This window comes from Streptomyces sp. NPDC006872, assembly GCF_040635845.1.
Taxonomy (GTDB): domain Bacteria; phylum Actinomycetota; class Actinomycetes; order Streptomycetales; family Streptomycetaceae; genus Streptomyces.
In genome coordinates, this window is sequence record NZ_JBEYIL010000019.1 from 1 (window position 1) to 113,900 (window position 113,900).

106 protein-coding genes, 7 tRNA genes and 2 pseudogenes (1 of these 115 running past the window's edge) are annotated in these 113,900 nt (G+C 71.0%); 83 read left to right on the forward strand and 32 right to left on the reverse strand.

The genetic code is table 11. The features are described from left to right. Positions 1–842 (reverse strand): 3-hydroxybutyryl-CoA dehydrogenase (locus ABZ725_RS40500; protein WP_358807386.1); only part of this gene is annotated, 842 nt, incomplete at its 3' end. Positions 843–1,024: 182 nt separating this feature from the next. Here ABZ725_RS40500 and ABZ725_RS40505 point away from each other — a divergent pair. Next, positions 1,025–2,260 carry a family 10 glycosylhydrolase gene (locus ABZ725_RS40505; RefSeq protein ID WP_358807387.1) on the forward strand — a complete coding sequence of 412 codons (1,236 nt, stop codon included), beginning with the start codon at positions 1,025–1,027 and terminating at the stop codon, positions 2,258–2,260. 44 nt (positions 2,261–2,304) lie between these two features. Here ABZ725_RS40505 and ABZ725_RS40510 read toward each other — a convergent pair whose 3' ends face one another. Together ABZ725_RS40510 and ABZ725_RS40515 are read right to left on the reverse strand one after the other, a co-directional pair. Continuing rightward, positions 2,305–2,508, reverse strand: a complete 204-nt coding sequence (locus ABZ725_RS40510; protein ID WP_358807388.1) for a DUF1918 domain-containing protein — start codon at positions 2,506–2,508, stop codon at positions 2,305–2,307. A 64-nt stretch (positions 2,509–2,572) separates the two neighbouring features. Beyond that, positions 2,573–3,547 (reverse strand): DMT family transporter, encoded by a 975-nt coding sequence (locus ABZ725_RS40515; protein ID WP_358807389.1) that lies wholly within the window; start codon positions 3,545–3,547, stop codon positions 2,573–2,575. Here ABZ725_RS40515 and ABZ725_RS40520 point away from each other — a divergent pair. From ABZ725_RS40520 to ABZ725_RS40530, 3 genes are all read left to right on the forward strand, one after another. Beyond that, positions 3,546–5,000: a PLP-dependent aminotransferase family protein gene (locus tag ABZ725_RS40520; protein WP_358807390.1), complete on the forward strand. Its 1,455-nt coding sequence runs from the start codon at positions 3,546–3,548 to the stop codon at positions 4,998–5,000. The two genes, ABZ725_RS40515 and ABZ725_RS40520, sit on opposite strands and share 2 nt — an antisense overlap. 37 nt (positions 5,001–5,037) lie before the next feature. Beyond that, positions 5,038–5,496, forward strand: a complete 459-nt coding sequence (locus ABZ725_RS40525) for a GNAT family N-acetyltransferase (protein ID WP_358807532.1) — start codon at positions 5,038–5,040, stop codon at positions 5,494–5,496. 75 nt (positions 5,497–5,571) lie between these two features. After that, positions 5,572–6,165, forward strand: coding sequence for a histidine phosphatase family protein (locus ABZ725_RS40530; RefSeq protein WP_351908022.1), 594 nt, complete (start codon positions 5,572–5,574; stop codon positions 6,163–6,165). On the opposite strand, the gene ABZ725_RS40535 is transcribed toward ABZ725_RS40530, so the two are convergent. Further along, positions 6,147–6,590 carry a DUF6314 family protein gene (locus ABZ725_RS40535; protein WP_358807391.1) on the reverse strand — a complete coding sequence of 148 codons (444 nt, stop codon included), beginning with the start codon at positions 6,588–6,590 and terminating at the stop codon, positions 6,147–6,149. The two genes, ABZ725_RS40530 and ABZ725_RS40535, sit on opposite strands and share 19 nt — an antisense overlap. Before the next feature lie 147 nt (positions 6,591–6,737). Here ABZ725_RS40535 and ABZ725_RS40540 point away from each other — a divergent pair, with 147 nt between their 5' ends. Beyond that, positions 6,738–9,227: an alpha-L-arabinofuranosidase C-terminal domain-containing protein gene (locus ABZ725_RS40540; RefSeq protein ID WP_358807392.1), complete on the forward strand. Its 2,490-nt coding sequence runs from the start codon at positions 6,738–6,740 to the stop codon at positions 9,225–9,227. 39 nt (positions 9,228–9,266) lie between these two features. On the opposite strand, the gene ABZ725_RS40545 is transcribed toward ABZ725_RS40540, so the two are convergent. Then, positions 9,267–9,941: a hypothetical protein gene (locus tag ABZ725_RS40545; protein WP_358807533.1), complete on the reverse strand. Its 675-nt coding sequence runs from the start codon at positions 9,939–9,941 to the stop codon at positions 9,267–9,269. A gap of 127 nt (positions 9,942–10,068) precedes the next feature. Between ABZ725_RS40545 and argC the strand changes: the two genes are divergently transcribed. Genes argC through ABZ725_RS40570 form a run of 5 tightly spaced genes read left to right on the forward strand, consistent with a single transcriptional unit; the run spans position 10,069 to position 14,950 of the window. Then, complete coding sequence (gene argC, locus ABZ725_RS40550; RefSeq protein ID WP_358807393.1) at positions 10,069–11,097, forward strand: N-acetyl-gamma-glutamyl-phosphate reductase; 1,029 nt, start codon at positions 10,069–10,071, stop codon at positions 11,095–11,097. After that, positions 11,094–12,245 carry a bifunctional glutamate N-acetyltransferase/amino-acid acetyltransferase ArgJ gene (gene argJ, locus ABZ725_RS40555; protein ID WP_358807394.1) on the forward strand — a complete coding sequence of 384 codons (1,152 nt, stop codon included), beginning with the start codon at positions 11,094–11,096 and terminating at the stop codon, positions 12,243–12,245. Before argC ends, argJ begins: the two co-directional genes overlap by 4 nt. Beyond that, positions 12,242–13,207, forward strand: a complete 966-nt coding sequence (argB, locus tag ABZ725_RS40560) for an acetylglutamate kinase (RefSeq protein ID WP_358807395.1) — start codon at positions 12,242–12,244, stop codon at positions 13,205–13,207. Before argJ ends, argB begins: the two co-directional genes overlap by 4 nt. Further along, a complete protein-coding gene (locus ABZ725_RS40565) occupies positions 13,204–14,397 on the forward strand; it encodes an acetylornithine transaminase (RefSeq protein WP_358807396.1) in 1,194 nt (397 codons plus the stop codon). The genes argB and ABZ725_RS40565 overlap by 4 nt, the downstream gene beginning before the upstream one ends. Before the next feature lie 7 nt (positions 14,398–14,404). Further along, positions 14,405–14,950 carry an arginine repressor gene (locus ABZ725_RS40570; RefSeq protein WP_358807397.1) on the forward strand — a complete coding sequence of 182 codons (546 nt, stop codon included), beginning with the start codon at positions 14,405–14,407 and terminating at the stop codon, positions 14,948–14,950. A 148-nt stretch (positions 14,951–15,098) separates the two neighbouring features. On the opposite strand, the gene ABZ725_RS40575 is transcribed toward ABZ725_RS40570, so the two are convergent. From ABZ725_RS40575 to ABZ725_RS40605, 7 genes are all read right to left on the reverse strand, one after another. Then, the gene (locus ABZ725_RS40575; RefSeq protein WP_358807398.1) at positions 15,099–15,899 is read right to left on the reverse strand and encodes an FAD:protein FMN transferase; all 801 of its coding nucleotides are present in this window, start codon (positions 15,897–15,899) and stop codon (positions 15,099–15,101) included. Next, the gene (locus ABZ725_RS40580; protein WP_358807399.1) at positions 15,892–16,998 is read right to left on the reverse strand and encodes an FMN-binding protein; all 1,107 of its coding nucleotides are present in this window, start codon (positions 16,996–16,998) and stop codon (positions 15,892–15,894) included. The genes ABZ725_RS40575 and ABZ725_RS40580 overlap by 8 nt, the downstream gene beginning before the upstream one ends. A 57-nt stretch (positions 16,999–17,055) precedes the next feature. Continuing rightward, complete coding sequence (locus tag ABZ725_RS40585; RefSeq protein ID WP_358807400.1) at positions 17,056–18,438, reverse strand: ferredoxin reductase family protein; 1,383 nt, start codon at positions 18,436–18,438, stop codon at positions 17,056–17,058. A gap of 129 nt (positions 18,439–18,567) precedes the next feature. Continuing rightward, complete coding sequence (locus ABZ725_RS40590) at positions 18,568–19,311, reverse strand: L,D-transpeptidase family protein (protein ID WP_358807401.1); 744 nt, start codon at positions 19,309–19,311, stop codon at positions 18,568–18,570. Between the two features lie 83 nt (positions 19,312–19,394). After that, positions 19,395–21,095, reverse strand: coding sequence for a heme peroxidase family protein (locus tag ABZ725_RS40595; RefSeq protein WP_358807402.1), 1,701 nt, complete (start codon positions 21,093–21,095; stop codon positions 19,395–19,397). A 142-nt stretch (positions 21,096–21,237) separates the two neighbouring features. Next, the gene (locus ABZ725_RS40600; protein ID WP_358807403.1) at positions 21,238–21,819 is read right to left on the reverse strand and encodes a pyridoxamine 5'-phosphate oxidase family protein; all 582 of its coding nucleotides are present in this window, start codon (positions 21,817–21,819) and stop codon (positions 21,238–21,240) included. A 124-nt stretch (positions 21,820–21,943) separates the two neighbouring features. Further along, positions 21,944–22,843, reverse strand: a complete 900-nt coding sequence (locus ABZ725_RS40605) for a hypothetical protein (protein WP_358807404.1) — start codon at positions 22,841–22,843, stop codon at positions 21,944–21,946. A gap of 191 nt (positions 22,844–23,034) precedes the next feature. Between ABZ725_RS40605 and argH the strand changes: the two genes are divergently transcribed. The 4 genes from argH (at position 23,035) to ABZ725_RS40625 (ending at position 27,771) form a co-directional block, all read left to right on the forward strand. Beyond that, positions 23,035–24,468 (forward strand): argininosuccinate lyase, encoded by a 1,434-nt coding sequence (gene argH / locus ABZ725_RS40610; protein WP_358807405.1) that lies wholly within the window; start codon positions 23,035–23,037, stop codon positions 24,466–24,468. 181 nt (positions 24,469–24,649) lie between these two features. Next, entirely contained in the window at positions 24,650–25,621 is a 972-nt protein-coding gene (locus ABZ725_RS40615) for an aldo/keto reductase (RefSeq protein ID WP_358807406.1), read from the forward strand. An 81-nt stretch (positions 25,622–25,702) separates the two neighbouring features. Next, on the forward strand, positions 25,703–26,251 hold the full coding sequence (locus ABZ725_RS40620; RefSeq protein ID WP_351907986.1) for a helix-turn-helix domain-containing protein: 549 nt from the start codon (positions 25,703–25,705) through the stop codon (positions 26,249–26,251). Then, positions 26,248–27,771 carry an MFS transporter gene (locus ABZ725_RS40625; RefSeq protein WP_358807407.1) on the forward strand — a complete coding sequence of 508 codons (1,524 nt, stop codon included), beginning with the start codon at positions 26,248–26,250 and terminating at the stop codon, positions 27,769–27,771. Before ABZ725_RS40620 ends, ABZ725_RS40625 begins: the two co-directional genes overlap by 4 nt. Before the next feature lie 102 nt (positions 27,772–27,873). Here ABZ725_RS40625 and ABZ725_RS40630 read toward each other — a convergent pair whose 3' ends face one another. Then, positions 27,874–28,545: a lysophospholipid acyltransferase family protein gene (locus ABZ725_RS40630; protein WP_351908212.1), complete on the reverse strand. Its 672-nt coding sequence runs from the start codon at positions 28,543–28,545 to the stop codon at positions 27,874–27,876. Between the two features lie 431 nt (positions 28,546–28,976). On the opposite strand from ABZ725_RS40630, the gene ABZ725_RS40635 reads away from it, so the two are divergent. From ABZ725_RS40635 to ABZ725_RS40645, 3 genes are all read left to right on the forward strand, one after another. Beyond that, the gene (locus ABZ725_RS40635) at positions 28,977–30,161 is read left to right on the forward strand and encodes a glycerophosphodiester phosphodiesterase (protein WP_358807408.1); all 1,185 of its coding nucleotides are present in this window, start codon (positions 28,977–28,979) and stop codon (positions 30,159–30,161) included. 67 nt (positions 30,162–30,228) lie between these two features. Further along, entirely contained in the window at positions 30,229–30,735 is a 507-nt protein-coding gene (locus tag ABZ725_RS40640; protein ID WP_358807409.1) for a sigma-70 family RNA polymerase sigma factor, read from the forward strand. Between the two features lie 45 nt (positions 30,736–30,780). Beyond that, entirely contained in the window at positions 30,781–31,278 is a 498-nt protein-coding gene (locus ABZ725_RS40645) for a GNAT family N-acetyltransferase (RefSeq protein WP_351908210.1), read from the forward strand. On the opposite strand, the gene ABZ725_RS40650 is transcribed toward ABZ725_RS40645, so the two are convergent. Next, positions 31,268–31,693, reverse strand: coding sequence for a hypothetical protein (locus ABZ725_RS40650; protein ID WP_351907978.1), 426 nt, complete (start codon positions 31,691–31,693; stop codon positions 31,268–31,270). The genes ABZ725_RS40645 and ABZ725_RS40650 overlap by 11 nt on opposite strands. A 1-nt stretch (position 31,694) precedes the next feature. Further along, entirely contained in the window at positions 31,695–32,054 is a 360-nt protein-coding gene (locus ABZ725_RS40655) for a hypothetical protein (protein ID WP_358807410.1), read from the reverse strand. Positions 32,055–32,102: 48 nt separating this feature from the next. Here ABZ725_RS40655 and ABZ725_RS40660 point away from each other — a divergent pair. From ABZ725_RS40660 to ABZ725_RS40700, 9 genes and pseudogenes are all read left to right on the forward strand, one after another. Continuing rightward, positions 32,103–32,249, forward strand: a pseudogene (locus ABZ725_RS40660) (HAD family hydrolase); the annotation flags it as partial. A 387-nt stretch (positions 32,250–32,636) separates the two neighbouring features. Further along, on the forward strand, positions 32,637–33,668 hold the full coding sequence (locus ABZ725_RS40665; RefSeq protein ID WP_351907974.1) for an ATP-binding cassette domain-containing protein: 1,032 nt from the start codon (positions 32,637–32,639) through the stop codon (positions 33,666–33,668). Further along, the gene (locus ABZ725_RS40670) at positions 33,665–34,402 is read left to right on the forward strand and encodes a methionine ABC transporter permease (RefSeq protein WP_358807411.1); all 738 of its coding nucleotides are present in this window, start codon (positions 33,665–33,667) and stop codon (positions 34,400–34,402) included. The genes ABZ725_RS40665 and ABZ725_RS40670 overlap by 4 nt, the downstream gene beginning before the upstream one ends. 85 nt (positions 34,403–34,487) lie before the next feature. After that, a complete protein-coding gene (locus tag ABZ725_RS40675) occupies positions 34,488–35,324 on the forward strand; it encodes a MetQ/NlpA family ABC transporter substrate-binding protein (RefSeq protein ID WP_358807412.1) in 837 nt (278 codons plus the stop codon). A gap of 155 nt (positions 35,325–35,479) precedes the next feature. Then, positions 35,480–36,118, forward strand: a complete 639-nt coding sequence (locus ABZ725_RS40680; RefSeq protein ID WP_351907968.1) for a GNAT family N-acetyltransferase — start codon at positions 35,480–35,482, stop codon at positions 36,116–36,118. A gap of 97 nt (positions 36,119–36,215) precedes the next feature. After that, on the forward strand, positions 36,216–37,433 hold the full coding sequence (gene cbiE, locus ABZ725_RS40685; RefSeq protein WP_358807413.1) for a precorrin-6y C5,15-methyltransferase (decarboxylating) subunit CbiE: 1,218 nt from the start codon (positions 36,216–36,218) through the stop codon (positions 37,431–37,433). Positions 37,434–37,800: 367 nt separating this feature from the next. Continuing rightward, positions 37,801–41,778 carry a nicotinate-nucleotide--dimethylbenzimidazole phosphoribosyltransferase gene (gene cobT / locus ABZ725_RS40690; RefSeq protein ID WP_358807414.1) on the forward strand — a complete coding sequence of 1,326 codons (3,978 nt, stop codon included), beginning with the start codon at positions 37,801–37,803 and terminating at the stop codon, positions 41,776–41,778. A 141-nt stretch (positions 41,779–41,919) separates the two neighbouring features. Further along, complete coding sequence (cobA, locus tag ABZ725_RS40695) at positions 41,920–43,152, forward strand: uroporphyrinogen-III C-methyltransferase (RefSeq protein WP_358807415.1); 1,233 nt, start codon at positions 41,920–41,922, stop codon at positions 43,150–43,152. Between the two features lie 63 nt (positions 43,153–43,215). Further along, positions 43,216–44,034 carry an RNA methyltransferase gene (locus tag ABZ725_RS40700; protein ID WP_358807416.1) on the forward strand — a complete coding sequence of 273 codons (819 nt, stop codon included), beginning with the start codon at positions 43,216–43,218 and terminating at the stop codon, positions 44,032–44,034. Here ABZ725_RS40700 and ABZ725_RS40705 read toward each other — a convergent pair. Continuing rightward, entirely contained in the window at positions 44,031–45,386 is a 1,356-nt protein-coding gene (locus ABZ725_RS40705) for a protein kinase (RefSeq protein WP_358807534.1), read from the reverse strand. The genes ABZ725_RS40700 and ABZ725_RS40705 overlap by 4 nt on opposite strands. A gap of 196 nt (positions 45,387–45,582) precedes the next feature. Between ABZ725_RS40705 and ABZ725_RS40710 the strand changes: the two genes are divergently transcribed. From ABZ725_RS40710 to ABZ725_RS40725, 4 genes are all read left to right on the forward strand, one after another. Further along, positions 45,583–45,858: a hypothetical protein gene (locus ABZ725_RS40710; RefSeq protein WP_351907959.1), complete on the forward strand. Its 276-nt coding sequence runs from the start codon at positions 45,583–45,585 to the stop codon at positions 45,856–45,858. 197 nt (positions 45,859–46,055) lie between these two features. After that, a complete protein-coding gene (locus tag ABZ725_RS40715) occupies positions 46,056–46,250 on the forward strand; it encodes a hypothetical protein (protein ID WP_351907957.1) in 195 nt (64 codons plus the stop codon). 202 nt (positions 46,251–46,452) lie between these two features. Next, entirely contained in the window at positions 46,453–47,388 is a 936-nt protein-coding gene (locus ABZ725_RS40720; protein WP_358807417.1) for an aminoglycoside phosphotransferase family protein, read from the forward strand. Positions 47,389–47,469: 81 nt separating this feature from the next. Beyond that, positions 47,470–47,763, forward strand: coding sequence for a zf-TFIIB domain-containing protein (locus ABZ725_RS40725; RefSeq protein ID WP_358807418.1), 294 nt, complete (start codon positions 47,470–47,472; stop codon positions 47,761–47,763). 66 nt (positions 47,764–47,829) lie between these two features. Here the strand turns inward: ABZ725_RS40725 and ABZ725_RS40730 are convergent. From ABZ725_RS40730 to ABZ725_RS40750, 5 genes are all read right to left on the reverse strand, one after another. After that, positions 47,830–47,901 (reverse strand) — tRNA-Val (locus tag ABZ725_RS40730). A 22-nt stretch (positions 47,902–47,923) separates the two neighbouring features. Next, positions 47,924–47,995: transfer RNA gene (locus tag ABZ725_RS40735), tRNA-Val, on the reverse strand. Between the two features lie 23 nt (positions 47,996–48,018). Further along, a tRNA-Val gene (locus ABZ725_RS40740) sits at positions 48,019–48,090 on the reverse strand. A gap of 1 nt (position 48,091) precedes the next feature. Then, positions 48,092–48,165, reverse strand: a tRNA-Cys gene (locus ABZ725_RS40745). A 39-nt stretch (positions 48,166–48,204) separates the two neighbouring features. Then, a tRNA-Gly gene (locus tag ABZ725_RS40750) sits at positions 48,205–48,277 on the reverse strand. A 191-nt stretch (positions 48,278–48,468) separates the two neighbouring features. Here ABZ725_RS40750 and ABZ725_RS40755 point away from each other — a divergent pair. The 3 genes from ABZ725_RS40755 (at position 48,469) to ABZ725_RS40765 (ending at position 51,254) form a co-directional block, all read left to right on the forward strand. Further along, the gene (locus ABZ725_RS40755; RefSeq protein WP_358807419.1) at positions 48,469–49,539 is read left to right on the forward strand and encodes a chorismate-binding protein; all 1,071 of its coding nucleotides are present in this window, start codon (positions 48,469–48,471) and stop codon (positions 49,537–49,539) included. Beyond that, positions 49,536–50,357: an aminodeoxychorismate lyase gene (locus ABZ725_RS40760; RefSeq protein ID WP_358807420.1), complete on the forward strand. Its 822-nt coding sequence runs from the start codon at positions 49,536–49,538 to the stop codon at positions 50,355–50,357. The genes ABZ725_RS40755 and ABZ725_RS40760 overlap by 4 nt, the downstream gene beginning before the upstream one ends. Before the next feature lie 72 nt (positions 50,358–50,429). After that, positions 50,430–51,254, forward strand: a complete 825-nt coding sequence (locus ABZ725_RS40765) for a GNAT family N-acetyltransferase (RefSeq protein ID WP_358807421.1) — start codon at positions 50,430–50,432, stop codon at positions 51,252–51,254. A gap of 25 nt (positions 51,255–51,279) precedes the next feature. Here the strand turns inward: ABZ725_RS40765 and ABZ725_RS40770 are convergent, their stop codons facing one another. Next, positions 51,280–51,807, reverse strand: coding sequence for a DsbA family protein (locus ABZ725_RS40770; RefSeq protein ID WP_358807422.1), 528 nt, complete (start codon positions 51,805–51,807; stop codon positions 51,280–51,282). Positions 51,808–52,071: 264 nt separating this feature from the next. On the opposite strand from ABZ725_RS40770, the gene ABZ725_RS40775 reads away from it, so the two are divergent. Together ABZ725_RS40775 and ABZ725_RS40780 are read left to right on the forward strand one after the other, a co-directional pair. Next, positions 52,072–52,518, forward strand: a complete 447-nt coding sequence (locus tag ABZ725_RS40775; protein WP_358807423.1) for a hypothetical protein — start codon at positions 52,072–52,074, stop codon at positions 52,516–52,518. A gap of 143 nt (positions 52,519–52,661) precedes the next feature. After that, positions 52,662–52,865, forward strand: coding sequence for a hypothetical protein (locus tag ABZ725_RS40780; protein WP_093774321.1), 204 nt, complete (start codon positions 52,662–52,664; stop codon positions 52,863–52,865). 409 nt (positions 52,866–53,274) lie between these two features. Here the strand turns inward: ABZ725_RS40780 and ABZ725_RS40785 are convergent, their stop codons facing one another. Both ABZ725_RS40785 and ABZ725_RS40790 read right to left on the reverse strand, forming a co-directional pair. Then, positions 53,275–53,835: a CGNR zinc finger domain-containing protein gene (locus tag ABZ725_RS40785; RefSeq protein ID WP_358807424.1), complete on the reverse strand. Its 561-nt coding sequence runs from the start codon at positions 53,833–53,835 to the stop codon at positions 53,275–53,277. 328 nt (positions 53,836–54,163) lie between these two features. Then, on the reverse strand, positions 54,164–54,577 hold the full coding sequence (locus ABZ725_RS40790) for an SsgA family sporulation/cell division regulator (RefSeq protein WP_004002642.1): 414 nt from the start codon (positions 54,575–54,577) through the stop codon (positions 54,164–54,166). 191 nt (positions 54,578–54,768) lie between these two features. Between ABZ725_RS40790 and ABZ725_RS40795 the strand changes: the two genes are divergently transcribed. The 8 genes from ABZ725_RS40795 (at position 54,769) to ABZ725_RS40830 (ending at position 62,742) form a co-directional block, all read left to right on the forward strand. Then, a complete protein-coding gene (locus tag ABZ725_RS40795) occupies positions 54,769–55,230 on the forward strand; it encodes a TIGR02611 family protein (RefSeq protein WP_358807425.1) in 462 nt (153 codons plus the stop codon). A gap of 78 nt (positions 55,231–55,308) precedes the next feature. Then, positions 55,309–55,380, forward strand: a tRNA-Val gene (locus tag ABZ725_RS40800). A 141-nt stretch (positions 55,381–55,521) separates the two neighbouring features. Continuing rightward, the gene (locus ABZ725_RS40805; RefSeq protein ID WP_358807426.1) at positions 55,522–55,653 is read left to right on the forward strand and encodes a hypothetical protein; all 132 of its coding nucleotides are present in this window, start codon (positions 55,522–55,524) and stop codon (positions 55,651–55,653) included. Positions 55,654–56,062: 409 nt separating this feature from the next. Beyond that, entirely contained in the window at positions 56,063–57,352 is a 1,290-nt protein-coding gene (locus ABZ725_RS40810) for an extracellular solute-binding protein (protein WP_358807427.1), read from the forward strand. Next, the gene (locus ABZ725_RS40815; protein WP_358807428.1) at positions 57,352–58,350 is read left to right on the forward strand and encodes a sugar ABC transporter permease; all 999 of its coding nucleotides are present in this window, start codon (positions 57,352–57,354) and stop codon (positions 58,348–58,350) included. Before ABZ725_RS40810 ends, ABZ725_RS40815 begins: the two co-directional genes overlap by 1 nt. Then, entirely contained in the window at positions 58,350–59,258 is a 909-nt protein-coding gene (locus tag ABZ725_RS40820; protein WP_358807429.1) for a carbohydrate ABC transporter permease, read from the forward strand. The genes ABZ725_RS40815 and ABZ725_RS40820 overlap by 1 nt, the downstream gene beginning before the upstream one ends. A 5-nt stretch (positions 59,259–59,263) precedes the next feature. Further along, positions 59,264–59,875, forward strand: a complete 612-nt coding sequence (locus ABZ725_RS40825) for a hypothetical protein (protein WP_358807430.1) — start codon at positions 59,264–59,266, stop codon at positions 59,873–59,875. A gap of 131 nt (positions 59,876–60,006) precedes the next feature. After that, the gene (locus ABZ725_RS40830; protein WP_358807431.1) at positions 60,007–62,742 is read left to right on the forward strand and encodes a Tat pathway signal sequence domain protein; all 2,736 of its coding nucleotides are present in this window, start codon (positions 60,007–60,009) and stop codon (positions 62,740–62,742) included. Between the two features lie 7 nt (positions 62,743–62,749). Here the strand turns inward: ABZ725_RS40830 and ABZ725_RS40835 are convergent, their stop codons facing one another. After that, positions 62,750–65,155, reverse strand: a complete 2,406-nt coding sequence (locus tag ABZ725_RS40835; protein WP_358807432.1) for a hypothetical protein — start codon at positions 65,153–65,155, stop codon at positions 62,750–62,752. Positions 65,156–65,234: 79 nt separating this feature from the next. Between ABZ725_RS40835 and ABZ725_RS40840 the strand changes: the two genes are divergently transcribed. After that, complete coding sequence (locus ABZ725_RS40840) at positions 65,235–65,681, forward strand: SRPBCC family protein (protein WP_358807433.1); 447 nt, start codon at positions 65,235–65,237, stop codon at positions 65,679–65,681. A 39-nt stretch (positions 65,682–65,720) separates the two neighbouring features. Continuing rightward, positions 65,721–65,792: transfer RNA gene (locus ABZ725_RS40845), tRNA-Val, on the forward strand. A 72-nt stretch (positions 65,793–65,864) separates the two neighbouring features. Here the strand turns inward: ABZ725_RS40845 and ABZ725_RS40850 are convergent. Further along, positions 65,865–66,590, reverse strand: a complete 726-nt coding sequence (locus tag ABZ725_RS40850) for a 3'-5' exonuclease (RefSeq protein WP_351907923.1) — start codon at positions 66,588–66,590, stop codon at positions 65,865–65,867. Between the two features lie 169 nt (positions 66,591–66,759). Here ABZ725_RS40850 and ABZ725_RS40855 point away from each other — a divergent pair, with 169 nt between their 5' ends. The 3 genes from ABZ725_RS40855 to thrS all read left to right on the forward strand — a co-directional run bounded on the left by ABZ725_RS40855 (position 66,760) and on the right by thrS (position 70,616). Beyond that, positions 66,760–67,326, forward strand: a complete 567-nt coding sequence (locus tag ABZ725_RS40855; RefSeq protein WP_351907921.1) for a DUF4365 domain-containing protein — start codon at positions 66,760–66,762, stop codon at positions 67,324–67,326. After that, a complete protein-coding gene (locus ABZ725_RS40860; protein ID WP_358807434.1) occupies positions 67,323–68,549 on the forward strand; it encodes a hypothetical protein in 1,227 nt (408 codons plus the stop codon). The genes ABZ725_RS40855 and ABZ725_RS40860 overlap by 4 nt, the downstream gene beginning before the upstream one ends. A 90-nt stretch (positions 68,550–68,639) precedes the next feature. Next, positions 68,640–70,616, forward strand: coding sequence for a threonine--tRNA ligase (thrS, locus tag ABZ725_RS40865; RefSeq protein WP_358807435.1), 1,977 nt, complete (start codon positions 68,640–68,642; stop codon positions 70,614–70,616). 30 nt (positions 70,617–70,646) lie between these two features. On the opposite strand, the gene ABZ725_RS40870 is transcribed toward thrS, so the two are convergent. Continuing rightward, on the reverse strand, positions 70,647–71,315 hold the full coding sequence (locus ABZ725_RS40870) for an ion channel (RefSeq protein ID WP_358807436.1): 669 nt from the start codon (positions 71,313–71,315) through the stop codon (positions 70,647–70,649). A 67-nt stretch (positions 71,316–71,382) separates the two neighbouring features. On the opposite strand from ABZ725_RS40870, the gene ABZ725_RS40875 reads away from it, so the two are divergent. Further along, positions 71,383–71,943, forward strand: coding sequence for an HIT domain-containing protein (locus tag ABZ725_RS40875; RefSeq protein ID WP_358807437.1), 561 nt, complete (start codon positions 71,383–71,385; stop codon positions 71,941–71,943). A 126-nt stretch (positions 71,944–72,069) separates the two neighbouring features. Here ABZ725_RS40875 and ABZ725_RS40880 read toward each other — a convergent pair whose 3' ends face one another. Then, positions 72,070–73,731 carry a hypothetical protein gene (locus tag ABZ725_RS40880; RefSeq protein ID WP_351907911.1) on the reverse strand — a complete coding sequence of 554 codons (1,662 nt, stop codon included), beginning with the start codon at positions 73,729–73,731 and terminating at the stop codon, positions 72,070–72,072. A 198-nt stretch (positions 73,732–73,929) separates the two neighbouring features. Continuing rightward, positions 73,930–76,125 carry an elongation factor G-like protein EF-G2 gene (locus ABZ725_RS40885; protein ID WP_358807438.1) on the reverse strand — a complete coding sequence of 732 codons (2,196 nt, stop codon included), beginning with the start codon at positions 76,123–76,125 and terminating at the stop codon, positions 73,930–73,932. A gap of 219 nt (positions 76,126–76,344) precedes the next feature. Here ABZ725_RS40885 and pgsA point away from each other — a divergent pair. The 15 genes and pseudogenes from pgsA (at position 76,345) to ABZ725_RS40960 (ending at position 91,736) form a co-directional block, all read left to right on the forward strand. Then, positions 76,345–77,077 (forward strand): annotated as a pseudogene (pgsA, locus tag ABZ725_RS40890) (phosphatidylinositol phosphate synthase). Next, positions 77,074–77,991 (forward strand): phosphatidylinositol mannoside acyltransferase, encoded by a 918-nt coding sequence (locus ABZ725_RS40895; RefSeq protein WP_358807439.1) that lies wholly within the window; start codon positions 77,074–77,076, stop codon positions 77,989–77,991. The pseudogene pgsA and the gene ABZ725_RS40895 overlap by 4 nt, the downstream one beginning before the upstream one ends. Further along, positions 77,988–79,157 (forward strand): glycosyltransferase family 4 protein, encoded by a 1,170-nt coding sequence (locus ABZ725_RS40900; RefSeq protein ID WP_351907903.1) that lies wholly within the window; start codon positions 77,988–77,990, stop codon positions 79,155–79,157. Before ABZ725_RS40895 ends, ABZ725_RS40900 begins: the two co-directional genes overlap by 4 nt. 34 nt (positions 79,158–79,191) lie before the next feature. After that, positions 79,192–79,743, forward strand: coding sequence for a hypothetical protein (locus ABZ725_RS40905; protein ID WP_358807440.1), 552 nt, complete (start codon positions 79,192–79,194; stop codon positions 79,741–79,743). Positions 79,744–79,914: 171 nt separating this feature from the next. Then, positions 79,915–80,826 carry a pyridoxal 5'-phosphate synthase lyase subunit PdxS gene (gene pdxS / locus ABZ725_RS40910; RefSeq protein ID WP_351907899.1) on the forward strand — a complete coding sequence of 304 codons (912 nt, stop codon included), beginning with the start codon at positions 79,915–79,917 and terminating at the stop codon, positions 80,824–80,826. Between the two features lie 6 nt (positions 80,827–80,832). Next, entirely contained in the window at positions 80,833–81,438 is a 606-nt protein-coding gene (gene pdxT / locus ABZ725_RS40915; protein WP_358807441.1) for a pyridoxal 5'-phosphate synthase glutaminase subunit PdxT, read from the forward strand. Between the two features lie 48 nt (positions 81,439–81,486). Then, the gene (locus ABZ725_RS40920; RefSeq protein WP_189710790.1) at positions 81,487–82,239 is read left to right on the forward strand and encodes a YebC/PmpR family DNA-binding transcriptional regulator; all 753 of its coding nucleotides are present in this window, start codon (positions 81,487–81,489) and stop codon (positions 82,237–82,239) included. Between the two features lie 196 nt (positions 82,240–82,435). Then, positions 82,436–83,038 carry a crossover junction endodeoxyribonuclease RuvC gene (gene ruvC / locus ABZ725_RS40925; RefSeq protein WP_358807442.1) on the forward strand — a complete coding sequence of 201 codons (603 nt, stop codon included), beginning with the start codon at positions 82,436–82,438 and terminating at the stop codon, positions 83,036–83,038. Continuing rightward, positions 83,035–83,640 carry a Holliday junction branch migration protein RuvA gene (gene ruvA, locus ABZ725_RS40930; RefSeq protein ID WP_351919152.1) on the forward strand — a complete coding sequence of 202 codons (606 nt, stop codon included), beginning with the start codon at positions 83,035–83,037 and terminating at the stop codon, positions 83,638–83,640. Before ruvC ends, ruvA begins: the two co-directional genes overlap by 4 nt. A 10-nt stretch (positions 83,641–83,650) precedes the next feature. Further along, complete coding sequence (ruvB, locus tag ABZ725_RS40935) at positions 83,651–84,721, forward strand: Holliday junction branch migration DNA helicase RuvB (protein WP_358807443.1); 1,071 nt, start codon at positions 83,651–83,653, stop codon at positions 84,719–84,721. Between the two features lie 176 nt (positions 84,722–84,897). After that, on the forward strand, positions 84,898–85,416 hold the full coding sequence (gene yajC, locus ABZ725_RS40940) for a preprotein translocase subunit YajC (RefSeq protein WP_358807444.1): 519 nt from the start codon (positions 84,898–84,900) through the stop codon (positions 85,414–85,416). Positions 85,417–85,550: 134 nt separating this feature from the next. Beyond that, positions 85,551–87,347, forward strand: coding sequence for a protein translocase subunit SecD (secD, locus tag ABZ725_RS40945; protein ID WP_358807445.1), 1,797 nt, complete (start codon positions 85,551–85,553; stop codon positions 87,345–87,347). 3 nt (positions 87,348–87,350) lie between these two features. Beyond that, entirely contained in the window at positions 87,351–88,463 is a 1,113-nt protein-coding gene (secF, locus tag ABZ725_RS40950) for a protein translocase subunit SecF (protein ID WP_358807446.1), read from the forward strand. Beyond that, positions 88,460–89,008 carry an adenine phosphoribosyltransferase gene (locus tag ABZ725_RS40955; RefSeq protein ID WP_358807447.1) on the forward strand — a complete coding sequence of 183 codons (549 nt, stop codon included), beginning with the start codon at positions 88,460–88,462 and terminating at the stop codon, positions 89,006–89,008. The genes secF and ABZ725_RS40955 overlap by 4 nt, the downstream gene beginning before the upstream one ends. Before the next feature lie 202 nt (positions 89,009–89,210). Next, positions 89,211–91,736, forward strand: coding sequence for a bifunctional (p)ppGpp synthetase/guanosine-3',5'-bis(diphosphate) 3'-pyrophosphohydrolase (locus ABZ725_RS40960; RefSeq protein ID WP_351919140.1), 2,526 nt, complete (start codon positions 89,211–89,213; stop codon positions 91,734–91,736). 74 nt (positions 91,737–91,810) lie between these two features. Here the strand turns inward: ABZ725_RS40960 and ABZ725_RS40965 are convergent, their stop codons facing one another. Then, complete coding sequence (locus ABZ725_RS40965) at positions 91,811–93,040, reverse strand: DUF349 domain-containing protein (RefSeq protein ID WP_358807448.1); 1,230 nt, start codon at positions 93,038–93,040, stop codon at positions 91,811–91,813. Between the two features lie 167 nt (positions 93,041–93,207). Beyond that, the gene (locus tag ABZ725_RS40970; protein ID WP_351919133.1) at positions 93,208–94,026 is read right to left on the reverse strand and encodes a peptidylprolyl isomerase; all 819 of its coding nucleotides are present in this window, start codon (positions 94,024–94,026) and stop codon (positions 93,208–93,210) included. 179 nt (positions 94,027–94,205) lie between these two features. Here ABZ725_RS40970 and ABZ725_RS40975 point away from each other — a divergent pair, with 179 nt between their 5' ends. The 18 genes from ABZ725_RS40975 (at position 94,206) to nusB (ending at position 112,535) form a co-directional block, all read left to right on the forward strand. Next, entirely contained in the window at positions 94,206–94,922 is a 717-nt protein-coding gene (locus ABZ725_RS40975) for an MBL fold metallo-hydrolase (protein WP_358807449.1), read from the forward strand. A gap of 13 nt (positions 94,923–94,935) precedes the next feature. After that, entirely contained in the window at positions 94,936–96,198 is a 1,263-nt protein-coding gene (gene hisS / locus ABZ725_RS40980; RefSeq protein WP_358807450.1) for a histidine--tRNA ligase, read from the forward strand. A 170-nt stretch (positions 96,199–96,368) separates the two neighbouring features. Next, entirely contained in the window at positions 96,369–97,028 is a 660-nt protein-coding gene (locus ABZ725_RS40985) for a vitamin K epoxide reductase family protein (protein WP_351919127.1), read from the forward strand. A gap of 60 nt (positions 97,029–97,088) precedes the next feature. After that, positions 97,089–98,444: a replication-associated recombination protein A gene (locus tag ABZ725_RS40990; RefSeq protein WP_358807451.1), complete on the forward strand. Its 1,356-nt coding sequence runs from the start codon at positions 97,089–97,091 to the stop codon at positions 98,442–98,444. Positions 98,445–98,763: 319 nt separating this feature from the next. After that, positions 98,764–99,378, forward strand: coding sequence for a 30S ribosomal protein S4 (gene rpsD / locus ABZ725_RS40995; RefSeq protein ID WP_351919125.1), 615 nt, complete (start codon positions 98,764–98,766; stop codon positions 99,376–99,378). A gap of 145 nt (positions 99,379–99,523) precedes the next feature. After that, the gene (locus ABZ725_RS41000) at positions 99,524–99,961 is read left to right on the forward strand and encodes a DUF948 domain-containing protein (RefSeq protein ID WP_358807452.1); all 438 of its coding nucleotides are present in this window, start codon (positions 99,524–99,526) and stop codon (positions 99,959–99,961) included. Positions 99,962–99,969: 8 nt separating this feature from the next. Beyond that, positions 99,970–100,314, forward strand: a complete 345-nt coding sequence (locus ABZ725_RS41005; RefSeq protein WP_351919121.1) for a hypothetical protein — start codon at positions 99,970–99,972, stop codon at positions 100,312–100,314. Then, positions 100,314–102,986, forward strand: a complete 2,673-nt coding sequence (alaS, locus tag ABZ725_RS41010; RefSeq protein WP_358807453.1) for an alanine--tRNA ligase — start codon at positions 100,314–100,316, stop codon at positions 102,984–102,986. Before ABZ725_RS41005 ends, alaS begins: the two co-directional genes overlap by 1 nt. An 8-nt stretch (positions 102,987–102,994) precedes the next feature. After that, positions 102,995–103,459, forward strand: coding sequence for a Holliday junction resolvase RuvX (gene ruvX, locus ABZ725_RS41015; protein WP_351919117.1), 465 nt, complete (start codon positions 102,995–102,997; stop codon positions 103,457–103,459). A 123-nt stretch (positions 103,460–103,582) separates the two neighbouring features. After that, entirely contained in the window at positions 103,583–105,373 is a 1,791-nt protein-coding gene (mltG, locus tag ABZ725_RS41020) for an endolytic transglycosylase MltG (protein WP_358807454.1), read from the forward strand. After that, positions 105,354–106,211 carry a shikimate dehydrogenase gene (locus tag ABZ725_RS41025; protein ID WP_358807455.1) on the forward strand — a complete coding sequence of 286 codons (858 nt, stop codon included), beginning with the start codon at positions 105,354–105,356 and terminating at the stop codon, positions 106,209–106,211. The genes mltG and ABZ725_RS41025 overlap by 20 nt, the downstream gene beginning before the upstream one ends. A 203-nt stretch (positions 106,212–106,414) precedes the next feature. Next, positions 106,415–107,599, forward strand: a complete 1,185-nt coding sequence (gene aroC, locus ABZ725_RS41030; protein ID WP_358807456.1) for a chorismate synthase — start codon at positions 106,415–106,417, stop codon at positions 107,597–107,599. Then, the gene (locus ABZ725_RS41035) at positions 107,596–108,111 is read left to right on the forward strand and encodes a shikimate kinase (RefSeq protein WP_358807457.1); all 516 of its coding nucleotides are present in this window, start codon (positions 107,596–107,598) and stop codon (positions 108,109–108,111) included. The genes aroC and ABZ725_RS41035 overlap by 4 nt, the downstream gene beginning before the upstream one ends. Then, the gene (gene aroB, locus ABZ725_RS41040) at positions 108,108–109,202 is read left to right on the forward strand and encodes a 3-dehydroquinate synthase (protein ID WP_351919108.1); all 1,095 of its coding nucleotides are present in this window, start codon (positions 108,108–108,110) and stop codon (positions 109,200–109,202) included. The genes ABZ725_RS41035 and aroB overlap by 4 nt, the downstream gene beginning before the upstream one ends. 210 nt (positions 109,203–109,412) lie before the next feature. Further along, entirely contained in the window at positions 109,413–110,270 is an 858-nt protein-coding gene (locus ABZ725_RS41045; RefSeq protein ID WP_358807458.1) for a Pro-rich N-terminal domain-containing protein, read from the forward strand. A gap of 103 nt (positions 110,271–110,373) precedes the next feature. Then, positions 110,374–111,480: an aminopeptidase P family protein gene (locus ABZ725_RS41050; RefSeq protein ID WP_351919106.1), complete on the forward strand. Its 1,107-nt coding sequence runs from the start codon at positions 110,374–110,376 to the stop codon at positions 111,478–111,480. 51 nt (positions 111,481–111,531) lie between these two features. Then, positions 111,532–112,098: an elongation factor P gene (efp, locus tag ABZ725_RS41055; RefSeq protein WP_351919104.1), complete on the forward strand. Its 567-nt coding sequence runs from the start codon at positions 111,532–111,534 to the stop codon at positions 112,096–112,098. Positions 112,099–112,100: 2 nt separating this feature from the next. Then, the gene (gene nusB / locus ABZ725_RS41060) at positions 112,101–112,535 is read left to right on the forward strand and encodes a transcription antitermination factor NusB (protein WP_358807459.1); all 435 of its coding nucleotides are present in this window, start codon (positions 112,101–112,103) and stop codon (positions 112,533–112,535) included. Between the two features lie 243 nt (positions 112,536–112,778). Here the strand turns inward: nusB and bldD are convergent, their stop codons facing one another. Then, positions 112,779–113,279: a transcriptional regulator BldD gene (gene bldD, locus ABZ725_RS41065; RefSeq protein ID WP_020128858.1), complete on the reverse strand. Its 501-nt coding sequence runs from the start codon at positions 113,277–113,279 to the stop codon at positions 112,779–112,781. 241 nt (positions 113,280–113,520) lie between these two features. On the opposite strand from bldD, the gene pyrR reads away from it, so the two are divergent. Continuing rightward, positions 113,521–113,900, forward strand: partial view of a bifunctional pyr operon transcriptional regulator/uracil phosphoribosyltransferase PyrR gene (gene pyrR, locus ABZ725_RS41070; protein WP_358807460.1) — the 5' portion only. The gene runs 211 nt beyond the window's last position; the window shows 380 of its 591 coding nt (coding positions 1–380); it begins with the start codon at positions 113,521–113,523; its stop codon lies beyond the right edge, outside the window.

Genomic DNA, 113,900 nt, shown 5'->3' on the forward strand with positions numbered 1-113,900 from the left:
CCTGAGCCGGTCTTGCGGCCCAGTCGGCCCGCGTCCACCATGCGCTGGAGCAGCGGGGGAGCCGCGTACAGCGGTTCCTTGTACTCCTCGTACATCGAGAACGCGACCGACGCGACCGTGTCCAGACCGATCAGGTCGGACAGCTTCAGCGGGCCCATCGGGTGGGCGCAGCCCATCTCCATGCCGTTGTCGATGTCCTCGCGGCTGGCGATGCCCGTCTCGAACATCCGGATCGCGGAGAGCAGATAGGGGATCAGCAGCGCGTTGACCACGAAGCCGGAGCGGTCCTGGGCCCGGATCGCATGCTTGCCCAGCACCTTCTCGGCGAACAGCTGCGCCCGCCCGAGCGTGCCCTCGGAGGTGGTCAGCGCCGGGATCAGCTCGACGAGCTTCTGCACCGGGGCCGGGTTGAAGAAGTGGATGCCGACGACCTGGTCGGGCCGCGAGGTGGCGACCGCGAGCTTCACCAGCGGGATGGAGGAGGTGTTGGAGGCGAGGATCGCGTCCCGGCGGGTCACGACCTGGTCGAGGACCTGGAAGATCTCGGTCTTGACCTGCTCGTTCTCGACCACGGCCTCGATCACCAGGTCACGGTCGGCGAACTCGCCGAGGTCCCTGGTGAAGCTGAGGCGCGCCAGCGTCGCGTCCCGCTCCTGCTCGGAGATCTTGCCGCGCTCGGCGGCCTTGGCCAGGGAGTTGAACAGCCGGGTCCGGCCGAACTCCAGGGCCTCGCCGGTGGTCTCGGCGACCTTGACGTCGAGTCCGGCGCGCGCGCAGACCTCGGCGATGCCCGCCCCCATCTGGCCGCAGCCGACCACTCCGATCCGTTCGATGTCGGTCACATCGTCCCTTTCGCCGCGCTGACTGAAGATGGCAGTCGCAGGTCTGCCGGGTTTCGGTCCGCCTGCTCCGATCGTGCACGTTACTAGCAAGTATCGATGATCGATCGCCGGGGTGGGGGCATGCTGGGGCCCGAAACGGTCCGTGACCGAGCGGATCCGCGGAGTATGTGGGGATGTGTGTGATGGGGCGACTGTCCCGGCGGGCCTTCGCACTGGCAGCGCTGTCGGCGTTCACCACGACGGGGGCGGCGCCCGCGCGCCCGGGGGCCGCGCCCCCGGGGCAGCGGCGGGCGACAACCGAGATGCGGGGGATGTGGTTGGCGACCGTCAGTAACCGCGACTGGCCGTCCCGGTCCGGCCTGAGCGCCGCGGCGCAGCGCGCCGAGCTGATCGCCTGGCTCGATCTGGCGGTGAGCAAGCGGCTCAACACGGTGGTCTTCCAGGTGCGGCCCACGGCCGACGCGCTGTGGCCCTCGCCCTACGAGCCGTGGTCCCAGGTGCTGACCGGCGTCCAGGGCAGGTCACCGGGCTGGGACCCGCTGGGCACGGCCGTCGCCGAGGCCCATGCGCGGGGGCTGCAGCTGCACGCCTGGTTCAACCCGTATCGGGTCGCGACCCACGACGACCCCACGAAGCTCATCGCTTCCCATCCCGCGCGCGTGCACCCGGACTGGGTGGTGTCGTTCGGCGGGAAGCTCTACTACAACCCCGGACTGCCCGAGGTCCGCGCCTTCGTGCAGGACGCGATCCTCGACGCGGTGCAGAAGTACCCGGTGGACGCGGTGCACTTCGACGACTACTTCTACCCGTACCCGGTGGCCGGTCAGACCTTCGACGACGAGGCGGCGTACGACGCGCACGGCGGCGCCTTCCCCAACCGGGCCGCCTGGCGGCGCGACAACATCGACAAGCTGGTGCTGGAGACGGCCGCCCGGATCAAGGCCACCAGGCCCGGCACCCAGTTCGGGATCAGCCCGTTCGGGGTGTGGCGCAACGCCTCCACCGACTCGAAGGGCTCGGACACCAAGGCGCTCCAGTCGTACGACGACATCCACGCCGACACCCGCAAGTGGGTGCGGGAGGGCTGGCTCGACTACATCGTCCCGCAGCTGTACTGGAACATCGGGCTCTCGGCCGCCGACTACGCCAAGCTCGTGCCCTGGTGGGCGGGGGTGGCCAAGGGCAGTCGCACCCGGCTGTACATCGGCGAGGCCCTGTACCGGGCCGGCGACCCGGCGCAGTCCGCGGCCTGGCAGGACCCGGCCGAACTGACCGACCATCTCGATCTGGCCGCCGCCCACCCGGAGGTGCGCGGGCATGTCTACTTCGCGGCCAAGGACGTGCGGACGGACCGGATCGGCGCGATGGCGCAGGTCATCGCCGACCACTACCAACAGCAGGCGGAGCCGCCGCGCTGATCGGTCGCCGCTGCTTTCGTGCGACTTGATCCGCCGGACAGGCTCTAACCGTGTCGTTCCTCGGTCCCCTTGTGGCGGATCTCGGTGTCCGGGCCGGGTGAGCACACGCCCACGTGCCCGTCCTCGAAGCGGACGCGGTACGGGGGATGGCCTCCCTGGCCCAGTACCTCGACGATCTCGCCGACCTTGTCGTGTTGACCGACCACCCTGCCGTGCTGGACAAGCTGGTCGCCCGTGGTTGCGCGCATCTGTGGGCCTCCTCACGGTCCGGGTACGGCCGAACGGTCCGGGTACGGCCGATGTACGGCGAGCCTAGCCACGCGCCCGCTGCGTGACGGCGATGCAGATGAGCACGGCCGCGGCTGTCAGCGGAGCGGCGGGTGTGAGGTGTTCGCCCAGCAGCAGCACCGACCACACCAGTGTGAGCAGCGGTTGGGCCAACTGCAACTGGCTGGCCTTGGGAATGCCGATCGCCGCCATGCCCCGGTACCAGACGACCAGGCCGAGGAACTGCGAGCCCACCGCGACCCACAGCAGCCCGGCCACGCTGTGCGCGGTCAGCTGGGCGCTCTCGTGGGCCAGGGCGAGCGCGGCGGCGGGCACGGTGAGCGGCAGACAGAACACCAGCGCCCAGCCGATGACCTGCCAGCCCGGCATGACCCGGGCCAGCCGGCCGCCCTCGGTGTAGCCGGCCGCGCACACCAGCAGCGCCCCGAACAGATACAGGTCGGCGCCGGTCAGGGCACCGCCGCTCTGCTGCACGGTGAAGGCCGCCACCGCGGCCGCGCCGGCCAGCGCCGCCGCCCAGAAGGTGCGGGAGGGGCGGGTGCCCATGCGCAGGGCGGACAGCAGCGCGGTGGTCAGCGGCAGCAGGCCGACCACCACGGCGGCGTGCGAGGTCGTGGACGTCTGCAGGGCGAGCGTGGTGAGCAGCGGGAAGCCGACGACGACCCCGGCGGCCACCACGGCGAGCCCGGGCCAGTGCCGCCGGGCGGGCAGCGGCACGCGGAGGGCCAGCAGACACCCGCCCGCGATCAGGGCGGCCAGCACGCTGCGCACGGCGACCAGCGCCCAGGGGCCGAAGCCCTCCAGCCCCCAGGCGGTCGCGGGGAAGGTGAGGGAGAAGGCGACGACGCCCAGGGCGGCCTGGAGGGTGCCGAGGCGGCCCGGCCGCAGGTTCGCCCGAAGGGTCGTCCCCGGGTCTGTCCCCGAGATCGCCCCCGGGACCGGCTGCGGGGTGCTGACCGCTATCGCCGACCGTGCAGTAGCGCTACTCTGTATCTTCATGCAAGAGCGTAGCAGTGTGGGCGAACTGGCAGAACAGCTGCGGCGGGAGTTCGACCGCTACTCTCCCGGTGGAAAGCTGCCGTCGAGTCGGGCCCTGGTCGAAAGGTTCCGGGTGAGTCCGGTGACCGTCTCGCGGGCGCTGGCGCAGCTGGCCGCCGAGGGGCTGGTGGTCACCCGGCCCGGTGCGGGCGCCTTCCGGGCCCGGCCGCCGCGGGCGAGCGCCGCCCCCGCCGGCGACACCTCCTGGCAGGAGGTCGCGCTGAGCGCGGACGGCGCCGGCGACCTCGTCCCGCGCTCGGTGGACGCCTCCGGGGTGACGGTGTCGCTGGCGGCCCCGCCGCCCGGCGTGATCGAGTTCAACGGCGGCTACCTCCACCCCTCGCTGCAGCCGGAGCGGGCGATGGCCGCGGCCCTGGCCCGGGCCGGACGGCGCCCCGGCGCCTGGGGACGGCCGCCCATGGAGGGCCTGCCGGAGCTGCGCGAATGGTTCGCGCGGACCATCGGCGGCTCGGTCACCGCGGCCGAGGTGCTGGTCAGCGCGGGCGGCCAGGCAGCGCTCACCACCGCCCTGCGCGCCCTCGCCCCGCCCGGCGCACCGGTCCTCGTGGAGTCGCCGACCTACCCCGGCATGCTCGCCATCGCCAGATCGGCGGGACTGCGCCCGGTCCCGGTCCCGGTCGACCCGGACGGGGTGAAGCCGGAGCTGCTCGCCGACGCGTTCCGGGCCACCGGCGCCCGGGCCTTCGTCTGCCAGCCCCTGTTCCAGAACCCGACCGGCGCCGTCCTGGCCGCCGGCCGGCGCGGGGAGGTGCTGCGCATCGCGCGCGAGGCGGGCGCGTTCGTCGTCGAGGACGACTTCGTGCGGCGGCTCGCGCACGAGGACGCCGGTCAGCTGCCGCGTCCGCTCGCCGCCGAGGACGCCGACGGCGTCGTCGTGCACGTCGGCTCGCTGACCAAGGCGACCTCGCCGAGCTTCCGGGTCAGCGCCCTGGCCGCCCGCGGCCCGGTCCTGGAACGCCTGCGGGCCATCCAGGTCGTCGACACCTTCTTCGTGCCCCGCCCGCTCCAGGAAGCGGCGCTGGAACTCGTCGGCTCGCCCGCCTGGCCCCGCCATCTGCGGGCCGTGGCCGCCGAGTTGAGGGTCCGACGGGACGCGATGGCCGCCGCGCTGCGGCTACGGCTGCCCGAGCTCGCCCTCCCGCACATCCCGTCCGGCGGCTACCACCTGTGGCTGCGGCTGCCGGACGGCGTGGACGACACCGTGTTCACGGCCGCGGCTCTGCGCGCGGGCGTCGCCCTCACCCCGGGCCGTCCCTACTTCAGCGCCGAGCCCCCGGCCGCCCATGTGCGGCTGAGCTTCGCGGCCGTCGCCGGGACGGAGGAGATCGCGGAGGGGGTGCGGCGGCTGCGGGCGGCGTGCGACGAGGTGCTGCCCGCAAACCGTTCGACATGAGGGACGCCGTCTTGTGAGGATCCCGGCCATGACCTCCATCGACTTCACCCCGGCCGTCGCCGAGGGGTACGAGATCTCTGCCGACCCTGCCCGGATCGACGCCGAGCGGGTGCACCGCTGGCTGTCCACGGACGCGTACTGGGCACTCGGGCGCGAGCGGGACAAGCAGGACCGGGCGATCGCCGGGTCGCTGAACTTCGGCGTCTACGACACGGCGTCGGGCGAGCAGGTCGCCTACGCGCGCGTGGTGACGGACCTCGCGACCTTCGCATGGCTGTGCGACGTGTACGTGGAACCGGCGGCCCGGGGCAAGGGCCTCGGCACCGCCCTCGTCGCCGCCGTACGCGACCACCTGCGGCCGCACGGGCTGCGCCGACTCCTGCTCGCCACGCACGACGCGCACGGAGTGTACGAACAGGTCGGCTTCGCGGCGCTGGAGAAGCCGGACCAATGGATGGCGCTGATGTTTTCCGGGGACTTGTCCGGCAGATCCTGACTCGTCGGTAAGTTTTCTTCCGGCTGTCGGCCAACAGCTCTTGACCTGCTCAGTTGTGCGGCTCACCATCACCGCATGCCACTTCGGGTCACGTTCGTCGCCGCCGCTCGCAGCTCCGCGCTGCTCGCGGAGCGCTTCGAGGACGACCGGCCGCTGGACCAGGAGGGCTGGGGCGAGGTGGTGCGCGCGGCCGACGCCCTGGTGCCGCTCGCGGCCGCCGAACTGCGCTACTGCTCGCCGACCCAGCGCAGCCGGGCCACCGGGGACGCGCTCGGCTACGCCCCGCTCGTGCAGCTCGCCCTGCGGGAGTGCGACATGGGCCGCTGGCGCGGCTTCACGCTGGGCGAGGCGATGGCCCGTGAGCCGCAGGCCGTGGACGCCTGGCTCGCCGACCCGCTGGCCACCCCGCACGGCGGCGAGTCGCTGCTGGCGTTCGTCTCCCGGGTCGGCGGCTGGCTCGACACCCGGCCGCCGGAGGACGGCTGCCGGATCGTCGCCGTCGCCGAGCCGAGCGTGATCCGGGCCGCCCTGGTGTACGTGCTCAAGGCGCCGCCCGCGACGTACTGGAACATCGATGTGCGCCCGCTGTCCACGACCACCGTCACCGGCCGGGCCGGTCGCTGGAACCTCCGCCTCGAAGGGGCCTCGGCTCAGCCCACGCGCGCGTAGTCGGTGGTGAGGAGCAGGTCCTTGGCAGGGCCGGCCACGCGCCAGACCGTCCGCCAGCGGTCCGCGTCCCGGACGGTGAACTCGCCCCGGTAGAGGTCGGCCGAGCAGGGGTGGTCGGCGATGTGCCGTCCCGTGCGCAGGTCCAGGTCGTGGAAGGGGCGGCCGTCGGCGAACCGTACGTCCGCGGTGCCGGGCGTCGGCCCCGGCAGGAAGCGCAGGGTGCGCTCGGCCGGCCGGGCGACGCCGAGCCAGACGAACGTGCCGGACTCCTCGTGCAGCAGCCCGGGTCCGTTCAGTGCGCCGAACACGGTGACCCCGTCGAAGCGGCCCTCGTCGCCGCTCGCCCGGTCCCGTACCGACCGTGTCACCCGCCAGCTTCCGGCGAGGTACGCCAGTACGTCCGGCACCGGCCGGAACTCACCCATCCGTTCCTCGCTTCCGACACTTTCGCTGCTGCACGCCCCATTGACGCGTCTCTGTCACCTACCTATCTTGCCGTTCGAAGTGCTGATCATCGTCTGATATTTCGAACAACTCGCATCATTGAGCATCACTGAGCCGCGGAGTTATTCATGTCACGCAGCACCACCCGCACCCGCTGGAGAGTCGGTCTCGGCGCGACCGCCCTCCTGACGGCCACCACCCTCGTGCCCGCCCCCGCGCACGCCGAGGCCGTGACCGACTACGCCATCACCGTCGACCCCGCCGCCAAGGGCGCGAAGATCGACGACACGATGTACGGCGTCTTCTTCGAGGACATCAACCGGGCGGCCGACGGCGGTCTGTACGCCGAGCTCGTGCAGAACCGATCCTTCGAGTACTCGACGGTCGACAACAGGGCGTACACCCCGCTGACCTCCTGGACGGTCGACGGCGCCGCGCAGGTCCTGAACGACAGCGGACGCCTCAATGAGCGCAACCGCAACTACCTCTCGCTGGCCGCCGGTTCGGCCGTGACCAACGCCGGCTACAACACCGGTGTCCGGGTCGAGCAGGGCAAGAAGTACGACTTCTCGGTGTGGGCCCGCGCCGAGAGCGGCAGCACGCTCACCGTGAGCCTCCAGGACGCCGACGGCGCCCTGGCCACCGCCCGCAAGGTGGCCGTGCGCACCGGCGGCTGGGCGCAGTACAAGGCGACCTTCACCGCGACCCGCACCAGCAGCGACGGCCGCCTGACCGTGGCCTCCGCCGCCGCGAGCGCCCTCGACATGGTGTCCCTGTTCCCCCGCGACACCTACAGGCACGAGCCCAACGGCCTGCGCAAGGACCTCGCCGAGAAGATCGCCGCCCTGCACCCCGGCTTCGTGCGCTTCCCCGGCGGCTGTCTGGTCAACACCGGCTCCATGCAGGACTACAGCGAGGCCTCCGGCTATCAGCGCGCCCGCTCCTACCAGTGGAAGGACACGATCGGCCCGGTCGAGCAGCGCGCCGTCAACTCCAACTTCTGGGGCTACAACCAGAGTTACGGCCTCGGCTACTACGAGTACTTCCGCCTCGCGGAGGACGTCGGCGCGATGCCGCTGCCCGTCGTCCCGGCCCTGGTGACCGGCTGCGGCCAGAACAAGGCCACCGTCGACGACGCGCTGCTGAAGCGGCACATCCAGGACACCCTCGACCTCATCGAGTTCGCCAACGGCCCGGTGACCTCGACCTGGGGCCGCAAGCGCGCCCGGATGGGCCACCCGAAGCCCTTCCGCCTCACCCACATCGAGGTCGGCAACGAGGAGAACCTCCCCACCGAGTTCTTCGCCCGCTTCAAGGAGTTCCGGGCCGCGATCGAGGCCAAGTACCCGAACATCACGGTCATCTCCAACTCCGGCCCGGACGACGCGGGTTCGACCTTCGACACGGCCTGGCAGCTCAACAAGGACGCCAAGGTCGACATGGTCGACGAGCACTACTACAACAGCACCCAGTGGTTCCTGCAGAACAACGACCGCTACGACTCCTACGACCGCAGCGGCCCGAAGGTCTTCCTCGGCGAGTACGCCTCCTGGGGCAACGCCTTCAAGAACGGCCTCGCCGAAGCGGCCTTCATGACCGGCCTGGAGCGCAACGCCGACGTCGTGAAACTCGCCTCCTACGCACCGCTGTTCGCCAACGAGGACTATGTGCAGTGGAGCCCGGACATGGTGTGGTTCAACAACCACGCCTCCTGGAACTCGGCCAACTACGAGGTCCAGAAGCTGTTCATGACCAACGTCGGCGATCGCGTGGTGCCCTCGACGGCCACCGGAACCCCGTCCCTGACCGGCCCCATCACCGGCGCCGTCGGCCTGTCCACCTGGGCGACCGGCGCGGCCTACGACGACGTGCGGGTGACGGACGCGGACGGCGCCCCGCTGCTGAGCGACGACTTCTCCGGCGACGCCTCGAAGTGGACGCACACGGGCGGCGGCAGCTGGGCGCTCCAGGACGGGCAGTACGTGCAGACCGACACCGCCGCCGAGAACACCATGGTCTCGGCCGGTGACACCGCCTGGCACGACTACGACCTGCAGGTGAAGGCCACCAAGAAGTCCGGGAAGGAAGGCTTCCTCGTCGCGTTCGGCGTCAAGGACACCGGCAACTTCTACTGGTGGAACCTGGGCGGCTGGAACAACACCCAGTCCGCCGTCGAGCAGGCCGTGGACGGCGGCAAGTCGACGCTGATCTCCAAGGCCGGGTCCGTCGAGACGGGCCGCGCCTACGACGTCGACGTCAAGGTGCGGGGCCGTCAGGTCACCCTCTACCTCGACGGCAAGGAGTGGGGCAGCTTCACCGACGACAAGCCGGCCGAGCCGTTCCGGCAGGTGGTCACCAAGGACAAGAAGACCGGCGACCTGATCGTCAAGGTCGTCAACGCCCAGGCCGCGGACGCCCGTACGGCGATCGACCTCGGCGGGGCCAAGGTCGCCTCCAAGGCCAAGGTGACCACGCTGGCCGCCGCGCCGGACGCGGTGAACTCGCAGACCGGGACACCGGTAGCGCCGGTGACGTCCACCTTCACCGGGGTCGCCGCGAAGTTCACCTACACCTTCCCGGCGAACTCGGTCACCTTCCTGCGGATCAGACAGCGGTAGCGGATCCCGGCGGGCGTGGGCGAGCGCGGCCCACGCCCGTCAGACGTCCTTGCGCCGGAACCAGCCCCGCTTCGGCGGCGACTGGGGTGGCGGTGACTGCGGTGGCGGTGACTGCGGGGCGGCCGGCCCGCCGAACGGGGGCAGCGCCTTGAAGCGGTCGTCGAACGTCACCGTCGGGGTGATCCGGCGCAGGGCCGCGCGCACGAGCGTGAGCGGATGGTCGGCGAACCGGGCGTCCCACTGCTCCTCGTCGCCCACGTGGTACGGCAGACCGCCCGCCTGACCGCCCAGGTACGGGTGCGGCCGGAAGTAGGCGGCCGGCCCCACCTGGGCCATGATCATCGCCTCCCGCATCCCGGTCGTCGCCCCTTCGGCGGCCTGTACCTTCACGACCGTGCTGGACTGCGCCCTGGGGATCGTCCAGCTGCCGATGAACGCCTGCCCGGGCCGGCTGCCCAGCGGCATCTTCACCAGCTGGCGGACCGCCGGGACGCCGTCCACCGCGCCGGGGACGGACTCGATCAGGCCGCCTCCGGCCCCGGCCACCAGCTGGGTGAGCCCCGCCCGGAGCCGTTCGAGCTCGTGCAGGGGTGCGGGCAGATCCGGTACGACGGGGAAGAAGTGCACCGAAAGGACGAGTCCGCTCGCATCGGTCCACACCCCCGCCTCGCGCTCGGTGAAGCCGGTCAGGTCCAGGCTCGTTATCGGTGTCATGGCGATCACCGACCCGAGGTTACGCACCCCGACGGCCTGGGCAAAGATCGCTGCGGGCCTCGCCCTCGGACGGATTGCATAAACGTGCAACGAAACGTATAGTCATGCCATCCAGGAGGAGGAGTCCATGGTGGTACGTGCGGCGGTGGCCGGAGCGAGCGGGTACGCGGGCGGAGAGCTGCTGCGCCTGCTCCTCACGCACCCCGAGATCGAGATCGGCGCCCTGACAGGCAACTCCAACGCGGGCCAGAAGCTGGGCGCGCTCCAGCCGCACCTGCTGCCGCTGGCCGGCCGGGTGCTGACGGAGACCACCCCCGAGGCCCTCGCCGGACACGACGTCGTCTTCCTCGCCCTCCCGCACGGCCAGTCCGCGGCCGTCGCCGAACAGCTCGGCCCGGAGGTCCTCGTCGTCGACATGGGCGCCGACTTCCGGCTGAACGACGCGGCCGACTGGGAGAAGTTCTACGGCTCCGCGCACGCCGGGACCTGGCCCTACGGCCTCCCCGAACTGCCGGGCGGCCGCGCCGCGCTGGAGGGGTCCAAGCGCATCGCGGTCCCCGGTTGCTATCCCACCGCCGTGTCGCTGGCGCTGTTCCCGGCCTACACCGCGGGCCTGGCCGAGCACGAGGCCGTGATCGTCGCCGCCTCCGGCACCTCCGGCGCGGGCAAGGCGCCCAAGACGCACCTGCTGGGCTCCGAGGTCATGGGCTCCATGTCGCCGTACGGCGTCGGCGGCGGCCACCGGCACACCCCGGAGATGATCCAGAACCTCAGCGCGGCCGCCGGCGAGCGGGTCTCCGTCTCCTTCACCCCGACCCTCGCGCCGATGTCCCGCGGCATCCTCGCCACGTGCAGCGCCAAGGCGCGGCCCGGCGTCACCGCCGAGTCCGTCCGCGCCGCCTACGAGAAGGCCTTCGCCGACGAGCCCTTCGTGCACCTGCTGCCCGAGGGCCAGTGGCCCGCCACGGCGTCCGTCCACGGTTCGAACGCGGTTCAGGTGCAGGTCGCCTTCGACGAGGCCGCGGGCCGGATCATCGCCATCAGCGCCATCGACAACCTGACCAAGGGCACCGCGGGCGGCGCCCTCCAGAGCATGAACATCGCCCTCGGGCTCGACGAGACCACCGGGCTTTCCACGATCGGAGTCGCACCGTGAGCGTCACGGCAGCCAAGGGATTCACGGCGGCGGGCATCGCCGCCGGGATCAAGGAGAACGGCAACCCGGACCTGGCCCTCGTGGTCAACACCGGGCCCCGCCGCGCCGCCGCCGGCGTCTTCACCTCCAACCGCGTCAAGGCCGCACCCGTGCTGTGGTCCGAGCAGGTCCTCAAGGGCGGTCAGGTGACCGCCGTGATCCTCAACTCCGGCGGCGCCAACGCCTGTACGGGACCGAAGGGCTTCCAGGACACGCACGCGACCGCGGAGAAGGTCGCCGAGGTGCTGGGCCACAATGCCGCCGAGGTCGCCGTCGCCTCCACCGGCCTCATCGGCCTGCTCCTCCCGATGGACAAGCTGCTCCCGGGCGTCGAGACCGCCGCCGCTGCCCTGAGCGTGCACGGCGGCGAGAAGGCCGCCATCGCCATCAAGACCACCGACAGCGTCCACAAGACGTCCGTCGTCGCCAAGGACGGCTGGACCGTGGGCGGGATGGCCAAGGGCGCGGGCATGCTCGCCCCCGGCCTCGCCACCATGCTGGTCGTCCTGACCACCGACGCGGACGTCGAGCCCGACCTGCTGGACAAGGCGCTGCGCGCGGCCACCCGGACGACCTTCGACCGCGTCGACTCCGACGGCTGCATGTCCACCAACGACACCGTGCTGCTGCTCGCCTCCGGCGCCGCCGGGGTCACCCCGGAGTACGCCGAGTTCGCCGAGGCCGTACGGACCGTCTGCGACGACCTGGGCCAGCAGCTGATCCGGGACGCCGAGGGCGCCAGCAAGGACATCAAGGTCGAGATCGTCAACGCCGCGAGCGAGGACGACGCCGTCGAGGTGGGCCGCTCCATCGCCCGCAACAACCTCCTCAAGTGCGCGATCCACGGCGAGGACCCCAACTGGGGCCGCGTCCTCTCCGCGATCGGCACGACCTCCGCCGCCTTCGAGCCGGACCGGCTCAACGTCGCCATCAACGGCGTCTGGGTCTGCAAGAACGGCGGGGTCGGCGAGGACCGCGACAAGGTCGACATGCGCTACCGCGAGGTGCACATCGTCGCCGACCTGGCCGCAGGCAGCGAGACGGCCACCATCTGGACCAACGATCTCACCGCGGACTACGTCCACGAGAACAGCGCGTACTCGTCATGAGCACTACCCGCAAGCACACCGCCCTGCCCAAGGCCCAGATCCTCATCGAAGCGCTGCCCTGGCTGACCCGGCACAACGGCAAGACCGTCGTCATCAAGTTCGGCGGCAACGCCATGATCGACGACGACCTGAAGGCCGCCTTCGCCCAGGACGTCGTCTTCCTGCACCACGCCGGCCTCAAGCCCGTCGTCGTGCACGGCGGCGGCCCGCAGATCAGCGCCGCGCTCGACCAGGCCGGCATCGTCAGCGAGTTCAAGGCCGGCCTGCGCGTCACCACCGAGGACGCCATGGACGTCGTCCGGATGGTGCTCGCCGGGCAGGTCCAGCGCGAACTGGTCGGACTGCTCAACCAGCACGGCCCGCTCGCCGTCGGACTGACCGGCGAGGACGCGCACACCATCACCGCCACCAAGCACCAGCCGGAGATCGACGGCGAGTTGGTCGACATCGGACGGGTCGGCGAGATCACCGCGATCGACACCGGCGCCATCGAGGCACTGCTCGCCGACGGCCGTATCCCGATCGTCTCGTCGATCGCCCGCTCCCAGGACGACGGCCACGTCTACAACGTCAACGCCGACACCGCGGCCGCGGCACTCGCCGCCGCTCTGGGCGCCGAGACCCTCATGGTCCTCACGGACGTCGAGGGCCTCTACGAGGACTGGCCCAACTCCGACGAGGTGATCAGCCGCCTCACCGCCTCCCAACTGGAGAAGCTGCTGCCGGACCTGAGCGCGGGCATGGTCCCCAAGATGGAGGGCTGTCTGCACGCCGTGCGAGGCGGCGTGACCACCGCCCGCGTCATCGACGGGCGGGTCCAGCACTCGATCCTGCTGGAGATCTTCACCGACGAAGGCATCGGCACGATGGTCGTGGCCGACGAGAAGCCGGACGCGACGGCGGCTGCGACCCCAGCCGTGACCACGGCCGCGACCACGGACGCACAGGGGGAGTCGTCATGAGCAACCAGGAACTGACCGCGCGGTGGCAGAGCGCGCTCATGAACAACTACGGCACCCCGCTGCTGCCCCTGACACGCGGCGCGGGCACCCGGGTCTGGGACGCCGAGGGCAAGGAGTACCTCGACTTCGTCGGCGGCATCGCGGTCAACGCGCTCGGCCACGCCCATCCGGCCGTCGTCGACGCCGTGAGCCGGCAGATCGGCTCGCTCGGCCACATCTCCAACTTCTTCATGTCCGAGCCGACCGTGACGCTCGCCGAACGGCTGCTGCAGCTCTTCGGCCGGGACGGCAGGGTCTTCTTCTGCAACTCGGGCGCCGAGGCCAACGAGGCCGCCTTCAAGATCGGCCGGCTGACCGGGCGGACCCACGTCGTCGCCACCGAGGGCGCCTTCCACGGCCGGACCATGGGGGCCCTCGCGCTCACCGGCCAGCCCGGCAAGCGCGACCCGTTCCTGCCGCTGCCCGGCGACGTCACCCATGTGCCGTTCGGCGACGCGCAGGCGCTGGCCGCCGCGGTCACCGAGGAGACGGCGCTCGTCATCCTCGAACCCGTCCAGGGCGAGCTCGGCGTCGTCGTGCCGCCCGTCGGCTACCTCAAGGCCGCCCGCGCGATCACCGCCGCGACCGGCGCGCTGCTCGTCCTCGACGAGGTGCAGACCGGTATCGGCCGCACCGGGCACTGGTTCGAGTACCAGGCCCACGAGGGCGTCCTGCCGGACGTCGTGACGCTGGCCAAGGGCCTCGGCGGCGGGCTGCCGCTGGGCGCGACCGTCGCCTTCGGGCGGGCCGCGGAACTGCTGCAGCCCGGTCACCACGGGACGACCTTCGGCGGCAACCCCGTCGCCTGCGCCGCCGGACTCGCCGTTCTCGACGCCATCGAGAACGAGGGGTTGCTGGAGAACGTCAAGCGGCAGAGCGAGAAGTTGCGGGACGGAATCCAGGGTGCGGGCCACCCGTTGATCGATTATGTCCGGGGAACCGGCCTCCTCCTGGGTATCGTGCTCACCGAGCCCCTCGCACCTCAGGTGCGGCAGGCGGCTCAGGAGGCCGGATTCCTGGTGAACGTGCCCGCCCCCGACGTCGTCCGGCTGATGCCGCCGCTGAACCTCGGCGACGACGAGGTGGAGGCGTTCCTCGGGGCGCTGCCCGGCATCCTCGACGCAGTCGGCGGGGACGGATCCGGGGAATGAGACGACGATGAGTCAGGCGCAGGAGCATGAGCAGCCGGGGGCGGGTGGACCGGCCGTGCCGCAGACCCGCACCGCGCGTCACCGCCGGATCGTGGACATCCTCAACCGTCAACCGGTGCGGTCGCAGAGCCAGTTGGCGAAGCTGCTGGCCGACGACGGGCTGAGCGTCACCCAGGCGACGCTGTCGCGGGACCTGGACGAGCTGAACGCGGTGAAGATCCGCAACACCGACGGCGATCTGATCTACGCGGTGCCCAGCGAGGGGGGTTTCCGCACCCCTCGGGCGCCGCTGGGGGAGTCGGCGAAGGAAGAGCGGATGCGGCGGCTGTCGCAGGAGCTGCTGATCTCCGCGGAGGCGTCCGCGAATCTCGTGGTGCTGCGTACTCCGCCGGGGGCGGCGCAGTTCCTCGCGTCGGCGATCGACCAGGCCGAACTGCACGACATTCTCGGGACGATCGCCGGCGACGACACCTTGCTGCTGATCAGCCGGGAGGCGACGGGCGGGCAGGCCCTCGCGGAACACTTGTTGAGACTGGCTCAGAACGGCCACTGAGCGCTGCGCGGGCTGGAGCTGTCTTGAGGGCGCGGGGTGATCGGGGGGCTGGTCGGGGCTGGTCGCGCCCACGCGGCGGAGCCGCAGATGAGAACCGTCCCGCGCCCCTCAGGGGGCGCAGTCGCCCTGCGCTGCCCGGCCGCCCCGCTCAGCCGAGCCGTCCCGCCAACCCGCCCGTGCAGCGGACCTCGTCGCCCGCCGTGATGAGCAGGGCCTCCACGTCCGGCAGGGATTCCAGCCAGGCGAGGCCCTCTCGGGAACCCATCGCGAAGGCGGCCGTGGCCCAGCAGTCCGCCCAGGTCAGGCGGGGGGCGACCACCGTCACGGCGACGAGGTCGGTCACCGCGGACCGGCCCGTGCGCGGGTCGACGATATGGGTGCCGCGCTCCGCCGTACCCGATGTCGCGACCGCCAGTTCGTCCGCGCCCGCCGCCGAGACCACGGCGGCGAGGCCGCCCGGGCGCAGCGGGTCCGACACCCCGACCCGCCACGGCCGTTCGGGCCCGGGGACGCCCAGCAACTGCACGTCCCCGCCGCCGTTGACGCTCACTCCGCTCACGCCGACCGCCGCGATCAGCTGGGCCGCGCGCTCGGCGGCCCAGCCCTTCACGATGCCGGTGGGGTCGAGGCGGCCCTGGTAGCGCATGCTGAACCAGCCGTCGCTCACCCGCTCCGCCTCGGCGCCCAGATCGAGCACCTCGGCCACCTCGGGGTCGCACTCCTCGACGGTCAGCTCGCCGCGCACCAGCCGGGAGACCTGACTGTCGTCGCGGTAGGTGCTGAACACCTCGTTGACCCGGTGCAGTGAGGCGACCGCCTCGTCCAGCGCGATCCGTACCGCCTCGGCCTCCCCGCCGCGGACGTCGAAGGAGAAGACGGTCCCCATGACCTCTTCCGCATGACGTACCACGGCGGGTGCCGCCGCCGACTCGGTCACGGTCTCAGCCACCGGCCTGGTCCAGCGCCGACTGCAGGGACTTCTTGTAGCCGTCGCTGGTGTAGGTGGCCCCGGAGACGGAGTCGATGTCCGCGCTGCCGGCCGCGACGGCCGCCGCGTTGAGCTTGGGGACGGAGAGCTCGGTCTTCTGGGAGCTGGTCCCGCCCGAGGGCGCCTGGACCGCCTCCGCCTTCGTGATCTTGCCGTTGGCCACGGTGATCCGGACCTGGACCGGCCCGTACTGCGTCTGCTGGACCTCGCCGGTGACGGTCTTGGCCTGCGCGGCACCCGCGTCGGAGCCCGCGTCGGAGCCGGAAGACGCCTCCCCGGAGCCCGAGGAGCCCGCCGCCGAACCCGAGGCCGCCTTCGCCTTGTCCAGCGCCGACTGGAGGGACTTCTTGTAGCCGTCGCTGGTGTAGGTCGCGCCGGACACGGAGTCGATGTCCGCGGTGCCCGCGGCGACCGCCGCCGCGTTGAGCTTCGGGACGGAGTCGGCGGTCTTCTGGTCGCTGGTGCCGCCCTTGGGCGCCTGGACCGCCTCCGACTTGGTGATCTTCCCGCCGGCGACGGTGATCCGGACCTGCACGTTGCCGTACTGCGTCTGGACCGCGTCGCCGGTGAAGGCGCCGGCGGCCTGCGCGCTGCCGGACCCCTGGGAGGAGCCGGCGCTCGCGTTCGCCTTGTCGATGGCCGACTGGAGGGACTTCTTGTAGGCCTCGCTGGTGTACGTCGCCCCGGAGACCGTGTCGATGTTCGGGCTCTGCGTGGCGACCACCGCGGCGTTGAGCTTGGGAACGGCGTCCGCGGTCTTCTGGTCGCTGGTGCCGCCCTTGGGGGCCTGGACGGCCTCCGCCTTGGTGATCTTGTTGTCGACGACGGTGATGCGTACCTGCACGTTGCCGTACTGCGTCTGGACCGCGTCGCCGGTCATCGTGCCCGTGACGGTCGCCCCGGCGCCGCCCTGGGCGGCCTCCTGGGCCTGCGCTCCCGCGCCCGCCGTCTGCGTACTGCCCGGGTCGGACGACGGCTTGAGCGACAGCAGCAGCACGATCCCGGACACGGTGGCGGCAGTGGCCAGCACCACGCGCCGAAGAGGGTGGCTCTTCCTCATCTCTTTCTGAGCTCCTGATTCAGGTTGAAGGCCGAGGGTCGTGCGGATTCCCGTCGCTCACATCTCGAACGACTCGTGATGGATACGGCGGGCCGGGACCCCGGCGCCGCGCAGTGCCTCGAACACGCCTTGCGCGAAGCCGTTCGGCCCGCACATGAAGACGTCGTGGCTGTCGATGTCGGGGATCTTGCGCTGGAGGGACTCGGCCGAGATGTCGGGGCGCTCCCCGTCGGGGCTGTTGACCGCGTACATCAGCCGCGCCCCGCGCTCGTCGGCGATCTTCGCCAGTTCGTCCCACAGCGCCAGGTCCTGGGTGCTGTTGGCCCGGTAGAGGAGGGTGATGTCACCGGCGGCGCCCGGCAGCGTCTCGAACAGCGCCCGCATCGGCGTGATGCCGACCCCGCCGGCCACCAGCAGCACCTTGCCGCGGCTGCGCCGGGACGCGGTCATCGCACCGTAGGGACCCTCGGCCCACACGCGTGTGCCGGGCCGCAGTTCGCGCAGCGCCGCGCTGTGGTCGCCGATCGCCTTGACGGTGATCCGCAGCAGGTCCGGGCGCGGGGCCGCCGACAGCGAGTACGGGTGGGAGCTGAAGCGCATGCCCGGGGCGAGGAACCGCCACCGGAAGAACTGCCCGGCCTCCGCGCCCATCCGGTGCAGCTTGCGCCCGCCGATCAGCACCGAGACGATGCCCGGCGCCTCTTCGATGACCGCCTCGACGTGCATGCGGTGGCGCAGGTTCAGCCGGACCGGGGTGATGATGCGGTACCAGACGACCAACGAGGTGACCGACCCGTACAGCACGTACCAGACGGTCTTCGCGACGGGCTCGATGGCGAAGTCGTTGCCGGTGGTGATCTGGTGCCAGAACGTCAGGAACACGGCCGCGTACGTCATCAGATGGATGTGGTACCAGGTGTCGTACGGCATCCGCTTGCGCACGGGGCCGATCGACACCAGGCCGATGAGCACCAGCAGACCGGTGCCGATGGCCGCCTTGCCCATGTCGGGCAGCTGGTTGATGGAGTCGATCGTCTGCTGGACGATGTCGCCGAGCGACTTGCCGGCCTGCAGCGCGTACCCCCACATGATGAGGAACACGTGCGCGAAGGTGAGGCAGAGCGTGTACCGGCCGCTCATCGCGTGCCAGCGGGCGACCCGGTCCGAGCCCACCCGGCGCTCCAGCGCCGGCACCCGTGCCATCTGCAGCACGACGAGCGCCATGAGGTATCCGGCGAGAAGGCCGGTGATCCGTCCCGCGTTGAGGATCTTGCTGTCGGTGTCCGCGATGTTCGGCGTGTTGCTCCACCACAACCACAGCACGCCCGCGGCGCCCGCCCAGACGGCGAGCAGCAGCGGAACGGCCGGGGAGCGGCGCGGACGGATGCGGCGCATCGTCTGGCGGCGGGCGGCACGGCCGCCGGCGATCGTCGTGGTCACTGTTCCTCCGTGGGTACGGACCCTTGGCCCTCAGATACGGGCCGCAGTCGCGGAGTGTTCAGCCGTTGTGACCACAGTGGTGCGCGGGTTCGGTACCGGTCGACTCGGCGTCGGCCGATTTCGTACCGGTCAGTACCGGGTGATCGCCGTCGGCCCGTCGGCGGTGCCGATCGCGATGTGCGGGCGCTCCTGCGGCCGGGCCCACCGCAGCATCCGTCGCATCGCGTCCAACGGCACCGACACACAACCGGCCGTCGCCCCACGGCCGTCGACATGCAGGAAGATGCCCGCCCCACGGCCGCGCACCGGCCTGCCGTAGTTGAACCCGATGACCAGGGCGTACGCGTACTGCGTCCGGTACGTCACCAGGTGCTCGGACTCGGCGGCACGGCAGTCGGCCGGCCGTGGCTCGGTCCATCGGTTGTAGGCGCGGGAGCCGTTGTCCTGACACCACCAGGAGTTCCGGCCCACGGGACGGTACGGGTACGTCGTCCCGCGCGGGGCCGCCCGGATGCCGAAGGCGAACGGGAGCCCGTACAGGCCCGTCGGCGTCGTGTTCGTGCCCTGTCGGCGGGCGCCTCCCTCGACCAGGCCGTTCGCGCCGAACCGGGCCGGCGCGGAACCGGCCCGCACCCACCGTCCGTCCCGCAGGTCCCACCAGGCGAGCAGGCCCGATGTGGAACCGGCCTTGGGGGCCACGGCGGTGATCAGCTGTGTGCCGCCGCCCGTGTCCGCCATCCGCGCGGGCAGCGCGGCCACCGACGGCGGAGCCGCCCCGACGCCCGGAGCCGCCCCGAGCAGCAGCAATGACGCACAGACGACGGCGGTGGCGACAGCGGGGACGACAGCGGTGACGACGACACGTGGACGCATGATCAGACGCTAGAGCGCGGTGGCGGCACCGGCAGGCCGGGTGGGCCGACCGGGCACGGCGCCGCCTCTCCAACGTCGACCGCTCAGACCACCGGACCCAGCGGGTTGAGCTGGTCCGCCCGCCCCTCGAAGGCGTAGAGCAGCAGGTCGGTCATGTCGAACACGTCGTCGGCGTTGCGCGCCGCGACCGGGCTGAGGAAGGGACGCCAGAAGGGGTCGCGCACGATCGAGTGCCGGCTGCCTTCCATGGCCCGGTGGAACACCTCGGCGACGATGCGGCCGCCGACGCCGGTCAGCTTCCCACCGCCCTTCACCTCGGCCTCGCGCAGGATGTAGAACCACAGCGGCGCGTTCTTGGAGACCGCCTTCGCGAGCCCGGCGGAGAGCTGCGCACCGCCGCCCTGTGCGAAGTCGGCCGCGGTGAGCGGGTCCACGTCGACCTTCCGGCCGACGAAGTGCTCGACCATCTGCTGGCCCGTCGCGAGCCGCAGCATGGAGGCCCGGGTGAGGTTGCGGAAGGCGAGGTTCAGCTCGATCTCCGGGGGCTTCTCCTGTCCCCGCCCGCCGAAGGAGCCGAGCGGCAGTTTGGCGAGCGGATTGACCAGCAGCGTGTCGATGCGCTTGGCGAGGTTGAACTGGGTCGCGGGCACCTGGAGATCGGCCCGCTCCGGCACCGCCTCCTGGAAGGCGAACAACCGCCGGAAGTCGGCGATCCAGTTGGTGGGCAGCCGCTCGAACTCGCCCGCCTCCGGGTCCGCCGGGTTGGCGGGCGGCGGGGAGAGGATGCCGCTGGTGCCGCTGAACTGGAACAACAGCTCCAGTGTGCCCCGGCCCTGGTCGAAGACCCGGTTCCAGTTGTAGCGGCCCCGGACCATGCTGTGGCCCAGCCGGTAGGCGGCCACGGAGAATTCGATCGGCATGGTCGGCAGGTTCTGCTCGCCTGCCGCCGGCTCGAACACCCGTCGGCCGTTGTCGAACACGTCGTCGACGATCTCGGGGTCGACGATCCGCTTCAGGAAGTCGTGGCGCAGCATCCACTGGTAGTGCTTGACGACCGTCTCGCGCGCCGACTCGAAGAGGACCGCGCTCGACACGCCCTTGCCGACCAGGTCGGCGATCACCCGGTTGTGGAACCGGATGAAGGCGGTGTGGATCTGGGCGACGACCAGGTTCTCGTCGTTGCGCGGGTCCGGGATCAGGGCCCGGCGCCGCTCGGACCTCAGCGAGCCCGAGCCCGTCCTGGGCAGGTCGAACCCGGCGAGGGGCTGGCCCACGACGGACGGGTCGTTCGGCACGCCCTGCGTGGTCCCGGTCTTCAGCCTGAGCCCGTCGTCCTCGTAGAACCGGCGGTCGAAGCGGTGGTCGGGCCCGAGGCCGTAGAGGGAGTCGAGGTCGAGGGCCGGGGAGCGGCCCTGGAGGAGCTGGCGCACCGTGATCTCGTCCTCGAGGCGCACCGCGGTGGCGTCCAGGGTGAGGTCGTGGTCCACGAACTGGCCGAGGTAGGTGAACCCCGCGGGGACCCCTTCCTGGTCGGGGTGGGTCGCCGCGGCGTCCGTCATGGCCTGGGCCAGCTCGGTGCGGGCGTTCCGGTCGAGCTGTTGGGCCGGCCGGGACTGCGGGCCCAGCCGGGAGAAGCGGAACTTGCGCAGGTCCGCCACGGAGGAGGCGGGCTCTGCCGCCATGGGCTCGCCTTCCCCGGACTCGCCGAGGATGCCCTCGCCGACGACATAGAAGGAGGAACGGACATGGCGTTTGCTCTGTGGTTCACGTGCGGGTCGGAACATGAATCCCCCATGTGGTTCACGCATGCGCGAGAGAGCGCACGGATGAGCCCACGCTAGGGGACGAGAGCGGCGGAAGGGCGAATTCCGTCAATTACCCCAAGAAGCCCAAGAGTTGACGGTCTGTACACATGACCTATGCGCGTCAAATCGGACTCAGCGGCAACGGCAGTCCGGGCAGTCCGTCCATGCTCGTGGCGATGTGCTCCTTCTTCGCGAAGTACGCGCTGAGCGAGTCGTCGTCCTCCCGCGCGAACCGCTTCGCGTGCAGCTCGCGGTCCTCGTCGTACGTCATGAAGGGAACCGCGTACCCGCAGCTGTCCCGGACGAGTTCGGCGTGCACGACGATGATCGCGCGCAGCCCGTGCGAGGTCGCGTCGATGTCGGGGAAGCGGGCGAGGAACTCCCCGAAGCGGGGGTCGTCACGGAAGACCGGCTCGCCGCGGCCGTGCACCCGCACGATGTTCGGCGGCCCCTGGAAGGCGCACCACATCAGCGTGATCCGGCCGTTCTCCCGCAGATGCGCGATGGTCTCCGCGTTGGAGCCGGCGAAGTCGAGGTAGGCGAGGGTGTGCTCGTCCAGCACGGCGAACGAGCCCTTGAGGCCCTTGGGGGAGAGGTTGACCGTGCCGTCCCCGGACAGTGGCGCGGTCGCGGTGAAGAAGAGGGGCTGCTCCTCGATGAACGTACGGAGCCGGCCGTCTATGCGCTCATAGGTCTTTCCCATGTCTAACGATTATCCGGTAAGCGCGTTCGCGCGTCCAAGGAAATAGCCGAATCGATGTGCTGTGCACATGCCACAGCGGCCGCCCCGGTCGGCGCTTCCCGGGGCGGCCGCTGTGCCTGTCACGTCACTGGTTCAACGTGCAGGGGGCCAGGGCCTCGAGGCCCTGCGGCTTGGTGCCCTGGCGGCCGATCGAGATGGCGATGCGGTCGATCGTGGACTCGCGCTTGCCCTCCAGCGGGCCGAGGATCGCGTTCTGCACGAAGTTGGGGCCGCCCTGGCCGACGGTGTTGACCAGGCGGGTGTTGGCCTCGGCGAGCTGCGTCTCCAGCAGTGCCAGGTTCCGGTCCACCTCGGCCTGCGCGGAGGCGGGGATCTCCGGCAGCTGCGAGGCGACGTCCGGGCAGCTGATCGTGCCGGCAGCGCCCGCCTCGGCACCGGCGTCGCCGGTGTCCTCCGCCGCGCCGTCCTCGGCCCCGCCCGCGGCGGCGGTCTCCTCCGCGCCCGGGGTGGCCTCGGCCTCGTCACCGGCCGCGTCGCCGGCGCCGGCCTCCTCGCCGGTGTCCGCCGCGCCGCCCGCGTCGAGGGCGCAGGGGGCGAGCGCCTCGAGACCCTGGGGCTTGTCCGCGGTGCGGCCGATGGCGGTGGCGATGCGGTTCACGACGGCGATCCGCTTGTCCTCCAGCGGGCCGAGGATCGCGTTCTGCACGAAGTTGGCGCCACCCTGGCCGACGGTGTCGATCAGCCGCTGGTTGGCCTCGTCGATCTGGGTCTGGAGCAGCGCGAGATTGCGGTCGACCTCGGCCTGTGCGGTGGCGGGGATCGCGGGCAGTTGCGAGGCCACATCCGGGCACGAGATGGTGCCCGGGCCGGCGGCGAGCGTGTTGGCGTTGGTGGTGCCGTTGCTCTTGGACGACTCCCCGGCGAGCGCGGAGTTGACGACGACCGCGCCGGACAGAGCCAGAGCGGCGGCCGCGCCGATGACCACCACGCGACGCTTGTTGTACTTCGGAAGAGCCCTGGACATGGGGGTGCCTCACTTGGGTCAGGAGTGGGTTTACAAACACGCGGCCGGCGTTCAGCGGTGAGTACGGGTAAGCGGTTGCCGTTGTTCAAGGCGTCTTCAAATCTCTTACCGAAGTTCCCCGAATTGACGAATCATGCATAGCGCTGCATAATCATGCAGGACCTTGAGTGCAGCGGTGAGGAGCAACGCAAGTGAGCAGCAACAGCGGTGACGTACGGCTCTGGGGCGCCCGTTTCGCCGACGGCCCCGCCGAGGCCCTGGCGAAGCTGTCCGCGTCCGTCCACTTCGACTGGCGGCTCGCGCCCTACGACATCGCCGGTTCACGCGCCCACGCACGCGTGCTGCACAAGGCGGGCCTGCTCACCGAGGACGAGCTCACCCGGATGGTCGCTGGGCTCGACCAGCTCGACGCGGACGTCGCCGACGGCTCCTTCGTCGGCACGATCGCCGACGAGGACGTCCACACCGCCCTGGAGCGGGGCCTGCTGGAGCGGCTCGGCGCCGACCTCGGCGGCAAGCTGCGCGCGGGCCGCTCCCGCAACGACCAGGTCGCGACCCTCTTCCGGATGTACCTGCGCGACCACGCCCGGATCATCGGCGGCCTGATCGCCGACCTCCAGGACGCCCTGATCGGCCTCGCCGAGGCCCACCCGGACGTGGCGATGCCCGGCCGCACCCACCTCCAGCACGCCCAGCCGGTGCTCTTCGCCCACCACGTTCTCGCGCATGTGCAGTCCCTGTCCCGGGACGCGGAGCGGCTGCGGCAGTGGGACGAGCGCACGGCCGTCTCGCCGTACGGCTCCGGCGCGCTCGCGGGGTCCTCCCTGGGTCTGGACCCGGAGGCGGTGGCCGCCGACCTCGGCTTCGAGAACGGCAGCGTCGGCAACTCCATCGACGGCACGGCGTCCCGCGACTTCGTCGCCGAGTTCGCCTTCATCACCGCGATGATCGGAGTGAACCTCTCCCGGATCTCCGAGGAGATCATCATCTGGAACACGAAGGAGTTCTCCTTCGTGACGCTGCACGACGCGTTCTCCACCGGCTCGTCGATCATGCCGCAGAAGAAGAACCCGGACATCGCGGAGCTGGCGCGGGGCAAGAGCGGCCGCCTGATCGGCAACCTGACGGGCCTGATGGCCACGCTCAAGGCGCTTCCGCTGGCCTACAACCGTGACCTCCAGGAGGACAAGGAGCCGGTCTTCGACTCCTGCGACCAGCTCGAGGTCCTGCTCCCCGCCTTCACCGGCATGATGGCCACCCTCACCGTCAACCGCGAGCGCATGGAGGAACTGGCCCCGGCCGGCTTCTCGCTCGCCACCGACATCGCCGAGTGGCTGGTCAAGCAGGGCGTGCCGTTCCGTGTCGCGCACGAGGTGGCCGGCGAGTGCGTCAAGGCGGCAGAGGCCGAGGGCAAGGAGCTGGACGAACTGACGGACGACCAGTTCGCCAAGATCTCCGCCCACCTCACCCCCGAGGTCCGCACGGTCCTCAACGTCCGGGGCGCCCTGGCCTCCCGCAACGGCCGAGGCGGCACGGCCCCGAGCGCGGTCGCGATCCAGCTGGCAGAGGTGAAGCAGAACGTGTCGGTCCAGCACGAATGGGCTGCGGCGAAAAACAAGCGCTGAGGGCAGCGCCCCCAAGGGGCGCGGGGCTGTGTCGATGTGCGGCTCCGCCGCGTGGGCGCGAGCAACCACAACGCACCCGCACCCGCCGACGAGCCGCACTCCCCGAACTCTGAGGCGCCCCGCATTCACCGAAGGCCGTCGCGGGTTACGTTGGTCAGCAGCCGACCGAACGGAGCCTGCGATGCCCTTCGCCCGCCTGGCAGCGGCAACGACCCCCACCTGTCACATCGGCTTCGGCCTCGCCGCAGTCGGCCGCCCCGGCTACATCAACCTCGGCCGGGATGACGACCTGGGAGCGGACCGCACGGTCGAATCGCTGCGCACCCGCACCCACGAACTCCTCGACGCCGCCTACGCCCAGGGCGTCCGCTACTTCGACGCGGCGCGCTCCTACGGCCGCTCGGAGGAGTTCCTCGCCGACTGGCTGAAGGTCCGCCCCGACGTCGACGACATCGTCGTCGGCAGCAAATGGGGCTACACCTACACCGCCGACTGGACCACGGACGCGGACAAGCACGAGGTCAAGGACCACAGCCCCGCGACGTACGAGCGTCAGCGCGCCGAGACGGACGAACTGCTCGGCGCCCGCCTCGACCTCTATCAGATCCACTCGGTGACCCCGGACAGCCCCGCCCTCACCGACAAGGAACTCCACGCGAAGCTGGCCGAAGCCGCCGCCCGGGGCCTCACCGTCGGCTTCTCCACGAGCGGCCCCGCCCAGGCCGACGCCATCCGCGCCGCCCTCGCCGTGACGGTCGACGGCGAGCCCCTCTTCCGCACCGTCCAGTCGACGTACAACGCGCTGGAGACCTCGGCCGGCCCGGCGCTCGCCGAGGCGCACGACGCCGGACTCACGGTGATCGTGAAGGAGGGCATGGCCAACGGGCGTCTCGCGGCGCCGTACGCGCCGGACGTCCTGAAGGCCGTGGCGGGCGAGACCTCCCTCGGCTGTGACGCCGTCGCCCTCGCCGTGATCCTGCGCCGGCCGTGGGCCGGCGTCGTCCTCTCCGGCGCCGCGACCGCCGCCCAGCTCGCCTCCAACCTGCACGCGGCCGTCGTCGATCTCGACGACGACCAGCTGGACCGGCTGGCCGCGCTCGCCGAGGACCCGCGGGCGTACTGGGAGCGGCGCGGCAGCCTGCCCTGGCACTGAGAAACCCCCTATGCCCGCCCACGGTGAGTCGCGCGTGCCCGTGGTGAGACATCAACGTCTCATATGGGCTAACCTTGTCTCATGGCCGTCGACCGTGACCACGTACTCCGCAGCGCCGCCGCCCTGCTGACCCGCAGATCCACCGCCACGATGGACGAGGTCGCCAAGGCGGCCGGGATCAGCCGCGCCACCCTGCACCGTCACTTCGCCGGACGCGACGCGCTGGTCCGCGCCCTGGAGGCGCTCGGCATAGCGGAGTGCGAGAGCGCCCTGGACCGGGCCCGGCTGGAGGAGGGCCCGGCGGCCGACGCCGTACGCCGACTCGTCCAGGAGATCGAACCGGCCGCCGCCCTGCTCGCCTTCCTCTACTCGGAGAACCAGCTCTTCGAGGGCGACCAGCACCAGGGCTGGACGCGGATCGACGACCGCATCGCGACCCTGTTCCGGCGCGGCCAGGCCGACGGCGAGTTCCGTATCGACCTCACCCCGGCCTGGCTCACCGAGGCGCTCTACGGCCTGCTGGCCTCCGGCGCCTGGGCGGTCGTGGAGGGCAGGGTCGCCCCCAAGGACTTCACCCACATGATCGTCGAGCTGCTGCTCGGCGGCGCTCTACGGAGAGAGGAATCATGACCAGCACCCTGCAGCCGGAGACCACGACCGAGGCGGTGAAGCGCCCGGACCGTTGGCTCGCGCTCTCCGTCCTCGTGCTCGCCGTGCTGCTGGTGGCCGTCGACGCGACCGTCCTCGGTCTCGCGACCCCCTACATCAGCGAGGACCTGGGCCCCTCCGGCACCCAGCTCCTCTGGATCGGCGACGTCTACTCGTTCGTCATCGCCGGCCTGCTCGTCTCGATGGGCAGCCTCGGCGACCGCATCGGCCGCAAGCGGATCCTGCTCGTCGGCGCCACCGCGTTCGGCCTGATATCGGTCCTCAACGCCTATGCCACGACCCCGGAGACGATGATCGCGGCCCGGGCCCTGCTGGGCGTGGCGGGCGCGACCCTGATGCCCGCCACCCTCGCCCTGATCCGCAACCTCTTCCACGACCCGCGCGAGCGCAGCCTCGCGGTCGGCATCTGGGGCGCGACCGCCTCCGCCGGCACCGCGGTGGGCCCCATCGTGGGCGGCTTCCTGCTCGAACACTTCTGGTGGGGCTCGGTCTTCCTCATCAACCTGCCGGTGATGGTCGTGCTCGTCGTCGTCGGCCTGAAGACGCTGCCCGAGTCGAAGAACCCCGACCCGGGCCCCTGGGACCTGGTCAGCGTGGTCCTCTCGCTGGTCGGCATGATCGCCGTCGTCTACGCGGTCAAGGAGGCCGCCAGTCACGGCCCGACCTGGGAACCGCTGACGGCGGGTCTGCTGGGCGCGGCCGCGCTCCACGGCTTCGTCCGCCGCCAGCTCACCCTCCCCAAGCCGCTGCTGGACATGCGCCTGTTCCGCAAGCCCGGCTTCAGCGGCGCGGTACTGGCCGACATGCTGACCGTGCTCGGCATGTCCGGCCTGGTCTTCTTCCTCTCCCAGTACCTGCAGTTGGTACAGGGCAGGAGGCCCCTGGAAGCCGGCCTGGCCGAACTCCCCGCGGCCGTGGGCGCGGTGGCGGCCGGACTGATCGCGGGCCGAACGGCCCGCCGCTACTCGGTACGCGCCGTGGTCTCCGGCGGTCTGGCGGCGATCGGCCTGGCCCTGGCCGCGCTGACGACGATCGACGCGACGACCGGCTATCCGATCCTGGGCGCGGCCCTGCTGGCGGTCGGCATCGGCGCCGGCTTCTCCTTCACGGTGACCTCCGACGTCATCCTGTCCTCGGTCCCCAAGGAACAGGCGGGAGCGGCCTCAGCGGTCTCCGAGACGGCGTACGAGTTGGGCGCGGCCCTCGGCATCGCCGTACTCGGCTCCATCGTGACCGGCGTCTACCGGGGCTTCCCGTCCCCGACGGGCACACCGGAGGGCGCGCACGAGTCGTTGGGCGGCGCGGTGGAGGCGGCAGGCCACATGTCGACCCCGGCGGCCGAAACCATGCTGACCTCGGCCCGAGAGGCATTCGTCAACGGCCTGAGCGTTGCATCGGGAGTAGGCGCGGCGATCCTGCTCGCCACGGCACTCGCAGCCTGGTTCCTGCTGAGGGACCAGCGCCTGGAGGACGCCGGGTAAGGGTCGCAACCCAAGGGGCGCGGGACAGCGCCGACATGCGGCTCCGCCGCGGGGCGCGACCAGCCACAACGCACCCCCACGCGACAACGAACCGCTACACCGCTACGCGGCTTTCGCCTTCGTCGCATACATGTCCACGTACTCCTGCCCCGACAACCGCATGACCTCGGTCATCACCGAGTCCGTGACAGCCCGCAGCACATACCGATCCCGGTCCATCCCCTCGTACCGGGAGAACTCCATCGCCTCGCCGAACCGAACGGTGACCCGCCCGGGGCGGGGCATCCCCGCACCCCCCGGCTGCAACTTGTCCGTGCCGATCATCGCGAAGGGCACGACCGGCGCGCCCGTCATCAACGTCAGCCGCGCGATGCCGGTACGGCCCCGGTACAGCCGGCCGTCGGGCGACCGGGTGCCCTCGGGGTAGATCCCGAAGACCTTCCCCTCCTCCAGCACCCGGCGCCCGGTCATCAGGGCGGCGACACCGCCGCGTCCGCCGTCGCGGTCGACGGGGATCATGCCGACCCCGATGAAGAACCAGGCCATCAGCCGGCCCTTGAGGCTCTGGCCGGTGACGTACTCGTCCTTGCCGATGAAGAAGACCTGCCGGTCGCACACGAGCGGCAGGATCATCGAGTCGATGAACGTGAGGTGGTTGCCGGCCAGGATGACCGGACCGTCGCCGGGGATGTGCTCCGCGCCCTCGACCCGGGGGCGGAACATCAGGCGCATGACCGGTCCGAGCACTGTCTTGATCAGCGCGAAGCGGGACAACGAGCCCTCCGATGTCAAGGGAAAACGGTATGAGTCTGTGCAGGTGAGGACGATACTCGCGGCCGTGGGGGTGGCGCACATCGGGTCACCCAGGTCTTACGCACTGTTGACCCACGTTTACCTGTACGGCCGTATCGCCGCCCGCCCGACACCTGCGCGGAACGCTGCGAGGCGGTGCGCTTAACCGACTGCTCACTGCCCGCCTTCCCGGACCGAACCCGTTCAATCCACCGCAACAAGCCGCAACAGGCCGCATCCAGCGCCATCGAGCCGCATTCGGTCGCATCCGGCCCCGTCCGACGCCGTGTCAGACAGCAGTGCTGCACAAGCCATCCACCGTAACCCGCGTGTTAGGACCGAGGTCTCCCGACGGTCATGTCCACGCCCCTACGATCGGCGCGCACGGACGAGCCGACGGCAGGAGGCCCCTCATGGGCACGCAGGGCACGCAGGAGTCGAACCATCAGGCGAGCGTGAGCGGAACCGGACGGCGGGCGCTGCTCGGCGCTGCCGTGCTCGGCGCCACCGGAGGCGTCCTCGGTCTGTCGGGCACGGCGAGAGCCGCCGACGCGCGGCACGGGGGCGGCGGCGGCCTGAAGAGCCTGCCCGTCCCGACGATCATCGGTCACCGCGGCGCCAGCGGCTACCGCCCCGAGCACACCTTCGGCTCCTACCAGCTCGCCCTCGACCTGGGCGCCGACATCGTCGAGGCCGGTGACCTCGTCCCCACCAGGGACGGTCACCTGGTCTGCCGGCACGAGCCGGAGATCGGCGGGACGACGGACGTCGCCGACCACCCCGAGTTCGCGAGCCGCAGGACGACCAAGGTGCTCGACGGCGTCTCCCTCACCGGCTGGTTCACCGAGGACTTCACGCTCGCCGAGCTCAAGACCCTGCGCGCGATCGAGCGCATCCCGGACTACCGTCCGCACAACACGCTCTACAACGGTCGCTGGGAGATCCCCACCTTCGAGGAAGTCCTGAAGTGGCAGGACGAGCAGACCCGTAAGCGCGGCAAGCAGGTCTGGATCTACCCCGAGACCAAGCACCCCACCTACTTCCGCAAGCTGGGCCTGGGCCTGGAGGAGCGGGTCGCCAAGCTGCTGCACAAGTACGGCAAGGACAAGAAGAACTCGCCGGTCATCGTCCAGTCCTTCGAGCCGAGCAGCATCCAGCGCCTGAACAAGCTGGTCGACAACCCCCTCGTGGTCCTGCTGTCGGCCGCCGGCACCCGCCCCTGGGACTTCGTCGAGGCGGGTGACCCGCGCACGGTCGCCGACCTCGTCACCCGGGCCGGGCTCCGCGAGATCGCGGGGTACGCGGGCGGCATCGGCCCGACCCTCGACCTGGTCATCCCGAAGGACGCGAGCGGCAACCTCACCACCCCGACCACCCTGGTGAAGGACGCCCACGCGGTCGGCCTGGTCCTGCACCCGTACACCATGCGCAACGAGAACCCCTTCCTGCCGACGAGCTTCCGCAAGGGCACGGACGCGGACGCCTACGGCGACTCCCTCAGCGTCTTCCGCACCTACTTCGCGACCGGCATCGACGGCGTCTTCACGGACAACCCGGACACCGGACTGCTGGCTCGCGCGGACTTCGTCAACGGCTGAGTCCTCGTTGGAGTGACAGTCGGCCGCCCGGGCAACCAGCCGCCCGGGCGGCCGCATCGTTCGGCATATGACGTCCGACTTTCTCACCGCCCTGCGCCCGCTCCTCAGCGCGGAGGCCTCCGCCGAGGCCCATGCCACCGGCACCGAACCCGGCGACCTGGAACAGGCGGTCTGGCTCCGCCTGCTGGAGCACCTCGCCACCGAGGGCCCGCCCCTCGACCCCCAGGGCTGGCTGCGCCGGGCCGTCCGCGCCGAGGTCCGCCGCACCCGCCGGACCACCCGCCGCGAACAGCCGTACGCGAGCGACCCGGCCGACGACGCCGACCGCGGCCCGGAGCAACTCGTCCTCACCGCGGCCCGCCACCGCGCCCTGCGCGAGGCCGTGCACCGGCTGCCCGGCCGCTGCTCCCGTCTGCTCCAGGCCCTGCTCTCGCCGGAGGACCTCACCTACCGGGAGATCGCGGGGGAGTTGGGTATCTCACAGGGCAGTCTCGGCCCGGAACGCTCCAGATGTCTGGGATGTCTGCGACGTTTGCTGGCTCCGGAGGTTGCGGCGGGTGATGTGCGGGGATAGGAGTGAAGGACCACAGGCGATCAGGTGAGCGGGAGGCGTGCGCACATGGGCATGAGCGTGACCATCTCGGTGGCGACCGAGCAGGACACCGAGCAGATCTTCAGGCTGCAGTACCTCTGCTTCCAGAGCGAAGCCGCGCTGTACGGCAACTACCGCATCGCCCCGCTCGTCCAGAGCCTCGACTCGGTCCGGCAGGAGCTCACCACCGACTGCGTCTTCGTGGCCCGGCTGGGCGACGAAGTGGTGGGCTCGGTACGCGGCAACCTCACGGAGGACGGCGCCGCGGCCATCGGCAAGCTCTGCGTCCACCCCCGCCTCCAGGGCCACGGCATCGGCGCACGGCTGCTGCGCGCGGCCGAGGAGGCGCTGGCCGAGGAGCGCGGCGCCAAGAAGTTCCGCCTCTTCACCGGCCACCGCAGCGAGGGCAACCTCCGCCTCTACCGCCGTGTCGGCTACGAGACCGTCGGCACCTCCGAGGGCACCGACGGCGTGCCGATGATCGTCCTGGAGAAGCAGGCCGGGGAGTACGCGGCTACCGCGTAGCGGTCGTGGGGGTACGGGACTTCCGCAGCCAGTACAGGGCCGACAGCGGCAGCAGCACCGGAATGAACACGTACCCCATCCCGTACTTCGACCACACGGTCGCGTCGGGGAAGGCGGACGGCTCCACCAGCGTCCAGGTGCCGACGATCAGTACGCCCGCGAGCTCGGCGGCGCAGCAGATCCGCGCCGCCCTGCGGGCCGTCTCGCCGCCCCGCACCAGCGAGTACGTGATGAAGCCGTACACCAGGCCGGCCAACGCCGACAGCGAGTACGCCAGCGGCGCCCGGTCGAACTCGGTCGCGATCTCGTACGCCGACCGCGACACGGCCCCGACCACCATGACCCCGTAGAACCACACCAGCAGGATCCCGGGCCCGCTGATGAGCCGGGCCGGCTTCTCCTGTGTCGCCGTCATGTCAGCCTCCCCAGATGTCGAAGAGCCGCACCTCGAGCACGGCGAGCACCACGCCGCCCGCCGCGACCGTCACCGAACCCCAACGGGTCCGCTCGGCCAGCGACATGAACCCCGCCGCCGGAACGCACGCGAACGCCCCCAGCAGATACGCCACGAAGATCGTCGTGCCCTGCTCGGGCTTCTCGCCCCGCGCCAGCTGCACGACCCCGATCACCAACTGGACCACGGCCAGCGCCGTGACCACGGCCATCCCGATGAAGTGCCAGTCCTTCGTCGGCTGGTCACGGTAGGCGGCCCAGCCGCACCAGGCGGCGAGCAGCAACGCGGCGACGCCGGTCGCCAGCGTCAGTGCATCAAGCATGCAGCGACCTTAATACGGCGTATCCGGCACCTCGCGATCGGCCCCGCGGCCGGTCGCGCCGCCGGGATGACCACCGTGGCGTTGGCCACAACCCGCCAGGCCCATGAGCTCGCCGCCGACCTCGTGGTGAAGGATCTGTCCGCCCTGTCGGCACTGGTCACCGGCGGGGGAGTGGGGATCTCCGTACGCGACTGAGGGATGTCCGAGGGCCGTCCACGGCTGTCCAGCATCCGGACAGCGCAGTCTTTGTCAGGACCGTACTTCTGCTTTACTGATGCCCATGACCACGACGAGCAGCCGCATCCTTGCGACCGAGGCGACCATGACGCCCGGTGCTCGTTGTATGTGTCGAATGTGCGCCTTCTAGAGGGCCCCCGCACCACCCGAGCTCGCGCCCCGAAGCGAGACGCCGTGGCAGGTCCGTACGCCGCACCTGAGCCGTACGTGACACCTGCCGCGCCCCGCGCACATGTTTCTCCCCGGTTCCCCGCCACAGCGAGAACCGTGTCGCGTCCCTGACAGCCTGCACCCGTGCGCCCGGGCACACCCACGCCCGCGCACTCGACAGTGACGGAACTCCACGTGATCACCACCACGGGCCTGACCAAGGTCTACCGCTCGCGCGGCCGTGCGGTCACCGCCCTCGACGGCGTCGACCTGCACGTCCGCGAAGGCGAGGTGTACGGCGTCATCGGCCAGTCCGGCGCCGGCAAGTCCTCGCTCATCCGCTGCATCAACCTCCTGGAACGCCCCACTGCCGGCACGGTCACCGTCGCCGGCCAGGACCTCACCGCGCTCGCCGGGCGCGGACCCCGGGCCGGCAAGGAGCTGCGACAGGCGCGCAGCCGGATCGGCATGGTCTTCCAGCACTTCAACCTGCTGTCCTCGCGGACCGTGCAGGACAACGTCGAACTGCCCCTGGAGATCCTCGGCGTCTCAGGGAAGGAACGTTCCCGCAAGGCGCTGGAGCTGCTCGACCTGGTCGGTCTCGCCGACAAGGCGAAGTCCTTCCCCGCCCAGCTCTCCGGCGGCCAGAAGCAGCGCGTCGGCATCGCCCGCGCCCTGGCCGGCGACCCGAAGGTGCTGCTCTCCGACGAGGCCACCAGCGCCCTCGACCCCGAGACCACCCGCTCCATCCTCCAGCTGCTGCGAGACCTGAACCGGCAGCTCGGCCTGACCGTGCTGCTCATCACCCACGAGATGGACGTGGTGAAGTCGATCTGCGACTCCGCCGCGCTCATGGAGAACGGCCACGTCGTCGAGTCCGGCACGGTCAGCGAACTGCTCGCCACCCCCGGCTCCGAACTGGCCGCCGCCCTCTTCCCGGTCGGCGGCGAGGCCACCGGAGACGACCGCACCGTCATCGACGTCACCTTCCACGGCGAGGCCGCCACCCAGCCCGTCATCTCCCAGCTGTCGCGCACCTACAACATCGACATCTCGATCCTCGGCGCGGCCATCGACACCGTCGGCGGCCTCCAGGTCGGCCGCATGCGCATCGAACTGCCCGGCCGCTACGAGGACAACGTCGTGCCGATCGGCTTCCTGCGCGAACAGGGCCTGCAGATCGACGTCGTGGGCGAGCCCCTGCTGGTGAACGAAGGTGCGAAGTGACCTGGTCCGAGATGGAGCCCCTGCTGTCCCAGGCGTGTTGGGACACCCTCTACATGGTCGGCTGGTCCACCCTGATCGCCGTCGCCGGCGGCCTCCCGCTCGGCATCCTGCTGGTCCTGACCGACCGGGGCGGCCTGCTGCAGAACACCGTCGCCAACAAGGTGATCGGGCAGATCGTGAACATCGCCCGCTCGATGCCGTTCATCATCCTGATGGTCGCGCTGATGAACTTCACCCGCACGATCACCGGGACGACCATCGGCCGTGACGCCGCGATCGTGCCGCTCGCCATCGGGGCCATCCCGTTCTTCGCCCGCCTGGTCGAGACGGCCGTCCGCGAAGTGGACGGCGGGCTCGTCGAGGCCGTGCAGTCGATGGGCGGCAACACCTGGACGATCGTCCGCAAGGTCCTCGTCCCCGAGTCCCTGCCCTCGCTCATCGCCGGCACCACGACCACGATCGTCGCGCTCATCGGCTACTCCGCCATGGCCGGCACGGTCGGCGCCGGCGGCCTCGGCGACATCGCCATCCGCTACGGCTACCAGCGCTTCGAGACCGAGCTGATGTGGATCACGGTGGCGATCCTCGCCGTCGTCATCTCGCTCATCCAGTTCGCCGGCGACTACGCGGCCCGCTCCCTGCACCGCCGCGGCGGCCGCTCCGGCCCCGCCCCGAAGCTCCGCCTGCTGAAGGCGAAGGAGCCCGCGGCGGCAGACGTGAGCAAGGTCGCCTGAGCCCTCCCCGGGCCCCCCGAGAAACACCCCCAGACTCCCCGCCCACCCAACGCGGGGACGCACCACCTCAGGAAAGGCACTTTTCGTGCGTAACACCGCCAAGATCACCACTGCCGTCCTCGCCGCCGGAGCCCTCACCCTCGGACTCAGCGCCTGCGGCTCGGACAAGGACTCCGGCAGCACCGACGCGAACGCCACGCTGACCGTCGCCGCCACGCCCACCCCGCAGGGCGAGATCCTCGCCTACATCAAGGACAACCTCGCGGCGAAGGCCGGCCTCAAGCTCGAGGTCAAGGAGTTCACGGACTACGTGACGCCCAACACCGCCGTCCAGCAGGGCGAGGTCGACGCCAACTACTTCCAGCACCAGCCGTACCTGACCGACTTCAACAAGAAGAACGACACCGACATCGTCGCGGTGCCCGGCGCCACCGTGCACCTGGAGCCGCTCGGTCTGTACTCCCAGGGCGTCAAGAAGCTCGCCGACCTCAAGACGGGCGCCACCATCGCCCTGCCGAACGACACCACCAACGAGGCCCGCGCGCTGAAGCTCCTGGAGGCCAACGGCCTGATCGGCCTGAAGTCCGGCGTCGGCTACTCCGCGACCCCCAAGGACGTCACCTCCAACCCCAAGAACATCGAGTTCAAGGAGCTGGAGGCGGCCCAGCTGCCGCGCTCCCTCGCCGACGTCGACGCCGCCGTGATCAACGGCAACTACGCGCTCGAGGCCAAGCTCAGCCCGGCGAAGGACGCCCTGGTCGCGGAGTCCGCCACGGACAACCCGTACGCCAACTTCCTCGCCGTGAAGAAGGGCAACGAGGACGACCCGCGCGTGGTGAAGCTGGCCGAGCTGCTCACCTCGCCCGAGGTGAAGAAGTTCATCGAGGACAAGTACGACGGCGCCGTCGTCGCGGCGTTCTGACCCGCGTCGACCGCGCTGCGCACGGGGTCCGCTCCTTCACTCGGTGCGGACCCCGTGGTGTGGTTCCGCGCTTGCATGCTGCATGCTGGGCAGTTCAGCGAGCCCTGACGGGCCGGCAGGTCTCATCCGAGATTTCGAAGGTTACGGAGCGGCGCATGACAAGCACCTTCCCCACCATCTCCATCAGCACGGAGCGGTTGGGCTTGCGTCCCCTCGACGAGGACGACGTGCCCGCGCTGGCCGACATGATGAACGACGAGCAGGTCGCGGCCTGGACCGCCGTGCCCCAGCCCTACGACCGGGCGGCCGCCCGCCGCTGGATCACCGAGTACGCGCCCGCCGAACGCACCGCCGGCCGCGGCCTCGACCTCGCCGTCACCGAGTTCCTCACCCAGCGCCTGGTCGGCATCGTCCAGCTGGCCAAGACCAACTGGCACGTCCGCTCCACCGAGATGTCGTACATCATCGCCCCCTGGGCGCGCGGCGAGGGCTACGCCTCCGAGGCGGCGCTGGCCACCGCCCAATGGCTGTTCACCGATCAGAAGTTCGAGCGCGTCGAGCTGCGCACGGCCGCCGACAACACCGCCTCCCAGCAGGTCGCCCAGAAGATCGGGTGCATCAGCGAGGGCGTCCTGCGCAACGCGTGCATAGCGCGCGCCCGCGCCGAGGACGGCACCTGGAACGAGGTGCGCACCGACTACATCGTCTGGAGCCTGCTCCCGGAGGACGTCGAGGGCGCCGGGGAGCACTTCGCGGAGAGCGGCGGCTTCACCTCGTACACCGACTGGAACTGACCCCCGGCCCGGGTGCCGGCGCCCTTGCCGGGACCTGCCGACCAGGTACCCTCACGGAGCCCGCTACCTGCGTGAACCCCCGGGGGGACTGACGACGATGGCCGACCGCGTCACGGTGATCGGCTGGGACGGCTCGCCGCTGACCGCCGCGGCCCGCTCCGCCCTGGGCGCCGCCACCCTCGTGGCCGGGGCCGCCCACCACCTGACGCTGCCCGAGGTCCCGCCCGGCGCGGAACGCATCCGGCTCGGCAGCGTCTCCCTCGCCGCCCGCCGCATCGCCGGCCACCGCGGCACCGCCGTCGTCGTCGCCGACGGCGACCCGGGCTTCTTCGGCGTCGTACGGACCCTGCGCGCACCCGAGTTCGGCCTGGAGGTGGAGGTCGTCCCGGCCGTCTCCGCCGTCGCCGCGGCCTTCGCCCGGGCCGGCATGCCCTGGGACGACGCCCAGGTGGTCGTCGCACACCGGCGCACCCTGCGCCGCGCGGTCAATGTGTGCCGCGCCCACACCAAGGTCGCCGTCCTCACCTCGCCGGGAGCCGGACCGGCGGAGCTCGGCCTGCTCATGGAGGGTGTGCACCGCACCTTCGTGGTCTGCGAGGAACTCGGCACCACCCGCGAACAGGTCAGGATCACCACCTCCGACAAGGCCGCCGACCACATCTGGCGCGACCCCAACGTCGTCATCGTCATCGGCGGCCCCACCGGGCCGGCCGTCTCCGGCGACACCGGCTGGCTCGCCGGCCGCGCCCCGGACACCGGCCCGCGCGGCTGGGCCCTGCCCGCCGAGGCCTACGGCGGTGGACTCGGCGAGGGCGAGTCGGAACTGCTGCGTGCCGCCCAACTCGCCCGTCTCGGCCCGCGCGTCGGCGACCTCGTCTGGGACATCGGCTGCGGCAGCGGCGCCTTCGCGACCGAGGCTGCGCGGGCGGGCGCCGCCGTCATCGCCGTCGACCGGTACGTGGAGGCGTGCGCCCGCACCGACGCCGCCGCGCGCCGCTACGGCGTCCAGCTCCAGATCGTCCGCGGCACCGCCCCGCACGTGCTGGAGAACCTGCCCGAACCGGACGTCGTCCGGGTCGGCGGCGGGGGAGCGGCCGTGGTCTCCGCGGTCGCCGACCGCCGCCCGCAGCGCATCGTCGCCCACGCGGCGACCCGTGACGCCGCCGAACTCGTGGGCCGGGACCTGTCCGAGCACGGCTACCGCGTCGAGTGCGCTCTCGTCCAGTCCGTGGAACTCGACACGCGGGCCTGGACGGAGACGGAACGGAGCGTCGCGTTCCTGCTCAGCGGGGCTCTCCCCGACCGTACGGCGTGACCCGGTTCGCCCTCCCCGTGATCCTGTTGTCGTACCGCGCGCGGTAGGCTGGCCGATCGTCGTACCGCTTCCGTTCGCCCGGCACTTCGTCGGTCAATGTCCGGAAAACACATCCCTTTTGGGGTAGGTGTGGTACGGCAGTACCGGAGGGCGCGCAACGTGGCGCAGTCCACAGCGGAGCGTCGCGGATCAAGCTGTCGCGATGCGACGACGGCCGGGACAATGCCACTGAATGGCTTTGTCGCTTTTTCGGGCGGGTCGTTCGTGCCGCTGGGCACGGACGCTCGTTCTTCACTACGGGGCGGTCGGTGCGCCGCTCCGGGTGAGCGGGTCGTAGGAGCACTAACCGATGGGCGAGGGGTTACGCATGACCGACACCGGCCAGGTCCCGGCCGAGGGGCTGCCGGAGAGCGCAGGCATGGTGGAGCAGCCGGGCGCCTCCGCGCACGGTGCGTACACCTACCTCTCCGACACCACCGCCGAGGACGAAGACCTGTTGCTGCTGCCGGGCGCGCAGAGCGCATGGGGCAACGAGGTGGCGCCGCCCGCGCCCGAACCGGTGGTCGAGACGGTGGTGCACGAGCCGGGCCCGCACGAGATGGCCGGCCGCGACAGCGGCTCGGTCGACCTCAGCGCCGTCCGCCTGCCCAGCCCGTCGGCGCCCCAGTCGGCCCCGCGCCGCCCGCTGCACCTCGGCCCGCCGATCCCCGACGCCTCCGCCAGCCCGGTCCGCTCCCTGGCCGACCGCGGCCCCGCGGACGCGCCGGTACGCCAGCCCGTCGCACCCGCGTCCGGCCCCGAGTACCTGGATGTGCCGCCCCTGCGCGAGATGCCCCCCCAGGGTGCGTCCCCCTGGGGCGCCGCCCAGGCCACGGTCCAGGGGCCGGTCGCGTCCGGGGTGACGACTGCGGAAACGGTTGTTCCGGCGCCGGCCGAGCCGGTGGGCGTGGCCCAGGCCGTGGTGGCCCGCGTGGCGACCGAGGCGATCGCCGCGACCGTCCCGGCCGTCCCGCAGGAACCCGAGGCGGCCGTCCCGGTCCCCGCGCCCGCGGCCCCGGTCGCCGCCGAGACGTACGGGGTCGTCGACCCCGGTCAGTTGCTCGGAGCCGCGATGATGGCGGAGGCCGAGGAAGCCCCCGCCGCCCCGGTCGCGGACGCCGTTCAGATCACGGCCGACGTTCCCGTCTCCGGCGAGGACCAGGCAGCGGAGGTCTCCGCCGAGCCGGTCTTCGAACCGCCGATGGACGCGCCGCAGGCACCGCAGGCACCGGACGCACCGGAGGCCGTGCAGGCGGTACAGGCCGTCGAGCCTGCCCCGGTCGAGACGGTGGAGCAGGTACCGGAGGTCCCCGAGGCGAACGCCGCAGAGGTGATCGCCGCCGAGGAACCCCGGCTTCAGGAGCAGGTCGCCGAGGCGCCTGCGGCAGAGGCGGTTCCGGTTCCGGTTCCGGTCGTCGACGTCGTTCCCGAGGTCCCGGTTCCCGACCCGGTCGAGACCCCCGAGCCCGTGGCGACCGTGATCCCGGAGACGCCGGCACCCGTGGAGGAGCCGGCCGCCCCCGTGGCCGTCCTCGCCGAGCCCGCCGCCCCGGAAGCCGTCCAGTTCGTCGAGGTCCCCGCCCAGCAGGCGGAGCCCGAGCCGGAGCTCGCCGTCCAGCCGGTCCCGGAAGTTCAGCCGGAGCCGCAGCCGGAGCCCGAGGTCCCGAACGAGGCCCCGGCCCCCGTGGCCATCGTGGAACCGGAACCGGAACCGGAACTGGTACCGGAACCGGAACTGGTACCGGAGCCGGAACTGGTACCGGAGCCGGCCCCCGAGCCGCAGCCGGAACCCCTGACCGAGATGACGGACACGGCGGAGCCGACGGAGACCACGGAGCTGCCCGTGGAGGCACCCGTCGTCGCCCCCGAGCCCCCGGCGGCCCCCCTGGTGGAGGCAGTCCCGGCCCCGCAGCTCCTGCAGGATCTGCCCGAACAGCAGTCTCCCCAGAGCGAGTTGCCCCCGGAGCCCCTCCAGCCCGCAGCAGCCGCACCCGAGCCGCTCGCCGAGGTGCCCGTCGTCACCCCGGAACCCCAGCCGGACCAGCCCACGGCGGACCAGCCCACGGCGGACCAGCCCACGGCGGGCGAGCCGGTGGTCGAGGAGCCGGTGGCTGAGGAGCCGGTCGCTGAGCAGCCCGTCGCCGAAGAGCCGGTCGTCGAGCAGCCCGTGGTCGAGGAGCCGCTCGTCGAGGTACCCCTCGGTCAGTTCGTGCAGGTCGAAGGCGCGGTGCCCACCACCCCGCACCTCGCCCCGACCCCGCCGCACCCGATCGTGCTCCCGACCGAGGAGCAGCCGACGCCCGAGGCGGAGACAGTGGCGGAGGCAGTCGCGGAGGCCACGGCGGAACCCCAGCAGGCTCCTGTCACGGTCCCCGCCCCCCGCGCCGCCGACCCTGCCCCCGCTCCCGACCCGGCGATCCCGGACACGGAGCAGGAGGCCGACGTGGACCCCTACGTCTACGTCGCACCTGACGTCGACCCCGATGTCGCACAGAGCCCGGAGGACCTGGAAACCAGGGCCGCCGACCAGGAGGAGACCCCGGCAGCCGTGGAAGAAGCCAGAGAGTCCACCGGCCCCGCCGCGCCCGCGTACGACGACGCCGAGCGCGAGGCGGTCCTGAAGGTCATGCGGGAACGCCGGGACATCCGCAACGGCTTCCGCGGCGACCCCATCCCGCACGAGGTGCTGCTGCGCGTCCTGGAGGCCGCCCACACCGCGCCCTCCGTCGGCCACTCGCAGCCCTGGGACTTCGTCGTCATCCGCTCGGCCGACACCCGGCGCGCGATGCACGAACTGGCGATGCGGCAGCGTGACGCCTACGCGAAGTCCCTGCCCAAGGGCCGGGCGAAGCAGTTCAAGGAACTGAAGATCGAGGCCATCCTCGACACCCCGGTGAACATCGTCGTCACCGCCGATCCGACCCGCGGCGGCCGCCACACCCTGGGCCGTCACACCCAGCCGCAGATGGCGCCGTACTCCTCCGCGCTCGCGGTCGAGAACCTCTGGCTCGCGGCCCGCGCCGAAGGCCTCGGCGTCGGCTGGGTCAGCTTCTTCGACGAGCGGGAGATGGTCCGCGCGCTGGGCCTGCCCGACCACCTCGACGTGGTCGCCTACCTGTGCGTCGGCTACGTCGACGAGTTCCCGGACGAGCCCGAGCTGATGCAGGCGGGCTGGGCCAAGCGCCGCCCGCTGTCGTGGGTCGTCCACGAGGAGACGTACGGCCGTCGCGCGCTGCCCGGCGAGGACCCGCACGACCTGCTCGCCGAGACCGTCGCCAGTGTCCGCCCGCTGGACGCCAAGGCGCTCGGCGAGGCCTGGGAGCGGCAGAAGCGCATGACGAAGCCGCCGGGCTCGCTCGGCATGCTGGAGATCATCTCCGCGCAGCTGTCCGGGCTGTCCCGGCAGTGCCCGCCGCCGATCCCGGAGCCCGCGGCCGTCGCGATCTTCGCCGGCGACCACGGCGTGCACGCCCAGGGCGTCACCCCCTGGCCGCAGGAGGTGACGGCCCAGATGGTCGCCAACTTCCTCGGCGGGGGAGCGGTCTGCAACGCCTTCGCGTCCCAGGTGGGCGCCGAGGTCTGCGTGGTGGACGTCGGCGTCGCGGCCGAGCTCCCCGGGACCCCCGGCCTGCTGCCCCGCAAGATCCGCGCGGGCACCTCCGACATGACCACCGGGCCCGCGATGACCCGCGAGGAGGCCAAGCAGGCCATCGAGGTCGGCATCGAGACCGCCCGCGACCTGGTGGCGGCCGGCAACAAGGCCCTGCTCACAGGCGAGATGGGCATCGCCAACACCACCGCGTCCGCGGCCCTCATCTCGGTCTTCACGGGCGCCGACCCGGCCGAGGTCACCGGCCGCGGCACCGGCATCAACGACGAGACCCTCGCCCGCAAGACCGAGGTCGTCCGCCGTGCCCTGGACCTCCACCAGCCGGACCCGGCCGACCCGATCGGCGTCCTGGCGGCGGTCGGCGGCTTCGAGCACGCGGCGATGGTCGGCCTCCTCCTCGGCGGCGCCTCACTGCGCACGCCCGTCATCCTGGACGGCGTCAGCGCCGGCGCCGCCGCCCTGGTGGCCCGCGCCATCGCCCCCGAGGTCCTCGCGGCCTGCATCGCGGGCCACCGCAGCGCCGAGCCGGGCCATGTGGCAGCCCTGAACAAGCTGGGCCTGCGCCCCCTGGTCGACCTCGACCTCCGCCTCGGCGAGGGCACGGGCGCGCTGCTGGCCCTCCCGCTGGTGCAGAGCACGGCGCGGGCGATGCACGAGGTGGCGACGTTCGACTCGGCGGGGGTCACCGAGAAGTAGCACCCCACCGGGGTCGGCGGGCATGCGCTCCTGCGTGCCCCCCGACCCCGCCGTACGCTGAAGTCACCTCTAAAATCCGCACGTCAGGGCCGCTCCAGAGCCGCAGCGCCCACCCTCTGCCCGTTCGAGGAGCCGCACCTCATGGCCGAACACCCCGCCTACCCCGTAGGCCTCCGCCTCACCGGCCGCAGGGTCGTCGTCCTCGGCGGCGGCCAGGTCGCCCAGCGCCGCCTCCCCGCGCTGATCGCAGCAGGCGCGGACATCCACCTGGTGTCCCCCGAGGCCACCCCCTCCGTCGAGGCGATGGCGGACGCGGGCGAGATCGCCTGGTCGAGGCGCCCCTACGCCGACGGCGACCTCGCGGACGCCTGGTACGCCCTGATCGCCACCGGCGACACGGAGGCCAACGTCCGGGCCTCGGCCGAGGCCGAACGCCACCGCGTCTGGTGCGTCCGCTCCGACGACGCCGACGCGGCCACCGCCTGGACCCCGGCGACCGGCCACAGCGAGGGCGTCACGGTCGCCGTCCTCACCACCGACGCCCGCGGCCGCGACCCCCGCCACACCGCGGCCATCCGCGACGCGGTCGTCGAGGGCCTGCGCGACGGCACCCTCGTCGCCCCCCACCACCGCACCCGGACCCCCGGCGTCGCGCTGGTCGGCGGCGGCCCCGGCGACCCCGACCTGATCACGGTCCGCGGCCGCCGCCTCCTCGCCGAGGCGGACGTCGTCATCGCCGACCGGCTCGGCCCGCGCGACCTCCTCGCCGAACTCCCGCCGCACGTCGAGGTGATCGACGCGGCGAAGATCCCCTACGGCCGTTACATGGCGCAGGAGGCCATCAACAACGCGCTGATCGAGCACGCCAAGCAGGGCAAGTCGGTCGTCCGGCTCAAGGGCGGCGACCCGTATGTGTTCGGCCGTGGCATGGAGGAGCTCCAGGCGCTCGCCGAGGCCGGCATCGCCTGCACGGTCGTCCCGGGCATCTCCAGCTCGATCTCGGTGCCGGGCGCGGCCGGCATCCCGGTCACCCACCGGGGCGTCGCCCATGAGTTCACCGTGGTCAGCGGTCATGTCGCCCCCGACGACGAGCGTTCCCTGGTCGACTGGCCCTCGCTCGCGAAGCTCACCGGCACGCTGGTGATCCTGATGGGCGTCGACAAGATCGGGAAGATCGCCGAGACGCTCGTCGCGCACGGCAAGTCGCCCGACACCCCGGTCGCGCTCGTCCAGGAGGGCACGACGGCCGCCCAGCGCCGGGTCGACGCGACGCTCGCGACGGTCGCCGAGACGGTCCGCGACCAGGAGGTCAGGCCGCCGGCGGTCATCGTCGTCGGCGCAGTCGTCGCCGTCGGCCCGCGGGCGTCCGAGTAACCGCGGGTAACACAACCGTTCCGAGCCGTTGGCACCACACCCAGGACAAGGCAGTATCACCCTGTGGCCGATCTCATCACCGTTGAGGACCCCGACGACCCGCGCCTGCGCGACTACACCGGCCTGACCGACGTCGAGCTGCGCCGCAAGCGCGAGCCCGCCGAGGGCCTGTTCATCGCGGAGGGCGAGAAGGTCATCCGACGGGCCAAGGACGCCGGGTACGAGATGCGCTCGATGCTGCTCTCCGCCAAGTGGGTCGACGTCATGCGCGACGTCATCGACGAGCTCCCGGCACCGGTCTACGCCGTCAGCCCGGAGCTCGCCGAACGCGTCACCGGCTACCACGTCCACCGCGGCGCACTGGCCTCCATGCAGCGCAAGCCGCTGCCGACCGCCGCCGAACTCCTGCAGACCGCCCGCCGGGTCGTCGTCATGGAGTCGGTCAACGACCACACCAACATCGGCGCGATCTTCCGCTCGGCGGCCGCCCTCGGCATGGACGCCGTCCTGCTCTCCCCGGACTGCGCCGACCCCCTCTACCGCCGCAGCGTGAAGGTCTCGATGGGCGCGGTCTTCTCGGTCCCGTACGCCCGACTGGACACCTGGCCGAAGAGCCTCGACTCGGTCCGCGAGGCCGGACTCACCCTCCTCGCCCTCACCCCGGACGAGAAGGCCCGCAGCCTCGACGAGGCGGCCCCGCACCGGATGGACCGCGTGGCCCTCATGCTCGGAGCCGAGGGCGACGGCCTCTCCACCCAGGCGCTGGTCGCCGCCGACGAATGGGTCCGCATCCCGATGTCCCACGGCGTCGACTCCCTCAACGTGGGAGCCGCGGCCGCGGTCGCCTTCTACGCAGTGGCGACGGGCCGCCCACAGCCCTAACCGGGGCCTGGCCGGCCCTCCGGCCGTACGGGCTGCTGCTCGTGCCGGACGACCTGGCTGTCCCCGCCCAGTCCGCGCGCCGGGCCCTCACAGCCCTGGACGACGGCGATGCCGAGCGCGACGAACAGCGTCACGACGACGAAGACGAACAGCCGCTGCCGCAGCAGCCGCGGGTTGGCGGGCCGCCGTCCGGTCCCCGTGGTTCTCGGCCCCGGACGGCCACCGCGGGGCGCCGGCCGGCTGCCGGTGCCGGGACGGGTGTTGCGGGTACCGGGCGCCGGCCGGGCCCCGGACCGCGACGACGAGGCACTGCCGCCACGGGAGGCGCTCGCCCCGCGCGCGGGCGCCCCGCCCCGGGAGGGGACCGGACCGCGCGAGGACGGCACCCCGTTCCGCGGCGGCGGGGTGCCCGGTCCGTCCGGCCGGCGCATGGTGCGCTCCGGGTAACCGGTTTCGGAGAGCCGCCCCGTGGGGCGATCGGCCTCCGCCGCCCGCGGGACCGGGGGCCGCGGGTCCGCCAGCCCCTGGGCCTCGCGGGTCGCGATCTCCTTCAGCCGCAGGGAGAGATCGAGCGTGCTGGGCCGCTCCTCGGGGTCCTTCGCCAGACAGGCCCGCACCAGCGGCGCCAGCGCGTCCGGCACCCCGTGCAACTGCGGCTCCTCGTGCACCACCCGGTACAGCATCACCTCGGAACTGCCGTGTCCGAAGGGCGAGTCGGAGGTCGAGGCGTAGGCGAGCGTGGCACCGAGCGAGAACACGTCGGTGGCCGGGGTGACCAGAGCCCCCCGCACCTGCTCCGGCGCGAGGAACCCGGGGGAGCCGACCGCCGTGCCGACATGCGTCAGCGTGGAGGCGCCCGTCGCCCAGGCGATGCCGAAGTCGATGATCCGCGGGCCCTTGGGGGAGAGCAGGATGTTGGACGGCTTCAGGTCCCGGTGCACGACCCCGGCCTCGTGGACGGCGACGAGCCCCTCCGACAGCGCGGCCCCGATCGAGGCGAGCTCGGCGGCCCCGAGCGGCCCGTCGTCGTTGACCTTGTCGTGCAGCGAGGGACCGGGCACGTACTGCGTGGCGAACCACGGCCGGTCGGCGTCCAGATCCGCCGCGACCAGCCGCGCCGTGCACCCGCCCCGGATCCGCCGGGCGGCCGACACCTCGCGCGCGAACCGCGACCGGAACTCCTGGTCCTCCGCCAGATCGGGCCGGATCACCTTCAGCGCGACCCGCTGCCCCTTCTTGTCGGACCCCAGATAGACGACGCCCATCCCGCCCGCGCCGAGCCGTCGGTGAAGCCTGAACGAGCCGACGACGCGCGGGTCCTCGCGCCTCAGGCGCATCATCGCCATGTTCATCCCCGCTGCCCGGTCCGTGTGACGTGGCACAGCTTACGTTTCCACGGCCGTTCGCGCGCAGAGGCCGCGCCCTCTCGTACCGATCGATTGTCAGTGCCCGGTGGGAGACTTGAAGGGTGGTCAGGAGGCCTGCGAACAGGCGTGCTTTGGCGGCTTTGTGACCTCAACCACCTGTCACAGAAGGGGGATTGAACCCGTGAAGGGTGACCGCGTGGAGATAGTCGTCGACGCCGGCGACACGACCCGCACCTACGAGGTGACGGCGAGCAGAGCAGGCCGCCGAGTGGAGTCGGCGGTACGGAGAGGGGTGGTGGAAGTGAGCGAAGTCACCAGAACCGGCACGCCGGTCCGTACGGCCCGTTTCATGGCGAACAGGGTCCTCGCCCTGGTCGAGCACCCCGTCCCTCGCGAGGACAGCTCGGAGAAACCGGCCCGGACCGGACACCCCTTCCGGGAAGACCCCGAGACCTAGGACTTCGTCTCCACCCAGGGGAGTACTCCGCAGGTCATGGCTCATCCTCCGGGAGGCCCGGCAATCGGTACGAGGGCATGACGTCCCGCGCCCGCCGCACGCCTAGATTTGAGGTCAAGCGGCGGGTGCAGCACTCGTCCCCCGAGGTCAGACACCCGCCGCTGCCAACGACAACTGATCAGGTCAGGAGAGGGACCATGGCCCTTACGGCACCGCGGACGACGATCCGCACGCAGGGACGCACCACGTACTCCCGCCGCACGGGCCGCCGCCACCCCCTGGTGGCGACCCTGATGGCCCTTCCCCTGGCGGTCCTGCTCCTCGTCGTCTTCGACGGCTGGGAGACAGTGGCCACACAGGCGTCGTCCGTGGGAGTGATGCTGGGGCGCTGAGCGGCGACCCCAGGCCCGGAAGAGCGGTCCGGGCGGGGACATCCACCCATGAAACCCCGTGGGGACGGGGGTGCGGCGGACGGCAAAAAATGCAGGCGCAGCTGGGGAGCTGCGCCTGCATTGCTTTTCCCCGGCGGACGACTCCGGCGACCCCCTGCGTACCCTCGCGAGGAGACCCGCACGCCGCCGCCCAGGGAGCCCCGTGACCGCACACCCCCTGCTCACCGAGCTCACCTTCCGCGCCAGAGCCCAGGCCCATGAATCCACCGCGACCTGCTCCTGCGGCGCGGCCACCCTCGCGGACCGCCCCGACGCCACCGTCGTCCGGCACGCCGACACCGTCGCGAAGGCCCACGCCCCCGACACCGACCCGGCCGACCTCGCCCCGCGCCTGGTCACCGCCGTCCGCCTCCCCGAAGTCCTCCTGCCGCCGCTCACACCGGCGCCGACCCGGCTGCACGGCCGTCTGGTGACCTTCTGGCCGTACGGCGCCCCGGTGGACCCGGACGACCCGGACGCGGCCCCCTGGGAAGCCGCGGCCACCCTGCTCGCCCGTCTCCACCGCACCCCCGCCCCGACCGCGCTCCCCCCGATGCGCGGCCCCGCCAAGGCCGCCCACGCCGTGGCCCGGCTCCGCGCCGCCGGCTCGCACCCCGCCGTCGCGCCCGTCCTGAGCGCCTGGCGCGCACTCCCCGCCTGGGCCCGTGCCGAGGCCCCCATGCCCGACGTCGTCACGCTCTGCCACGGCGACCTCCACCTCGGCCAGCTCGTCCGCCATCCCGCCCCCGACGGCCCCTGGCGGCTGATCGACGTCGACGATCTCGGCGTCGGCGTGCCGGCCTGGGACCTCGCCCGCCCCGCCGCCTGGTACGCCTGCGGTCTGCTCCCGCCCGAGGAGTGGACCCGCTTCCTGGCCGCCTACCGGGCCGCGGGCGGCCCCGCCGTCCCCCAGGCCGGCGACCCCTGGCCCGCCCTGGACGTCCCGGCGCGCGCACTCACCGTGCAGGGAGCGGCACGTGCTGTCACCAAGTCGGTCGCGGAGGACCGGTCGTTGGACGAGGTCGAGCAGTGCCTGGTCGACGCCTGTGCCCGAATGGGTTCTGTCCCCCCGCAGTTCGCGGCAAGCTTCGCGAAGTAGGGTGCAACCGACCGCAGCCGGACAGTGTCTGTCCTGGCGGTACGCGAAACAGCACCGACCGGCGAGGAGTTGAGCCGAACCATGCAGTGCCCGAAGTGTCACGCTCCGATGCACACCTACAACCGCAACGGCGTCCAGATTGAGCAGTGCAGCAACTGCCGTGGGATATTCCTCGACTACGGCGAGCTGGAGGCGCTGACCCGCCTGGAGGGCCAGTGGAGCCAGCAGGCGCCGCCGCCCCCGGCCGCCCCGCAGGCGTACCCGGCCGCCCCGGTCGCTCCCGCCTGGGGCGCCCCGCACGGCGGGCACCACGGGGGCCACCACGGCAGCCACCACCGCAACAAGAGCTTCGGCCGCATGCTGTTCTCCAGCTGACCGGACAGTCTGGCCGGGCAACGGAAGAGCCCCCGACCGCGAAGGCGGCCGGGGGCTCTCGGCGTGTGGACGATACTGGGATTGAACCAGTGACCTCTTCCGTGTCAGGGAAGCGCTCTCCCGCTGAGCTAATCGTCCGGGAGGGGTGATGCGTGCTGCGTGCGCGATACTGGGATTGAACCAGTGACCTCTTCCGTGTCAGGGAAGCGCTCTCCCGCTGAGCTAATCGCGCGGGGACCCGATGAACCGGATCAGTGGACGATACTGGGATTGAACCAGTGACCTCTTCCGTGTCAGGGAAGCGCTCTCCCGCTGAGCTAATCGTCCTTGGAGGTGGAGACGGGATTTGAACCCGTGTAGACGGCTTTGCAGGCCGTTGCCTCGCCTCTCGGCCACTCCACCAGGAGTGCGGGGGTTCGGGAAGATCCCCCACTTCCTGCGAGCGGACGACCAGGTTCGAACTGGCGACCTCAACCTTGGCAAGGTTGCGCTCTACCAACTGAGCTACGTCCGCTTGTCGGTTCCGCTCGGCTTGCGCGTCGCGGCGACGTGTTGAACTCTAGCGGATTCCCGGGCCAGCACAAAAACGCGTTTGTGCAGCGTGCTGCGCTGCGTCCGCTCGCGGAGCTGGTCAGGCCCCCCTGGCCGGGACATTGCGGGACATGCCCCCGTCACCCCCGGGACACCCGCCATAGACTCGACAACGTGCCCGACCTCCCACCTCTCGCCCGTTTCGGCGCCCGCGTCGCCACCGGCCTCCTCGATGTGACCAGCGATCCCGCGGCCCTCGACGGCACCGGTTTCTGGGCCGTCTGCGCCGACTTCGAGGGCCGCCTGGTGTGCGCCCGCTTCGCCGACGTACGCGAGGAGCCCGTGCCCGCTCCGGTGCCGGGGGCATGGCGGGGGCCGGCGGCCGGTGACTGGACGTCGTCCCTCGACCGCGCCGCGTACACGGCGGGTGTCCGCCGCATCCGCGAGCACATCGCGGCCGGCGAGGTGTATCAGGCCAATCTCTGCCGCGTGCTGACCGCACCCGTGGCGGCCGACGCCGACGTGGACGCGCTGACCGCCCTGCTGGCCCGGGGCAACCCGGCACCCTTCGCAGGAACGATTCGCCTCCCGGCTCACGGCATAGAGACGGCCACCGCTTCCCCCGAACTCTTCCTGCGCCGCGAGGGGCGGATCGTCGAGTCCGGGCCCATCAAGGGCACCGGACGCACGGAGGCGGACCTCCTCGACAAGGACTACGCCGAGAACGTGATGATCGTGGACCTCGTCCGCAACGATCTCGGGCGGGTCTGCGCCACCGGCAGCGTGAGCGTCCCCGACCTCTGCGCCGTCGAGAAGCACCCGGGCCTGGTCCACCTCGTCTCCACGGTCCGCGGCGAACTTCCCGACGGCGCCGGCTGGCCGGAACTGCTCGACGCCGCCTTCCCGCCCGGCTCGGTCACCGGCGCCCCCAAGTCCAGCGCCCTGCGGATCATCGAGGCCCTGGAGACGGCGCCGCGCGGCCCGTACTGCGGAGGCATCGGCTGGGTCGACGCCGACCGGGGCACGGGCGAGCTGGCCGTCGGCATACGCACCTTCTGGATCGACCGCGCCGACACCGGCGCCGCCGTGCTGCGCTTCGGCACCGGCGCCGGCATCACCTGGGGCTCCGACCCCGAGGCCGAGTGGGCGGAGACCGAGCTGAAGGCCTCCCGACTGCTCGCGGTAGCGTCGGGAGCGTACGAAGTCACGGCCCCGTACAGGGCCGAGGGAGAGGGACTGACGTGAAGATCTGGCTCGACGGCGGGCTGCAGGACACCGAGTCCGCCCGTGTCTCCGTCTTCGACCACGGACTCACCGTGGGCGACGGCATCTTCGAGACGGTGAAGGCGACGGACGGCCGCACGTTCGCGCTCACCCGCCATCTCGACCGGCTGACCCGCTCCGCGCGCGGCCTCGGCCTGCCCGACCCCGACCAGGACGAGGTCCGCCGCGCCTGCGCCGCCGTCCTCGAGGCCAACCCGATGCCGCTCGGCCGCCTGCGCATCACCTACACCGGAGGCCACGGCCCCCTCGGCTCCGACCGCGGCGAGCACGGGCCCACCCTCGTCGTCGCCCTCGGCGAGACCACCCGGCGCGCCGACTCCACGGCCGTCGTCACGGTCCCCTGGACCCGCAACGAACGCGGCGCGCTCACCGGTCTGAAGACGACCTCGTACGCCGAGAACGTCGTCGCCCTGGCCCGCGCCCACGAGCACGGCGCCAGCGAGGCGCTGTTCGGCAACACGGTGGGGCAGCTCTGCGAGGGCACCGGCTCGAACGTGTTCGTCGTCCTGGACGGCGAGATCCACACCCCGCCGCTGGCCTCCGGCTGCCTCGCAGGCATCACGCGCGAGCTGGTCGTCGAGTGGACCGGCGCCCGGGAGACCGACCTGCCGCTGGACGTGCTGGAGCGGGCCGACGAGGTCTTCCTCACCTCCACCCTGCGCGACGTCCAGGCCGTCCACCGGGTCGACGACCGCGAACTCCCGGGCACACCCGGGCCGGTGACCGCCAAGGCGATGCGGATCTTCGCCGAGCGGGCCGGGAACGATCTGGACCCGTAGTACCAGGGGATCATTGCCGAGAGCCCGGGAAAACAGGCTGACTTCGGCCCGTACGGCGGGTAGAAAGCCCTGATGACCACGACCCTGCGGCCTACCGAGCCGCTTCAGCGTGCCGCCGACGGAGCCCTGTCCCGCCACTACCGCGTGTGCGTGAACAGTCGCCCCGTCGGCGCGGTCCGCCTCTCCACCGATCCCGTCCTCGGGCCCGCCTTCGCCCACCTCGACGAGCTGCACATCGAGGAGCCGGACCGCGGCCGGGGCCGGGGCACGGTGGCCGCGCTCGCCGCCGAGGAGGTGGCCCGGGGCTGGGGCTGCAAGCAGATCGAGATCAGGGTGCCGGGCCGGGCCGACCCGGCCCTGCGGCTCGCCACGGCCCTCGGCTACGTCCACCGCAACCGCGGGATGGAGAAGCAGCTCGGCACCGAGCCCCCCGCGCTGCCCGAGGGCAGCCGGGGCCGCTCCATGACGGAGGCCGAGTTCGGCCCGTGGAAAGAGGTCCACCTCGCGGGATACGCCCAGGTCTGGATCGAACGCGGCGTCCCTGAGGCGAGCGCCTGGGACAAATCCCGGGAGGACCACGCGCGCTTGCTCCCCCAGGGCCTGACGACGGACGACACGCTGATCAGCGTCCTCGAACACGAGGGCGTTCCGGTCGGCACCCTGTGGCTCGCCCTCAGGGGCGATATCGGGTTCGTCTACAACGTCGAGACCCACGACGAGCAGCGCGGCCGGGGTCACGGCCGCTCCCTGATGCTGCTGGCGGAGGCCCAGACGATGGCCGCGGGCAGACAGGTGCTGGGCCTGAACGTCTTCGCGGGCAACACGCCTGCCGAGCGGCTCTACGAGTCACTGGGGTACGTGCCGGTGGGCTACTCGATGTACAAGAACCTGCTCTGAGCCCAGGTCTGCGGAGCCCGTCGGTTCACCGCTGCTCGGCCAGCAGCCGGTCGGCGATCTCCTCGACGCGCTCGCGCAGCCCCTCCTGGCTCTTGCCGCCGTCGAGGCGCTCGCCGCCGATGACGTAGGTCGGGGTGCCGGTGACGCCGATCGCCTTGCCCTCGGCCTGGTCGGCGTCCACGATCAGGATGTGCCGGCCGTCGATCAGGGCGGTGTCGAACTCCTCGGCGTCGAGCCCGAGTTCGCCGGCGATCTCGACCAGGAAGGGTTCTCCCTTACGGTCCAGCTCCTCGACCCGGCCCAGCACGGCCTCGACGTACGGCCATCCCTTGCCCTGCTCCAGGGCCTCCTCGGCGGCCTGCGCGGCGGCGAAGGCGTGGCTGTGCTTCTCCAGCGGGAAGTGCCGCAGCCGCAGCTCCAGCCGGTCGCCGTAGCGCTCACGCAGGGCGCGCAGGTCGTGCAGGGCACCACGGCAGTCCGGGCACTGCAGCTCGCACCAGACGTCGAGGACGACGGCGGGACGGGTGGGGGAGGAGGGGGACGAGTCGCTCATGACGTCAGTCTTCCAGTCTCCGCCCGACCGCCCCAATCCGGACGGCGCCGACCGCATGCCGGGGAGGTCTCGGGCGACCCCGAGGGACGCGTTCGTGCGGCACCTGCGGAGGAGCCGACCCGGAGATGTCCCTGATGTCCGCCCGGAGCATGGCCCGCGAGCGGTGTGCAGGTGCAGGATGGAAGGGACGAAGCGCGCGCCTGACGGCTGTGGCGCCGAGTCGGTCGGAATCCTGCCCGAGACAGCCACGCCTGGAGGAACCGGATGATTGCCGAGACCGTCTGTTCCGCCGTCGCCGCGGCGGGCCTGGGCATCGCGGTGGTCACGGCCTACCGCAAGCGCTTCCTGGCGGCCGCCCGCATCGCGGCCTACGCCCTCGTGCCGCTCGGCCTCGTGATGACCGGCGTCGTCGAATGGCTCGCCGACACCGCGTTCAGTCCCACGGCCTGGGCGGGCTTCGTCGTGCTCGGCGGGGCCTGGGCCCTCTTCGCCGGCACCCGCGCCGTGGAGCGTCGCCGCGGCGGCACCCGCAGAGAACGCAAGGCCGCGGCCCGCGCGGCACGGTCCGAAGCAGTGGCCCCGGCCGCCTCGGCGCCCTCCCTGGGGCAGGCGTCCCGGCCGGCGTCCCGCCCCGCGGCGGCGCCCCGGGCGACCGGCGGCTCCGAAGACTTCAGCGACATCGAGGCCATCCTCAAGAAGCACGGGATATGAGACGCGGCTCGTGAGGCGTGGTGGGTGACGCGGGCCGGGTGAGGCGGCCTGGGATTGAAACGACACAGTCGGCCTGCCCGTGTGCGGAAGTGATCACGGCCTGAAACCGACGTCACGGAATCCGGCGAACACCCGCTCATTCCGTGCGTGTTGATCGCGCGAGGGGTGTCACCTGCGTCATCATCGCCCGCGAGATGCTGGACACGACACAGAGCGACGCCGCGCCGCCCAAGGACGAGCCGCGTGGATGCCTCTTCGCCCTTTCCCAGCCACCGCTGATGATCTTCCTTGCGGTGATCGGGTGTCTGCTGCTCATGGCTTCACTGCATGATCTGCTGCTGCTATGAGCCTTACCCGCGGTCCCCGGCGTCACCCGCCGGGGCCGCGCCGGCATCGAGAAGCCCGAGAGGCTCCGAGGACCCAGAGAACGGGGGTGGGGTGGGCCGAGGTGTGAGCCGGCGGGGGCGAGCGAGACCTGCGTGCGGGACACGCCCCTGAGCCCGCGCCCCTCGCGGGCCACGGTGGGCCCAGGCGAGTTGCACCGGGGGGAGGAATCGAGGGAGACGAGCGAAACAGACGGCACCGGGCTGAATCGATCGGATCGAGCGGCCCCGAGGGAGGCGGCCGGACGGAACCGAGCGGACCCGGTGGAGGCCTAGCTCAACCCATGGGGTCGAGCGGCCCCGATGCCGGCCGAGGGGCACAGGTGCGCGCCGGGGGAGCCGAGCGGAGACCTGCCGGGACGGGGCGTCGCCCTCAGCCCGCGGCCTCCTTGCGGCGTGCTCGGTAGGCGGCCACGTGCAGGCGGTTGCCGCAGGTGCGGCTGTCGCAGTACCGGCGGGACCGGTTGCGGGAGAGGTCGACGAAGGCGCGTCGGCAGTCCGGGGCCTCACAGCGCCGCAGCCGCTCCTCCTCCCCGGCGACCACGAAGAACGCCAGCGCCATCCCGCAGTCGGCCGCCAGGTGGTCGGCGACGGACGCGCCGGGCGCGAAGTAGTGCACATGCCAGTCGTAGCCGTCGTGATCGGTGAGGCGCGGGGTCGTGCCCGCGGCGGCGACCAGCTCGTTGATCAGAGCGGCGGCGGTCCTGGGATCCGACGCCGCGAAGATCCTGGCGAACCGCCCACGGACCTTGCGCACCGCGGACAGGTCGAACTCGGACAGCACACCGACGTCACTGAATTCGTGCTTTCGTACGAAGTCCGCGAGGGCGGCGACATCCGGCAGCGCGTCCGGAGTCGTGTCGTCCTCCGGTGCGGTGTTCACCAGATCCACCACGGCATCGAGCGCACACCGGGTGTCGTGGGTGATCAGCACATTTCGCTCCCTGGCCTGGGGGTCGGGCGGGCGCCCTCCGATGCTGGCCGATGGTAGCCGCACCGGGCGGTCGAACCTTGTCCGATCGTGCCCCGGATTCCATGGGCGGGGGAAGCCGGAACGCCGGGGAAGCCCGGCTCGCACGGCGCTGGACGCGCCATGGAAGGGGCCCACACGTACGCCGACACCGCCCCATGGGTTCCCGTGGCGCGCCGACGCCGTGCCACGGGAACCCATGGCACGGCGTCGGCGCATCCCTATTCGGTTGTCGTGACCCGAGCCGTCTCCCCGAGTGGACGGCGCCGGGCGGCTCGGTGTGAGCCTCGCCCTAGCTTTCCGCCAGGATGTGCGAGAGCTCTTGATCGAGATCGAAGTGCCGGTGTTCCGTGCCCGGGGGCACGGCTGCGTCCGTTCGCTTCAGGAAGGACTCCAGGGCCCGCGCAGGGGCCTCGAGCAGAGCTTCCCCCTCCGGGGAGCTCAGGGCGATGCAGACGACGCCCTGACCGTGGCTGCGCGACGGCCAGACACGGACGTCGCCGGTGCCCGTCGGCCGGTGCAGGCCTTCGGCGAGGAGGTCGCGGGCGAACACCCACTCGACGGTCTCTTCGGCTCCGGTGTGGAAGGTGGCGTGCACGGCGTAGGGGTCGGCCGTGTCGTACCGCAGGCCTGCGGGGACAGGCAGGGAGGACTCGCTCGACACAACGAGGCGCAGGTGCAGCTCGCAGCTGACCGTGGTGTTCATAAGCGCCAGGGCCTTTCGCTCAGTGTGCGCTCGGGGATTCGCACGTCGGCGAAATCGACATGCCACCTACGGTGCCGTTGTAAACCCCTCTGAGTGTTTTGCGTGCCTTTACGTAACTCTTCCGGCCGAGGGTGCGTTCGCGAAGTACCACCATTCCGGTGACCGGAATCTCTCGGGTAGGGTTTGGCTGTATGAATACGGGGAGTGACGAGGTCGGCGAGGCGGCAGTGGCGGCGGACGGGTCGAGGCCGGGTGGCGCGGCGGAGGAGCAGCAGGGCCAGGGGCTCGGCTCCAGAGCGCCCGAATTCGTCAAGGCGCGCCGTGCGCTGCACCTGAGCTGGCAGGTCGGCGTCTTCGTGATCGGCCTCGCCGTGGTGGGCGCCGGCATCGTCATGCTGCCGCTGCCCGGTCCGGGCTGGGTCGTGATCTTCGGAGGCATGGCGATCTGGGCGACCGAGTTCGTCTGGGCCCAGCTGGCGCTCCGCTGGACCAAGCGCAAGGTCACCGAGGCGGCCCAGCGGGCCCTCGACCCGAAGGTGCGGCGTCGCAACATCATCCTGACCTCGATCGGCCTGGTGATCATCGGCGTTCTCATGGGTGTCTACCTGTGGAAGTTCGGCCTCGAGATGCCCTGGAACATCAAGGACCAGTGATCCGCCGCGGCGGCGCGGGGAGCGGTCGCCCGTGGTCACAGCCACCCCCTGACATGGGGTAATGTTCTTCCTGCGTCCGGGCGATTAGCTCAGTGGGAGAGCGCTTCGTTCACACCGAAGAGGTCACTGGTTCGAACCCAGTATCGCCCACCCCGAAACGTCGGCCCGTCTGCGAAACCGCAGACGGGCCGACGTCGTTCATGCGACCGCCGCGAGCTCGATCCCCGATGCCTGCGGCACGCGGCGGACTCGGCCTCCGATGCCTGCGGCACGCGACGAGCTCAGTCTCCGATGTCTCGACACGCGACGGGCCTGGCCCCCGATGCCTGCGGCACGAGACGGGCCCGGCCCCCGATGCCTGCGGCACGCTACAAGCTCAGCCCGGGCATCGCCGTGATCGTCAAGATCGTCACCCCGCGGTGACCGTCCGCAGTCGTCCCCGCCCCGCCCTGTATCACCCGCGCCCGCACCCCTGCGCCTCCGCATCCGGCCATGCCGTGCCGTCATGTCGTCAACTCCCCTCCCTCCTCGCGCCGTTCGTCCCACCCGCCCCGCATCCCCCGTCCGTGCAGGCGGATTTCAGTCGTCCCGCTCAGCCGCTCACCACCTGATCCTCCGTTCGATGATCCGAACGCACGCCTCTCACCAGGGAGTTCGTGACATCGCAAGCCTCAAGCCTCTGCCGCGCACCCCCGTCGCCGCACTGTTGCCTCACAAGAAATTCCTGTCCGAATCATTGACGCTCCCTCAAGCCCCTCGTACCTTGTGCCAGCAAGCGCTTTCTTGAAACGATTCATGCAAGCGGCAACGACGCTGCGGGGAGGGCCCGACTGTGGGAACCAGCAGGAATGTTGAGAGGCGTACGGTTCTGAAGGCCGCGGGGGCCACGGCGGTCACGCTGGGCTTGGCGGCGACCACCGGATGCGGGGGCGACAGCGGTACCTCGTCGGACGGGACGGTGACGATCCGTTACGCGTGGTGGGGTTCCGAGGACCGCGCGGAGCGCATCAACAAGACCATCGCGCTCTTCGAGAAGAAGTATCCGAAGATCAAGGTGAAAACGGACTTTCAGCCCTACCTCGACTTCTGGAAGAAGTTCAACACCCAGGCTTCCGGCGGCAATCCGCCGGACGTGTTCCAGAATGCCATTGGATTCCTGCGGAAATACGACGCGAAGAACGTGCTGCTGGATCTCGGCGAGCAGGTCAAGGCGGGCAACCTCTCCACGGACGGCTTCCGGGCCGACCTCGCGAAGTTCGGTGAGGTGGACGGCAAACTCCTCGGAGTCCCGGTCGGTTCCAACTCGATGGCGTTGGTGATCGACAAGCCTGTCTACACCAAAGCGGGCGTCAAGCCGGAGCAGGGCTGGACCTGGGACGACTTCCACGCGGCGATGGCCAAGATCCGTGACAAGACCGGGCGCGCCGGCGACAGCGGCATGTACGGCGTCATGTACCTCTACGACCTCTATCTGCGCCAGAACGGCAAGGCGTTCTTCAAGGCGGACGGACTCGGCTTCACCGAGGCCGATCTGACGGACTGGTGGACGAAGGCCGAGCAGGGCGTCCAGGACGGCATCTACGCCGACGCCAAGAAGGTCGCCCAGGTCAAGCCCAAGTCGGCCGTCTCCGCGGAACTCGCCGCCGGTGAGTTCACCTGGGACAACTTCACCGTCCGCTACACCTCCGAAGGCAAGAGCGAGTACGGACTCGCTCCCATCCCGACCACGGACGGCAAGAAGACCGGCCAGTACCTCGGCTCCCTCATGCTCAGCGCCTCCAAGCGGACGCAGCACCCCAAGGAGGTCGCCCAGTTCATCGACTTCATGGTGCACGAACCCGAGGTCGCCAAGATCATGGGCTATGACCGTGGGGTGCCCGCGACGCAGGCCCAGTTCGACGCGTTCAAGCCGACCGACGAGGTCAACAAGTCGATCGCCGCGTACGAGGAGTCCCTCGTCGCCTCGGGCGTCCTGGAGCCCATCACCCCGCACCCGAACGGTGCGGACATCTGCGAGTCGGCCTTCCTGCGGATCGCCGAGGAGCTCGCCCTGGGCACGCGCTCGGTGGACGAGGCCGTCAAGCAGTTCTTCACCGAGTCGAAGACGGCTCTCGCCGGCTGATGGGAACCGCCGTGACACACGCCCCTGCGATGGAGGGCCTGGCCAAGGACTCCGAGCCGCGGCACGGTCCGGTGAACTCCCCGCGCCCCGCCGAACTCAAGCGGCGGGGCCGTCGGGAGAACCTGGCCGGCTATCTCTTCATGTCTCCGTGGATCGCCGGTTTCCTGCTGCTCACAGCGGGCCCGATGATCGCCTCGCTCTACTTCGCGTTCACCGACTACAACCTGTTCGACGCGCCCAGGTGGATCGGTCTCGACAACTTCTCCGAGATGTTCAACGATCCGCGCTGGCGTCACTCGGTGCAGGTGACGATGTGGTACGTCGTCGTCGGGACGCCGCTCAAGCTGCTCGCGGCCCTCGGTGTGGCGCTGCTGCTGGCCCAGAAGCGGCGCGGGCAGGCCTTCTACCGGGCCGCCTTCTATGCGCCGTCGCTGATCGGGGCGAGTGTCTCGGTCGCCATCGTCTGGAAGGCGATCTTCTCGGACGACGCGATCGTCGACCGTACGCAGAAGCTCTTCGGGATCGACGTCGGCGGCTGGACCGGCGACCCGGAGATGATCATCTACAGCCTTGTGGCGCTCACCGTCTGGCAGTTCGGCGCGCCCATGGTCATCTTCCTGGCCGGCCTCAAGCAGGTCCCCCGGGAGCTGTACGAGGCGGCCGAGGTCGACGGGGCCGGCAAGCTGCGGCGGTTCTGGAACATCACGCTGCCGATGATTTCCCCCGTCCTCTTCTTCAACGTCCTGCTGGAGACGATCCACTCCTTCCAGATCTTCAGCTCGGCGTACATCGTCGGCGGCGGCGCCGGCGGCAACGCCTGCGGGCCCGCGGACGGCTCGATGGTCTATACCTGCTACCTCTATGTCCAGGGCTTCGAGAACAGCCGGATGGGTCTGGCGTCCGCCATGGCCTGGATGCTGCTCATCGCGGTCGCCCTGGTGACGGCGGTGCTGTTCTGGTCCCAGAAGCGCTGGGTGCACTACGAGGAGGGCGCCTGATGAGCGCACAGGCCACCGAGATCGCCCCGGCCCCGGCCCCGTCCATGAAGTCCACGAAGGGCGGCGCGTTCCGGCGCCGGCTGCCCGGATCGCTCGCCTGGCACATCGGCTCCCTCGCGATCCTCGCCGTGATCCTCTATCCGGTGGTCTGGGTCATCGGCGGCTCCTTCAAGAAGAGCGAGGACATCGTCGGCAGCCTGGATCTCTTCCCGGGCTCCCCGATCACCTCGAACTACACCCGGCTGTCCGAGGGCATCGCGGACATCTCGATCTCCACGTTCTTCCTCAACTCGCTCACGCTCGCGGTCGGTTCCGTGATCGGGATCCTGCTCTCCTGCTCGCTGACGGCGTACGCCTTCGCGCGGATCAGGTTCGTGGGCCGCAATCTGCTCTTCACGCTGATGATCGGCACGCTCCTGCTGCCGTACCACGTGCTGCTGATCCCGCAGTACGTGCTGTTCCGCAACATGGGCATGATCAATTCGTACACCCCGCTGCTGCTCGGGAAGTACCTGGCGACGGAGGCGTTCTTCGTCTTCCTGATGATGCAGTTCATGCGCAACCTGCCCAAGGAGCTCGACGAGGCGGCCCGGCTCGACGGCTGCGGGCATCTGCGCATCTACTGGTCGATCGTCCTCCCGCTGTGTCGTCCGGCCCTGATCACCAGCGCGATCTTCACCTTCATCAACTCCTGGAACGACTTCATGGGGCCGTTGATCTACCTCAACGAACCCGACAAGTACACGGTCTCCCTCGGTCTGAAGATGTTCGTGGACCAGGAGGGCGTGGCCGACTACGGCGGCATGATCGCCATGTCGCTGGTCGCGCTCCTGCCGGTGCTGGCCTTCTTCCTCGCCTTCCAGCGCTATCTGATCGACGGCATGGCGACGTCCGGACTGAAGGGCTGACCGGCATGTCCGAGGCGCGCGTGAAGGCCCGTGACCCCGCCCGCCGGGCGCGCAAGGAGTCCGTCGTGGCCGAGCGGTTCGGCGTGTTCGCCGAGTGTCTGCTCACCGGCGTGTGGATCGCCGTGGCCTCGCTCGGGGTGGTCACCTACCCGGCCGCCTTCGCGGCGGGGGCGCGCCACCTGCGCCGGCACACCGCCCACCAGGGCGGCGGCAGGCGGGAGTTCGTCCGCGACTTCCGGGCGGCCGTGCGCGGCGGCTGGCTCGCCGGGCTCGCCGGGTGGCTGGCGGCGGCCGCGGTCTGGGTCGACGTCCAGGCCGTGCGGGCCGGACTTCCCGGCGGGCCGCTGGTCGGCGCCGTCGGCGTGTTCGCGCTGATCGGGCTCGCGGTCGCCGGACTGCGGGCGGCGGCCGTATGGACGCCGGACGCCATCTGGCGGGACCTGCTCCGGCAGGCGGGCCGCCGGACGGTGCTCGACCCGGCCGGTTCCTTCCTCGTCGTCGGCGGGCTGGCCGTGGTGGCCCTGTCCGCCTGGTTCGTCGCGCCGCTGGCGGTTCCCGTCCTGGGGGCCGTCGTGGCCGCGGCCGTGGCCGTGGAGCAGCGGTACCGCAACCGCTGACCGGAACTGCCCCAGGGCCGGCGTCCGGGACGGGCGCCGCGCCTCTCTCTGTCATGCCCCTGATCACTTCTGATCGCACCTGATCACCCTGCTCTGTATCCCGCACGGAACGGAAAGGAAGGCCGCATCTCATGTCTCCCATCCCCCGCAGGTCCCTCCTCAAGGCGGCGGCCGTCGCCGGCGCCGCCGCACAGTTCAGCTGGGCGCTGGGGGCCAAGGACGCCGAGGCCGCGCCCGGAGCCGCCGCGGCCGACGCGGACCCGGTGACCCTGGACTGGCTGGAGGACGGCGGCCTCGGCGCCGCCCCCGGCTCCACGCTCGGCGTGCCCTGGCCCATGGGCGCGTACCAGGAGGACCAGACCTTCGCGCTGACGGACGCCGCCGGCAAGGACGTCCCCGTACAGTCCTGGCCGCTCGCCTACTGGCCGGACGGCTCCCTCAAGTGGACAGCGCACGCGGTGAGTTCGGGAACCGGCAAGCTCACCCTCGCCGCCGGCGTCCCGGCCGCCCCCGCCCAGAAGGTCACCGTCGACAAGAGCGGCGGCACCATCGACGTGTCGACGGGCGTCATCACCGCGAAGATCGGCAAGTCGGGCGCCACGCTGATCAAGTCCGTCACCCGGGGCTCCACCGAGATCGCCAAGAACGGCCGACTGGTCCTGATCCGCCAGCCCGAGATCGAGGACGAGGACCAGGGCACGGTCAAGACCGAGCGCTTCGAGGGCGCCATCGACGGCGTCACCGTCGAGCAGTCCGGCCCGGTCCGCGCGGTCGTCCGCATCGACGGCAAGCACCGCAAGGGCAGCCGCAGTTGGCTCCCGTTCTCCATCCGCCTCTACTTCTACGCGGGCGCCGACTCCTTCCGCATGGTGCACACCGTCACCTTCGACGGGAAGCAGGAGCCGGGTAAGGCGAGCGGCGACTTCGTCCGCGGCATCGGCGTCCGCTTCACCGTCCCGATGCGCGACGAGTCCTACGACCGTCACATCCGCATCGGCGGCGAGGGCACCGGACTGCTGCGCGAGGCCGTCAAGGGCATCACCGGTCTGCGCCGAGACCCGGGCGCGGCGGTGCAGGCCGCCCAGTACGCCGGCCAGAAGCTCCCCGACCCCGCCACCTGGGACCAACGGGTCACCACCCGCCTCCAGTACATCCCCGAGTGGGGCGACTACACCCTCTCCCAGCTCTCGGCGGACGGCTTCACGCTCCGCAAGCGCACCAAGAAGGGCTACGGCTGGGTCGGCGCCGGCGGTGGCAAGCGGGCCTCCGGCTTCGGGTACGTCGGCGGAGCGAGCGGCGGATTCTCCTTCGGCCTCAGGGACTTCTGGGAGAAGCACCCCGCGCAGCTCGACATCCGGGACGCGCACACCGACGCCGCCGAGGTCACCCTCTGGCTCTGGTCGCCCGAGGCGCAGCCCATGGACCTGCGCTTCTACCACGACGGCATGGGCCAGGACACCTTCCCCGAACAGCTCGAAGGCCTCAACATCACCTACGAGGACTACGAGCCCGGCTTCGGCACCCCCTACGGGATCGCCCGTACCTCCGAACTCCTGTTCTGGGCCAACGGGTCGACGCCCACCCCCGAGACGCTCGCCGAACAGGTCGAGGCCGTCCGGGTGCTGCCGCAGCTCGCCGCCCCGCCGAAGCAGCTCATCAAGGCGAAGGTCTTCGGCCCCGGCCTCTACTCCGAGCCGGACCGCTCGACCCCCGCCAAGGCGAAGATCGAGGACCACCTCGACTTCCTCTTCACCTACTACAAGGACCAGGTGGAGCAGCGCCGCTGGTACGGCTTCTGGGACTACGGCGACATCATGCACACCTACGACACCGTCCGGCACCAGTGGCGGTACGACATCGGCGGCTACGCCTGGGACAACTCCGAGCTGTCCCCGGACCTCTGGCTCTGGTTCGCCTACCTGCGCTCCGGCCGCGCCGACATCTTCCGCTTCGCCGAGGCGATGACCCGGCACACCGGCGAGGTCGACGTCTACCACATCGGCCAGTGGGCGGGCCTGGGCACCCGGCACGGAGTCCAGCACTACGCGGACAGCGCCAAGCAGCAGCGCATCGCCAACACCACCTACCGCCGCTACTACTACTTCCTCACGGCGGACGAACGCGTCGGCGACCTCATGCACGCCAACGTCGACTCCGACGAGACGTTCCTCGCCCTGGACCCGCTGCGCAAGATCCGCACCGAGCCCTACACGCCCGACCGGCACGCCCTGTCGATCGGCTTCGGCACCGACTGGAGCGGCCTGGTGTCGGCGTGGCTGACCGAGTGGGAGCGCAAGGGCCCCAAGTGGGAGAAGGCCAAGGCGCGGGTCCTGTCCACCATGGAGACCATCGCCGCCCAGCCCAACGGCTTCGTACAGGGCAGCGGGCTGTACGACCTCGACACCGGCAGGTTCGCCGTCGCCCCCGCCCCGGTCGTCGGCGTCTCGCACCTGTCGGCCGTGTTCGGCCTCAACGAACTGTGCGCCGAGCTCATCCACCTGGTCGACATGCCGAAGTTCGACCAGGCCTACTTCGACTACTGCCGCTACTTCAACGCCACCAAGGCCGAACAGGCGGCGCGCTACGGCAGCAACTTCGGCAGCCTGCTGCTCTTCCAGGGCCACTCGCGCCTCGACGCCTACGCCGCCGTCCAGACCGGCGACGAGGTGCTCGCCAAGCGGGCGTGGACGAAGTTCTACAGCTCCGACGGCTACATGGAGTCCTCGCCGTGGAAGACGGAGCCGGTGAGCGGCCCCGCCGCCCTGGTCGCGGGCAGCGAGGCCACCTGGGTGTCCACCAACGACACATCGCTCTACGGCCTCGCCGCCATCGAGAACCTGGCCCTGCTCGGCGACAAGATGCCGTAGCCGAGGGCTAGTTCATCCTCCCCAGGGCCTCCCGCACCCGCCGGATCTCGCGCAGCCGCCGCTCGTACGTGGCGCCCAGTGCGAGCAGCAGCAGTCCGGCGAGGGCGGGAGGCACCCAGCGGGGGAGCGCGTCGGTCACCTGGACGAGATACGGGGCGAGTTCGTGCAGCGTGACCAGGGCGAGCACCGCGCCGCCCAGCACGAGCGGGGCCTGCAGCCGGTGCCGGGCGCCGAGCAGGGTGAGCAGCAGCGCGCCCGCGCCCAGCAGCAGGGGGCGGTTCCACTCGACGTCTCCCCAGGCCGCGGCGAGGCTCGGCAGGAGCGTGACGGTGAGCCCGGGACCGTACGCCGTCCAGGAGGAGGCCGCGGGGTCGCGGCGGCGGCGCAGGGCCCCGACGAACAGCGCCGGAACCGTGACCGGCAGGGTGTACGCCTCCGGGAGCCCCACCCGCCAGGCCGCCAGGCGCACCCACGCGGCCAGCACGAAGAGCGCGACGGCCGCGTAACCGACCGAGCGGCGGTCCGGGCGTACGGCGGTGCCTGCCGCGATCACCGCGCACAGGGACAGCACCAGGGCGAGCAGCGGCAGGTCGAGGACCGCGAGAGCGATGGCGACGAGGCCGGCGAAGGCTCCGGCCGCCTCCACCGCGACCGTGGTCGCGGGGTCGCCGATCCGGGCTGCGACCAGGGCCGCGACCACGGGGACCACCAGGACCAGCAGCGCGATGTGCTCCGGCCGCCAGCCGGCCCAGGCGCCCACGGTGCAGGCCAGGGCCGTGGCGTAGCCGAGGGAGACGGCCGCGGACACCGGCGCCAGGCGTCCGCGCCAGGCGGTCGCCGCGAAGGCCGCCGTGAGCGCCGCGAGCACGATGAACGTCGTCGGCTCGGTGGCCAGGGAGAGCAAGGCGAGGCCGAGGGAGGTGACCAGGGCCGTCCCGGTGGCGGTCCGCGCCGTCGGCACGAGGAGCACCAGGGTCAGGAGTCCCTGCATCGACAGGCCGACCGAGTACGGGAGTTGCAGCGCCGCCGGAGTGACCAGCGCCGCCGCCCACAGCAACGCCGGCGCGGCGGTCAGGGCCTGTGCGCGCCACTCCTCGCTGCGGACCGCCGTCGCCAGGACCGCGGCGACCGCGGCGAGGGTCAGGGGCACGGTGAGGGCGTGCGGCGGCCAGAAGGCGTCGACCGAGGCCGCGACCCGGGCGTCGGCCGGGGCCCCGGACCAGATGTGCCCGAGCCACGCCGTCGGTCCCAACAGCGTGACGCCGACGGCCGGCACCGCCCACAGCACCGCGCCCGCCTGGACGGCGCCGGAGGCCCAGGCGACGCCCCGGCGCATGGCTTCCGGGCCCCGCACGACGGCCAACAGCGCGATACCGCACGCCAGATAGGCCGGCACCGTCCAGTCGCCGGGCAGCGACACCCGCAGGACGCCGCCCAGGCCGGCGACCACGCACAGGGCGCCGGCCGCCGCCGTCCCCGTCGCGAGGTCGGCCCGAGGGGCGAACCGGGACACGCCCAGGGCGATCGCCGCCGCGAGGCAGAGCAGCGCCGCAGCCCGGGCGGCAGCGCCCGCACCGGCCGCGTCCACGGAGAGCAGACCGGCTGCCAGGACGCCCCAGCCGCCCGTGCCGAACGCGCCCACCACGGCGACGAGCCGCAGCGGCCGTTCGGACACGCGCAGCGCCACGACCGCGTCCGCCGCGGCCGTCAGCAGCACCGCGGCCGTGACGGTGTGCGCCCCGCCGCCGGCCGCGATCGCCCAGAGCGGCAACACGAGTTGAGCGACCGCCAGGGCGGCCGGGCGGGGAAGCCGCACCCTGGCCGAGCCCGGCAGCGCGGCGAGCGCCGTGCCGTACACCGACCACAGCGCCGCCAGCGCGGTCGCGGCGGCCGCCGCGTACGTCGTGCCGTCCGCCGCCGTGAACGCGGCCTCGCGCAGCGCGTAGGCGTCCAGCACCGTCAGCGCGAGGCCGAGGCCCGCCACCGACTCGGCGGTCGAACGCAGCCCCTGCCGCAGCAGCGCCACGGGCGCGCCGAGCACCGCCACCGTGACCGCGCCCAGCACCAGGGACCGGCCGGCGATCCCCAGGTGACCCCAGCTGACCAGGGTGAACACCATCGCCGCGATGGTGAGCAGGATGCCGCCGAGCAGCAGGAGCGCGTTCTGCACGCCCGGCGCGGTGGCCTCGGGGCGGGCGGACGGCCCCGCAGGCGTCGGCCGGCTCGGCCACTGCGCCGGGGTCGGCCGTACCGCCTGCTGGAGCGTGGCGACCAGCCAGGAGCGGCGGGCCAGCAACTGGGCCCGACGGGCGTCCAGTTGCCTCAGCTCGGTGTCGAGGAGCCGCAGCTCCTCGGCCGGGGGCGGAAAATGCGTCATGCCTCGGAGTGTGGTCCGCGTCACGTGCGCCGGCATGAGCGCACGTACTCAGAACGTACTCAAATGCCGTCGCCGGATGCCGTCGGTCGGACCCGCGCGCGGGCACACTCTGCCCATGGACTGGACCCGTTACCGCTTCCGCAGCCTGTGGGCCCTGCCCGCGCCGCCCGCCCGTGTGTACGACGTGCTGGAGCGGGCCGAGGACTACCCGAGCTGGTGGCGTCAGGTCCGCGAGGTGAACCGGCTCGACGACACGACCGGCGTCATCCGCATCCGCTCGCTCCTCCCGTACGACCTGACCTTCACCGCCCGTGCCGTGCGGCGCGACGCCGTGGCCGGGGTGCTGGAGATCGCGATGACGGGCGACCTCGACGGCTGGGCACGCTGGACGATCACCGCCGACGGCCCCGGCGCCCTCGCCCGCTACGACCAGGTCGTCCAGGTCAACAAGCCGCTGCTGCGGCGGCTCGCCGTGCCCGGGCGGCCGGTGTTCCGGCTGAACCACCGGCTGATGATGCGGGCCGGACGGCGCGGCCTGACGGCGCACCTGGAAGCGGTTTGAAGGAAGCACGCGGGGACCTGTATTGTTCAGTCCGTTCCCGGGCGATTAGCTCAGTGGGAGAGCGCTTCGTTCACACCGAAGAGGTCACTGGTTCGAACCCAGTATCGCCCACCGGGAAAAGGCCGGTCCGCAATGCGCGGACCGGTCTTCTTCATGCCGGCTCGCCTTCATGCCGGCCTGCCTTCATGCCGCCGCCGGCAGCTCCGGACGCAGCGGCCACGACGTGTCCACCGTCTCCGGAGTCCCGCTGCGCGCGAACCACGCCTGGAGCCCCCGCGCCTGGGCCGCGTGCCAGGCGGTCTGCAGGGCGTGCAGATCGGCGGGGGTCAGCCGTTCCAGCCGGGCCGCGAACCGCCGGCCCAGCGCCCGGACGACCTCCAGGGCGGCCAGGGCGTCCGCCGCCGCGTCGTGCGCGTCGGCGAGCGTCACCTCGTAGTGCGCGCACAGGTCGGTGAGCGTGCGCCGGCCCTTGCGGTAGCGGTCCAGGTGCTTGTCCAGGACCCGGGGGTCCAGCACCCGCAGCGGCGTCGCGTCCACCCAGTCGGTGAGTGACGAGGCGCGGTGCCTGCGCAGCTCGCGGTCGAGCAGCGTCAGGTCGAACGGCGCGTTCATCACCACCAACGGGCGTCCCGCGGCGGCCTGTTCGGCGAGCAGCTCGGCTATCTCGAGCATCACCGGCGACGGCCAGCGGCCGTTGCGCTGCAGGTGTTCGTCCGTCAGTCCGTGCACTTCCGTCGCCCCGGCGGGCACCGGCACGCCCGGGTTCACCAGCCAGCGGCTCACCCGCGGCCGTACACCCGGCGCGTCCTGGACGACGAGAGCGGCCGACACGATGCGGTCGGTCTCCACGTCGACGCCCGTCGTCTCCGTGTCGAAAGCGGCCAGAGGGCCCTCGTACCAGTACGTCATACCTACTCAACCCCTCGTTCACCCACGGCAGCTGACGCACCGTCTTCTGCCTGTTTGGTGATACCCGGGCTGTTTGCGCCGTACGCCGGAAGGACACAACACGAGTACGGGTCTTTGCAGTTCAGCGGGCCCGTCACAGGTATCGGCATTGCGTGGAAGGCTGTTGGTCATGGCGATAGCGCAGCCCGAGCGGGGCGGGCTGCTGCCCGAACGTGAGGGCATTCACCGCGGGACACTCGCCACCACCGCCTGCATGGAGACACTGCAGGTGGGCTATCTGCACGCCGTCGCGGCGGCGGCCGGCTGCTCGTTGTCGCAGCCGTTTCCGGACAACGGCATCGACTGGCACGTCAGCCACGGCTCGCCCGGCCACACGGTCGACGACGAGGTCACCATCAAGGTGCAGCTCAAGGCCACCTACCAGGTGCGGCCCAACCCGCCTGGCCGCTTCTTCTCCTTCACGCTCGACAACGACCACCTGCGCAAGCTCGCCCGTACCCCGGTGTCGGTGCACAAGATCCTCGTCGTGATGCTCGTGCCCAGAGCCCAGGACGACTGGCTGCGCGCCGGCCACGACCGCCTCGACCTGCGGCACTGCTGCTACTGGGTCAATCTCGCCGGCCACCCGATCACCGGCCGGACCCGGACCACCGTGCGGATACCGACCACACGCATCTTCGACGACCGGGCGCTGTGCGAGATCATGACGCGGGCCGGGACGGGAGGCAGACCATGACCCACCGCCCCCTCGACGAGCCACTGCGGGCCGTACGGCCGCACCCCGTGGCCCACTGGAACCAGGACCCCGACCCCGGCGACGTCGACCCGGCCGTACTCGGCGCGCTGCTGCGCCGGCACGGCTGGCAGCGGCGCGGCGGCGCCGCCGGACGCTACGGCCGCTGGACCCCGCCCGGACCGGGCGGCGGCGGGATCAGCCTGCTCGTGCCGGAGAGCCGCGCCTTCCCCGACAGCGACGACCTGGTCGGCGAGGCGCTCCTGGCGCTCGCCCGCAGCGGCACGCCCTCCGCGCGCGAGGTGCTCGTCGGGCTCGCCGTGCCGAGCGACGAGATCCGCTGGTGGCGGGATGCTCCGACCGGGCCCGCCGGGGCCGCCTCCTGGGCCGTCGAGGAACAGCTGCGCGCCGCCGCCCGTCAGATGCTGCTCGCCGGCGCGCTCGCCACACGCGCGCGTGCGGGCTACTACGGCGCCCGGCACCGGCGCGCGGCCCTGGCGACGCTGGAGAGCGTCCTCGTCGGCTCCGCGGTCGGCGGGCGCCGGCTGACGGCCTTCGCGCCCGTCGCCGTCGCCCGCCCCCTCGCCGTACGCCTCCACCAGGCCCTGTACGCCGTCCGCGAGGCCATCGACTACCAGCGGGCCACCGGCGGCATGGACGCCTTCGACGGGGCCGTGGAGGCCGGCGCCAGCCGTGAGCTCACCGAGGCGCTGATCGCGCTCGTGCGGGGCGCCGAGGGCGCCCGGATCGCCGTCGAGTGGTCGCCCGCCGCCGGAGTCCCCGAGGACTGCGCCTCGGGCGGTGAACCGGTCGAGTTCTCGCCCGGCGACCTCTCCGTGCTGCGCGCGGCCGGCGCCCGCTACCTTCGCGAGGAGCCCTCCGTGCCCGTGCGGGTCACCGGCACGGTCGTCCGGATGCGCAGGTCGGGGCCGCGCGGCGACGGCAGCGTCCGGCTGCGGGTGCTGGCCGGCGCGGACATCCCGCACGTCCGGCTCACCCTCGACGAGGAGGACTACCGCATCGCCGGGCAGGCCCACCTGGTCGGGCTGCCGGTGCGGGTGCAGGGCCGACTGGAGAGCAGGGGCGGGTTCCGCAGGCTCACCGGCGCCTGCGGGGTGGTGCCCGTGCAGGTGGACGACGCCGAGCGGGACCGGCTGCTGAAGTCGCTGCAGGAGAACCTCGACTTCTTCGAGGAGGCCTGCGGCGGGGAGGACCGCGAGGAATGATTTCGCGGTAGGCGGGTGCGGGTCGGTACGATCGCCTCTTGCGCGCGCTCCCGGTATGGCGCCGCAACCCCCTTCAGTCAGGAGAGACCGGTGTCAGATGTCCGTGTGATCATCCAACGCGATTCCGAGCGGGAAGAGCGCACGGTGACGACGGGCACCACGGCCGCCGACCTCTTCGCCGGCGAGCGCTCGATCATCGCCGCGCGAGTGGCCGGCGAGCTCAGGGACCTGTCGTACGTGCTCTCCGACGGCGAAGAGGTCGAGGGCGTCGAGATCTCCTCCGTGGACGGCCTGAACATCCTGCGCCACTCCACCGCGCATGTGATGGCCCAGGCCGTGCAGGAGCTCTTCCCCGAGGCCAAGCTGGGCATCGGCCCGCCGGTCAAGGACGGTTTCTACTACGACTTCGACGTCGAGAAGCCGTTCACGCCCGAGGACCTCAAGGCCGTCGAGAAGAAGATGCAGGAGATCCAGAAGCGCGGGCAGAAGTTCGCCCGCCGCGTGGTCACCGACGAGGCCGCCCGCGAGGAGCTCGCCGACGAGCCCTACAAGCTGGAGCTGATCGGCCTCAAGGGCGCCGCCTCCAGCGACGACGGCGCGGACGTCGAGGTCGGCTCCGGCGAGCTGACGATCTACGACAACCTGGACGCCCGCACCGGAGACCTGTGCTGGAAGGACCTCTGCCGCGGTCCCCACCTGCCCACCACCCGCAACATCCCGGCGTTCAAGCTGATGCGCAACGCCGCCGCGTACTGGCGCGGCAGCGAGAAGAACCCCATGCTCCAGCGCATCTACGGCACCGCCTGGCCCTCCAAGGAGGAGCTGAAGGCCCACCTCGACTTCCTCGCCGAGGCCGAGAAGCGCGACCACCGCAAGCTGGGCTCCGAGCTGGACCTGTTCTCGATCCCCGAGCAGATCGGCTCCGGCCTCGCCGTCTTCCACCCCAAGGGCGGCATCATCCGCCGGGTCATGGAGGACTACTCGCGCCGCCGGCACGAGGAGGAGGGCTACGAGTTCGTCTACACCCCGCACGCGACGAAGGGGAAGCTCTTCGAGACCTCGGGCCACCTGGACTGGTACGCCGACGGCATGTACCCGCCCATGCAGCTCGACGAGGGCGTCGACTACTACCTCAAGCCCATGAACTGCCCGATGCACAACCTGATCTTCGACGCGCGCGGCCGCTCGTACCGTGAACTGCCGCTGCGCCTCTTCGAGTTCGGGACCGTGTACCGGTACGAGAAGTCGGGCGTCGTGCACGGCCTCACGCGCGCGCGTGGCTTCACCCAGGACGACGCGCACATCTACTGCACCCGTGAGCAGATGTCGGAGGAGCTCGACAAGACGCTCACCTTCGTCCTCGGCCTGCTGCGCGACTACGGCCTGAACGACTTCTACCTGGAGCTCTCCACCAAGGACCCGGAGAAGTTCGTCGGCTCCGACGAGGCCTGGGAGGAGGCGACCGAGACGCTGCGCGAGGTCGCCGAGAAGCAGGGCCTGCCCCTGGTGCCCGACCCGGGCGGCGCCGCGTTCTACGGCCCGAAGATCTCCGTCCAGACCAAGGACGCCATCGGCCGCACCTGGCAGATGTCGACCATCCAGCTCGACTTCAACCTGCCCGAGCGGTTCGACCTGGAGTACACCGGTCCGGACGGCGCCAAGCAGCGCCCCGTCATGATCCACCGCGCGCTGTTCGGCTCCATCGAGCGGTTCTTCGCGGTGCTCCTGGAGCACTACGCGGGCGCGTTCCCGGCGTGGCTGGCCCCGGTCCAGGCGATCGGCATCCCGATCGGCGACGCGCACGTGGAGTACCTGGCGAAGTTCGCCTCGGCCGCGAAGAAGCAGGGCCTGCGGGTGGAGGTGGACTCCTCCTCCGACCGTATGCAGAAGAAGATCCGCAACGCCCAGAAGCAGAAGGTGCCCTTCATGGTCATCGCGGGCGACGAGGACATGGCGAACGGCTCGGTGTCCTTCCGCTACCGCGACGGCTCGCAGGAGAACGGCATCCCGTTCGACGAGGCCATCGCGAAGATCGCGAAGGTCGTCGAGGAGCGTACGCAGATCTGATCCGGTCGTGCGGCGGGCCCCCGGGGAGATTCAGTTCTCCGGGGGCCCGCCGCCGTCGGCGGAGTCCTCCTTCAGGGAGAACACCTGGATCAGCCAGGACGAGAACGACCCCGTCACCGCGCCGAGCAGGGCAAGCCCGCACGCCATGAGCCCGACCGCGATGGTCCGGCCCCCGGAGGTGACCGGGACGACATCGCCGTAGCCGACGGTCGTCAGCGTCTCGCACGCCCACCACAGGGCGTCCCCGAAGGAGTGCATGGTGGTGCCCGGTGCTCCTCGTTCCCGGTCGTAGACGGCGAGGGCGCACGCGAAGCCGAGCAGCAGCGTCGTCAGGCCCGCGTAGGTGATCACGCGCGCGTGCAGCGACAGCCGCGGCTGGCCGTGCCGACGCTGTACGGCCTCGTACACCTTGACGATCCGCAGCGGGCGCAGCAGGGGCAGCACCACGACCACGGTGTCCAGCTTGTGCCTGCGCACAAAGCCCAGCCGCAGTCCGCTGAGCCGCCAGCGCTCCCCGTAGTCGATCACGAACAGCGCCCATGTCGCGGTCAGTACCGCGGTGCACACGTCCCGCCAGACGCCGGGCAGACCCTGGGCGAGGACCAGGACGGCGTACATGGCGAGGAACACCACGGAGGCGAACGCGAGGGGGAGCTCGGTGCGCTGTTCCCAGCGGGCCTGACGGCTGTCTTCGTCCATCGGCCCAGCTTGGCCCGCGGAGCTTTTCCCCGAACCCCGCCGACACGCCGCGAACGGGCGAAGCAATATGCTGCCTTGCATGACGAGTGAGCCGGAGCAGCAGATCGGAGTGGGTACGCAGGACGCGTTCCAGCGCCTGTGGACGCCCCACCGGATGGCCTACATCCAGGGCGAGAACAAGCCGACCGGCCCGGGGGCCGACGACGGTTGCCCGTTCTGTTCGATCCCGGCGAAATCCGACGAGGACGGTCTGATCGTCCGCCGTGGTGAGCATGTGTACGCGGTGCTGAACCTGTACCCGTACAACGGCGGCCACCTGATGACCGTCCCCTACCGGCATGTGGCCGACTACACCGACCTGACCGTGCCGGAGACCGCCGAGCTCGCCGAGCTGACCAAGCAGGCGATGACGGCCCTGCGCACCGCGTCCGGCGCACACGGCTTCAACATCGGTATGAACCAGGGCACGGTCGCGGGGGCCGGCATCGCCGCCCACCTCCACCAGCACATCGTGCCCCGCTGGGGCGGCGACACGAACTTCATGCCGGTGGTGGGCCACACGCGCGTACTGCCCCAGCTGCTGGCGGACACGAGAAAGATGCTGGCGGAAGCCTGGCCGACGACCTAGCGCCATCCAGCCCGTCCGGCGTTTGAGGACGAGGCCGCAGGCCGAAGCGGGGGTCTGGGGGCGGCAGCCCCCAGGACCGGCCACCCCAGACCACCCGCACCACAAAGCCGCCCAACCGCCGGAGGCCTACGCGTCGTAGGTGTCCGCCTTCTTCGGCGCCACATCCTGCACGGCCCCGCTGAGCACCGACGAGCGCGAGCTGAACTTCTCGATGTTCACGTCGTGCTCCTTGAGCACCTTGAGCGCGGCCGTGTGCACCACGCGCAGCACCGGGGTGGCCGCCCGCAGCGCGTCGTCCGCCATGAAGCGGTGGCGCCAGGGCTGGTCGGCCCAGGCGTGCCGCAGACCGAAGGGCTCGGGCAGGCCTATGGAGCCGCCGAGCCACTTCAGCAGCGGCGGGTACCAGCTGATCGTGGCGCGCGCGGCCAGCCGGACCACCTCGTCGGCGGTGACCAGCGGAAGCTTGATCGTGCGCGTCTCCCAGAACCGGACGCTCTTGGCGACGGTCTTGGTGGGGGCCTCGGACTTGGTGGTGAACAGGCCGTTCACCGGGCCCAGGGCGTGTCCGGTGACCTCGATGCGCAGCGTCTCGTGCAGCACGGTCACCGTGATCAGCATGGTGATGATCAACTGGCCGTCCCAGAGCGGCCACTGGACGCCCAGGTAGTGCCGGTCGCCGCCGCCGAACTGCTGGTTGTTGCAGATGTCCTCTATGGCCCTCGGCTTGACCTGGTAGGCCTCGACGTTGGTGCCCTCCGGCCGGGAGACCGCCTTGGCGTTCTCGCCGACCGGGGTGACGATCCAGTGCCGGACCGCGGGCGGCGGGAAGCCGCCGGTCTTCAGGCTCTGCCGGTTCAGCACGGTGAGCTGGTCGTGGATGGCCCGTACGACGGTCCAACTCCGGAACTGGTGGACGCCCTTGTTGGGATCGGTCGGCACCAGCTCCTCGGCGAGATGCCAGGCGCCCCAGCGGGTGCCCATGCCGAGTATGCCCTTGGGGCCGGCGTAGAAGACGGAGTTGGACTGCTGCTCGGCGCTGAGCCGGGCCAGGGACTGACGCAGTTGCTCCGCCGCCGTCTGGTTCGGGCTGGTCGGCACCGCCTCGGGGACCTTGGCGCCGACGCTGCCGCCGGACAGCAGGCTGTCCCAGCGCTCGCGCAGGTCTTTCGCGGTGCCCTCGCAGATCCGCTTGGCCAGGAACCAGCCGGCCACGGGCGCCACGACGCAACCGCGCGCGTACCAGCCCCAGAAGCCGGTGAACGGAATCTTGACGAGGAAGATCACGGCGAGCGCGCCGACGGCGACGAGCAGTCCGGTGGCGAGCCCGGACACTCGCTTGTTCTCCTGCTTGCCCATGGTCGCCCGGAGCTGGAAGACCAGCAGCCACACCAACAGGCCGGGCAGGAAGAGCAGTCCGCACAGCAGCATGACGCCGGTCAGCTTCTGGTCGCGCTCCCGGCGGATGCGGTTGGCCGCGAGGCAGTGCTCGACGACGACCTGCGGATCGCTGCCGAAGGACTGGATGAGTGGACTGCGGCCGACGCCCAGCATGCGGTCGATCACCGCCTGCGAGAACGCCTCGCCGAGGTTGGGCCGGAAGATCCGGGCCCACTTGCGGCCGCTGTTGACAGCCGTCTGGTGCCACTCGTTGTCGGCCTTCTTGATGTCCTCGACCGGGTTGTCCCGGTAGGCCGCCGAGGCCAGGCCGAACGTCGGCGTCTGCCCGCCGTCGCCCGTCTGCGGCACCTGTGGTCCGAAGATGTCCGCGTAACCGCTGTCAACGGTCATTCCCGCCCCCGATCGCCGCCACTCTCGCTTCTGCGGCCTTCCCGACTTCCGTGCTCCGCACACCTGTTGATCAGGTCATCAGCGTATCCGCAGGCGCCGACATCCGTCGGCGGACGGCCGAAGCCGCCCGCCGAATCGGAGGGAACTGTTCCACTACGGTGCCGCTCCGGCCACTTGAGGCGGCTCGGGCACCAACCGTCAGCCCTCCTGCGTCTGTTGGCGGACCCGCTCGGCGACCTGTGCCGGCATCGGCTCGTGCCGGGCGTACGCGCGCTGGAAGCGCGCCGTGCCGTGCGAGAGGGAACGCAGATCGACCGCGTACCGGCCGATCTCGATCTCGGGGACCTCGGCCCGCACCAGAGTGCGACCGCCGCTGGTCTGCTCGGTGCCCAGCACCCGCCCGCGCCGCCCCGACAGATCGCTCATCACGGCGCCCACGTAGTCGTCGCCGACCAGGACGCTCACCTCGGCCACCGGCTCCAGGAGATGGATCGTCGCCTCGGCCGCCGCCTCCCGCAGCGCGAGCGCGCCGGCCGTCTGGAACGCGGCGTCGGAGGAGTCCACCGAGTGGGCCTTGCCGTCGAGCAGCGTGACCCGGATGTCGACCAGCGGATGCCCGGCCGCCACGCCCTTCGCCGCCTGCGCGCGCACGCCCTTCTCGACGGACGGGATGAACTGGCGCGGCACCGAGCCGCCGACCACCTTGTCCACGAACTCGATGCCCGCGCCGCCCGGCAGCGGCTCCACCTCGATCTCGCAGATGGCGTACTGGCCGTGCCCGCCGGACTGCTTGACGTGCCGCCCGCGCCCGCCGGACCGCGCCGCGAACGTCTCCCGCAGGGAGACCTTGTGCGGGACGACGTCGACCTGGACGCCGTAGCGGGAGCGCAGCCGCTCCAGGGCGACGTCCGAGTGGGCCTCGCCGAGGCACCACAGCACCACCTGGTGGGTGTGCTGGTTCTGTTCCAGGCGCATGGTCGGGTCCTCGGCGACCAGCCGGCCCAGCCCTTGCGAGAGCTTGTCCTCGTCGGCCTTGCTGTGCGCCTGGATGGCCAGCGGCAGCAACGGGTCGGGCATCTGCCAGGGCTCCATGAGCAGTGGGTCGTCCTTCGCGGAGAGGGTGTCGCCGGTCTCCGCGCGGCCGAGTTTCGCCACGCACGCGAGGTCGCCCGCGATGCAGTGCGTCAGGGTCCGCTGCTGTTTGCCGAACGGCGCGGACAGGGCGCCGATGCGTTCGTCGACGTCGTGGTCCTCGTGGCCGCGGTCGGCGAGTCCGTGCCCGGAGACGTGGACGGTCTCGTCGGGGTGCAGCGTGCCGGAGAAGACCCGGACGAGGGAGACCCGGCCGACGTAGGGGTCGGAGGAGGTCTTCACGACCTCGGCGACCAGCGGCCCGTCCGGATCGCACGAGGTCAGGTCGCGCGGCCTGCCGTCGACCGTCGTCACCCGGGGCGCCTCGCGCTCCAGGGGCGTCGGGAAGCCCCTGGTGACCAGTTCCAGCAACTCGACCGTGCCCAGGCCCTGCCGGGCGCCCTCGGCGGCGGGGGCGGCCGCCAGGACGGGGAAGAACGTGCCGCGCGCGACGGCCCGCTCCAGATCCTCGATCAGCGTCTTGACGTCGATCTGCTCGCCGCCGAGATAGCGGTCCATGAGGGTCTCGTCCTCGCTCTCGGCGATGATCCCCTCGATCAGCCGGTTGCGGGCCTCCTCCAGGTCCGGCAGCTGGTCCTCGCCCGGCTCGGACTCCTTGCGCTCGCCGGAGGAGTAGTCGAACAGCGTCCGGGACAGCAGCCCGGTCAGCCCGGTCACGGGCGCGTGCCCGTCGGGCCCCTCGGGCCCGCGCAGCGGCTGGTACAGCGGCAGGACGGCGTCCGGGTCGTCGCCGCCGAAGGCCTCCGCGCAGATCCGGGTCATCTCCTCGAAGTCCGCGCGGGCGGCCTCCAGGTGCGTGACGACGATCGCGCGGGGCATCCCCACGGCCGCGCACTCCTCCCACACCATGCGGGTCGAGCCGTCCACGCCGTCCGCCGCCGAGACGACGAAGAGGGCCGCGTCCGCGGCGCGCAGACCGGCCCTGAGTTCCCCGACGAAGTCGGCGTATCCAGGGGTGTCGAGGAGGTTGACCTTGATGCCGTCCCATTCGACGGGCACCAGGGAGAGCTGCACCGAGCGTTGCTGCCGGTGCTCGATCTCGTCGTAGTCGGAGACGGTGCCGCCGTCCTCCACGCGGCCCGCCCGGTTCACCGCTCCCGCCGTGAGGGCGAGAGCCTCCACCAATGTCGTCTTGCCCGATCCGCAGTGGCCGACCAGCACCACATTCCGTACGGACGCGGGGTGGTCGGCCGCTGTAGCCCTGCCGGCGGCTCCGGGATGTGCATTCGCCTTGTCGCCCATTTTCCTTGCCTCCCGTGCACGGTGAGGTCACTGGGGGCGCGGGCACGGCGGCCCCGCGTGCGATGGCGGCTCCGACGACGCCCGCGGTCCTTCGAGCTTTCCACTCCGGTCACCGCGCGTCCATACGGCGGACGCGGCCCGGCCGCGCCCGGGAATCCGGCAGGCCGTGACACGGGGGTCCGGGTGCCCGCCCGTCGCACACACACGCGCGTGGCTACGATGGGCCAGCCGGTGGCCAGCAGGGGCCGCGCGGCCACACCGAGCCCTCGGGAAGGCCATGCTGAACAAGTACGCGCGTGCATTCTTCACGCGTGTCCTCACACCGTTCGCCGCGTTTCTCATCCGCCGGGGCGTGAGCCCTGACACGGTCACCCTCATCGGCACCGCCGGCGTGATGGCGGGCGCGCTGGTCTTCTACCCCCAAGGCGAGTTCTTCTGGGGCACGATCGTCATCACCCTCTTCGTGTTCTCCGACCTCGTCGACGGCAACATGGCGCGCCAGCTCGGCCGCTCCAGCCGCTGGGGCGCCTTCCTGGACTCCACGCTCGACCGGGTCGCCGACGGCGCGATCTTCGGAGGCTTCGCGCTCTGGTACGCGGGCAACGGGGACGACATCGCCCTGTGCGCCGTCTCGATCTTCTGCCTGGCCAGCGGCCAGGTAGTGTCGTACACGAAGGCCCGCGGCGAGTCGATCGGCCTGCCGGTCGCCGTCAACGGACTCGTGGAGCGCGCCGAACGCCTGGTGATCTCCCTGGTCGCGGCCGGTCTGGCGGGTCTGCACACGTTCGGCGTGCCCGGCATCCAGGTGCTGCTGCCGATCGCGCTGTGGATCGTCGCCGTCGGCAGCCTCGTCACGCTGATCCAGCGGGTCGTCACGGTCCGGCGGGAGTCGGCCGAGGCGGAGGCCGCCGCGGCGCAGGAGGAGGCCCAGGGGAGCGAGGCCGCGAAGTGAGCGCCCAGGATCGCCTGACCGACGCGCTGTACGGCCTCGGCTGGAGCACCGTCAAGAAGCTCCCCGAGCCCGCCGCCGTACGGCTCGGGCGCACGGTCGCCGACCTCGCGTGGAAGCGGCGCGGCAAGGGCGTACGGCGGCTGGAGAGCAACTACGCGCGCGTGGTGCCGGACGCGAGCCCCGAGCGGCTGGCCGAGCTCTCACGCGCGGGGATGCGCTCCTACCTGCGCTACTGGATGGAGTCCTTCCGGCTGCCCGCCTGGAGCGCCGAGCGGGTCAGGAACGGCTTCGACTGCAAGGACGCGCACCACCTGATCGACGGCATCGCCTCCGACCGGGGCGTCGTCCTCGCGCTGCCGCACATGGCCAACTGGGACCTGGCGGGCGCCTGGGTCACCACCGAGCTGCGGACGCCGTTCACGACGGTCGCCGAACGCCTCAAGCCCGAGTCGCTCTACGACCGCTTCGTCGCCTACCGCGAGGGCCTCGGCATGGAGGTCCTGCCGCACAGCGGCGGCACCGCCTTCGCCACCCTGGCCCGCAGACTGCGCGACGGCGGCCTGGTCTGCCTGGTCGCCGAGCGCGACCTGTCCGCCTCCGGCGTCGAGGTGGACTTCTTCGGGGACACGACCCGGATGCCCGCGGGACCGGCGCTGCTCGCCCAGCAGACCGACGCGATCCTGCTCCCCGTCACGCTCTGGTACGACGACTCACCCGTCATGAAGGGCCGTGTGCATCCCCCGATCGAGGTACCCGAGACAGGTACACGGGCCGAGAAGACGTCTGCCATGACACAGGCGCTGGCAGACGCCTTCGCCACCGGCATCGCCGAACACCCGGAGGACTGGCACATGCTGCAGCGTTTGTGGCTCGCCGACCTGGAACCCCGCCCGTCGGACGGGGCGCCCGAGTGAGAATCGGCATCGTCTGCCCCTACTCCTGGGACGTGCCGGGCGGCGTCCAGTTCCACATCCGCGACCTCGCCGAGTACTTCATCCGGCTCGGCCACGAGGTGTCCGTGCTGGCCCCGGCCGACGACGACACCCCGCTGCCGCCGTACGTCGTCTCGGCCGGCCGGGCCGTCCCGGTGCCGTACAACGGCTCGGTGGCGCGCCTCAACTTCGGCTTCCTGTCCGCCGCGCGGGTGCGGCGCTGGCTGCACGACGGCGCGTTCGACGTCGTCCACATCCATGAGCCGACCTCGCCGTCCCTGGGCCTGCTGACCTGCTGGGCGGCCTCGGGGCCGATCGTGGCGACCTTCCACACGTCCAACCCGCGCTCGCGCGCGATGATCGCCGCGTACTCCATCCTCCAGGCCGCGCTGGAGAAGATCAGCGCGCGGATCGCCGTGAGCGAGTACGCGCGCCGCACCCTGGTCGAGCACCTCGGCGGGGACGCGGTCGTCATCCCCAACGGCGTCGACGTCGACTTCTTCGCCCGGGCCGAGCCCAACCCCGAGTGGCAGGGCGACACGATCGGCTTCGTCGGGCGCATCGACGAGCCCCGCAAGGGCCTGCCCGTCCTGATGCGGGCCCTGCCGAAGATCTTCGCCGAGCGGCCGCAGGCCCGGCTGCTGGTCGCCGGCCGCGGGGACGAGAAGGAGGCGGTGGAGAGCCTGCCCAGGGAACTGCACGCGCGCGTGGAGTTCCTCGGCATGATCAGCGACGAGGACAAGGCGCGCTTCCTGCGCAGCGTCGACGTCTACGTCGCGCCCAACACCGGCGGCGAGAGCTTCGGCATCATCCTCGTCGAGGCCATGTCGGCCGGGGCCCCCGTGCTCGCCTCCGACCTCGACGCCTTCGCCCAGGTCCTCGACCAGGGAGCGGCGGGCGAGCTGTTCGCCAACGAGGACGCGGACGCGCTGGCCGAGGCGGCGGTGCGCCTGCTGGGCGACCCGGAGCGCAGGGCCGAACTGCGCAGCCGCGGCAGCGCGCACGTACGGCGCTTCGACTGGTCGACCGTCGGCGCGGACATCCTGTCGGTGTACGAGACGGTGACGGACGGCGCGGCGGCGGTGGCGGCCGACGACGACCGGGCCTCCGTCGGCCTGCGGGCCCGGCTCGGGCTGGCGCGGGACTGACCTGCCCTCGCCGCCGTAGAGCGCACGGGTAGCCTTGCCGCCCGTGACCGCAACCCTGATCTGGACCCTGGTCGTCCTCGTCGCGATCGGCCTCTACCTGAGCTGGACGGCGGGACGGCTGGACCGGCTGCACGCCCGTATCGACGCCGCCCGCGCCGCGCTGGACGCGCAGCTGCTGCGCCGCGCGTCCGTGGCCCAGGAACTGGCCACCTCCAAGGTCCTCGACCCGGCGGCCTCGATCGTCCTGTACGAGGCCGCGCACGCCGCCCGGCAGGCCGAGGAGGAGCAGCGGGAGGTCGCCGAGAGCGACCTCAGCCAGGCCCTGCGCGCCGTCTTCGCGGACACGCAGCAACTGGACGTCGTGCGCGAGGCGCCCGGCGGAGAGGCGGCGGCCCGCGAGCTCACGGCGGCCGTCCGCCGCGTCCCCATGGCCCGCCGCTTCCACAACGACGCGGTCGGCGCGGCCCGCAGACTCCGCGAACACCGCAAGGTCCGCTGGTTCCGCCTGGCCGGCCACGCCCCCTTCCCCATGGCCTTCGAAATGGACGACGAGCCTCCACCCGTCCTGTCCGACCGGTCGGGCTGAACCGACGGGCGACCTCCGGCCGACCTCCCACTGACCTCCGACCGACCTCCGACCGATCTCCGGTGGGACGAAAACGATCCACCGGGTGTTCATTGGCCCTTGCTGTGGACTGGTCCACTCGCGTTTCCTCAGTGCTGCAGAAATCCTCTTTTCAACGAGTGAGGTCACCCCGTGTCCAGCACGATCTCCGAAAACCAGACCCCCGAGACCGGCACCGCGCGCGTGAAGCGCGGGATGGCCGAGCAGCTCAAGGGCGGCGTGATCATGGACGTGGTCAACGCCGAGCAGGCGAAGATCGCCGAGGACGCCGGCGCCGTGGCCGTCATGGCGCTCGAGCGGGTCCCGGCCGACATCCGCAAGGACGGCGGCGTGGCCCGGATGTCGGACCCCAACATGATCGAGGAGATCATCGAGGCGGTCTCCATTCCGGTGATGGCCAAGTCCCGGATCGGGCACTTCGTCGAGGCCCAGGTGCTGCAGTCCCTCGGCGTCGACTACATCGACGAGTCCGAGGTGCTCACCCCGGCCGACGAGGTGAACCACTCCGACAAGTTCGCCTTCACCACCCCCTTCGTCTGCGGCGCCACCAACCTGGGCGAGGCCCTGCGCCGCATCGCCGAGGGCGCGGCGATGATCCGTTCCAAGGGCGAGGCCGGCACCGGCAACGTCGTCGAGGCCGTCCGCCACCTGCGGCAGATCAAGAACGAGATCGCCCGCCTGCGCGGCTACGACAACAACGAGCTGTACGCCGCCGCCAAGGACCTGCGCGCCCCGTACGAGCTGGTCAAGGAGGTCGCCGAGCTCGGCAAGCTGCCGGTCGTGCTGTTCTCCGCCGGTGGCGTCGCCACCCCGGCCGACGCCGCGCTGATGCGTCAGCTGGGCGCCGAGGGCGTCTTCGTCGGCTCGGGCATCTTCAAGTCCGGCGACCCGGCCAAGCGCGCCGCCGCGATCGTGAAGGCGACCACCTTCTACGACGACCCGAAGATCATCGCGGACGCCTCCCGCAACCTGGGCGAGGCCATGGTCGGCATCAACTGCGACACCCTCCCCGAGTCCGAGCGCTACGCCAACCGCGGCTGGTAGTCACCGATGAGCACACCTGTCATAGGCGTCCTGGCCCTCCAGGGCGACGTACGGGAGCACCTCGTCGCCCTGGCCGCGGCCGACGCCGTGGCCAGGCCGGTGCGGCGCCCCGAGGAACTCGCCGAGGTCGACGGTCTCGTCATCCCCGGCGGCGAGTCCACGACCATCTCCAAGCTGGCCGTCCTCTTCGGCGTGATGGAGCCCCTCCGCGCGCGCGTGCGGGCCGGAATGCCCGTCTACGGCACCTGCGCGGGCATGATCATGCTCGCCGACAAGATCCTCGACCCGCGCTCGGGACAGGAGACCGTCGGCGGCATCGACATGATCGTGCGCCGCAACGCCTTCGGCCGCCAGAACGAGTCCTTCGAGGCCGCACTCGACGTGAACGGCGTCACGGGCGATCCTGTGGAGGGCGTCTTCATCCGCGCCCCCTGGGTCGAGTCCGTCGGCGCCCAGACCGAGGTGCTCGCCGAGCACGAGGGTCATATCGTCGCGGTCCGCCAGGGCAACGCGCTCGCCACGTCGTTCCACCCGGAGCTGACCGGCGACCACCGGGTGCACGCCCTGTTCGTCGACATGGTGCGCGCATACCGGGCGGCGGAGTCCTTGTAGGATCTCTGCCGTTCGTATTTGGTTGGGTTACGCGAAGGAGACAGGCAGATGTCCGGCCACTCTAAATGGGCTACGACGAAGCACAAGAAGGCCGTGATCGACGCCAAACGCGGCAAGCTCTTCGCGAAGCTGATCAAGAACATCGAGGTCGCGGCCCGGATGGGCGGCGTCGACATCGAGGGCAACCCGACGCTCTACGACGCCATCCAGAAGGCCAAGAAGCAGTCGGTCCCGAACAAGAACATCGACTCCGCGGTCAAGCGCGGCGGCGGTCTCGAGGCCGGCGGCGCCGACTACGAGACGATCATGTACGAGGGCTACGGCCCGAACGGCGTCGCCGTGCTCATCGAGTGCCTCACCGACAACCGCAACCGCGCCGCCTCCGACGTCCGCGTCGCCATGACCCGCAACGGCGGCAACATGGCCGACCCGGGCTCGGTGTCGTACCTCTTCAACCGCAAGGGCGTCATCATCGTCCCCAAGGGCGAGCTGACCGAGGACGACGTGCTGGGCGCGGTCCTCGACGCGGGCGCCGAGGAGGTCAACGACCTCGGTGAGTCCTTCGAGGTCCTCAGCGAGGCCACCGACCTGGTCGCGGTCCGCACCGCCCTCCAGGAAGCCGGCATCGACTACGACTCCGCCGAGGCCAACTTCGTCCCGACCATGCAGGTCGAGCTGGACGAGGAGGGCGCGAAGAAGATCTTCAAGCTGATCGACGCGCTCGAGGACAGCGACGACGTCCAGAACGTCTTCGCCAACTTCGACGTCAGCGACGAGGTCATGGAGAAGGTCGACGCCTAACGCTGCCGCGAGCCGAGCGGATTCGGCGGGCCGGAGGGACACGTCCCACCGGCCCGCCGCCGTTGTCAGTGCCAGCGACTAGCCTGGCGTCATCCGTAGATCACTGTCCACGGACAACAACCATCAATTGAGGAACCACGACGGCGCTGAGCCACCTCCGCGAGAGCGGCGGCGGTTTAGCCGCAAAGGGGGGCGCGTGCGGGTACTCGGGGTGGACCCCGGACTGACGCGGTGCGGTGTCGGCGTCGTCGAGGGGGTCGCGGGCCGGCCGCTCACCATGCTCGGCGTGGGCGTCGTACGGACGCCTGCGGACGCCGAGTTGGGGCAGCGCCTCGTCGAGATCGAGCAGGGCATCGAACGCTGGCTGGACGAGTACCGGCCCGAATTCGTCGCCGTGGAGCGGGTGTTCAGCCAGCACAACGTGCGCACGGTCATGGGCACCGCCCAGGCCAGCGCCGTCGCCATGCTGTGCGCCGCCCGCCGCGGCATCCCCGTCGCCCTGCACACGCCCAGCGAGGTCAAGGCCGCCGTCACCGGCAGCGGGCGCGCGGACAAGGCGCAGGTCGGCGCCATGGTCACCCGCCTGCTGCGGCTCGACGCGCCCCCCAAACCGGCCGACGCGGCCGACGCCCTCGCACTCGCCATCTGCCACATCTGGCGCGCCCCCGCGCAGAACCGACTCCAGCAGGCCGTCGCCCTGCACGCGGCCAAAGCGCCGACGACGGCCAAAGCGCCCACGACGGCCAAAGCACCGACGACAGCCAACGCACCGATGACATCGAAAGGCCGTACGGCATGATCGCCTTCGTCAGCGGCACGGTCGCCGCACTCGCTCCGGACACCGCGGTGGTCGAGGTGGGCGGCGTGGGCATGGCCCTCCAGTGCACGCCGAACACGTTGTCCACGCTCCGGCTCGGCCAGCCGGCCAAGCTCGCCACCTCCCTCGTCGTACGGGAGGACTCGCTGACCCTCTACGGCTTCGTGGACGACGACGAACGCCAGGTCTTCGGGCTGCTGCAGACCGCGAGCGGGGTCGGCCCCCGGCTGGCCCAGGCCATGCTGGCGGTGCACACGCCGGACGCCCTGCGCCGGGCCGTGGCCACGGGGGACGAGAAGGCGCTCATCGCGGTGCCGGGCATCGGCAAGCGGGGTGCGCAGAAGCTGCTGCTGGAGCTCAAGGACCGGCTGGGCGAGCCGATCGGCGCCCCGGCGATCGGAGCGCCGGTCACCAGCGGCTGGCGCGACCAGCTGCACGCCGCCCTGATCGGCCTCGGCTACGCGACCCGCGAGGCCGACGAGGCGGTCGCCGCCGTGACTCCGCAGGCCGAGGCCGCCGCCGGCGCGCCCCAGGTGGGCCAGCTGCTCAAGGCCGCCCTGCAGACCCTGAACCGCGCCCGCTAGGAGAACGTCAGTGAACTGGGACGACACGACCGAAGAGACCGCCCCCGAGCGGCTCGTCGGCGCGTCAGCCGACGGTGAGGACCAGGCCGTCGAGGCCGCCCTGCGCCCCAAGGACCTGGACGAGTTCATCGGCCAGGAGAAGGTCCGCGAACAGCTCGACCTCGTCCTGCGCGCCGCACGCGCGCGGGGCGCGACCGCCGACCACGTGCTGCTCTCCGGCGCCCCCGGCCTCGGCAAGACCACCCTCTCGATGATCATCGCCGCCGAGATGGGCGCCCCGATCCGCATCACCAGCGGCCCGGCCATCCAGCACGCCGGCGACCTCGCGGCGATCCTCTCCTCGCTCCAGGAGGGCGAGGTCCTCTTCCTCGACGAGATCCACCGCATGTCCCGGCCCGCCGAGGAGATGCTCTACATGGCGATGGAGGACTTCCGCGTCGACGTCATCGTCGGCAAGGGACCCGGCGCCACCGCCATCCCCCTCGAACTGCCGCCCTTCACCCTGGTCGGCGCCACCACGCGCGCGGGCCTGCTGCCGCCCCCGCTGCGCGACCGCTTCGGCTTCACCGGACACATGGAGTTCTACGAGCCCGCCGAGCTGGAGCGCGTCATCCACCGCTCGGCGAACCTCCTCGACGTCGAGATCGACACCGACGGCGCCGCCGAGATCGCCGGCCGCTCCCGCGGCACGCCCCGGATCGCCAACCGCCTGCTGCGCCGGGTACGCGACTACGCGCAGGTCAAGGCCGACGGGATCATCGACCGCGAGATCGCGGCGGCGGCGCTGAAGGTGTACGAAGTCGACGACCGAGGCCTGGACCGCCTCGACCGCGCGGTCCTGGAGGCGCTGCTGAAGCTGTTCGGCGGCGGCCCGGTCGGTCTGTCCACGCTCGCCGTCGCGGTGGGGGAGGAGCGTGAGACCGTGGAGGAGGTCGCCGAACCCTTCCTCGTGCGCGAGGGCCTACTCGCGCGTACGCCGCGCGGGCGGGTGGCCACCCCGGCCGCCTGGACCCACCTCGGCCTTACCCCGACCCGCACGCCGACCCGGGGGAGTGGCCAGGGCGACCTGTTCGGGACATGACGCCCGGGGCCACGGCCGCGGCATTGGCCGGGTCAGGAACCCTGGTGCCATGCTGAGCGTTGTTCCATGCGCGCGGACTCGCTTAGACTCCGCCGATGCCGCCGTTGTCGGCAGCACACAACCCCCATCCATCAGGCCGCTCAACCATCGCGGTCGTCTGAAGGAAGTTCCGACCCGTGAGTCCTGTGACCCTCCTCCCGTTCATCGTGCTCATCGGGGCCATGTTCCTGATGACCCGGTCGGCCAAGAAGAAGCAGCAAGCAGCGGCCGACATGCGTAACCAATTGCAGCCCGGCAGCGGTGTCCGCACCATCGGGGGCATGTACGCGACGGTCAAGGAGGTCAGTGACGACACCCTCCTCCTCGATGCGGGGCCGGGTGTGGAACTGCTCTTCGCGAAGAACGCGATCGGCGCCGTCCTGACGGACGACGAGTACAACCGCATCGTGCACGGCATCGAGCACGACCTGAAGTCCGACTCCGACGTCGTCCCGGACGACGCCTCCTCCCTCACCGAGTCCGCCGAGACCGACGACTCCGCCGACGAAGCTGCCGCCGCCTCCGACGACAAGGTCGTCGACCTCGGCAAGAAGGACGGACCCGACGAGGTCCAGGAGAAGGCCGCCGAGGCCGAGCAGGCCGAGGCCGACGAAGAGCCGGAGAAGACCGACGGCGACTCCGAGACGAAGAAGTAGCCCCGTCCCCGGCGCAGACGGGCACACCCGTCCGTGCCGGGGCGCGCGCATTCTCGCCAGGGGATCCCGACACCATGTCATGGCCGCCGCCGCGCTGACCCGGCGTGAGGCGGCCCGAGAGGGAGTACGAGAAGGTGGCAGCACCTAAGAAGGGCCGGAGCGCGAGTGCCCAGAGCAAGCCAGGGCGCTCGCTGGCCCTGATCCTGATCGCCATCGTGGGGCTCACCGGAGGCATGTTCGCCTCCGGTCACACCACTCCGCGTCTCGGCATCGACCTTGCCGGCGGTACCAGCATCACGCTGGAGGCGAAGGCCGACCAGGGATCCGCGATCAACAAGGCCAACATGGACACCGCGGTGGAGATCATGAACCGCCGTGTCAACGGGCTGGGCGTCTCCGAGGCGGAGGTGCAGACCCAGGGCGACCGCAACATCATCGTGAACATCCCCAAGGGCACCGACTCGGAGAAGGCACGGGCGCAGGTCGGTACCACCGCCAAGCTGTACTTCCGTCCGGTGCTGGCCCAGGAGGCCTCCGCCTCCGCCGCCACCCCCTCGCCGAGCGCGTCCACGAGCGGCTCGTCCACCGCCTCGCCGAGCGCTTCCACGAGCCCCTCGGCGAGCGCCTCCGCGACCACCGGCGAGAAGGCGACCTCCTCGACGTCCCCGTCGGCCACCGCCACCTCGCAGGGCCGGGCCGTCACCGACGCGCTGAAGGCCGACTCGACCCCGTCGGCGTCCGCGAGCACCAAGGCGAGCGCCTCCGCCAGCCCGTCGGCCTCCGCGAGCAGCAGCGTCGCCGTCACCGCCGAGGACGCCGCGCTGCAGGCCAAGTACGCGGCCCTCGACTGCTCCAAGGAATCGGTCCGCATCGCGGCCGGCGAGGGCATCAAGCCCGGGGACGCGACCGTGGCCTGCGGCGAGATCGACAAGGTCTGGTACAAGTACCTGCTCGGCCCGGCCGCCGTCGACGGCACCGACGTCAAGAAGGCCCAGGCCGTCTACGACACGCAGACGGCCGCCGGCTGGCAGGTCACCATGGACTTCACGTCCAAGGGCTCCAAGAAGTTCGCCGACATCACGGGCCAGCTCGCGCAGAACACCCAGCCGCAGAACGAGTTCGGCATCGTCCTCGACGGCAACGTCGTCTCCAGCCCGTTCGTGAACTCCGCCATCACCGGCGGCCAGGCCCAGATCTCGGGCAGCTTCACCCAGGAGGAGGCCCAGAGCCTCGCCAACATGCTGTCGTACGGCGCGCTCCCGCTCTCCTTCCAGGAGCAGAGCGTGACCACGGTGACGGCGGCGCTCGGCGGTGACCAGCTGCACGCCGGTCTCCTCGCGGGCGCCATCGGCCTCGCGCTGGTCATCATCTACCTGGTGGCCTACTACCGCGGCCTGTCGCTCATCGCGATCGCCTCGCTGCTGGTCTCCGCGGCGCTCACCTACGTGCTCATGGCGCTGCTCGGCCCGGCCATCGGCTTCGCGCTGAACCTGCCGGCCGTCTGTGGAGCCATCGTCGCCATCGGTATCACCGCGGACTCGTTCATCGTCTACTTCGAACGCGTGAGGGACGAGATCCGTGAGGGCCGCACCCTGCGTCCCGCCGTCGAGCGGGCCTGGCCGCGCGCCCGGCGCACCATCCTGGTCTCCGACTTCGTGTCGTTCCTCGCCGCCGCCGTGCTGTTCATCGTCACGGTCGGCAAGGTCCAGGGCTTCGCGTTCACGCTGGGTCTGACCACCGTCCTCGACGTGGTCGTGGTCTTCTTCTTCACCAAGCCGCTGATGACGCTCATCGCGCGGCGGAAGTTCTTCGCGAGCGGCCACAAGTGGTCCGGCCTCGACCCGAAGAGCCTGGGTGCCCAGCCGCCGATCCGCCGCACCCGCCGTCCCGCCGGTTCCGCCGCCGGCCCCGTCGAGACGAAGGAGGCGTGAGCGATGTCGAAACTCGGTAACCTCGGCGCCCGACTGCACCGTGGCGAGGTCAGCTACGACTTCATCGGCCACCGCAAGCTCTGGTACGGGATCTCGATCCTGATCACCATCACGGCCATCCTCGGCCTGGCGGTGCGCGGCCTGAACATGGGCATCGACTTCCAGGGCGGCGCCGTCTTCACCACCGAGAAGACCAGCGTCTCGGTCTCCCAGGCCGAGGAGTACGCCAAGGACGCGTCCGGCCATGACGCGGTCGTGCAGAAGCTCGGCAACGGCTCGCTGCGCATCCAGATCGCCGGCATGGACATCAAGCAGTCCAACACGATCAAGGCCGACCTGGCCGAGGACTTCAAGACCGACCCGGAGACGATCACCGCCGAGCTGGTCGGTCCCAGCTGGGGCGACCAGGTCGCCAACAAGGCCTGGCAGGGCCTGGCGATCTTCATGGTCCTGGTCGTGATCTACCTGGCGATCGCCTTCGAGTGGCGGATGGCCATCGCGGCACTCGTCGCCCTGATCCACGACATCACCATCACGGTCGGCATCTACGCCCTCGTCGGCTTCGAGGTCACGCCGGGCACGGTGATCGGTCTGCTGACCATTCTCGGTTACTCGCTGTACGACACGGTCGTCGTCTTCGACTCCCTCAAGGAACAGACGAAGGACCTCACGAAGCAGACCCGCTTCACCTACAGCGAGATCGCCAACCGCTCGATCAACGGCACCCTGGTCCGCTCCATCAACACCACGGTCGTCGCGCTGCTGCCGGTGGCGGGTCTGCTGTTCATCGGCGGCGGCGTCCTCGGCGCGGGCACGCTCAACGACATCTCGCTGTCGCTGTTCGTCGGCCTCGCGGCCGGCGCCTACTCCTCGATCTTCATCGCCACGCCGCTCGTCGCGGACCTCAAGGAGCGCGAGCCGCAGATCAAGGCGCTGAAGAAGCGCGTCCTGGCCAAGCGCGCCCAGGCCACGACCGAGGAGCAGCTCGTCGAGGCCCGTGCCACCGACGGCTACGACGACGAGCCGGAGGACGCCGCGGCCGCGGTCGTCGGCCCGCGCAACCAGCCCGCAGCCCGGGGCCGGGGCCGGGGCCGTCCGTCGGGGAAGCGCCGATGACCGAGCTCACCGACCTCACCGGACTGCTGCTCAGCCGCATCCGTGACGTGGCCGACCACCCGGAGCCGGGAGTGATGTTCAAGGACATCACCCCGCTCCTGGCGGACCCGGCGGCGTTCCACGCGCTCACCGAGGCGTTCGTGGAGATCGCCGAGCGCACCGGCGCCACCAAGGTCGTCGGCCTGGAGGCCCGGGGCTTCATCCTGGGCGCCCCGGTCGCGGTCCGGGCCGGCCTCGGCTTCATCCCCGTGCGCAAGGCGGGCAAGCTCCCCGGAGCGACCCTCGGCCAGGCCTACGACCTGGAGTACGGCTCGGCCGAGATCGAGGTGCACGCGGAGGACCTCAACCCCGGCGACCGTGTGCTGATCGTCGACGACGTCCTCGCCACCGGCGGCACCGCCGAGGCGTCGATCCAGCTCATCCATCGCGCGGGCGCCGAGGTCGCGGGCGTCGCCGTCCTGATGGAGCTGGGCTTCCTGGGCGGTCGTCCCCGGCTGGAGGCGGCTCTCGACGGGGCGCCCCTGGAGGCGTTGCTCACGATCTGAGCACAGTCTCAAGAATCTGAGCACGGTCCGAAAACCGCCGTACGCCAAGCGGGCGGGCCCGGAGGAATCCGGTGCCCGCCCCTTGCGTTTCTCCGATATACGGCCCTCACATCGGCCTGAAGGCGATCCTTCAGCCCAGGATCGCTACGATGGGTCCTCCGGAACCTGACCGGGGGACCCGGATCGCGCACGAGGAGCCCTCTTGCCAGACGAGGCCCAGCACCTGACAGCCGCCAAGCCCGAGTCCGCCTCGGCGCCCGCGGCCACGCCCGCGCCGCACGCGAAGGACGACAGCCGTGGGCCGGTCGAGCACGACCGCTCCGCGCCCGTCGACAAGCCGGCCGAGCAGGCACGCCCCAAGCCGGACTCGCCCGAGCGCTCCTCGACCGCGCCCGCCGCCCGCCCGGCCGCCGCTCAGCAGACCCCTCGCTCCGGCTCCTCCAACCGCGTCCGGGCCCGCCTCGCCCGCCTAGGCGTGCAGCGCCAGAACCCGTACAACCCGGTCCTGGAGCCGCTGCTGCGGATAGTGCGCAGCAACGACCCCAAGATCGAGACGGCGACGCTGCGCCAGATCGAGAAGTCCTACCAGGTGGCCGAGCGCTGGCACCGCGGCCAGAAGCGCAAGAGCGGCGACCCGTACATCACCCACCCGCTCGCGGTGACCACGATCCTCGCCGAACTGGGCATGGACCCGGCCACGCTCATGGCGGGCCTGCTGCACGACACCGTCGAGGACACCGAGTACGGCCTGGAGGACCTGCGCCGCGACTTCGGCGACCAGGTCGCCCTGCTCGTCGACGGCGTCACCAAGCTGGACAAGGTCAAGTTCGGCGAGGCCGCGCAGGCCGAGACCGTGCGCAAGATGGTCGTCGCGATGGCCAAGGACCCGCGCGTCCTGGTGATCAAGCTCGCCGACCGGCTGCACAACATGCGCACCATGCGCTACCTCAAGCGCGAGAAGCAGGAGAAGAAGGCGCGCGAGACCCTCGAGATCTACGCGCCGCTCGCCCATCGCCTGGGCATGAACACCATCAAGTGGGAGCTGGAGGACCTCGCCTTCGCGATCCTCTACCCCAAGATGTACGACGAGATCGTCCGGCTGGTGGCCGAGAGGGCACCGAAGCGTGACGAGTATCTGGCCATAGTGACCGACGAGGTCCAGGCCGATCTGCGGGCCGCCCGCATCAAGGCGACCGTCACCGGCCGCCCGAAGCACTACTACAGCGTCTACCAGAAGATGATCGTCCGCGGCCGTGACTTCGCGGAGATCTACGACCTGGTGGGCATCCGCGTCCTCGTGGACACCGTCCGCGACTGCTACGCGGCCCTCGGCACGGTGCACGCGCGCTGGAACCCGGTCCCCGGCCGGTTCAAGGACTACATCGCGATGCCCAAGTTCAACATGTACCAGTCGCTGCACACCACGGTCATCGGCCCCAACGGCAAGCCGGTCGAGCTGCAGATCCGCACCTTCGACATGCACCGCCGCGCCGAGTACGGCATCGCCGCGCACTGGAAGTACAAGCAGGAGGCCGTCGCCGGCGCCTCCAAGGTGCGCTCGGACCAGCCGCGGACCACCGGCAAGGACGACCACCTCAACGACATGGCGTGGCTGCGCCAGCTCCTCGACTGGCAGAAGGAGACCGAGGACCCCGGCGAGTTCCTGGAGTCCCTGCGCTTCGACCTGTCGCGCAACGAGGTCTTCGTCTTCACGCCGAAGGGCGACGTGATAGCGCTGCCGGCCGGCGCCACGCCCGTGGACTTCTCGTACGCGGTGCACACCGAGGTGGGCCACCGCACCATAGGAGCCCGCGTCAACGGCCGTCTCGTGCCGCTGGAGTCGACCCTGGACAACGGCGACCTGGTGGAGGTCTTCACCTCCAAGGCGGCCGGGGCCGGACCGTCCCGGGACTGGCTGAACTTCGTCAAGTCGCCGCGCGCCCGCAACAAGATCAGAGCCTGGTTCTCCAAGGAGCGCCGGGACGAGGCGATCGAGCAGGGCAAGGACGCCATCGCGCGCGCGATGCGCAAGCAGAACCTGCCGATCCAGCGCATCCTCACCGGCGACTCGCTGGTCACGCTGGCGCACGAGATGCGCTACCCGGACATCTCCTCGCTGTACGCGGCGATCGGCGAGGGCCATGTGGCCGCGCAGAACGTCGTGCAGAAGCTGGTGCAGGCGCTCGGCGGCGAGGAGGCGGCCACCGAGGAGATCGACGAGGCGGTCCCGCCGTCCCGCACCCGCGGCCGCAAGCGGCGCAGCAACCAGGACCCCGGTGTCGTCGTCAAGGGCGTCGACGACGTGTGGGTCAAGCTGGCCCGCTGTTGTACGCCCGTCCCCGGCGACCCGATCATCGGATTCGTCACGCGCGGTAGTGGCGTATCGGTTCACCGCAGCGACTGCGTCAACGTGGAGTCACTCTCCCGCGAGCCGGAGCGCATCCTCGAGGTCGAGTGGGCGCCGACGCAGTCCTCGGTCTTCCTGGTCGCCATCCAGGTCGAGGCCCTCGACCGCTCCCGCCTTCTCTCGGACGTCACCAGGGTCCTGTCCGACCAGCACGTCAACATCCTCTCCGCGGCGGTCCAGACCTCCCGCGACCGGGTGGCCACCTCCCGCTTCACCTTCGAGATGGGCGACCCCAAGCACCTGGGCCACGTCCTGAAGGCCGTACGCGGCGTCGAGGGCGTCTACGACGTGTACCGGGTGACGTCGGCGCGCCGGCCGTAGCCGGAGCGCCGCAGCGCCGGAACACGTGAGAGGCCCCCGTACACGATGTACGGGGGCCTCTCACATGGCTGGTGTCAGCCGCCGAACTCCTCCAGGCCCTTCAGCGCCTGGTCCAGCAGCGCCTGACGGCCCTCGAGCTCCCGCTCCAGCTTGTCGGCCTTCGCGGAGTTGCCCTGGGCACGGGCCTGCTCGATCTGCGTCTTCAGCTTGTCCACGGCGGCCTGGAGCTGACCGGTCAGACCCGCGGCACGCGCGCGTGCCTCCGGGTTCGTCCGGCGCCACTCGGCCTCCTCGGACTCCTGGATCGCCCGCTCCACGGCGTGCATCCGGCCCTCGATCTTCGGCCGGGCGTCCCGCGGGACATGGCCGATGGCCTCCCAGCGCTCGTTGATCGAACGGAACGCGGCACGCGCCGCCTTCAGCTCCCCGACCGGCAGAAGCTTTTCGGCCTCCTCGGCCAGTTCCTCCTTGAGCTTCAGGTTCTCCGTCTGCTCCGCGTCCCGCTCGGCGAACACCGAGCTGCGGGCGGCGAAGAACACGTCCTGCGCGCCGCGGAAGCGGTTCCACAGGTCGTCCTCGTGCTCGCGCTGGGCGCGGCCCGCCGCCTTCCACTCCGCCATCAGCTCGCGGTAGCGCGCCGCCGTAGGACCCCAGTCCGTGGAGCCGGACAGCCCCTCGGCCTCGGAGACCAGCCGCTCCTTGATCCGACGGGCGTCCTCGCGCTGCGCGTCCAGCTGCGCGAAGTGCGCCTTGCGGCGCTTGGAGAACGCCGAGCGGGCGTGCGAGAAGCGGTGCCACAGCTCGTCGTCCGACTTGCGGTCCAGCCGCGGCAGACCCTTCCAGGTGTCCACCAGGGAGCGCAGCCGCTCACCGGCGGCCCGCCACTGGTCGGACTGCGCCAGCTGCTCCGCCTCGGTGACGAGGTCCTCCTTGGCCTTGCGGGCCTCGTCGGACTGCTTGGCGCGCTGCTGCTTGCGCTCCTCGCGGCGCGACTCGACGGTCGCCACCAGCTTGTCCAGCCGGTCCTTCAGCGCCTGGAGATCGCCGACCGCGTGGTGCGCGTCGACCTGCTCGCGGATGTGGTCGATCGCGACCTGCGCGTCCTTGGCCGACAGATCGGTGGTCTGCACTCGCTTCTCGAGGAGGCCGATCTCGACAACCAGGCCCTCGTACTTGCGCTCGAAGTAGGCCAGTGCTTCCTCGGGGGAGCCTGCCTGCCAGGAACCGACCACCTGCTCGCCGTCGGCCGTACGCACGTACACGGTCCCCGTCTCGTCGACGCGGCCCCACGGGTCGCTGCTCACAGCGCCTCCTCCACATGATGCCTCCGAGGGGCTTCAGCGCCCCTGGGCATCGTCCACAGTTTCGTCACGGCCAACATAGGCGACCGGCGGGCCGCCTGTCCGCATCCAGCGCGACCGAAATTGCGCAGTTGACCGCCCCTTGTCGTCAGGTTGTCTTCAGGCCGTCGTCAGGATTTCGTGACCGTCGCCTTGTTGATCACGACCGTCGCGTTCGGGGCTCCGTCACCGGCGCCGGTGTTCTCGCCCGCGGCGGCGATCTTCTGCAGAACCTTCATGCCGTCGGCCGACACCGTGCCGAACGGCGTGTAGCTGGGCGGCAGCTGACTGTCCTGGTAGACGAGGAAGAACTGGCTGCCGCCGGTGTGCGCCTGACCGGTGTTGGCCATCGCGACCGTGCCCGCCGGGTAGACGTTGTCCTTGAGGCTGGTGTCCTTCAGGTTCTCGTCCGGAATGGTGTAGCCCGGACCGCCGCTGCCCTGGCCCGTCGGGTCGCCGCACTGCAGCACGTAGATGCCGTTGGTGGTGAGCCGGTGGCACTTGGTGTGGTCGAAGTAGCCCTTGCCGGCGAGGAAGCTGAACGAGTTCACCGTGTGCGGCGCGGCCTTCGCCTTCAGAGCTATGCCGATGTCACCGCACGTGGTCGCCAGCGTCATCGTGTACTTCGCCGACGCATCGATGGTGACCGTCGGCTCCTTCTTCCAGGTCTCCGTCTTGATCGCGCCGGCGGCGGCCTTCTCGCACGGGTCCTTCGCGGCGCTGGGCGTCGCGGACGGCGTCGTCTCCGAGCTCGCGTTCGCCTTGTCGTCGTCGTCCTTCAGCACGCCCGTCGTGTACAGCGCCAGGCTGCCGATGATGATCACGCCGAGCACCGACGCGATCACCGAGTTGCGTACACGCGCCTTGCGCCGGGCGCTGGTGCGCCGCTGCTGCTGCCGCAAGAACTTCTCCCGGGCGAGCTGACGCTTCCGCTGTTCCTGGGTGACCACCGGGTTTTCTCCTCGTGCGTCTCGTACGTCGACTGGGACGCGTGCGTCTTGTGAGCCGACAGCCTGCGTGTGTCCCGTACCGTATATGGGTTCGCTGAGGAAACGGCAGCGCCGGTAGGCTCTGACCACTGGCGCAGCCGCCAGAAGCCCACGCGTATCGACACAAACGAAGGACGATCGTGCTCATTGCCGGGTTCCCCGCCGGCGCCTGGGGGACGAACTGTTATCTCGTCGCCCCCGCCGCGGGCGAGGAGTGCGTGATCATCGACCCGGGCCACCAGGCGGCCCCCGGAGTCGAGGAAGCGATTGCGAAGCATCGGCTGAAGCCCGTCGCCGTCGTCCTCACCCACGGCCACATCGACCATGTGGCCTCGGTCGTCCCGGTGTGCGGCGCGCACGACGTGCCCGCCTGGATCCACCCCGAGGACCGCTACATGATGAGCGACCCCGAGAAGGCGCTGGGCCGGTCCATCGGGATGCCGCTGATGGGCGAGCTGACCGTGGGGGAGCCGGACGACGTCCGGGAGTTGACCGACGGCGTCCGGCTGGACCTGGCGGGCCTGGAGTTCTCCGTCGCGCACGCACCGGGCCATACCAGGGGGTCGGTGACCTTCCGGATGCCCGAGACGACCGAGATCCCCTCGGTCTTCTTCTCCGGGGATCTGCTGTTCGCCGGCTCCATCGGACGCACCGACCTGCCCGGCGGCGACATGGCCGAGATGCTCGACTCGCTGGCCCGCGTGTGCCTGCCGCTCGAGGACTCGACCGTGGTGCTGTCCGGCCACGGCCCCCAGACGACCATCGGCCAGGAGCGCGCCGCCAACCCGTATCTGCGGCAGGTGGCGGCCGGCGGCCAGGGAGCGGGTTCGCCCACCCCTCCCCGACGAGGAATGTGACGAGAGACCTTCCGTGAGTACCTTTCAGGCCCCCAAGGGCACGTACGACCTGATTCCGCCGGACAGCGCCAAGTACCTGGCCGTCCGCGAGGCGATCGCCGCGCCGCTGCGCAACTCCGGCTACGGCTACGTCGAAACGCCCGGCTTCGAGAACGTCGAGCTGTTCGCGCGCGGTGTCGGCGAGTCGACCGACATCGTGACGAAGGAGATGTACGCCTTCGAGACCAAGGGCGGCGACAAGCTCGCGCTGCGCCCCGAGGGCACGGCCTCCGTGCTGCGCGCCGCCCTCGAGGCCAACCTGCACAAGACGGGCAACCTGCCGGTCAAGCTCTGGTACTCCGGCTCGTACTACCGCTACGAGCGCCCCCAGAAGGGCCGTTACCGGCACTTCTCCCAGGTCGGCGCCGAGGCGATCGGCGCGGAGGACCCGGCGCTGGACGCCGAGCTGATCATCCTGGCCGACCAGGCGTACCGCACGCTGGGCCTCAGGAACTTCCGCATCCTGCTCAACTCGCTGGGCGACAAGGAGTGCCGTCCGGTGTACCGGGAGGCGCTGCAGACCTTCCTGCGGGGCCTGGACCTCGACGAGGACACGCTGCGCCGCGCCGAGATCAACCCGCTCCGGGTGCTCGACGACAAGCGCGAGTCGGTGCAGAAGCAGCTCGGCGACGCCCCGCTGCTGCGCGACTACCTGTGCGACGCCTGCAAGGCGTACCACGAGGAGGTCCGTGAGCTGATCACCGCGGCCGGCGTCGCCTTCGAGGACGACCCGAAGCTGGTGCGGGGCCTGGACTACTACACCCGTACGACCTTCGAGTTCGTCCACGACGGACTGGGCTCCCAGTCCGCGGTGGGCGGCGGCGGCCGCTACGACGGCCTCTCCGAGATGCTCGGCGGCCCCGCGCTGCCCTCGGTGGGCTGGGCCCTGGGCGTCGACCGCACGGTGCTGGCACTGGAGGCGGAGGGCGTGGAGCTGGAGCTGCCCGCCTCGACCTCCGTGTTCGCGGTCCCGCTGGGCGAGGAGGCCCGCCGGGTGCTCTTCACGAAGGTCACCGAGCTGCGCAAGCTCGGCGTCGCCGCCGACTTCTCCTACGGCGCCAAGGGGCTCAAGGGCGCGATGAAGAGCGCCAACCGCAGCGGTGCCCGCTACACGATCGTCGCGGGCGAACGCGACCTCACCGAGGGCGTCGTCCAGCTCAAGGACATGCAGTCCGGGGAGCAGACGGCGATCGGCGTCAACGAGATCGTGGCAGAACTGGAGTCGAGGCTGGGTTAGCCCCCCGCCGCACGCCGGGCGTCATCGGTTTCGGCAGGTGGCCGGAACCGAACGCCCGGCGGCTGCCGCACGTACGTCCTTATGTCCACCGAACGGTGGACGGACGGCCTCGTGCGGCACAATGGCCCCTGCCCGAAGATGGTCCAACTCTCAAGTGACGGATCGGCGTGATGAGCAAGACGACAGTCAAAGACGTCTCCACGGAGTCCGAGCCCGAGCGCGTCGCCGCGACCGAGCCCCGGACGGTGGGCGGCAGCCGTGCGTTCGCGATCCTGCTGCTGATCACCGGCGCGGCCGGTCTGCTCGCCGCGTGGGTCATCACGATCGACAAGTTCAAGATCCTCGAGGCCAAGGTCGCCGGCACGAGCTTCACGCCCAGCTGCAGCATCAGCCCGATCATCAGCTGCGGCAGCGTCATGGAGAGCAAGCAGGCCGCCGTCTTCGGCTTCCCCAACCCGATGCTCGGCCTCGTCGCGTACGGCATCGTGATCTGCGTGGGCATGAGCCTGCTGACCCGGGCCGCCTTCCCGCGCTGGTACTGGCTGACCTTCAACTTCGGCACGCTCTTCGGCGTGGTCTTCTGCACCTGGCTGCAGTACCAGTCCCTGTACAAGATCAACGCCCTGTGCCTGTGGTGCTCGCTGGCCTGGGTCGCGACGATCACCATGTTCTGGTACGTCACCTCGTTCAACGTGCGCAACGACTTCCTGCCCGCCCCGAGCTGGCTGAAGCGGTTCTTCGGCGAGTTCACCTGGGTCCTGCCGGCCACCCACGTCGGCATCATCGGCATGCTGATCCTGACCCGCTGGGGCGCCGACCTCTGGGCCTGAGCCCGGCGGCGGACAAGGTGCCCGGCGGGACTGTCGGACCCCTGACGTAGGCTCCGACGTGTGGAGCCCGACCTGTTCACCGCCGCAGCCGAAGAACGCCAGGAGAAGGACCCCGCCGGGAGCCCCCTGGCGGTCCGGATGCGCCCGCGCACCCTCGACGAGGTGGTGGGCCAGCAGCACCTGCTGAAGCCGGGCTCACCCCTGCGCCGCCTGGTCGGCGACGGCGGCAAGGGCCCGGCCGGCCCCTCCTCGGTGATCCTCTGGGGCCCGCCCGGCACCGGGAAGACGACATTGGCGTACGTCGTCTCCAAGGCCACCGACAAGCGGTTCGTGGAGCTGTCGGCGATCACCGCGGGCGTCAAGGAGGTCCGCGCGGTCATCGACGGCGCCCGCCGCGCCATCGGCGGCTTCGGCAAGGAGACCGTCCTCTTCCTCGACGAGATCCACCGCTTCAGCAAGGCCCAGCAGGACTCCCTCCTGCCGGCCGTCGAGAACCGCTGGGTGACGCTGATCGCGGCGACCACCGAGAACCCGTACTTCTCGGTCATCTCGCCGCTCCTCTCCCGCTCGCTCCTGCTCACCCTCGAACCCCTCACGGACGGCGACCTCCGCGACCTCGTCCGGCGGGCGCTGGCCGACGACCGCGGCCTGAAGAGCGCCGTCACGCTCCCCGAGGACACCGAGGCCCACCTCCTGCGCATCGCCGGCGGCGACGCCCGCCGCGCCCTGACGGCCCTGGAGGCGGCCGCCGGCGCCGCCCTCGACCAGGACGAGCCCGAGATCAGCCTCAAGACGCTGGAGCAGACGGTCGACCGGGCGGCGGTGAAGTACGACCGCGACGGCGACCAGCACTACGACGTCGCCAGCGCCCTCATCAAGTCCATCCGCGGTTCGGACGTCGACGCGGCCCTGCACTACCTGGCCCGCATGATCGAGGCCGGCGAGGACCCCCGCTTCATCGCCCGCCGGCTGATGATCTCCGCCAGCGAGGACATCGGCCTCGCCGATCCGGGCGCCCTGCCCCTCGCGGTGGCCGCCGCCCAGGCCGTCGCCATGATCGGCTTCCCCGAGGCCGCCCTCACCCTCAGCCACGTCACCATCGCGCTCGCCCTGGCCCCCAAGTCCAACGCCGCGACGACGGCGATCGGCGCCGCCCTGGACGACGTCCGCAAGGGACTGGCCGGGCCCGTCCCGCCGCATCTGCGGGACGGGCACTACAAGGGCGCCGCCAAGCTGGGGCACGCCCAGGGGTACGTGTATCCGCACGACCTGCCCGAGGGCATCGCCGCTCAGCAGTACGCGCCGGACGCGATCGACGGCCGGGAGTACTACGCGCCCACCCGGCACGGCGCCGAGGCCCGCTACGCGGACGCGGTCGAGTGGACCAGACAGCGCCTCGGTCGCAAGGGCTCCTGAGCACCCTGTAGACTCGTCCGAAGTGCTGCGTCCTGTGCCGTCAGAACAGGACAGTCAGCCGGAGCCCCGATCCTCGGATCCCTGGTCCATGGATCGGCTCCAGGAGCGTCGCGCACCGGTCGAACGGTGTCGCGGGCAGCCCACCACCACCCGGAGCTCCGGGAACGGTCGGTGGGCAACTCGCGTGCTGCACGTATGTGCCCAGACCAAGGGGAGCGGCTGCCCGACAGGTCCCTTGCGGACCGGCGGGTTTCCCCGGCTGCGGATGCGACCTCCCTTAACCCTGACAAGCCGGAAATTCAGGAAAGAGAAGAACACAGTGGCGAATCAGTCCCGCCCCAAGGTCAAGAAGTCGCGTGCCCTCGGCATCGCGCTGACCCCGAAGGCCGTCAAGTACTTCGAGGCCCGCCCCTACCCGCCGGGCGAGCACGGCCGCGGCCGCAAGCAGAACTCGGACTACAAGGTCCGTCTGCTCGAGAAGCAGCGTCTGCGCGCGCAGTACGACGTGTCCGAGCGCCAGCTCGTGCGCGCCTACGAGCGTGCCTCCAAGGTCCAGGGCAAGACCGGTGAGGCCCTGATCATCGAGCTCGAGCGCCGTCTCGACGCGCTGGTCCTGCGTTCGGGCATCGCCCGCACGATCTACCAGGCCCGCCAGATGGTCGTCCACGGCCACATCGAGGTCAACGGCCAGAAGGTCGACAAGCCGTCCTTCCGCGTCAAGCCCGACGACGTCGTGATGGTCCGTGAGCGCAGCCGCGAGAAGACCCTCTTCTCCATCTCCCGTGAGGGCGGCTTCGCCCCCGACGGCGAGACCCCGCGCTACCTCCAGGTGAACCTCCGCGCCCTGGCCTTCCGCCTGGACCGCGAGCCGAACCGCAAGGAGATCCCGGTGATCTGCGACGAGCAGCTCGTCGTCGAGTACTACGCTCGCTGATCTCCGCAAAGGCCCGCCGGCCGCCTGCCCCTCGGGGCGGGCGACGGCGGGCCTTCGCACACCCCTAATCCGGTACGGAACGCCGGGTCCGGCGCGATAGGCTCAGCGCCAGAGATAGGTGACATCACTGCAAGGAGAGTGCCAGGTGTCCGGTGGAGAAGTGGCCGGGATCCTGGTGGCCGTCTTCTGGGCGATCCTGGTCTCCTTCCTGGCCGTCGCGCTGGCGAGGCTGGCCCAGACGCTCAGGGCGACCACCAAGCTGGTCGCGGACGTGACCGAGCAGGCCGTCCCGCTGCTGGCCGATGCCTCCGCGGCGGTGCGCTCCGCACAGACCCAGATCGACCGGGTCGACTCCATCGCCTCCGATGTTCAGGAGGTCACGTCGAACGCCTCCGCGCTCTCGACGACCGTCGCCTCCACCTTCGGCGGCCCCCTGGTGAAGGTCGCCGCCTTCGGGTACGGCGTCCGCCGCGCCCTGGGCCGCAAGGACGACGCGCCCGCCAGGGAGCCCCGGCGCACCGTGATCGTGGGCCGTACGGTCTCCCGGCGGGAGAAGCGCAAGCTCCGTGGAAAGAGGGACTGAGACCAGCGATGTTCCGCCGCACCTTCTGGTTCACCACGGGCGTCGCCGCCGGTGTCTGGGCCACCACCAAGGTCAACCGCAAGCTCAGGCAGCTGACCCCCGAGAGCCTCGCCGCGACCGCGGCCAACAAGGCGCTCGAGACGGGAGCACGCCTCAAGGACCGAGCGGTCGGCTTCGCGCTCGACGTCCGCGACAACATGGCGCAGCGGGAGGCGGAACTCGAGGACGCGCTCGGCATCCACGAGGACCCCGCACTCCCCGGCCCCCGGCGGTACGCCGCCATCGAGAACAGCAAGCACACGACGTACGTCGAGACCACGACGTACCCGTACGACCGGAATGAGGACCACTGATGGAGTCGGCCGAGATTCGCCGCCGCTGGCTGAGCTTCTACGAGGAGCGCGGGCACACCGTCGTCCCTTCGGCGTCGCTCATCGCGGACGACCCGACTCTGCTCCTCGTCCCGGCCGGCATGGTCCCCTTCAAGCCGTACTTCCTCGGTGAGGTCAAGCCGCCGTGGTCGCGCGCCACCAGCGTGCAGAAGTGCGTGCGCACGCCCGACATCGAAGAGGTCGGCAAGACCACCCGCCACGGCACGTTCTTCCAGATGTGCGGCAACTTCTCCTTCGGCGACTACTTCAAGGAAGGCGCCATCAAGTACGCCTGGGAGCTGCTCACCAGCCCCCAGGACAAGGGTGGTTACGGCCTGGACCCGGAGCGGCTCTGGATCACCGTCTACCTGGACGACGACGAGGCCGAGCGCATCTGGCACGAGGTCGTCGGCGTGCCCAAGGAGCGCATCCAGCGCCTCGGCATGAAGGACAACTACTGGTCCATGGGCGTCCCCGGACCCTGCGGACCCTGTTCCGAGATCAACTACGACCGCGGCCCCGAGTTCGGTGTCGAGGGCGGCCCCGCCGTCAACGACGAGCGGTACGTGGAGATCTGGAACCTCGTCTTCATGCAGTACGAGCGCGGCGAGGGCATCGGCAAGGACAACTTCGAGATCCTGGGCGACCTGCCGAGCAAGAACATCGACACGGGCCTCGGCATGGAGCGCCTCGCCATGATTCTGCAGGGCGTGCAGAACATGTACGAGATCGACACCTCCATGGCCGTCATCAAGAAGGCCACCGAGCTGACCGGCGTCGAGTACGGCAAGGCCCACGACTCGGACGTCTCGCTGCGCGTGGTCACCGACCACATGCGCACCTCCGTGATGCTCATCGGCGACGGCGTCACCCCCGGCAACGAGGGCCGCGGCTATGTGCTGCGCCGGATCATGCGCCGCGCCATCCGCAACATGCGCCTGCTCGGCGCTGCCGGCCCGGTCGTCCTGGACCTCATCGACACCGTGATCGGCATGATGGGCCAGCAGTACCCGGAGCTGATCACCGACCGCGAGCGCATCGAGAAGGTCGCCGTCGCCGAGGAGAACGCCTTCCTCAAGACGCTGAAGGCCGGCACCAACATCCTCGACACCGCCGTCACCGAGACCAAGCAGTCCGGTGGCAGTGTCCTGGCCGGCGACAAGGCGTTCCTGCTCCACGACACCTGGGGCTTCCCGATCGACCTCACCCTCGAGATGGCCGCCGAGCAGGGGCTGTCCGTGGACGAGGACGGCTTCCGCCGTCTGATGAAGGAGCAGCGGGAGCGCGCCAAGGCCGACGCCCAGGCCAAGAAGACCGGCCACGCCGGGACCGGCGCCTACCGGGAGATCGCCGACAAGGCCGGCGAGACCGAGTTCTTCGGCTACTCGGACACCGAGGGCGAGTCCACGGTCGTCGGGATCCTCGTCGACGGCGTCTCCTCCCCGGCCGCCACCGAGGGCGACGAGGTCGAGATCGTCCTCGACCGCACCCCGTTCTACGCCGAGGGCGGCGGTCAGATCGGTGACACCGGTCGTATCAAGGTGGGCTCCGGCGCCGTCGTCGAGATCCGCGACACCCAGAAGCCGGTCCCGGGCGTCTACGTCCACAAGGGCGTCGTCCAGGTCGGCGAGGTGACCGTCGGCGATTTGGTGCACGCCTCGATCGACTCCCGTCGCCGCACCGCCATCGCCCGCGCCCACTCGGCCACCCACCTCACCCACCAGGCCCTGCGCGACGCGCTCGGCCCGACGGCCGCCCAGGCCGGTTCCGAGAACCAGCCCGGCCGCTTCCGCTTCGACTTCGGCTCCCCGGCCGCCGTTCCGACGGCCGTGATGACCGACGTCGAGCAGAAGATCAACGAGGTGCTCGCCCGCGATCTGGACGTCCGCGCCGACGTCATGGGCATCGACGAGGCCAAGAAGCAGGGCGCCATCGCCGAGTTCGGCGAGAAGTACGGCGAGCGGGTCCGCGTGGTGACCATCGGCGACTTCTCCAAGGAGCTGTGCGGCGGCACCCATGTGCACAACACCTCCCAGCTGGGTCTGGTGAAGCTGCTCGGCGAGTCGTCGATCGGCTCGGGCGTGCGCCGGATCGAGGCCCTCGTCGGCGTCGACGCCTACAACTTCCTCGCCCGTGAGCACACGGTCGTCGCCCAGCTCCAGGAGCTGATCAAGGGTCGTCCGGAGGAGCTCCCGGAGCGGGTCTCCGCCATGCTCGGCAAGCTGAAGGACGCCGAGAAGGAGATCGAGAAGTTCCGCGCGGAGAAGGTGCTCCAGGCCGCCGCCGGTCTTGTGGAGTCCGCCAAGGACGTCCGCGGGATCGCCGTCGTCACCGGTCAGGTCCCGGACGGCACCGCCCCCGACGACCTGCGCAAGCTGGTCCTCGACGTGCGCGGTCGCATCCAGGGCGGCCGGGCCGCCGTGGTCGCCCTGTTCACGGTCAACAACGGCAAGCCGCTGACGGTCATCGCCACCAACGAGGCCGCCCGCGAGCGCGGTCTCAAGGCCGGCGAGCTGGTCCGCACGGCCGCCAAGACCCTCGGCGGCGGCGGTGGCGGCAAGCCGGACGTCGCCCAGGGCGGCGGCCAGAACCCGGCCGCCGTCGGCGAGGCCGTCGACGCGGTCGAGCGGCTCGTGGCGGAAACGGCCAAGTGAGTCACCCGATGCGCAAGGGCCGTCGACTCGCGATCGACGTCGGGGACGCCCGGATCGGGGTCGCCTCGTGCGACCCCGACGGGATCCTCGCGACTCCGGTGGAGACGGTCCCCGGCCGGGATCTTCCGGCAGCTCATCGCCGCCTTCGGCAACTGGTCGAGGAGTACGAGCCGATCGAGGTCGTCGTGGGTCTTCCGCGTTCGCTCAAGGGGGGCGAGGGCCCGGCCGCGGTAAAGGTTCGCGGCTTCGCCCAGGAGCTTGCGAAGGGCATCGCGCCGGTGCCGGTGCGGCTCGTCGACGAGCGGATGACGACCGTGACGGCCAGTCAGGGACTGCGCGCCTCGGGCGTGAAGTCGAAGAAGGGCCGTGCGGTCATCGACCAGGCAGCCGCTGTGATCATCCTTCAGCAGGCACTGGAATCCGAACGGGTGTCAGGTAAAGCACCGGGCGAGGGCGTCGAAGTGGTCATCTGATCGCGATACGGTAACGTTCCGCGCGATGCGGTGCTGTTCGAACAGTCGCCGCACAGAGAGAGGCGGAACGGTGACGGGCCCGTGAAGGCCGCGTGATCGCCGCCTCGCGGCTCTAGGGGATCGATGACTGAGTATGGCCGGGGCCCAGGCTCCGAACCGTGGCATCCGGAGGACCCGTTGTTCGGGGACGGCGGATGGGAAGGGCAGCAGGCCCCCACGGGTCATCAGCCTGCCTACGGCGGCCAGCAGCAGCACCACTACCCGCAGCAGCAGCCTCAGCAGCCGGAGTACGGCGACTGGGGCCACGGACAGGCGCAGCAGTACGACCAGCAGCAGTACGACCAACAACAGTACGAGCAGCAGCAGTACGACCCGCAGTACCAGGGCTACGACCAGCAGCAGTACGTCGACCAGGGCGGGCAGCAGTACGTCGACCCGAACCAGCAGGCCTACCACGAGGGTTACCAGGAGGGCGGCTGGGACGGCACGGGCACGCATGCCCATGTCCCGTACGCGGCCGACCCCGGTGACCCCTACGGCCAGCAGGCCGCGGCCTACGGCGCGCAGCAGCCCGACTTCTACGGCACCCCGGACGCCTACCCGCCTCCGGAGCCGCCCGCCCGGCGGCGTGCCGAGCCCGAACCGGATCCCGCGCCCGAAGCGGCGCCGGATGCCGAGTCGGAGCAGAAACCCGACTGGGATCCCGGTCCGGACCAGGGCGAGCACGCCTTCTTCGCGGGCGGCGGGGCCGAGGACGACGAGGACGACGACGAGGCGGAGCCCGGGAGTCGGCGGGGCCGGGGCGGCAAAGGCGCCAAGGCCACGAAGACCAAGAAGAGCCGCAGCGGTTGTGCCTGTCTGGTCGTCGTGCTGGTGTTCGGCGGGGGCATCGCAGGCGTCGGCTACTTCGGCTACGACTTCTACCAGAATCGTTACGGCGCGGCTCCGGACTACGCGGGCGACGGCACAGCCGAGTCCGTGAGCGTGGAGGTTCCCAAGGGCTCCGGCGGCGCCGCCATCGGCCGGCTGCTGAAGGACGCCGGGGTCGTGAAGAGCGTGGACGCGTTCGTCTCCGCGTTCACGAGCAATTCCGAAGCGGACGGCATCCAGGCGGGCGCGTACATCCTGAAGAAGGAGATGTCCGCGAAGAGCGCCGTCGCGATGATGCTCGACCCGAAGAGCCAGGCCAATGTGGTGGTCACGCCCGGCCAGCGCAATATCGCCGTCTACAAGGTCATCGACACGAAACTCGGCCTTTCCGCCGGTACCACCAGAAAAGTCGCGGAAAGCAAGTTCAAGACGCTCGGGCTGCCCAAGTGGGCGAATGACAACGATGACATCAAGGACCCGCTGGAGGGTTTCCTCCTGCCCGGCACCTACGGCGCGGCCAAGGGCATGAAGCCGGAGGCGGTCCTCAAGTCGATGATCGCCCGCGCCAACGAGGCGTACGCCGGGTACGACCTCGAGGCCAAGGCCAAGGCGCTCAAACTCGACAGTCCGCTGCAGGTGATCACGGTCGCCAGCCTTGTCCAGGCCGAGGGCAAGACCAGCGACGACTACCGCAAGATGGCCGAGGTCATCTACAACCGCCTCGATTTCGGGAACCCCGAGACCTACGGCTTCCTGCAGTTCGACTCGACCTTCAACTACGCGAAGAACGAGAGCAACATCGAAATCAGCGAGTCGGAGATCAACAAGAACAAGGACCCGTACAACACCTACACCCGCAAGGGCCTGCCGCCGGGCCCGATCGGAAATCCCGGCGACGTGGCGATCAAGGCGACGCTGGATCCGACCGACGACGGCTGGTACTACTTCGTGGCGACCGACGGCGTGAGCAAGACCGAATTCGCCAGGACGCACGAGGAATTCCTGAAACTCAAGGACAAGTTCGATGAGAGCACGGGCAACTGACGCCCGCCGGGCCGCGGTACTGGGCAGCCCCATCGCCCACTCCCTCTCACCGGCGCTGCACCGCGCCGCGTACGACGCGCTGGAACTCGGCGGCTGGACCTACGACCGCTTCGACGTCGACGAGGCGGCCCTGCCCGCCTTCGTCGACGGGCTCGGCGCCGAGTGGGCCGGTCTCTCGCTGACCATGCCGCTGAAGCGTGCCGTCATCCCGCTGCTCGACGAGATCAGCGAGACGGCGGCCTCCGTCGAGGCCGTCAACACCCTCGTCCTCACCGATGACGGCCGACGGCTCGGCGACAACACCGACATCCCCGGCATGGTCGCCGCCCTGCGCGAGCGCGGGATCGAACAGGTCGACTCGGCCGCGATCCTCGGCGCCGGCGCCACCGCGTCCTCCGCGCTGGCCGCCCTGTCCAGGGTCTGCACCGGCGAGATCGTCGCCTATGCGCGCAGCGCGGCCCGCGCCGCCGAGATGCGGCAGTGGGGCGAGCGGCTCGACGTCGAGGTCCGGATCGCGGACTGGACGGACGCCGCCGACGCCCTGCGCTTCCCGCTGGTCGTCGCGACCACCCCGGCCCAGGCCACCGACGCCCTCGCCGCCGCGGTGCCGGAACGCCCCGCCACCCTCTTCGACGTGCTCTACGACCCCTGGCCGACCGAGCTGGCCGCCCGCTGGTCCATGTTCGGCGGCGCCGTCGTCGGCGGGCTCGACCTGCTCGTGCACCAGGCGGTGCTCCAGGTGGAGCAGATGACCGGACGCGCCCCGGCCCCCGTGGAGGCCATGCGCAAGGCCGGCGAACACGCCCTCGCCGCCCGCCGGACGCACGGGAGACCATGACCGCGGCGGACCGCAAGAGCGCCCCGCCAGGCGGAGCTTTCAGGTTCCTGCCGTCCGGTTGCTGGACCGGCGACCGGTTTCGGAGCCGGGACGTGGGAGGATCGGAGGCGGCGGGCCAGGGCCGCGCACCAGGTCACGCCGACGACGTACGCGAGGACGCGCGTACGGCAGGGCACACGGGGCGCGAGTACTGAGGAGCATCGTTGAGCAGGCTGCGTTGGCTGACCGCGGGGGAATCCCACGGTCCCGCACTTGTCGCGACGCTGGAGGGCCTTCCCGCCGGCGTCCCGATCACCACGGAGATGGTGGCCGACCACCTGGCGCGACGGCGGCTCGGCTATGGGCGCGGCGCGCGCATGAAGTTCGAACGCGACGAGGTCACCTTCCTCGGCGGCGTCCGGCACGGCCTCACCATGGGTTCGCCGGTGGCGGTCATGGTGGGCAACACGGAGTGGCCGAAGTGGGAACAGGTCATGGCGGCCGACCCGGTCGACCCGGAGATCCTCGCCGGCCTCGCCCGCAACGCCCCGCTCACCCGCCCGCGCCCCGGCCACGCCGACCTCGCCGGGATGCAGAAGTACGGCTTCGACGAGGCCCGGCCCGTCCTGGAGCGCGCCTCCGCGCGTGAGACGGCCGCCCGGGTCGCGCTGGGCGCGGTCGCCCGGTCGTACCTGAAGGAGACGGCCGGCATCGAGATCGTCTCCCACGTGGTGGAGCTGGCCGCCGCCAAGGCGCCCTACGGCGTCTACCCCACCCCCGCCGACGTCGAGAAGCTGGACGAGGACCCGGTGCGCTGCCTGGACGCGGACGCGTCGAAGGCGATGGTCGCGGAGATCGACCAGGCCCACAAGGACGGCGACACCCTCGGCGGCGTCGTCGAGGTGCTCGCGTACGGCGTCCCGGTCGGCCTCGGCTCGCACGTGCACTGGGACCGCCGACTGGACGCCCGCCTCGCCGCCGCCCTGATGGGCATCCAGGCGATCAAGGGCGTCGAGGTCGGAGACGGCTTCGACCTCGCGCGCGTGCCCGGTTCGAAGGCGCACGACGAGATCGTCACCACGCCCGAGGGCATCAGGCGCACGAGCGGTCGCTCCGGCGGCACCGAGGGCGGTCTGACCACGGGCGAGCTGCTGCGCGTGCGGGCGGCCATGAAGCCGATCGCGACCGTGCCGCGTGCCCTGCAGACGGTGGACGTCGTCACGGGCGAGGCCACCCAGGCGCACCACCAGCGCTCCGACGTGTGCGCGGTCCCGGCCGCCGGGATCGTCGCCGAGGCGATGGTCGCGCTGGTGCTGGCGGACGCCGTGGCGGAGAAGTTCGGCGGCGACAGCGTCCCCGAGACCCACCGCAACGTGCGCTCGTACCTCGACCACCTGCGCATCCGATGAGCGGGCCGCTGGTCGTCCTGGTCGGCCCGATGGGCGTCGGCAAGTCCACCGTCGGCGGGCTGCTGGCCGAGCGGCTCGGCGTCGGCTACCGGGACACCGACGACGACATCGTCGCCGAGCAGGGCCGCAGCATCGCGGAGATCTTCGTCGACGACGGCGAGGAAGCCTTCCGCGCGCTCGAGAAGCAGGCCGTGCACCGTGCGCTCGCCGAGCACGACGGCGTCCTGGCGCTCGGCGGCGGCTCGATCCTGGACGCGGACACGCGCGGCCTGCTGGCCGGACAGCGCGTGGTCTACCTGTCCATGGACGTCGAGGAAGCCGTTCAGCGCACCGGTCTCAACGCGGCCCGCCCGCTGCTCGCCGTCAACCCGCGCAAGCAGTGGCGCGAGCTGATGGAGGCCCGCCGCCATCTGTACGAGGGAGTCGCCACGGCCGTGGTGCCGACGGACGGCCGTACGGCCGAAGAGGTCACCCAAGTCGCCCTGGACGCTTTGGAGTTGAAGGAAGCATGAGCAGCGAGTCCGTAACGCGGATCCGGGTCGGCGGCAGCGCGGGATCCGAGCCGTACGAGGTCCTGGTCGGACGCCGGCTGCTGAGCGAACTCGGCGCTCTGATCGGCGACCGGGTCAAGCGGGTCGCCGTCATCCACCCCGAGGCGCTCGCCGAGACCGGGGACGCGCTGCGCGCCGACCTGGTCGAGCAGGGCTACGAGGCGGTCGCCATCCAGGTGCCCAACGCGGAGGAGGCCAAGACCGCCGAGGTCGCCGCCTACTGCTGGAAGGCGCTCGGCCAGTCCGGGTTCACCCGCACCGACGTCGTCGTGGGCGTCGGCGGCGGCTCGACCACCGACCTCGCCGGGTTCGTCGCGGCGACCTGGCTGCGCGGGGTGCGCTGGATCGCCGTCCCGACCACCGTGCTCGCCATGGTCGACGCGGCCGTCGGCGGCAAGACCGGCATCAACACGGCCGAGGGCAAGAACCTCGTCGGCTCCTTCCACCCGCCGGCCGGGGTGCTGTGCGACCTGGCCGCGCTGGACTCCCTCCCGGTCAACGACTACGTCTCCGGGCTCGCCGAGATCATCAAGGCGGGCTTCATCGCCGACCCGGCGATCCTCGACCTCATCGAGTCCGACCCCGAGGCCGCCCGCACCCCGGCGGGCCCGCACACCGCCGAGCTCATCGAACGCTCCATCAGGGTCAAGGCGGACGTCGTGTCCTCCGACCTGAAGGAGTCGGGCCTGCGGGAGATCCTCAACTACGGCCACACCCTGGCGCACGCCATCGAGAAGAACGAGCGCTACAAGTGGCGGCACGGCGCGGCCGTCTCGGTGGGCATGCACTTCGCCGCCGAACTGGGCCGCCTGGCGGGCCGGTTGGACGACGCCACGGCCGACCGTCATCGCACGGTCCTCGAGGCCGTGGGGCTGCCGCTGCACTACCGCCACGACCAGTGGCCCAAGCTGCTGGAGAACATGAAGGTCGACAAGAAGTCCCGCGGCGACCTGCTGCGCTTCATCGTCCTGGACGGCCTGGCCAAGCCGACCGTCCTCGAGGGTCCCGACCCGGCCGTGCTGCTCGCCGCGTACGGCGAGGTGGGCGAGTAGGACCGGGGCTCGGGTCGGGCACGGCCGCGGGACGGCCGGGTAAGTCCGACCGCTTCCCTTCCGCCCGATTCGCTTTCCACACCGGGCACTTCGGACCGCCCCCGGCCGTTCACCAAACGATGGCCGGGGGCGGTACCGTTCAGTAGCGAAGACGGGGTCCGCACCCCTACAGCCAGCGCCAATTGCCTGTACGAGACGGAGTGGCACCGGATGCAGCACGCAGTGGGTTCTCCGCTGCCGCCGCCCCATCAGCCGGGGCACGGTCCGGCCGCCGGCTGGTCGCCGGCCGCACATCACCCGGGCCCGCACCAGCCGGGATACCTGGGGGCTCCCTCGGGCCCCGTCCCGCCCGCGCCCCAGCCGCCGATCCCGCCCGTGCCGCCGCCGCCCGCCCCCGGCCACGCCCCCGTCCCGCAGGGCGCCGACGCCACCGGGCACGTCCCGCTGCCGCCCGGCGGTCCGGTCCCGATGCCCAGCGCGCCGCCCGCCCCGATCGTCCCCGACCCGACGGCCACGACGCTCGCGGTCCTGCTGATCGGCCCCGCGGGCGCCGGCAAGACCAGCGTCGCCAAGTTCTGGGCCGACCACCGCCGGGTGCCCACCGCCCACGTCAGCCTCGACGACGTACGCGAATGGGTCCGCTCGGGCTTCGCCGACCCGCAGTCGGGGTGGAACGACCACTCCGAGGCCCAGTACCGCCTGGCCCGCCGCACCTGCGGCTTCGCCGCGCGCAACTTCCTGGCCAACGGCATCTCGTGCATCCTGGACGACGCGATCTTCCCCGACCGCCCGGCCGTGGGCCTCGGCGGCTGGAAACGCCATGTGGGCCCCGGTCTGCTGCCCGTCGTCCTGCTCCCCGGGCTGGAGGTCGTCCTGGAGCGCAACGCCGAACGCTCCGGCAACCGCCGCCTCGCCGACGAGGAGGTGGCCCGCATCCACGGCCGCATGGCGGGCTGGTACGGCTCCGGCCTGCCCATCATCGACAACTCCCAGCTGGACGTCCCGACCACGGCAAGGGTCCTGGACGACGTACTGGCAAGGGCGATCGCCAGCCCCCCGAAGTGGTGACGGGCGGGACCGAGCCCCGGCATACCACCGTTCGCCCCACCCGGTCCCCCGAACGGCACCCTTCCAGCCAGCACAATCCGGCCACCGCTCCTACGCTCGTGTCATGTCAGAGGTCTACGCGTCCCGCCGAACCCGTCTACGGGAGCGCTGCAACGCGGCCGGCAGCACCGCGGCGCTCATCTCCCGCCCCGCCAATGTGAGGTACCTGGCGGGCGCGGCTCCGCGCGGCGCCGTCCTGCTGCTGGGCCGACGCGAGGACCTCCTCGTCTGCGCCGTCCCGCCCGAGGACCGCCCCTCCGAGGGGCGACCGGACGACGCGCTGCGCGTCCATGTCCTGCCCGGCCCCGGAGGCGATCCGGCGGTCGCTGCCGCCGGCCTCCTCATGGGCCAGGGCGGCGACTGTCTCGCGGTCGAGGAACATCACCTCACCGTGGCCCGCCACCGTGAGCTCCGCTCGGTCGCGGCCCGGCTGCGCCTCACCGACCTGGGCGGCGCGGTCGAACAGCTGAGGGTGGTGAAGGACGAGGAGGAGATCTCCTGTCTGCGGATCGGCGCCGAGATCGCCGACCAGGCGCTGGGCGAGCTGCTGGAGTCCATCCTGGTCGGCCGCACGGAACGGCACCTGGCCCTGGAACTGGAGCGGCGCCTCGTCGACCACGGCGCCGACGGTCCCGCCTTCGCCACGTCCGTCGCCGCCGGCCCGAACTCCGGTCGGCGCGGGCACCGGCCCACCGACCGGCGCGTGGAGGAAGGCGACTTCCTCTCGGTCTGCCTGGGGGCGACCTACCGCGGCTACCGCTGCGAGATCGGCCGCACCTTCGTGATCGGGACGTCCCCCGCCGATTGGCAGATCGAGCTGTACGACCTCGTCTTCGCCGCTCAGCGCGCCGGACGTGAGGCCCTGGCGCCCGGCGCCGCCTATCGTGACGTGGACCGCGCGGCCCGCCAGATCCTGGACTCCGCGGGGCGTACCGAGGGCCTTTCGGCGCTCACCGGGCACGGTGTCGGACTCGAAATCGAAGAGGACCCGCAGCTGGCTCCCGCAGCCATGGGTAAACTGGACGCTTGCGTGCCGGTCACCGTCGAACCCGGGGTACACCTCCCGGGCCGGGGCGGGGTCCGGATCGATGACACGCTCGTCGTGCGCCCCGAGGCGGACGGCGGACCCGAGCTACTCACCATCACGACCAAGGAGCTGCTCGCCCTCTAGGCAGGTGCGTGCCCCGGGGTCGTCCACGTCAGTCCAGGAGATTCCGCAACCGTGGCTTCCACGAACGACCTCAAGAACGGCCTGGTGCTCAAGCTCGAAGGCGGCCAGCTCTGGTCCGTCGTCGAGTTCCAGCACGTCAAGCCCGGCAAGGGCCCCGCATTCGTGCGCACCAAGCTCAAGAACGTGCTTTCCGGCAAGGTCGTCGACAAGACGTTCAACGCCGGCGTCAAGGTCGAGACGGCCACTGTCGACAAGCGCGACATGCAGTTCTCCTACATGGACGGCGAGTACTTCGTCTTCATGGACATGGAGACCTACGACCAGCTCATGGTCGACCGCAAGGCCGTCGGCGACTCCGCCAACTTCCTGATCGAGGGCTTCACCGCCACGGTCGCGCAGCACGAGGGCGAGGTGCTCTTCGTCGAGCTGCCCGCGGCCGTCGAGCTCGTCGTCCAGGAGACCGAGCCGGGCCTGCAGGGCGACCGCTCCACCGGTGGCACCAAGCCCGCCACCCTGGAGACCGGTCACCAGATCCAGGTCCCGCTCTTCATCACCACCGGTGAGAAGATCAAGGTCGACACCCGCACCAGCGACTACCTCGGCCGGGTGAACAGCTAACCGTGGCTGCCCGCAACACGGCCCGCAAGCGCGCCTTCCAGATCCTCTTCGAGGGCGACCAGCGCGGAGCCGATGTCCTGACGGTCCTCGCGGACTGGATCCGGCTCTCCCGGGCCGACACCCGGCAGCCGCCGGTGAGCGAGTACACGATGCAGCTGGTCGAGGGCTACGCGCAGCATGCGCGGCGTATCGACGAGCTGCTCTCCCAGTACTCGGTCGGCTGGACGCTGGACCGGATGCCCGTGGTCGACCGCAACATCCTGCGGCTCGGCGCCTACGAGCTGATCTGGGCCGACGAGACCCCGGACGCGGTCGTCCTCGACGAGATGGTTCAGCTGGCGAAGGAGTTCTCCACGGACGAGTCGCCCTCGTTCGTCAACGGCCTGCTCGGCCGGCTGAAGGAGCTCAAGCCGTCGCTGCGCCGGGACGAGGCGTAGACGGCAGCGAGGCGTAACCGGCAGCGAGTCCGGTCCTACGAGCCGGAGCCGGTACGACCATCACAGAAGGGGCCCGCAGCAGCACGCTGAGGGCCCCTTCGGCAGTCCCGCGCCCCTGGGGCGTCGCCGGGTACCCCTGAGGTACTACAGGCCCGCAGAAAGCCGCCGGGGTGGCCGGAACCGTCAAGTTCCGGCCACCCCGGCGGCACGTTTCTGCTGAGGCCTGCTGAGCCTTCGAGAGGCTCAGCCCTCCTCGTGGGAGACGGCACGACGCGCGTCCGCGTCCAGGACGCCCCAGCTGATCAGCTGCTCGGTCAGGACCGAGGGCGACTGGTCGTAGATGACGGCGAGGGTGCGCAGGTCGTCCTGGCGGATCGACAGCACCTTGCCGTTGTAGTCACCGCGCTGCGACTGGATCGTGGCCGCGTAGCGCTGCAGCGGGCCCGCCTTCTCGACCGGCACATGGGCCAGTCGCTCCAGGTCCAGGACCAGCTTCGGCGGGGGCTCGGCCGCGCCGCCCGGGGTGGTGCCCGGCAGCAGCTCCTGCACGGGAACGCCGTAGAAATCCGCCAGCTCGGCCAGGCGCTGCACGGTCACGGCGCGGTCGCCGCGCTCGTACGAACCGACCACGACGGCCTTCCAGCGTCCCTGGGACTTCTCCTCGACACCGTGGAGGGAAAGGCCCTGCTGGGTGCGGATCGCTCGGAGCTTGGCCCCGAGCTGTTTGGCGTATTCGCTGGACATATAGCTCCCCGGCACTGGGTCGACGCGGCAGGAGCCGCGTGCTGGTAACTCACTGTGAGGTTACGCAGCGTGATTCTTCTGCGTCAAGCCGAATGGTCCACACCGACGCTTCCGTGGTAACGGTGGCCGATTACGCCAAGGGGGTGATCAGGGGTGTCGTCCCGGCCTGCTACCGTGGATGGCGCAAATCCGACGTCCTTTAAGGTCCGTCCCGTGAGGCGGAGAAGGAGGTCCGTTTCATATGGACAAGCAGGACATTCAGCAGGACACCCGGCAGGATCCCCGGCAGACCGATGCGCGGCCCGTTCTCGAAGGCCCCGACATCGCGCGCGTACTGACGCGCATCGCCCACGAGATCGTCGAACGCGCCAAGGGCGCCGACGACGTGGTGGTCCTCGGCATCCCGACCCGCGGCGTCTTCCTCGCCCGGCGGCTCGCCGAGAAACTCGAGCAGATCACCGACCGCAAGATCCCCGTCGGCTCCCTCGACATCACCATGTACCGCGACGACCTGCGCATGCACCCGCCGCGTGCGCTGGCCCGCACCGAGATCCCCGGTGACGGCCTCGACGGCAAGCTGGTCGTCCTCGTGGACGACGTGCTCTTCTCCGGCCGCACCAT

Bases quoted from the DNA above. Each gene is read 5' to 3' on its own strand.
- ABZ725_RS40505 (WP_358807387.1), top strand. From the start codon at position 1,025: ATGGGGCGACTGTCCCGGCGGGCCTTCGCACTGGCAGCGCTGTCGGCG.
- ABZ725_RS40510 (WP_358807388.1), bottom strand. From the start codon at position 2,508: ATGCGCGCAACCACGGGCGACCAGCTTGTCCAGCACGGCAGGGTGGTC.
- ABZ725_RS40520 (WP_358807390.1), top strand. From the start codon at position 3,546: ATGCAAGAGCGTAGCAGTGTGGGCGAACTGGCAGAACAGCTGCGGCGG.
- ABZ725_RS40515 (WP_358807389.1), bottom strand. From the start codon at position 3,547: ATGAAGATACAGAGTAGCGCTACTGCACGGTCGGCGATAGCGGTCAGC.
- ABZ725_RS40530 (WP_351908022.1), top strand. From the start codon at position 5,572: ATGCCACTTCGGGTCACGTTCGTCGCCGCCGCTCGCAGCTCCGCGCTG.
- ABZ725_RS40535 (WP_358807391.1), bottom strand. From the start codon at position 6,590: ATGGGTGAGTTCCGGCCGGTGCCGGACGTACTGGCGTACCTCGCCGGA.
- ABZ725_RS40540 (WP_358807392.1), top strand. From the start codon at position 6,738: ATGTCACGCAGCACCACCCGCACCCGCTGGAGAGTCGGTCTCGGCGCG.
- ABZ725_RS40545 (WP_358807533.1), bottom strand. From the start codon at position 9,941: ATGACACCGATAACGAGCCTGGACCTGACCGGCTTCACCGAGCGCGAG.
- argC (WP_358807393.1), top strand. From the start codon at position 10,069: ATGGTGGTACGTGCGGCGGTGGCCGGAGCGAGCGGGTACGCGGGCGGA.
- argB (WP_358807395.1), top strand. From the start codon at position 12,242: ATGAGCACTACCCGCAAGCACACCGCCCTGCCCAAGGCCCAGATCCTC.
- ABZ725_RS40565 (WP_358807396.1), top strand. From the start codon at position 13,204: ATGAGCAACCAGGAACTGACCGCGCGGTGGCAGAGCGCGCTCATGAAC.
- ABZ725_RS40570 (WP_358807397.1), top strand. From the start codon at position 14,405: ATGAGTCAGGCGCAGGAGCATGAGCAGCCGGGGGCGGGTGGACCGGCC.
- ABZ725_RS40580 (WP_358807399.1), bottom strand. From the start codon at position 16,998: ATGAGGAAGAGCCACCCTCTTCGGCGCGTGGTGCTGGCCACTGCCGCC.
- ABZ725_RS40590 (WP_358807401.1), bottom strand. From the start codon at position 19,311: ATGCGTCCACGTGTCGTCGTCACCGCTGTCGTCCCCGCTGTCGCCACC.
- ABZ725_RS40595 (WP_358807402.1), bottom strand. From the start codon at position 21,095: ATGTTCCGACCCGCACGTGAACCACAGAGCAAACGCCATGTCCGTTCC.
- ABZ725_RS40600 (WP_358807403.1), bottom strand. From the start codon at position 21,819: ATGGGAAAGACCTATGAGCGCATAGACGGCCGGCTCCGTACGTTCATC.
- ABZ725_RS40605 (WP_358807404.1), bottom strand. From the start codon at position 22,843: ATGTCCAGGGCTCTTCCGAAGTACAACAAGCGTCGCGTGGTGGTCATC.
- ABZ725_RS40615 (WP_358807406.1), top strand. From the start codon at position 24,650: ATGCCCTTCGCCCGCCTGGCAGCGGCAACGACCCCCACCTGTCACATC.
- ABZ725_RS40620 (WP_351907986.1), top strand. From the start codon at position 25,703: ATGGCCGTCGACCGTGACCACGTACTCCGCAGCGCCGCCGCCCTGCTG.
- ABZ725_RS40625 (WP_358807407.1), top strand. From the start codon at position 26,248: ATGACCAGCACCCTGCAGCCGGAGACCACGACCGAGGCGGTGAAGCGC.
- ABZ725_RS40635 (WP_358807408.1), top strand. From the start codon at position 28,977: ATGGGCACGCAGGGCACGCAGGAGTCGAACCATCAGGCGAGCGTGAGC.
- ABZ725_RS40640 (WP_358807409.1), top strand. From the start codon at position 30,229: ATGACGTCCGACTTTCTCACCGCCCTGCGCCCGCTCCTCAGCGCGGAG.
- ABZ725_RS40645 (WP_351908210.1), top strand. From the start codon at position 30,781: ATGGGCATGAGCGTGACCATCTCGGTGGCGACCGAGCAGGACACCGAG.
- ABZ725_RS40650 (WP_351907978.1), bottom strand. From the start codon at position 31,693: ATGACGGCGACACAGGAGAAGCCGGCCCGGCTCATCAGCGGGCCCGGG.
- ABZ725_RS40655 (WP_358807410.1), bottom strand. From the start codon at position 32,054: ATGCTTGATGCACTGACGCTGGCGACCGGCGTCGCCGCGTTGCTGCTC.
- ABZ725_RS40680 (WP_351907968.1), top strand. From the start codon at position 35,480: ATGACAAGCACCTTCCCCACCATCTCCATCAGCACGGAGCGGTTGGGC.
- cbiE (WP_358807413.1), top strand. From the start codon at position 36,216: ATGGCCGACCGCGTCACGGTGATCGGCTGGGACGGCTCGCCGCTGACC.
- cobT (WP_358807414.1), top strand. From the start codon at position 37,801: ATGACCGACACCGGCCAGGTCCCGGCCGAGGGGCTGCCGGAGAGCGCA.
- cobA (WP_358807415.1), top strand. From the start codon at position 41,920: ATGGCCGAACACCCCGCCTACCCCGTAGGCCTCCGCCTCACCGGCCGC.
- ABZ725_RS40705 (WP_358807534.1), bottom strand. From the start codon at position 45,386: ATGAACATGGCGATGATGCGCCTGAGGCGCGAGGACCCGCGCGTCGTC.
- ABZ725_RS40715 (WP_351907957.1), top strand. From the start codon at position 46,056: ATGGCCCTTACGGCACCGCGGACGACGATCCGCACGCAGGGACGCACC.
- ABZ725_RS40725 (WP_358807418.1), top strand. From the start codon at position 47,470: ATGCAGTGCCCGAAGTGTCACGCTCCGATGCACACCTACAACCGCAAC.
- ABZ725_RS40765 (WP_358807421.1), top strand. From the start codon at position 50,430: ATGACCACGACCCTGCGGCCTACCGAGCCGCTTCAGCGTGCCGCCGAC.
- ABZ725_RS40770 (WP_358807422.1), bottom strand. From the start codon at position 51,807: ATGAGCGACTCGTCCCCCTCCTCCCCCACCCGTCCCGCCGTCGTCCTC.
- ABZ725_RS40775 (WP_358807423.1), top strand. From the start codon at position 52,072: ATGATTGCCGAGACCGTCTGTTCCGCCGTCGCCGCGGCGGGCCTGGGC.
- ABZ725_RS40790 (WP_004002642.1), bottom strand. From the start codon at position 54,577: ATGAACACCACGGTCAGCTGCGAGCTGCACCTGCGCCTCGTTGTGTCG.
- ABZ725_RS40795 (WP_358807425.1), top strand. From the start codon at position 54,769: ATGAATACGGGGAGTGACGAGGTCGGCGAGGCGGCAGTGGCGGCGGAC.
- ABZ725_RS40805 (WP_358807426.1), top strand. From the start codon at position 55,522: ATGTCTCGACACGCGACGGGCCTGGCCCCCGATGCCTGCGGCACGAGA.
- ABZ725_RS40815 (WP_358807428.1), top strand. From the start codon at position 57,352: ATGGGAACCGCCGTGACACACGCCCCTGCGATGGAGGGCCTGGCCAAG.
- ABZ725_RS40820 (WP_358807429.1), top strand. From the start codon at position 58,350: ATGAGCGCACAGGCCACCGAGATCGCCCCGGCCCCGGCCCCGTCCATG.
- ABZ725_RS40825 (WP_358807430.1), top strand. From the start codon at position 59,264: ATGTCCGAGGCGCGCGTGAAGGCCCGTGACCCCGCCCGCCGGGCGCGC.
- ABZ725_RS40830 (WP_358807431.1), top strand. From the start codon at position 60,007: ATGTCTCCCATCCCCCGCAGGTCCCTCCTCAAGGCGGCGGCCGTCGCC.
- ABZ725_RS40835 (WP_358807432.1), bottom strand. From the start codon at position 65,155: ATGCCGGCGCACGTGACGCGGACCACACTCCGAGGCATGACGCATTTT.
- ABZ725_RS40840 (WP_358807433.1), top strand. From the start codon at position 65,235: ATGGACTGGACCCGTTACCGCTTCCGCAGCCTGTGGGCCCTGCCCGCG.
- ABZ725_RS40850 (WP_351907923.1), bottom strand. From the start codon at position 66,590: ATGACGTACTGGTACGAGGGCCCTCTGGCCGCTTTCGACACGGAGACG.
- ABZ725_RS40855 (WP_351907921.1), top strand. From the start codon at position 66,760: ATGGCGATAGCGCAGCCCGAGCGGGGCGGGCTGCTGCCCGAACGTGAG.
- ABZ725_RS40860 (WP_358807434.1), top strand. From the start codon at position 67,323: ATGACCCACCGCCCCCTCGACGAGCCACTGCGGGCCGTACGGCCGCAC.
- ABZ725_RS40870 (WP_358807436.1), bottom strand. From the start codon at position 71,315: ATGGACGAAGACAGCCGTCAGGCCCGCTGGGAACAGCGCACCGAGCTC.
- ABZ725_RS40875 (WP_358807437.1), top strand. From the start codon at position 71,383: ATGCTGCCTTGCATGACGAGTGAGCCGGAGCAGCAGATCGGAGTGGGT.
- ABZ725_RS40880 (WP_351907911.1), bottom strand. From the start codon at position 73,731: ATGACCGTTGACAGCGGTTACGCGGACATCTTCGGACCACAGGTGCCG.
- ABZ725_RS40885 (WP_358807438.1), bottom strand. From the start codon at position 76,125: ATGGGCGACAAGGCGAATGCACATCCCGGAGCCGCCGGCAGGGCTACA.
- pdxT (WP_358807441.1), top strand. From the start codon at position 80,833: ATGAGCACACCTGTCATAGGCGTCCTGGCCCTCCAGGGCGACGTACGG.
- ABZ725_RS40920 (WP_189710790.1), top strand. From the start codon at position 81,487: ATGTCCGGCCACTCTAAATGGGCTACGACGAAGCACAAGAAGGCCGTG.
- ruvA (WP_351919152.1), top strand. From the start codon at position 83,035: ATGATCGCCTTCGTCAGCGGCACGGTCGCCGCACTCGCTCCGGACACC.
- secF (WP_358807446.1), top strand. From the start codon at position 87,351: ATGTCGAAACTCGGTAACCTCGGCGCCCGACTGCACCGTGGCGAGGTC.
- ABZ725_RS40955 (WP_358807447.1), top strand. From the start codon at position 88,460: ATGACCGAGCTCACCGACCTCACCGGACTGCTGCTCAGCCGCATCCGT.
- ABZ725_RS40985 (WP_351919127.1), top strand. From the start codon at position 96,369: ATGAGCAAGACGACAGTCAAAGACGTCTCCACGGAGTCCGAGCCCGAG.
- ABZ725_RS41005 (WP_351919121.1), top strand. From the start codon at position 99,970: ATGTTCCGCCGCACCTTCTGGTTCACCACGGGCGTCGCCGCCGGTGTC.
- alaS (WP_358807453.1), top strand. From the start codon at position 100,314: ATGGAGTCGGCCGAGATTCGCCGCCGCTGGCTGAGCTTCTACGAGGAG.
- ruvX (WP_351919117.1), top strand. From the start codon at position 102,995: ATGCGCAAGGGCCGTCGACTCGCGATCGACGTCGGGGACGCCCGGATC.
- mltG (WP_358807454.1), top strand. From the start codon at position 103,583: ATGACTGAGTATGGCCGGGGCCCAGGCTCCGAACCGTGGCATCCGGAG.
- ABZ725_RS41025 (WP_358807455.1), top strand. From the start codon at position 105,354: ATGAGAGCACGGGCAACTGACGCCCGCCGGGCCGCGGTACTGGGCAGC.
- ABZ725_RS41035 (WP_358807457.1), top strand. From the start codon at position 107,596: ATGAGCGGGCCGCTGGTCGTCCTGGTCGGCCCGATGGGCGTCGGCAAG.
- aroB (WP_351919108.1), top strand. From the start codon at position 108,108: ATGAGCAGCGAGTCCGTAACGCGGATCCGGGTCGGCGGCAGCGCGGGA.
- ABZ725_RS41045 (WP_358807458.1), top strand. From the start codon at position 109,413: ATGCAGCACGCAGTGGGTTCTCCGCTGCCGCCGCCCCATCAGCCGGGG.
- ABZ725_RS41050 (WP_351919106.1), top strand. From the start codon at position 110,374: ATGTCAGAGGTCTACGCGTCCCGCCGAACCCGTCTACGGGAGCGCTGC.
- bldD (WP_020128858.1), bottom strand. From the start codon at position 113,279: ATGTCCAGCGAATACGCCAAACAGCTCGGGGCCAAGCTCCGAGCGATC.